This window comes from Bradyrhizobium sp. Kon56, assembly GCF_055807635.1.
This window is the reverse complement of sequence record NZ_JBVVOU010000004.1, coordinates 1-114,114: the sequence shown is the minus strand read 5'-3', so window position 1 is coordinate 114,114 and position 114,114 is coordinate 1. Positions and strand designations below refer to the sequence as shown.

At 64.1% G+C, this 114,114-nt stretch carries 107 protein-coding genes and 1 pseudogene (1 of these 108 only partly in view); 25 read left to right on the top strand and 83 right to left on the bottom strand.

Annotated elements, in window-relative coordinates; all coding sequences use genetic code 11:
* The 4 genes in view from glgB to treY are tightly spaced (at most 3 nt apart) and all read left to right on the top strand, a layout consistent with a single transcriptional unit that may run on beyond the window.
* On the top strand, positions 1-1,785 hold the 3' portion of the coding sequence (glgB, locus tag AC0L3B_RS08285) for a 1,4-alpha-glucan branching protein GlgB (protein WP_018454055.1). It extends 354 nt beyond the left edge of the window; the window shows 1,785 of its 2,139 coding nt (coding positions 355-2,139); the start codon falls outside the window, past its left edge; it ends in the stop codon at positions 1,783-1,785.
* Positions 1,786-1,788: 3 nt separating this feature from the next.
* A complete protein-coding gene (gene glgX, locus AC0L3B_RS08280) occupies positions 1,789-3,867 on the top strand; it encodes a glycogen debranching protein GlgX (RefSeq protein WP_085351910.1) in 2,079 nt (692 codons plus the stop codon).
* Complete coding sequence (gene treZ, locus AC0L3B_RS08275; RefSeq protein WP_026232660.1) at positions 3,864-5,618, top strand: malto-oligosyltrehalose trehalohydrolase; 1,755 nt, start codon at positions 3,864-3,866, stop codon at positions 5,616-5,618. The genes glgX and treZ overlap by 4 nt, the downstream gene beginning before the upstream one ends.
* A 1-nt stretch (position 5,619) precedes the next feature.
* Positions 5,620-8,406: a malto-oligosyltrehalose synthase gene (treY, locus tag AC0L3B_RS08270; protein WP_473380277.1), complete on the top strand. Its 2,787-nt coding sequence runs from the start codon at positions 5,620-5,622 to the stop codon at positions 8,404-8,406.
* 3 nt (positions 8,407-8,409) lie between these two features.
* Here treY and AC0L3B_RS08265 read toward each other — a convergent pair whose 3' ends face one another.
* Positions 8,410-8,727 (bottom strand): polyhydroxyalkanoic acid system family protein, encoded by a 318-nt coding sequence (locus AC0L3B_RS08265; protein WP_085351913.1) that lies wholly within the window; start codon positions 8,725-8,727, stop codon positions 8,410-8,412.
* A 186-nt stretch (positions 8,728-8,913) separates the two neighbouring features.
* Here AC0L3B_RS08265 and AC0L3B_RS08260 point away from each other — a divergent pair, with 186 nt between their 5' ends.
* Positions 8,914-9,078, top strand: coding sequence for a DUF3309 family protein (locus AC0L3B_RS08260; protein ID WP_007595743.1), 165 nt, complete (start codon positions 8,914-8,916; stop codon positions 9,076-9,078).
* A gap of 103 nt (positions 9,079-9,181) precedes the next feature.
* Here the strand turns inward: AC0L3B_RS08260 and ligD are convergent, their stop codons facing one another.
* Entirely contained in the window at positions 9,182-11,869 is a 2,688-nt protein-coding gene (gene ligD / locus AC0L3B_RS08255; protein WP_018454049.1) for a DNA ligase D, read from the bottom strand.
* Between the two features lie 116 nt (positions 11,870-11,985).
* Here ligD and ku point away from each other — a divergent pair, with 116 nt between their 5' ends.
* Positions 11,986-12,870 carry a non-homologous end joining protein Ku gene (ku, locus tag AC0L3B_RS08250; RefSeq protein WP_018454048.1) on the top strand — a complete coding sequence of 295 codons (885 nt, stop codon included), beginning with the start codon at positions 11,986-11,988 and terminating at the stop codon, positions 12,868-12,870.
* Between the two features lie 218 nt (positions 12,871-13,088).
* Here ku and AC0L3B_RS08245 read toward each other — a convergent pair whose 3' ends face one another.
* The 6 genes from AC0L3B_RS08245 to AC0L3B_RS08220 all read right to left on the bottom strand — a co-directional run bounded on the left by AC0L3B_RS08245 (position 13,089) and on the right by AC0L3B_RS08220 (position 21,253).
* Positions 13,089-13,778, bottom strand: coding sequence for a response regulator transcription factor (locus AC0L3B_RS08245; RefSeq protein ID WP_473380276.1), 690 nt, complete (start codon positions 13,776-13,778; stop codon positions 13,089-13,091).
* Positions 13,775-16,498, bottom strand: coding sequence for a DUF4118 domain-containing protein (locus AC0L3B_RS08240; RefSeq protein ID WP_473380275.1), 2,724 nt, complete (start codon positions 16,496-16,498; stop codon positions 13,775-13,777). The genes AC0L3B_RS08245 and AC0L3B_RS08240 overlap by 4 nt, the downstream gene beginning before the upstream one ends.
* Before the next feature lie 37 nt (positions 16,499-16,535).
* A complete protein-coding gene (locus AC0L3B_RS08235; protein ID WP_473380274.1) occupies positions 16,536-17,138 on the bottom strand; it encodes a K(+)-transporting ATPase subunit C in 603 nt (200 codons plus the stop codon).
* 110 nt (positions 17,139-17,248) lie between these two features.
* Positions 17,249-19,363, bottom strand: a complete 2,115-nt coding sequence (kdpB, locus tag AC0L3B_RS08230; RefSeq protein ID WP_473380273.1) for a potassium-transporting ATPase subunit KdpB — start codon at positions 19,361-19,363, stop codon at positions 17,249-17,251.
* A gap of 65 nt (positions 19,364-19,428) precedes the next feature.
* Positions 19,429-21,132 (bottom strand): potassium-transporting ATPase subunit KdpA, encoded by a 1,704-nt coding sequence (gene kdpA / locus AC0L3B_RS08225; protein ID WP_473380272.1) that lies wholly within the window; start codon positions 21,130-21,132, stop codon positions 19,429-19,431.
* Between the two features lie 31 nt (positions 21,133-21,163).
* Positions 21,164-21,253, bottom strand: coding sequence for a K(+)-transporting ATPase subunit F (locus AC0L3B_RS08220; protein WP_018454042.1), 90 nt, complete (start codon positions 21,251-21,253; stop codon positions 21,164-21,166).
* A gap of 488 nt (positions 21,254-21,741) precedes the next feature.
* On the opposite strand from AC0L3B_RS08220, the pseudogene AC0L3B_RS08215 reads away from it, so the two are divergent.
* The 3 genes and pseudogenes from AC0L3B_RS08215 (at position 21,742) to AC0L3B_RS08205 (ending at position 24,683) form a co-directional block, all read left to right on the top strand.
* A pseudogene (locus tag AC0L3B_RS08215) lies at positions 21,742-22,213 on the top strand (hypothetical protein).
* A gap of 214 nt (positions 22,214-22,427) precedes the next feature.
* A complete protein-coding gene (upp, locus tag AC0L3B_RS08210; RefSeq protein WP_473380271.1) occupies positions 22,428-23,063 on the top strand; it encodes a uracil phosphoribosyltransferase in 636 nt (211 codons plus the stop codon).
* A gap of 33 nt (positions 23,064-23,096) precedes the next feature.
* Complete coding sequence (locus AC0L3B_RS08205) at positions 23,097-24,683, top strand: AMP-binding protein (RefSeq protein ID WP_473380270.1); 1,587 nt, start codon at positions 23,097-23,099, stop codon at positions 24,681-24,683.
* A 69-nt stretch (positions 24,684-24,752) separates the two neighbouring features.
* Here the strand turns inward: AC0L3B_RS08205 and AC0L3B_RS08200 are convergent, their stop codons facing one another.
* Complete coding sequence (locus tag AC0L3B_RS08200; RefSeq protein WP_007613843.1) at positions 24,753-25,919, bottom strand: acyl-CoA dehydrogenase family protein; 1,167 nt, start codon at positions 25,917-25,919, stop codon at positions 24,753-24,755.
* Between the two features lie 179 nt (positions 25,920-26,098).
* Here AC0L3B_RS08200 and AC0L3B_RS08195 point away from each other — a divergent pair, with 179 nt between their 5' ends.
* A complete protein-coding gene (locus AC0L3B_RS08195) occupies positions 26,099-26,602 on the top strand; it encodes a MaoC family dehydratase (RefSeq protein ID WP_449257539.1) in 504 nt (167 codons plus the stop codon).
* Positions 26,602-27,453, top strand: a complete 852-nt coding sequence (locus AC0L3B_RS08190) for an HpcH/HpaI aldolase/citrate lyase family protein (RefSeq protein ID WP_473380269.1) — start codon at positions 26,602-26,604, stop codon at positions 27,451-27,453. Before AC0L3B_RS08195 ends, AC0L3B_RS08190 begins: the two co-directional genes overlap by 1 nt.
* 187 nt (positions 27,454-27,640) lie before the next feature.
* Here the strand turns inward: AC0L3B_RS08190 and AC0L3B_RS08185 are convergent, their stop codons facing one another.
* Positions 27,641-28,438: a fumarylacetoacetate hydrolase family protein gene (locus AC0L3B_RS08185; protein WP_473380268.1), complete on the bottom strand. Its 798-nt coding sequence runs from the start codon at positions 28,436-28,438 to the stop codon at positions 27,641-27,643.
* Between the two features lie 199 nt (positions 28,439-28,637).
* Between AC0L3B_RS08185 and AC0L3B_RS08180 the strand changes: the two genes are divergently transcribed.
* Positions 28,638-29,537, top strand: a complete 900-nt coding sequence (locus AC0L3B_RS08180; protein ID WP_018454035.1) for a LysR substrate-binding domain-containing protein — start codon at positions 28,638-28,640, stop codon at positions 29,535-29,537.
* Between the two features lie 105 nt (positions 29,538-29,642).
* Here the strand turns inward: AC0L3B_RS08180 and AC0L3B_RS08175 are convergent, their stop codons facing one another.
* The 13 genes from AC0L3B_RS08175 to AC0L3B_RS08115 all read right to left on the bottom strand — a co-directional run bounded on the left by AC0L3B_RS08175 (position 29,643) and on the right by AC0L3B_RS08115 (position 43,130).
* A complete protein-coding gene (locus AC0L3B_RS08175) occupies positions 29,643-30,755 on the bottom strand; it encodes a trypsin-like peptidase domain-containing protein (protein ID WP_473380267.1) in 1,113 nt (370 codons plus the stop codon).
* 27 nt (positions 30,756-30,782) lie between these two features.
* Positions 30,783-30,908 carry a hypothetical protein gene (locus AC0L3B_RS08170; protein WP_018454033.1) on the bottom strand — a complete coding sequence of 42 codons (126 nt, stop codon included), beginning with the start codon at positions 30,906-30,908 and terminating at the stop codon, positions 30,783-30,785.
* The gene (locus AC0L3B_RS08165; RefSeq protein ID WP_247475586.1) at positions 30,908-31,240 is read right to left on the bottom strand and encodes a hypothetical protein; all 333 of its coding nucleotides are present in this window, start codon (positions 31,238-31,240) and stop codon (positions 30,908-30,910) included. The genes AC0L3B_RS08170 and AC0L3B_RS08165 overlap by 1 nt, the downstream gene beginning before the upstream one ends.
* Positions 31,241-31,373: 133 nt before the next feature.
* Positions 31,374-31,835 carry an Hsp20 family protein gene (locus AC0L3B_RS08160; protein WP_018454031.1) on the bottom strand — a complete coding sequence of 154 codons (462 nt, stop codon included), beginning with the start codon at positions 31,833-31,835 and terminating at the stop codon, positions 31,374-31,376.
* 241 nt (positions 31,836-32,076) lie between these two features.
* Positions 32,077-33,567 (bottom strand): amidase, encoded by a 1,491-nt coding sequence (locus AC0L3B_RS08155; protein WP_247475587.1) that lies wholly within the window; start codon positions 33,565-33,567, stop codon positions 32,077-32,079.
* A 17-nt stretch (positions 33,568-33,584) separates the two neighbouring features.
* Positions 33,585-34,382: an FAD binding domain-containing protein gene (locus AC0L3B_RS08150; RefSeq protein WP_085351922.1), complete on the bottom strand. Its 798-nt coding sequence runs from the start codon at positions 34,380-34,382 to the stop codon at positions 33,585-33,587.
* An 11-nt stretch (positions 34,383-34,393) separates the two neighbouring features.
* Positions 34,394-36,781: a xanthine dehydrogenase family protein molybdopterin-binding subunit gene (locus tag AC0L3B_RS08145; protein ID WP_473380266.1), complete on the bottom strand. Its 2,388-nt coding sequence runs from the start codon at positions 36,779-36,781 to the stop codon at positions 34,394-34,396.
* A 2-nt stretch (positions 36,782-36,783) separates the two neighbouring features.
* A complete protein-coding gene (locus AC0L3B_RS08140; protein WP_473380331.1) occupies positions 36,784-37,272 on the bottom strand; it encodes a (2Fe-2S)-binding protein in 489 nt (162 codons plus the stop codon).
* A gap of 24 nt (positions 37,273-37,296) precedes the next feature.
* Positions 37,297-38,403 (bottom strand): ABC transporter ATP-binding protein, encoded by a 1,107-nt coding sequence (locus AC0L3B_RS08135; protein ID WP_085395710.1) that lies wholly within the window; start codon positions 38,401-38,403, stop codon positions 37,297-37,299.
* Positions 38,404-38,411: 8 nt separating this feature from the next.
* Positions 38,412-39,314: an ABC transporter permease gene (locus AC0L3B_RS08130; protein WP_018454025.1), complete on the bottom strand. Its 903-nt coding sequence runs from the start codon at positions 39,312-39,314 to the stop codon at positions 38,412-38,414.
* Entirely contained in the window at positions 39,311-40,228 is a 918-nt protein-coding gene (locus AC0L3B_RS08125; protein ID WP_085361515.1) for an ABC transporter permease, read from the bottom strand. Before AC0L3B_RS08125 ends, AC0L3B_RS08130 begins: the two co-directional genes overlap by 4 nt.
* A gap of 55 nt (positions 40,229-40,283) precedes the next feature.
* On the bottom strand, positions 40,284-41,633 hold the full coding sequence (locus AC0L3B_RS08120) for an ABC transporter substrate-binding protein (protein ID WP_473380265.1): 1,350 nt from the start codon (positions 41,631-41,633) through the stop codon (positions 40,284-40,286).
* A gap of 195 nt (positions 41,634-41,828) precedes the next feature.
* On the bottom strand, positions 41,829-43,130 hold the full coding sequence (locus tag AC0L3B_RS08115; protein ID WP_473380264.1) for an MFS transporter: 1,302 nt from the start codon (positions 43,128-43,130) through the stop codon (positions 41,829-41,831).
* A gap of 352 nt (positions 43,131-43,482) precedes the next feature.
* Between AC0L3B_RS08115 and AC0L3B_RS08110 the strand changes: the two genes are divergently transcribed.
* Genes AC0L3B_RS08110 through AC0L3B_RS08100 form a run of 3 tightly spaced genes read left to right on the top strand, consistent with a single transcriptional unit; the run spans position 43,483 to position 47,250 of the window.
* Positions 43,483-44,697 (top strand): ABC transporter substrate-binding protein, encoded by a 1,215-nt coding sequence (locus tag AC0L3B_RS08110; protein ID WP_473380263.1) that lies wholly within the window; start codon positions 43,483-43,485, stop codon positions 44,695-44,697.
* 7 nt (positions 44,698-44,704) lie between these two features.
* Positions 44,705-46,438, top strand: coding sequence for an FAD-dependent oxidoreductase (locus AC0L3B_RS08105; RefSeq protein ID WP_473380262.1), 1,734 nt, complete (start codon positions 44,705-44,707; stop codon positions 46,436-46,438).
* 17 nt (positions 46,439-46,455) lie between these two features.
* The gene (locus tag AC0L3B_RS08100) at positions 46,456-47,250 is read left to right on the top strand and encodes an IclR family transcriptional regulator (protein WP_085385313.1); all 795 of its coding nucleotides are present in this window, start codon (positions 46,456-46,458) and stop codon (positions 47,248-47,250) included.
* A gap of 1 nt (position 47,251) precedes the next feature.
* On the opposite strand, the gene AC0L3B_RS08095 is transcribed toward AC0L3B_RS08100, so the two are convergent.
* The 12 genes from AC0L3B_RS08095 to AC0L3B_RS08040 all read right to left on the bottom strand — a co-directional run bounded on the left by AC0L3B_RS08095 (position 47,252) and on the right by AC0L3B_RS08040 (position 59,548).
* Positions 47,252-48,025: an SDR family NAD(P)-dependent oxidoreductase gene (locus AC0L3B_RS08095; RefSeq protein ID WP_085351929.1), complete on the bottom strand. Its 774-nt coding sequence runs from the start codon at positions 48,023-48,025 to the stop codon at positions 47,252-47,254.
* 58 nt (positions 48,026-48,083) lie between these two features.
* Positions 48,084-48,674: a thiamine pyrophosphate-dependent enzyme gene (locus AC0L3B_RS08090; RefSeq protein ID WP_143273367.1), complete on the bottom strand. Its 591-nt coding sequence runs from the start codon at positions 48,672-48,674 to the stop codon at positions 48,084-48,086.
* Complete coding sequence (locus AC0L3B_RS08085) at positions 48,674-49,213, bottom strand: thiamine pyrophosphate-binding protein (RefSeq protein ID WP_018454015.1); 540 nt, start codon at positions 49,211-49,213, stop codon at positions 48,674-48,676. The genes AC0L3B_RS08090 and AC0L3B_RS08085 overlap by 1 nt, the downstream gene beginning before the upstream one ends.
* 324 nt (positions 49,214-49,537) lie before the next feature.
* Positions 49,538-50,281 (bottom strand): aspartate/glutamate racemase family protein, encoded by a 744-nt coding sequence (locus AC0L3B_RS08080; RefSeq protein ID WP_018454014.1) that lies wholly within the window; start codon positions 50,279-50,281, stop codon positions 49,538-49,540.
* A gap of 9 nt (positions 50,282-50,290) precedes the next feature.
* Positions 50,291-51,556, bottom strand: coding sequence for an NAD(P)/FAD-dependent oxidoreductase (locus AC0L3B_RS08075; protein ID WP_473380261.1), 1,266 nt, complete (start codon positions 51,554-51,556; stop codon positions 50,291-50,293).
* Between the two features lie 3 nt (positions 51,557-51,559).
* Complete coding sequence (locus AC0L3B_RS08070) at positions 51,560-53,221, bottom strand: thiamine pyrophosphate-binding protein (protein WP_473380260.1); 1,662 nt, start codon at positions 53,219-53,221, stop codon at positions 51,560-51,562.
* Positions 53,222-53,634: 413 nt separating this feature from the next.
* Positions 53,635-54,420, bottom strand: a complete 786-nt coding sequence (locus AC0L3B_RS08065; RefSeq protein WP_085361521.1) for an ABC transporter permease — start codon at positions 54,418-54,420, stop codon at positions 53,635-53,637.
* On the bottom strand, positions 54,417-55,229 hold the full coding sequence (locus tag AC0L3B_RS08060; RefSeq protein WP_473380330.1) for an ABC transporter permease: 813 nt from the start codon (positions 55,227-55,229) through the stop codon (positions 54,417-54,419). Before AC0L3B_RS08060 ends, AC0L3B_RS08065 begins: the two co-directional genes overlap by 4 nt.
* A gap of 73 nt (positions 55,230-55,302) precedes the next feature.
* Entirely contained in the window at positions 55,303-56,361 is a 1,059-nt protein-coding gene (locus AC0L3B_RS08055) for an ABC transporter substrate-binding protein (RefSeq protein ID WP_085361522.1), read from the bottom strand.
* A 28-nt stretch (positions 56,362-56,389) separates the two neighbouring features.
* Entirely contained in the window at positions 56,390-57,697 is a 1,308-nt protein-coding gene (locus AC0L3B_RS08050) for an NAD(P)/FAD-dependent oxidoreductase (protein WP_085385419.1), read from the bottom strand.
* Positions 57,698-57,712: 15 nt separating this feature from the next.
* Positions 57,713-58,429, bottom strand: a complete 717-nt coding sequence (locus AC0L3B_RS08045; protein ID WP_018454007.1) for an HAD family hydrolase — start codon at positions 58,427-58,429, stop codon at positions 57,713-57,715.
* 36 nt (positions 58,430-58,465) lie between these two features.
* On the bottom strand, positions 58,466-59,548 hold the full coding sequence (locus tag AC0L3B_RS08040) for an ABC transporter ATP-binding protein (RefSeq protein ID WP_018454006.1): 1,083 nt from the start codon (positions 59,546-59,548) through the stop codon (positions 58,466-58,468).
* Positions 59,549-59,758: 210 nt separating this feature from the next.
* Here AC0L3B_RS08040 and AC0L3B_RS08035 point away from each other — a divergent pair, with 210 nt between their 5' ends.
* Positions 59,759-60,697, top strand: a complete 939-nt coding sequence (locus AC0L3B_RS08035; protein ID WP_204512151.1) for a LysR family transcriptional regulator — start codon at positions 59,759-59,761, stop codon at positions 60,695-60,697.
* 57 nt (positions 60,698-60,754) lie between these two features.
* Here AC0L3B_RS08035 and AC0L3B_RS08030 read toward each other — a convergent pair whose 3' ends face one another.
* The 7 genes from AC0L3B_RS08030 to AC0L3B_RS08000 form a co-directional block, all read right to left on the bottom strand.
* Positions 60,755-61,666, bottom strand: coding sequence for a lipase family protein (locus tag AC0L3B_RS08030; protein WP_085361526.1), 912 nt, complete (start codon positions 61,664-61,666; stop codon positions 60,755-60,757).
* Positions 61,667-61,929: 263 nt separating this feature from the next.
* Positions 61,930-63,120 (bottom strand): mannonate dehydratase, encoded by a 1,191-nt coding sequence (gene uxuA, locus AC0L3B_RS08025; protein ID WP_473380259.1) that lies wholly within the window; start codon positions 63,118-63,120, stop codon positions 61,930-61,932.
* A 15-nt stretch (positions 63,121-63,135) separates the two neighbouring features.
* On the bottom strand, positions 63,136-64,185 hold the full coding sequence (locus AC0L3B_RS08020) for an L-idonate 5-dehydrogenase (protein ID WP_085351940.1): 1,050 nt from the start codon (positions 64,183-64,185) through the stop codon (positions 63,136-63,138).
* Positions 64,182-65,588, bottom strand: coding sequence for a TRAP transporter large permease (locus AC0L3B_RS08015; RefSeq protein ID WP_085351941.1), 1,407 nt, complete (start codon positions 65,586-65,588; stop codon positions 64,182-64,184). Before AC0L3B_RS08015 ends, AC0L3B_RS08020 begins: the two co-directional genes overlap by 4 nt.
* A gap of 4 nt (positions 65,589-65,592) precedes the next feature.
* Positions 65,593-66,171, bottom strand: a complete 579-nt coding sequence (locus AC0L3B_RS08010; RefSeq protein ID WP_018454000.1) for a TRAP transporter small permease — start codon at positions 66,169-66,171, stop codon at positions 65,593-65,595.
* A gap of 136 nt (positions 66,172-66,307) precedes the next feature.
* Positions 66,308-67,267 carry a sialic acid TRAP transporter substrate-binding protein SiaP gene (locus AC0L3B_RS08005; protein WP_473380329.1) on the bottom strand — a complete coding sequence of 320 codons (960 nt, stop codon included), beginning with the start codon at positions 67,265-67,267 and terminating at the stop codon, positions 66,308-66,310.
* 104 nt (positions 67,268-67,371) lie between these two features.
* Positions 67,372-68,181 (bottom strand): FadR/GntR family transcriptional regulator, encoded by an 810-nt coding sequence (locus tag AC0L3B_RS08000; RefSeq protein WP_085361530.1) that lies wholly within the window; start codon positions 68,179-68,181, stop codon positions 67,372-67,374.
* Positions 68,182-68,325: 144 nt separating this feature from the next.
* Here AC0L3B_RS08000 and AC0L3B_RS07995 point away from each other — a divergent pair, with 144 nt between their 5' ends.
* Together AC0L3B_RS07995 and AC0L3B_RS07990 are read left to right on the top strand one after the other, a co-directional pair.
* A complete protein-coding gene (locus tag AC0L3B_RS07995; protein WP_085361544.1) occupies positions 68,326-69,795 on the top strand; it encodes a mannitol dehydrogenase family protein in 1,470 nt (489 codons plus the stop codon).
* A 99-nt stretch (positions 69,796-69,894) separates the two neighbouring features.
* Entirely contained in the window at positions 69,895-70,302 is a 408-nt protein-coding gene (locus AC0L3B_RS07990; RefSeq protein ID WP_018453996.1) for a nuclear transport factor 2 family protein, read from the top strand.
* Positions 70,303-70,371: 69 nt separating this feature from the next.
* Here AC0L3B_RS07990 and AC0L3B_RS07985 read toward each other — a convergent pair whose 3' ends face one another.
* A complete protein-coding gene (locus AC0L3B_RS07985) occupies positions 70,372-71,088 on the bottom strand; it encodes an HAD family hydrolase (protein WP_204512155.1) in 717 nt (238 codons plus the stop codon).
* A gap of 144 nt (positions 71,089-71,232) precedes the next feature.
* Here AC0L3B_RS07985 and AC0L3B_RS07980 point away from each other — a divergent pair, with 144 nt between their 5' ends.
* Entirely contained in the window at positions 71,233-72,087 is an 855-nt protein-coding gene (locus AC0L3B_RS07980) for an SDR family oxidoreductase (protein WP_085351943.1), read from the top strand.
* Between the two features lie 7 nt (positions 72,088-72,094).
* On the opposite strand, the gene AC0L3B_RS07975 is transcribed toward AC0L3B_RS07980, so the two are convergent.
* Together AC0L3B_RS07975 and AC0L3B_RS07970 are read right to left on the bottom strand one after the other, a co-directional pair.
* Complete coding sequence (locus AC0L3B_RS07975; RefSeq protein WP_473380258.1) at positions 72,095-72,982, bottom strand: dienelactone hydrolase family protein; 888 nt, start codon at positions 72,980-72,982, stop codon at positions 72,095-72,097.
* A gap of 112 nt (positions 72,983-73,094) precedes the next feature.
* On the bottom strand, positions 73,095-74,384 hold the full coding sequence (locus tag AC0L3B_RS07970; protein ID WP_473380257.1) for an MFS transporter: 1,290 nt from the start codon (positions 74,382-74,384) through the stop codon (positions 73,095-73,097).
* Between the two features lie 395 nt (positions 74,385-74,779).
* Here AC0L3B_RS07970 and AC0L3B_RS07965 point away from each other — a divergent pair, with 395 nt between their 5' ends.
* Positions 74,780-75,358: a MarR family winged helix-turn-helix transcriptional regulator gene (locus tag AC0L3B_RS07965; protein WP_456653556.1), complete on the top strand. Its 579-nt coding sequence runs from the start codon at positions 74,780-74,782 to the stop codon at positions 75,356-75,358.
* A gap of 13 nt (positions 75,359-75,371) precedes the next feature.
* On the opposite strand, the gene AC0L3B_RS07960 is transcribed toward AC0L3B_RS07965, so the two are convergent.
* A complete protein-coding gene (locus AC0L3B_RS07960) occupies positions 75,372-76,355 on the bottom strand; it encodes a hypothetical protein (RefSeq protein WP_247295067.1) in 984 nt (327 codons plus the stop codon).
* Positions 76,356-77,173: 818 nt separating this feature from the next.
* Here AC0L3B_RS07960 and AC0L3B_RS07955 point away from each other — a divergent pair.
* Positions 77,174-77,944 carry a response regulator transcription factor gene (locus AC0L3B_RS07955; protein ID WP_018453989.1) on the top strand — a complete coding sequence of 257 codons (771 nt, stop codon included), beginning with the start codon at positions 77,174-77,176 and terminating at the stop codon, positions 77,942-77,944.
* 173 nt (positions 77,945-78,117) lie between these two features.
* Here the strand turns inward: AC0L3B_RS07955 and AC0L3B_RS07950 are convergent, their stop codons facing one another.
* The 37 genes from AC0L3B_RS07950 to motA form a co-directional block, all read right to left on the bottom strand.
* Entirely contained in the window at positions 78,118-78,576 is a 459-nt protein-coding gene (locus AC0L3B_RS07950) for a hypothetical protein (RefSeq protein ID WP_018453988.1), read from the bottom strand.
* Positions 78,573-79,085 carry a FlgN protein gene (locus AC0L3B_RS07945; protein ID WP_018453987.1) on the bottom strand — a complete coding sequence of 171 codons (513 nt, stop codon included), beginning with the start codon at positions 79,083-79,085 and terminating at the stop codon, positions 78,573-78,575. The genes AC0L3B_RS07950 and AC0L3B_RS07945 overlap by 4 nt, the downstream gene beginning before the upstream one ends.
* Positions 79,086-79,127: 42 nt before the next feature.
* Positions 79,128-79,607, bottom strand: coding sequence for a rod-binding protein (locus AC0L3B_RS07940; RefSeq protein ID WP_018453986.1), 480 nt, complete (start codon positions 79,605-79,607; stop codon positions 79,128-79,130).
* Complete coding sequence (locus tag AC0L3B_RS07935; protein ID WP_473380256.1) at positions 79,604-80,023, bottom strand: hypothetical protein; 420 nt, start codon at positions 80,021-80,023, stop codon at positions 79,604-79,606. Before AC0L3B_RS07935 ends, AC0L3B_RS07940 begins: the two co-directional genes overlap by 4 nt.
* Before the next feature lie 6 nt (positions 80,024-80,029).
* Positions 80,030-80,782: a flagellar biosynthesis protein FliR gene (gene fliR, locus AC0L3B_RS07930; protein ID WP_247295069.1), complete on the bottom strand. Its 753-nt coding sequence runs from the start codon at positions 80,780-80,782 to the stop codon at positions 80,030-80,032.
* The gene (gene flhA / locus AC0L3B_RS07925) at positions 80,779-82,860 is read right to left on the bottom strand and encodes a flagellar biosynthesis protein FlhA (protein ID WP_473380255.1); all 2,082 of its coding nucleotides are present in this window, start codon (positions 82,858-82,860) and stop codon (positions 80,779-80,781) included. Before flhA ends, fliR begins: the two co-directional genes overlap by 4 nt.
* Before the next feature lie 91 nt (positions 82,861-82,951).
* Entirely contained in the window at positions 82,952-83,218 is a 267-nt protein-coding gene (gene fliQ, locus AC0L3B_RS07920) for a flagellar biosynthesis protein FliQ (RefSeq protein ID WP_018453982.1), read from the bottom strand.
* The gene (flgD, locus tag AC0L3B_RS07915; protein ID WP_018453981.1) at positions 83,215-83,637 is read right to left on the bottom strand and encodes a flagellar hook assembly protein FlgD; all 423 of its coding nucleotides are present in this window, start codon (positions 83,635-83,637) and stop codon (positions 83,215-83,217) included. Before flgD ends, fliQ begins: the two co-directional genes overlap by 4 nt.
* A gap of 14 nt (positions 83,638-83,651) precedes the next feature.
* Entirely contained in the window at positions 83,652-84,062 is a 411-nt protein-coding gene (gene flbT, locus AC0L3B_RS07910) for a flagellar biosynthesis repressor FlbT (protein ID WP_085351953.1), read from the bottom strand.
* Positions 84,062-84,406: a flagellar biosynthesis regulator FlaF gene (gene flaF / locus AC0L3B_RS07905; RefSeq protein ID WP_018453979.1), complete on the bottom strand. Its 345-nt coding sequence runs from the start codon at positions 84,404-84,406 to the stop codon at positions 84,062-84,064. Before flaF ends, flbT begins: the two co-directional genes overlap by 1 nt.
* A 67-nt stretch (positions 84,407-84,473) precedes the next feature.
* Positions 84,474-85,520: a flagellar hook-associated family protein gene (locus AC0L3B_RS07900; protein ID WP_085351954.1), complete on the bottom strand. Its 1,047-nt coding sequence runs from the start codon at positions 85,518-85,520 to the stop codon at positions 84,474-84,476.
* 3 nt (positions 85,521-85,523) lie between these two features.
* A complete protein-coding gene (gene flgK / locus AC0L3B_RS07895; protein ID WP_473380254.1) occupies positions 85,524-87,002 on the bottom strand; it encodes a flagellar hook-associated protein FlgK in 1,479 nt (492 codons plus the stop codon).
* A gap of 34 nt (positions 87,003-87,036) precedes the next feature.
* Complete coding sequence (locus AC0L3B_RS07890; RefSeq protein ID WP_085351956.1) at positions 87,037-88,278, bottom strand: flagellar hook protein FlgE; 1,242 nt, start codon at positions 88,276-88,278, stop codon at positions 87,037-87,039.
* A 95-nt stretch (positions 88,279-88,373) separates the two neighbouring features.
* Entirely contained in the window at positions 88,374-88,955 is a 582-nt protein-coding gene (locus tag AC0L3B_RS07885) for a transglycosylase SLT domain-containing protein (RefSeq protein WP_026232641.1), read from the bottom strand.
* Positions 88,906-90,267, bottom strand: a complete 1,362-nt coding sequence (fliK, locus tag AC0L3B_RS07880; RefSeq protein WP_473380253.1) for a flagellar hook-length control protein FliK — start codon at positions 90,265-90,267, stop codon at positions 88,906-88,908. Before fliK ends, AC0L3B_RS07885 begins: the two co-directional genes overlap by 50 nt.
* Positions 90,264-91,457 carry a chemotaxis protein gene (locus AC0L3B_RS07875; RefSeq protein ID WP_247295078.1) on the bottom strand — a complete coding sequence of 398 codons (1,194 nt, stop codon included), beginning with the start codon at positions 91,455-91,457 and terminating at the stop codon, positions 90,264-90,266. Before AC0L3B_RS07875 ends, fliK begins: the two co-directional genes overlap by 4 nt.
* Positions 91,454-92,779 carry a MotB family protein gene (locus tag AC0L3B_RS07870; RefSeq protein WP_473380252.1) on the bottom strand — a complete coding sequence of 442 codons (1,326 nt, stop codon included), beginning with the start codon at positions 92,777-92,779 and terminating at the stop codon, positions 91,454-91,456. Before AC0L3B_RS07870 ends, AC0L3B_RS07875 begins: the two co-directional genes overlap by 4 nt.
* A 6-nt stretch (positions 92,780-92,785) precedes the next feature.
* Positions 92,786-93,481 (bottom strand): hypothetical protein, encoded by a 696-nt coding sequence (locus AC0L3B_RS07865; RefSeq protein WP_473380251.1) that lies wholly within the window; start codon positions 93,479-93,481, stop codon positions 92,786-92,788.
* Positions 93,478-95,109, bottom strand: coding sequence for a flagellar basal-body MS-ring/collar protein FliF (gene fliF / locus AC0L3B_RS07860; protein ID WP_018453970.1), 1,632 nt, complete (start codon positions 95,107-95,109; stop codon positions 93,478-93,480). Before fliF ends, AC0L3B_RS07865 begins: the two co-directional genes overlap by 4 nt.
* A 302-nt stretch (positions 95,110-95,411) precedes the next feature.
* On the bottom strand, positions 95,412-96,323 hold the full coding sequence (locus AC0L3B_RS07855; protein ID WP_007613947.1) for a flagellin N-terminal helical domain-containing protein: 912 nt from the start codon (positions 96,321-96,323) through the stop codon (positions 95,412-95,414).
* Positions 96,324-96,589: 266 nt separating this feature from the next.
* Entirely contained in the window at positions 96,590-97,498 is a 909-nt protein-coding gene (locus tag AC0L3B_RS07850) for a flagellin N-terminal helical domain-containing protein (protein WP_018453968.1), read from the bottom strand.
* 264 nt (positions 97,499-97,762) lie between these two features.
* Positions 97,763-98,503: a flagellar type III secretion system pore protein FliP gene (gene fliP / locus AC0L3B_RS07845; protein WP_007595877.1), complete on the bottom strand. Its 741-nt coding sequence runs from the start codon at positions 98,501-98,503 to the stop codon at positions 97,763-97,765.
* Positions 98,500-98,943: a flagellar basal body-associated FliL family protein gene (locus tag AC0L3B_RS07840; RefSeq protein WP_018453967.1), complete on the bottom strand. Its 444-nt coding sequence runs from the start codon at positions 98,941-98,943 to the stop codon at positions 98,500-98,502. The genes fliP and AC0L3B_RS07840 overlap by 4 nt, the downstream gene beginning before the upstream one ends.
* A 42-nt stretch (positions 98,944-98,985) precedes the next feature.
* Entirely contained in the window at positions 98,986-99,681 is a 696-nt protein-coding gene (flgH, locus tag AC0L3B_RS07835; protein WP_018453966.1) for a flagellar basal body L-ring protein FlgH, read from the bottom strand.
* Complete coding sequence (locus AC0L3B_RS07830; RefSeq protein ID WP_247295081.1) at positions 99,682-100,440, bottom strand: MotE family protein; 759 nt, start codon at positions 100,438-100,440, stop codon at positions 99,682-99,684.
* 64 nt (positions 100,441-100,504) lie between these two features.
* Complete coding sequence (flgI, locus tag AC0L3B_RS07825; RefSeq protein WP_007595884.1) at positions 100,505-101,635, bottom strand: flagellar basal body P-ring protein FlgI; 1,131 nt, start codon at positions 101,633-101,635, stop codon at positions 100,505-100,507.
* Complete coding sequence (flgA, locus tag AC0L3B_RS07820; protein WP_204512165.1) at positions 101,632-102,108, bottom strand: flagellar basal body P-ring formation chaperone FlgA; 477 nt, start codon at positions 102,106-102,108, stop codon at positions 101,632-101,634. Before flgA ends, flgI begins: the two co-directional genes overlap by 4 nt.
* Positions 102,109-102,121: 13 nt before the next feature.
* The gene (flgG, locus tag AC0L3B_RS07815; protein ID WP_007595892.1) at positions 102,122-102,910 is read right to left on the bottom strand and encodes a flagellar basal-body rod protein FlgG; all 789 of its coding nucleotides are present in this window, start codon (positions 102,908-102,910) and stop codon (positions 102,122-102,124) included.
* Between the two features lie 15 nt (positions 102,911-102,925).
* Positions 102,926-103,255, bottom strand: coding sequence for a flagellar hook-basal body complex protein FliE (gene fliE / locus AC0L3B_RS07810; RefSeq protein WP_018453963.1), 330 nt, complete (start codon positions 103,253-103,255; stop codon positions 102,926-102,928).
* 2 nt (positions 103,256-103,257) lie between these two features.
* Positions 103,258-103,674 (bottom strand): flagellar basal body rod protein FlgC, encoded by a 417-nt coding sequence (gene flgC / locus AC0L3B_RS07805; RefSeq protein WP_085385293.1) that lies wholly within the window; start codon positions 103,672-103,674, stop codon positions 103,258-103,260.
* An 11-nt stretch (positions 103,675-103,685) separates the two neighbouring features.
* Positions 103,686-104,066 carry a flagellar basal body rod protein FlgB gene (flgB, locus tag AC0L3B_RS07800; RefSeq protein WP_018453961.1) on the bottom strand — a complete coding sequence of 127 codons (381 nt, stop codon included), beginning with the start codon at positions 104,064-104,066 and terminating at the stop codon, positions 103,686-103,688.
* Between the two features lie 85 nt (positions 104,067-104,151).
* A complete protein-coding gene (flhB, locus tag AC0L3B_RS07795; protein ID WP_018453960.1) occupies positions 104,152-105,237 on the bottom strand; it encodes a flagellar biosynthesis protein FlhB in 1,086 nt (361 codons plus the stop codon).
* Positions 105,238-105,250: 13 nt separating this feature from the next.
* Positions 105,251-106,291, bottom strand: coding sequence for a flagellar motor switch protein FliG (locus tag AC0L3B_RS07790; protein ID WP_027570476.1), 1,041 nt, complete (start codon positions 106,289-106,291; stop codon positions 105,251-105,253).
* 2 nt (positions 106,292-106,293) lie between these two features.
* On the bottom strand, positions 106,294-106,674 hold the full coding sequence (fliN, locus tag AC0L3B_RS07785; RefSeq protein ID WP_007595899.1) for a flagellar motor switch protein FliN: 381 nt from the start codon (positions 106,672-106,674) through the stop codon (positions 106,294-106,296).
* A 76-nt stretch (positions 106,675-106,750) separates the two neighbouring features.
* On the bottom strand, positions 106,751-107,065 hold the full coding sequence (locus AC0L3B_RS07780) for a hypothetical protein (protein ID WP_018453958.1): 315 nt from the start codon (positions 107,063-107,065) through the stop codon (positions 106,751-106,753).
* Positions 107,046-107,984 carry a flagellar motor switch protein FliM gene (locus AC0L3B_RS07775; protein WP_039798924.1) on the bottom strand — a complete coding sequence of 313 codons (939 nt, stop codon included), beginning with the start codon at positions 107,982-107,984 and terminating at the stop codon, positions 107,046-107,048. Before AC0L3B_RS07775 ends, AC0L3B_RS07780 begins: the two co-directional genes overlap by 20 nt.
* Positions 107,981-108,880: a flagellar motor stator protein MotA gene (gene motA, locus AC0L3B_RS07770; protein ID WP_018453956.1), complete on the bottom strand. Its 900-nt coding sequence runs from the start codon at positions 108,878-108,880 to the stop codon at positions 107,981-107,983. The genes AC0L3B_RS07775 and motA overlap by 4 nt, the downstream gene beginning before the upstream one ends.
* Positions 108,881-109,022: 142 nt before the next feature.
* Between motA and AC0L3B_RS07765 the strand changes: the two genes are divergently transcribed.
* The 4 genes from AC0L3B_RS07765 (at position 109,023) to AC0L3B_RS07750 (ending at position 113,390) form a co-directional block, all read left to right on the top strand.
* Positions 109,023-109,811, top strand: coding sequence for a DUF1217 domain-containing protein (locus tag AC0L3B_RS07765; RefSeq protein ID WP_204512167.1), 789 nt, complete (start codon positions 109,023-109,025; stop codon positions 109,809-109,811).
* Between the two features lie 3 nt (positions 109,812-109,814).
* Complete coding sequence (gene flgF, locus AC0L3B_RS07760) at positions 109,815-110,543, top strand: flagellar basal-body rod protein FlgF (protein WP_456653546.1); 729 nt, start codon at positions 109,815-109,817, stop codon at positions 110,541-110,543.
* A gap of 35 nt (positions 110,544-110,578) precedes the next feature.
* Positions 110,579-111,910: a flagellar protein export ATPase FliI gene (fliI, locus tag AC0L3B_RS07755; RefSeq protein ID WP_473380250.1), complete on the top strand. Its 1,332-nt coding sequence runs from the start codon at positions 110,579-110,581 to the stop codon at positions 111,908-111,910.
* 844 nt (positions 111,911-112,754) lie between these two features.
* Positions 112,755-113,390, top strand: a complete 636-nt coding sequence (locus AC0L3B_RS07750; protein WP_204512168.1) for a MarR family winged helix-turn-helix transcriptional regulator — start codon at positions 112,755-112,757, stop codon at positions 113,388-113,390.
* Positions 113,391-114,114 lie beyond the last annotated feature (724 nt).

The window sequence follows — 114,114 nt, the reverse complement described above, 5'->3', positions numbered from 1 at the left end:
CTCGGCGCGCATCCGATGCGGCTCGAAGGCATCGATGGCATCGGCTTCGTGGTGCTGGCGCCCAACGCCCGGCGTGTCTCCGTCGTCGGCGACTTCAATTTCTGGGACGGACGGCGCCATCCGATGCGGGTGCGCGGCGCGGGTTATTGGGAATTGTTCATCCCGCACGCCAAGGCCGGCGACCACTACAAGTTCGAAATTATCGGACCGCACGGCCATCTGCTTCCGCTGAAATCCGATCCGATGGCCTTTGCAAGCGAGGTGCGCCCGAAGACCGCTTCCATCGTGTTCGACGAAGCGCATCTGCCGCGGCCGCGACCGGCGCCCGACGGCATCAACGCGTTGTCCGCGCCGATGTCGATCTACGAGGTCCATCTCGGCTCATGGCGGCGCAAGAACGGCAATGAATGGCTGACCTATCGCGAGCTGGCCGAGCAGCTGCCGGCCTACGCCCGCGACATGGGCTTCACCCATCTCGAATTCCTCCCCGTCAGCGAGCATCCTTTCGACGGCTCGTGGGGCTATCAGCCGACCGGGCTGTATGCGCCGACCAGCCGCTTCGGCACGCCGGAGGATTTTGCCGCGCTGGTCGATGCCTGCCACCGCGAGGGCGTCGGCGTGCTGCTCGACTGGGTGCCCGGCCACTTCCCGGACGATCCGCACGGGCTCGGCAGCTTCGACGGCACAGCGCTGTACGAGCACGCCAATCCGCTCCAGGGCCGGCATCTCGATTGGGGCACGCTGATCTACAATTACGGCCGCACCGAAGTGACGAACTTCCTGGTCTCGAACGCGCTGTTCTGGCTCGAGCGCTACGCGATCGACGGACTGCGAGTCGATGCCGTCGCATCCATGCTCTACCTCGACTACAGCCGTCCGCCCGGGGCGTGGATTCCGAACCAGCATGGCGGCCGGGAGAACATCGAGGCGATCGCATTCCTGCGCCGCTTCAACACCGAGCTGTTCGCGCGTTTCCCGCAGGCGACCACGGCCGCCGAAGAGTCCACCGCCTGGCCGCAGGTCTCGCGCCCGGTCGAATTCGGAGGGCTCGGCTTCGGCTACAAGTGGAATATGGGCTGGATGCACGACACGCTGAACTACATCAGCAAGGACCCGATCCACCGCAAGCATCATCACGGCGACATCCTGTTCGGCCTGCACTACGCCTTCTCGGAGAACTTCGTCCTGCCGCTGTCGCACGACGAAGTCGTGCACGGCAAGCGCTCTATCCTCGGGCGCATGCCCGGCGACGAATGGCAGCGCTTCGCGAATTTGCGCGCCTATTACAGCTTCATGTTCGGCCATCCCGGCAAGAAGCTGCTGTTCATGGGCGCCGAGATCGCGCAAAGCCGCGAATGGAATCACGACCAATCGCTCGACTGGCACTTGCTCGAGTACAAGCCCCATTCAGGCATCCAGGCGTTGATCCGCGATCTCAACCGGCTCTATCGCGCGGTGCCCGCCCTGCACCAGATGGACTGCGAGCAGGCCGGCTTCGAATGGCTGATCACCGACGACGCCAACCGCAACGTGTTCGCCTGGCTGCGCAAGGGATTTGACGAGCACGCCCGGTGCATGGTGATCGTCAACTTCTCACCCAATGTCTATCGCAATTACCGCGTTCGCGCGCCATTCGGTGGCAAGTGGAAGGAAGTGTTCAACTCCGACTCCGCCCATTACGGCGGCAGCAATGTCGGCAACATCGGCGAAGTCCACGCCGTCAATGGCGAGCTCCGCCTCACCATTCCGCCGCTCGCCGCGATCTTCCTCGTTCCGGAAAGCTGAACGATGCGCCTGACTGCTGGATCGCCCGCACGCCTCGGCGCAAGCTGGGACGGACGCGGCACCAATTTCGCGCTGTTCTCCGCCAACGCGCAGAAGGTCGAGCTGTGCCTGTTCGACATGCAGGGCCGCCGCGAACTCGAGCGCGTCGAGCTGCCGGAGCGCACCGAGGATGTCTGGCACGGCTATCTCAACGACGTCTCGCCCGGCCAGCTCTACGGCTACCGCGTGCATGGCCCCTACGAGCCGGAGCACGGCCACCGCTTCAATGCCAACAAGCTCGTGCTAGACCCCTATGCCAAGCGGCTTTCCGGGCGGCTGGTCTGGAGTGACGCGCATTTCGCCTATCGCACCGGAAGCCCGCGCGAAGACCTGTCGTTCGACCGGCGCGACAACGCGCGCGGCATGCCGAAGGCCGTCGTCGTCGACGAGACCTTCAACTGGGGCCGCCGCGAGATCCGGCCCAACATTCCCTGGGAAGATACCATCATCTACGAGGCCCACGTCAAGGGACTGACACAGAAGCGCGACGACGTGCCGCCGAATTTGCGCGGCACCTATGGCGGCCTGTCCTCGCCCGCGATGATCGAGCACCTGAAGAAGCTCGGCGTCACCACGGTAGAGCTTCTGCCGGTGCACAGCTTCGTCGACGACCGCATCTTGGTGGAGAAGAAGCTCGTCAACTACTGGGGCTATAACACCCTGTCCTTCTTCGCGCCCGAGCAGCGCTACGCCCAGGACAACGCTCTCGATTCCTTCCGCACCACGATCGCACGTCTGCACGATGCCGGCATCGAGGTGATGCTCGACGTCGTCTACAATCACACCGCCGAGGGCAATCATCTCGGTCCGACGCTGTGCTATCGCGGCATCGACAACGCCTCCTATTACTGGCTGAACCGCGAAAACCCGCGCTACTACGACGATTTTACCGGCTGCGGCTCGTCGGTGAACCTCACCCACCCGCGCGTGCTGCAGATGGTGATGGATTCACTGCGCTACTGGGTCGAGGTCTGCCACGTCGACGGCTTCCGTTTCGACCTCGCCACCACGCTGGCCCGCGGACCGAACGGTTATGATCGAGGCAGCTCGTTCCTGACCGCGATCCGCCAGGACCCGGTGCTGGCGAGCGTCAAGCTCGTCGCCGAACCCTGGGATCTCGGCCTTGGCGGCTATCAGGTGGGCGCATTTCCCTCGCAATGGTCGGAGTGGAACGACCGTTACCGCAGCGCCATGCGCCGCTACTGGAGCGGCGAAGGCAGCCTGATCGGCGATATCTCCAGCCGCATGACGGCGTCCTCCGACCTGTTCAACCACGACGGACGGCGGCCGCGCGCCAGCATCAACCACATCACCGTGCATGACGGCTTCACCCTGGCCGATCTCTTCAGCTACAACGAGAAGCATAACGAGGCCAATGGCGAGGACAATCGCGACGGCTCCAACGACAACCACAGCAACAATTGCGGTGTCGAGGGTCCGACCGACGATCCCCAAATCGTCAGCTTGCGCCGGCAGCTTCGCAAGAACGTACTGGCCTGCCTCATGCTGGCGCAGGGCATTCCGCTGATCCTCGCAGGCGACGAGGTCGGGAATTCGCAATCAGGCAACAACAACGCCTATTGCCAGGACAACGAGGTGGGCTGGGTCGGCTGGGACAATCTCGGCAAGGACGGCGACGACATGGTCGGTTTTGTCGCCGAACTCGCCGATATCCGCCGCCGGTTCTCGCAGCTTCGCAGCCATCGCTGGCTCGACGGCCGCCCCAAGGACGGCATCTCCTATGGCGCGCTGTGGCTGACGCCGGCCGGCGACGAAATGACGGAAAGCGACTGGAAATTCCCGGAAGGGCGGTTCCTCTCCTATGTGATGGGGCCGATGGAACCGGGCAGCGCCGCGATCTTTATCGTACTCAACGCAGCCCCCGAAGAGATCGCATTCAAATTGCCAAAAATGACTGAATACAAGAGCTGGCAGCAGATCCTGAACACGACCGACGCCAAGCTGAATACGATCGACTTCCAGCCCGGGAGCGACAGCAAGGCGCCGCCGCGCTCCGTGCTCGCTTTCGCGGGGGCGCTATGAGGCCATCCTTCGGGGCGAGGCCGACGAGGGACGGCGTATCGTTCCGGCTGTGGGCGCCTGCCGCGCGCCGTGTCGATCTCCTGCTCGACAGACGACACGCGATGCAGCGCCGGCAGGATGGCTGGTATGTCGCCGAGATTGCCAATCTGCCCGTCGGCAGCAACTACAAATTCAGGATCGATGACGAGATCGACGTGCCCGATCCGGCGTCTGCATTCCAACCCGACGACGTGTTCGGCCCGAGCGAGGTGATCGATCATGACGCCTTCGACTGGCGCGCATCCGATTGGCGCGGCCGCCCCTGGGAAGAGACGGTGCTGATCGAGACGCATGTCGGCACCTTCACTGCGGAAGGCACCTATCGTGCGATGATCGACAAGCTCGATCATCTCGTCGCGACCGGCATCACCGCGATCGAACTGATGCCGCTGGCTGACTTCGCCGGTCGCCGCGGCTGGGGTTATGATGGCGTGCTGTGGTACGCGCCCGACAGCGCCTATGGTCATCCCGATGAATTGAAGACGCTGATCGACGAAGCCCATCTGCGCGGGCTGATGGTGTTCCTCGACGTCGTCTACAATCATTTCGGCCCCGAGGGAAATTACCTCGGCCGCTACGCGCCGGCCTTCTTCACCGACGCGCACACGCCATGGGGCAGTGCGATCGATTATCGCGTGCCGCAGGTTCGCGCTTTTGCCGTCGAGAACGCGCTGTCGTGGCTCAGCGACTATCGCTTCGACGGCCTGAGGCTCGATGCCGCCAATCACATCATGGCGATCCCCGGCGAGCAATCGATGCTGCAAGACCTTAGCGTCGCCGCGGGCGAGCTTGCCAAGGCGACGGAGCGCCATATCCATCTCGTGCTGGAGAACGGCGACAACCGCGCGAGCCTGCTCGACGCGGCGCAGGAGCCTCCGAACGGCAAATATCGCGGCCAGTGGAACGACGACTACCACCACGTCTGGCACGTGATGCTGACGGGCGAGCTCGCCGGCTATTATGCGGACTATCAAACGCCGCGGCTCGATCTCGCACGCGCGCTCGCCTCCGGCTTCGTCTATCAGGGCGAGATCTCGGAATTCTGGGGCAAGAAGCCGCGGGGCGAGAACAGCGGCGAGCTGCCGCCGGCAACCTTCGTCAACTTCCTGCAGAACCACGACCAGATCGGCAACCGGCCGCTTGGCGACCGGCTCGAAAGCCTGGCATCGCCCGAGCAGATCGAAGCCGCACTCGCGGTGACCCTGCTCGCACCGATGGTGCCGATGCTGTTCCAGGGCGAGGAGTGGGGCTCCATCGCGCCCTTCCCGTTCTTCTGCGACTTCCAGGGCGGACTGGCTGATGCCGTCCGCAAGGGGCGCAGGCAGGAATACGCCTGGGCCTATGAAAAGTACGGCGACGAGGTGCCCGACCCGCTCGATCCGGCAACACTGCAATCGGCCGTGCTCGACTGGACCGACCACACGCCGGAGCAGGATGCGCGTCTCGCGCTGGTGCGGGAGCTGCTCGCACTCCGCCACAAGGAGATCGCGCCACGACTGAAAGGTGCGCGCTTCGGTGATGCCGCCGTGGCCGATAGCGGCCTGCTCACCGCACATTGGCACATGGGAGATGGCGCGACGTTGCGCCTCGTGGCCAATCTCTCCGACAAGGACATCGCGTGTTCCGACGCCGGTGTGGGGACCCTGATCTGGGGCGGCGCGGCCGGCGACCGGCTTGCGCGCTGGTCGGTGGTCTGGCGCCTCGGAGGTTGAGATGGCTCCAGCCATTCCTCTCGCAACCTACCGGCTTCAGCTCACCGCGGATTTCGACTTCGACAAGGCCGCCGCGGTGGTGCCCTACCTGAAGGCGCTGGGAATCACGCATCTCTACACCTCGCCGGTGATGAAGGCCCGCAAGGGCTCGACGCACGGCTATGACACCGTCGACCACAGCCAGTTCAATCCGGAGCTCGGCGGCGAGGCCGGCTTCGCGCGGCTGAGCGAGGCGCTGACGCGACACGACCTCGGCCTCATCATCGACTTCGTACCGAACCATGTCGGCGTGCACTTCGCCGACAATCCTTGGTGGCTAGACGTGCTGGAATGGGGCCAGGCCTCGCCGCACGCCGTCTCCTTCGATATCGACTGGGATCAACTGGCCTTCCGCGCCCGCGGCGGCGTGCTGCTGCCGATCCTCGGAGCGTCCTATGGCGAAGCGCTCGAGAGCGGCGATATCGAGCTGCGCTACGATCCCAACGAAGGTAGTTTTTCCGCCTGGTATTTCGAACATCGATTGCCGATCGCGCCGGAGCGCTATGGCGAGGTGCTGCGGATGATCGTGAAGGACGCCGACGCCGCCGAGACCGAGACGGGCAAGCGCCTGCTGTCGCTCGCGGCGCGCTACACGGGACTGCGCCGCCCCAACCGCAAGGAAGCACCCGGCTTCAAGGCGGAGCTCAGGGAGATCGCAGGCAGCGCCGATATCATCGGGCGCGGCCTCGGCGCCTATCGCGCGGCCAAGGACCGTCCCGCGCAGACGCTGGCGCTGCATCATTTGCTGGAGCGCCAGCACTACAAGCTGGGGCACTGGCGGCTTGCCTCCAGCGACATCAACTATCGACGTTTCTTCGACGTCAACGGGCTCGCCGGCATGCGCGTCGAGGATCCCGGCACGTTCGCCGCCACGCACCGGCTGGTGAAGCAACTCATTGCCGACGGCAAACTGCAAGGCATCCGGCTCGATCATATCGACGGCCTGCGCGATCCCGCGCAATATTGCCAGCGGCTGCGCCGGCTGGTGCGCGACGCTCAGGGCACCACAAAGCCGTTCTATACGGTGATCGAGAAAATCCTGTGCGAGCACGAGCGCCTGCCGCATTTCGCCGGCGTCCAGGGCACCACCGGCTATGAGTGGATGAACGCCATCACTCACGTTCTGGTCGACGCCAAGGGGCTGGAGGCCATGGACGAGACCTGGCGGCAGATCAGCAACCGGCCGCCGCGGCTCGCGCCTTACGTCAAGGACGCCAAACGGCGCGTGCTGGAGACGCTGCTGACCAGCGAATTCACGGTTCTGACGCGCCTGCTTGCGCGCATCGCCAACGGGCACTACTCGACCCGCGACTTTTCCGCTGACAGCCTGCGGCAGGCGCTCGAGCTCTATGTGCTGCATTTCCCGGTGTACCGCACCTATTTGACGACAAGCGCGCCAACGGCGAACGATCGTAAGCTGATCGACAACACCATCGAGCACGCTCGCCGGGAATGGTTCGCCGCGGACGAAGGCATTTTCGACTTCCTGCGCGACGCCCTCACCATGGACCTGCTCAAGCCCGGTCGTCCCCCGCACAGCGCCCCGCGGGTGCGCCGCTTTGCGCTGAAGGTGCAGCAATTCACCGGGCCGATGATGGCGAAGTCGTTGGAGGACACCGCTTTCTATCAATTCCACCGGCTGCTCGCCCTGAACGAAGTCGGCGGCGATCCCGCGAGCAAGGGCCTCACCATTCCCGCTTTCCACGAGACCATGCAGGCCCGCGCCAGGGAATGGCCGCAAGGGATGACGGCGACCGCCACGCACGACACCAAACGTGGCGAGGACGCCCGCGCGCGGATTGCTGCCTTAAGTGAAATTCCCGGCGAATGGACCAGCGCCGTGGCACGCTGGAAAGTCCTGAACGCGCCGCACCTCGCGCTCGACGGCAATCTGCGCGCTCCGTCGGCAACGTTCGAATACATGCTCTACCAGACGCTGCTCGGCGCCTGCTCCCTCCAGGAGCCGGCCGATGCCGGTTTCGTCGCGCGTATCCAGGCCTATGCGCTCAAGGCCGCGCGCGAGGGCAAGGAGGAGACCAGCTGGCTCAACCCGCACGAGGCCTATGAGAACGGCGTCAAGAGCTTCATCGCGAAGATCCTCGATCCCGCGCAATCAGGCGAATTCCTGGAGGCGCTGAACACGCTGGCTCGCCGCGTCGCGCTGCTCGGCGCGCTGAACGCGCTGAGCCAGCTCACGCTCAAGGCGACACTGCCGGGCGTGCCCGACTTTTACCAGGGCACCGAATTCTGGGATCTGTCGCTGGTCGATCCCGACAACCGCCGCCCGGTGGATTTTTCCGCGCGACACGCGGCGCTGGGCACGCTGGACAACCCGGATTGGAATCACCTGATCAAGAGCTGGCCGGACGGTCAGCTCAAGCTGGCCTGGACGCGGCACCTGCTCAAGCTGCGCAACGAGCTGCCCGACGTCTTCGCGCGAGGTGACTACCAGCCGCTTCAGGTGCGGGGCGCACATGCCGACCATGTCGTAGCGTTTGCCCGCCGCCACGGCCGGGCTGCGGCGATCGTCGTGGTCGGGCGCCAGTTCGCACCTTTCACGCAAGCAGGCCGCGAATGGCCGGCGTTCGATGGGGCCGACGCCACTATTGACGTCACGGGCTATAATGTGCCGGGTTTCGCCGGCAACGATCTGCCGCTCGCGCAGGCGCTTCGCGGTTTTCCCGCTTCGGTCATCCCCGCGCGCCCAGCGGGCGCGGCGAAGCCGGTGCGACAGCGCACCCGCGCTTGAACGCTAGCTTTTCCCGTCCTTGCCCAACAGCAGCTGGCCGCGCTTGCGAATCGTGGCCTGCGCCATCTCCGCAAAGCGCTGCAATAGCCAGGGCAGCACCACCTGCACCTTGACATGGTCGTCGGCGACGTCGACCTGCCCCGTCGCGATCTGCCCGAGCGCGCGGATGCGGAAATTCATGCTGTCGCCGCTCCAGCTCTCCTCCTCGACCTGCATCACGGGAATGCTCGCCGCAGCGCGGCCTAGCCCAGTCTTGAGCCGGCGCACCGCCTCCTCGCGGCCCAAGCGGTGGGGAATGGAGACGACAAGCGGTGCTGACATGGCTCTGCCCGGTTAGTGATTGAACCTCACATAGTCATGCCCGGCGGTACCACAAAGGTTCCATGCAAGTTGCGCGTGCACCCGGTGTTTCATTGGCGGAACTTTAGAACCTGCGGCAAGTTGCCCTCGCACCACGGGACAGGTTGCAAACGACCCTTCTAACGAAGGGCTGGAGGAGATTTCCGCATGTCTATCGGTACGATCATTCTGATCATTTTGGTCATCGCGCTGCTCGGCGGCTTCAGCGGCATCGGCGGCGGCCCGTTCTACGGCACCGGCTATTACGGCGGCGGCGGTCTCGGGCTCGTCATCGTGATCCTGCTGATCCTGCTCCTGCTGGGACGGATCTAGCCACCAAACGAAGATCTAGTAGGGTGGGCAAAGGCGCAATGCGCCGTGCCCACCTTTTTGCTCGGCTGAGAGAAGATGGTGGGCACGCTTCACTTTACCCACCCTACTTCGTTTTCCCGGCGAGCTTCTTGATCGCCGCCTTGATCGACGCGGCTGCATCGTCATAACCATCCCACGCCTTCGATCGCGCCAGCAAGCCGGGCACCGTCCGCACCGTGTACCGCTTCGGATCGAGGTCGCTCTTCACCTGCGCCCACGTGACCGGCATCGACACAGTCGCACCATCTCGCGCACGCGGCGACAGCGGCGCCACCGCCGTCGACATCCGATCGTTGCGCAGATAGTCCAGGAAGATCTTTCCGTTGCGCAGCTTCTTCGACATGTTGAGCAGATAGCGCTCGGGAGCGTCGTCCGCCATCCACTGGCAGACGCCTTGCGCGAAGGCCTTGGCCTCCTTCCAGCTCACCTGGTCGCGCGCGCCGTGACGCAGCGGGACCACGACGTGCAGACCTTTGCCGCCGGTGGTCTTGCAGAAGCTTTCCATGCCGATGTCGGTCAGCCGCTGCCGCATCTCCTTGGCGGCCTCAACGACCTCGGCGAAGACGACGTCGGGCGCGGGATCGAGATCGAACACCAGCCGGCCCGGGGTATCGTAGGCGTAGGGCGCGCAATTCCAGGGATGCAGCTCGACGCCGCCGATCTGCGCCACGGCCGCGAGCCCTTCGATGCGGTCGATCTGCAAATAGGGCTTGCGGTCGCCGGAGACCCGCGCGAGCTCCAGAAGGTTCGAGGTGCCCTGCATGGCGTGGCGCTGGAAGAAGCATTCGCCCTTGATGCCGTCAGGGGCGCGGATCAGCGAGCACGGCCGGCCCTTGAGATGCACGATCATCCATTCGCCAACGGCTTCGAGGTAGCGCGCGAGATCCAGCTTGGTAACGGGATCGCCATTGCCGTCGTCCGGCCACAGCGCCTTGTCCGGCTTCGAGAGCACGACACCCATCACTTCGGCAGTGCCGGCTTGCGCTGTTCGTGCACCGGTCTTCGCTTGCGCGCGCGGCTTCGCGCGCTGCTTCGTCGAGGGCTCGGCAAGCTCGGTATCGACCGGTGTCTCGGCCTCGACCTCCTCCGCCGGCTTGTCCTGCCGCAGACCCTTGAAGGCGGCCTGGCGGATATTGCCGTCGGCAGTGAAGCCGGCGAACTCGATCTCCGCCACGAGCTCCGGCTTCAGCCAGTGCACCTCGCGCGTCTTTTTCGGTGCGTTCTTGCCGCCGAAGGGGCTTTGCTTCGCCTCCATGGCCTTCAAGGACGGCATGATGCGCTTGACCTTGTCCGCGCCGAAGCCGGTGCCGACCATGCCGACGAAGGCGAGATGATCACCGCGGTGCACGCCGGCCATCAGCGAACGGAATTTGCCATTGGTGGTCTTGTAACCGCCGATCACAACCTCATGGCCGGCGCGGCATTTTGCTTTGGTCCAGCTTTCTGTCCGCCCCGAACGATAGGGCGCGTCCAGCTTCTTCGACACCACGCCCTCGAGCTCGAGCTTGCAGGCGGATTGCAGCACGGCGTCGCCGCCGCTTTCGAAATGCTCGACATAGCGAATCTGGCTCGATTTGCGCTTACGCGCTTCCAGCAGCTCCTTCAACCGCGCCTTGCGCTCGCCGAGCGGCAGCCGGCGATAATCGAGGCCTTCCGCAAACAGCAGGTCGAACGCAAAGAAGATGAGCTCCTCGGTCTTGCCGTCCGACAGCGCCGCCTGGAGCGACGAAAAATTGGGTGCTCCATTGTGGTCGAGCGCGACGATCTCGCCGTCGACCATCATATCCGGCAGCGCGCCCGCCTCCTTCGCGATAGTTGCGAATTTTTCGGTCCAGTCGAGGCCTTTGCGCGTCTTCAACGTCGCCTTGCCGCCCTCGACCCGCAGCTGCACGCGGTAGCCGTCGAACTTGATCTCGTGGCACCAGCCGTCGCCGCCCGGCGGGCGCTCGACCGACGTACAGAGCTGCGGCGCCACGAAATCCGGCATCTCCGCCGCCTTGTTCGCGGTCGTCGCAGTCGTCGCTTTCTTCTTGACTGTTTTGCCGGTTTTCAACGCCGCGCGGGGCGCCGGCTTGACCGTGCGCTCTTTCGCCTCGTCCGCCCGGTTGGACTGCCAGACCGCGTCGGCCTTGGCCTTGGTGCCCTTCGCCAGCATGAACGGTTTTGGCGCACGGCCCTTGCCTTCGGCGATCTGATCCATCGCGCGGCCGGAGGCGACCGATTTGTCCTCCTCGAGAATGTCGTTGTCTGCGCCCTCGCGAACATATTCGTCGCGATGCTTGATCAGGAGCCAATTGGTCCGTTTGCCGCCGGTGCGGTCGTTGCGCATGCGCACCAGGACCCAGCTGCCGTGCAGCTTCTCGCCGTGCAGCGTGAACTTCAGATCGCCCTTCTTGAAACCGCGTTCGGGATCATCGGATTCCCAGGTGCCGCGATCCCACAGCATGACCGTGCCGCCGCCGTACTGGCCTTCCGGAATCGTGCCTTCGAAGTCGCCATAGTCGAGCGGATGGTCCTCGACCTCGACGGCCAGCCGCTTGTCGTGCGGATCGAGCGAGGGCCCTTTTGTCACCGCCCAGGACTTGAAGACGCCATCGAACTCGAGCCGCAGATCGTAGTGCAGCCGCGAAGCGTCATGCTTCTGAATCACGAAGCGGCGCTGCTTCGACGGCGCCACCGCGGTCTTGCCCGATGGCTCGGGCGTCTTCTCGAAATCACGTTTCTGTCGATACTTGGAGAGCTTTTGCAGCACGACTGGTCCCGGATTCTCTTTGGCGTGAAGCCTATCACGGCCCGCATCCCACCCGGAACCAAAACCCCGCGGGACGGTTGGGGTTCCAAAATGACTCGCAGACGCTGGAGAACGGAATGGCACCGCGCGCCTATTGGAAGGGAACGTTGAAGCTCTCGCTGGTCAGTTGCCCCGTTGTGCTTTATCCGGCGACCACCGCGGCCGAGAAGACGCGGTTTCACATGATCAACCGGGAGACCGGCAACCGGTTGAAGCAGCAGATGATCGACGCCGAGACCGGCGACGTCGTCGAGAGCGACCAGAAGGGGCGCGGCTACGAGCTGCGCAAGGGCAAATATGTCGAGATCGAGCCGGAGGAGCTCGAAGCAGTCCAGATCGAGAGCAACCACACCATCGACATCGAGAGCTTTGTGCCGAGCGACGAGATCGACCAGCGCTATCTCAACCACCCCTACTACATCGCGCCCGACGGCAAGGCCGCGGTCGATGCTTTTGCCGTGATCCGCGACGCCATGAAGGACCAGGATCGCGTCGCGCTCGCCAAGATCGTGCTCACCAATCGCGAGCACATCATCGCGATCGAGCCGCTCGGCAAGGGCCTGCTCGGCACCACGCTGCGCTTCCCCTACGAACTGCGCGACGAGGACCAGTTCTTCGACGACATCAAGAGCCCGAAGATCACCAAGGACATGGTTGAGCTCGCCGGCCATATCCTCCAGACCAAGACCTCCCATTTCGATCCCAGCAAGTTCAAGGACGACTACGAGACCGCGCTGAAGGCCCTGGTGAAGCGCAAGGCCAGCGGCAAGACAATCGAACTGCCGGAGCCCGAGGAGAAGCCGAGCAATGTGGTCAGCCTGATGGATGCGCTGAAGCAGAGCTTGAAGGGACGCGGCGGGAAGAAGACGGCGGCGAAGTCCCATGCGCGCCGGGCGTCGGGGCGAACGGGCGCGGCGAAGAAGACGCATCGGTCGACCGCGCGGCAGAGGAAGGCGGGTTGACTTAATCCGTCATTGCGAGCGCAGCGAAGCAATCCAGTATCTTTCCGCGGGGGCAGTCTGGATTGCTTCGCTGCGCTCGCAATGACGATGCTGATGCAGGCTTGCGCCGACCGTCATGCCCGGGCTTGTCCAGGGCATCCACGTTCTCGGTCCCCTGGGTCAAGACGTGGATGGCCGGGACAAGCCCGGCCATGACGGATCGTTGCACGCGGGCAACCCTAATCCCCTGCCCTTAACCGATACCCGATCCCCGTTTCCGTCAGTACATATTGCGGCCGTTCCGGATCGGCTTCGATCTTCTGCCGGAGCTGGCGGACATAGACGCGCAGATATTGCGCGTCGGTCAGCTCGTCCCATAACTCCCTCAGCAGGAAGCGGTGGGTGAGCACCTTGCCGGCGTGCTGCACCAGCACACGCAGGAGGTCATATTCCTTCGGCGACAGTTTGACGTCGCGCTCGCCGACCCTGACGACCCGGCGCACCAGATCGACCGAGAGATCGCCGGCACGAAACACCGGCCGTTCGCCCTGGATCTGAAGCTGGTGCCGCAGCGCGGCGCGCAGGCGCGCCAGCAGCTCGTCCATGCCGAACGGCTTTGTCAGATAATCGTCGGCCCCGAGATCGAGCGCCTCCACCTTGCCGGCTTCGTCGCCACGGCTCGACAGTACCACGATCGGCACAGCTTCATTGCGGGCGCGGATGGTGCGCAGCAGCTCGTGGCCCTGAATGTCAGGCAGGCCGAGATCGAGGATGATCAGCGCGGGAGCCTCGCTGAGCTTCTCCAGCGCGGTCTTGCCGTTCGACGCCTCCAGGATCTCATAGCCTTGCGTCGAGAGCCCCATCCGCAGCAATTTGCGGATCGGCGGCTCGTCGTCGATGACCAGCACCTTGATCGGGGCTGCGCTCATGCGGCGGTATCCAATGCGTGGGTCCGGGCCGGAATGGGCAGACGGATGGTCAGAACCGCGCCGCTCCGGTCGCTGCGATTCGCGGCCGAGATCGTGCCACGCATCGCCTCGACGAAGCCGCGGGAGATGGCGAGCCCGAGCCCGGTACCGGGACGGACATGATCGCCCTTCCGCGCGCGATAAAACTTGTCGAACACGCTCTCGAGCTCCTCGGACGGAATACCCTCGCCCTCATCGGTAATCTGGAGCACCACATGGTCGCCGTCGCGCCGGCTGCGAATCGAGACCGTCGCGTGGGGCGGCGAATATTTGGCGGCGTTGTCGAGCAGGTTGAACAGCACCTGCTCGAACAGCACCGCATCGAGCTGGAGCATGGGAAGGTCTGCGGCCGACTCCAGCTCCACCTTGTGGGCGGTGAGGATCTTGGCTGCCCGCCGGAGCGCGCTGCCGACGATCTCTCCGAGATCGTGCAACGCAGCGTTGGGCACGATGGCGCCGGATTCGAGCTTGGTCATGTCAAGCAGATTGGCAATGAAGCGGTTGAGCCGTTCGGATTCGTCGATCACGGTGGCGAGCAGGTCGCGCTTCTCGGTGTCGGAGAGCGCGCTGGCGAAATCGCGCATGGTCGAGGCCGCACCCAGCACGGATGCGAGCGGCGTCTTCAGGTCGTGCGAAATCGACGTCAACAATGCGGAACGCAGCCGCTCGGATTCGACGGAGCGCTTGACGCGATCGACGTCCTCGACCAGCAGCACGCGCTCGATTGCCAGCGCACCCTGGTCGACCAGCGCATCGAGCAGCCGGCGCTGGTCCGGCGTCAGCAAGGGACCGGTGCGGTCGTTGTCGATCCCAATGACCCCAATCGGGCCGCGCCCGGTGCGCATCGGCAGGAATAGCCGTTTTGCACCAGGCAGCGTGTCCGAGCCGCGGCCTGCAGGCCGGTCATTGCTCCAGGCCCAGTTGGCGGCCGCAAGGTCGGCCTGATCGAGATCGTCCTCGGGCGGATAGCCCGACTTCACCGTGAGCAGCCCTTCGTCCGGCAACAGCAGCACCACGCGGACTTTCAGCATCAGCGCGATCTGGTAGGCGGTCGCCCACAGCACGTCGTCGAGCGTGCCGGTGCCGGCGAGCTTGCGGCTGAAAGCATAGAGCTGCTCGGTGGTCCGGATGCGGCCGATCGCAGCATCAGCCTGGGTGCGGACCCGCCCCGCCACATTCGACACCACGAACGCAATCAGCATGAAGAAAAAGAACGCCGCGACATTGGTCGGATCGGTAATGGTGAAGGTATAGACCGGCGGCAGGAAGAAGAAATTGTAGGCGAGCGATGCCGCGACACTCGCAAGCAACGACGGCCACAATCCGTAGCGCACGGCAACCGTCACCACGGCGGTCAGGAACATCAGGTCGACGTTCTCAATGCCGAAATACGGCTTGATGGCCACGGCAGCAGCGAGGCCAAGCGCGGTGATCCCGAGTGCCTTCAGATAGGGCCGCGCATCGAACGGGTCCGATCGCGTTGCGGTCTGCACCGCCGTCTTCGGCGCCGGCTCGCCCGTGAGTTCGTCGCCAGGAATGACATGCACGCTGATATTGCCGGCGCGGCGCACCAGATCGTGCACGACGGAGCCGCGCGTCATCTCGAACCAGAGCGAGCGCGTCGACTTTCCGATCACGATCTGGGTGACGTTGTTGCCCTGTGCGAAGTTGACGACATCGTCGGCGAGGCGGCGGCCGACGCCCGGGATCGTCAGCGCCTCGCCGCCGAGCGATTCCGCGAGCCGCAGCGTATCGGCGAGCCGGTCACGCACCTCATCGGACATTTGCAGGTAGCGCCGCGTCTCGATCGACACGGCGATGAACGGCGCGTGCAGCCGGTCAGCCAGCCGCTTGGTGTAGCGCACGAGGCTGGCCGCACGCGGATCTTCGCTGACGCAGACGAGGATGCGCTCGCCCGCGGCCCAGGGACCGGCGATCGCGTTCGCCTGCATGTGGGTGAGCAGCTGCTCGTCGACCCGTTCGGCGGTGCGGCGAAGCGCGAGTTCACGCAGCGCGGTCAGGTTGCCCGGCGAGAAATAATGCTCCAGCGCCCGCTCGGCCTGCCTGGGGACATAGACCTTGCCTTCTTTTAGCCGCTGGATCAGGTCGTCGGGCGTGAGGTCGATCAGCTCGATGGCGTCTGCGCGGTCGAACACCGAATCCGGCACGGTCTCGCGCACCCGGACATGGGTGATCTGCGCGACGACGTCGTTCAGGCTCTCGATGTGCTGAATATTGACGGCGGTGTAGACGTCGATGCCGTGGGACAGCAGCTCCTCGACATCGAGATAGCGTTTCGGATGGCGGCAAAGGTGAGCATTGGTGTGGGCGAGCTCATCGACCAGCGCGATTTTCGGCCGGCGCGCGATCACGGCGTCGAGATCCATTTCCTCGACAATCTGGCCGCGGTAGTCGAGCTTCTTGCGCGGGATCACTTCCAGCCCGCGCACCAGCGCCTCGGTCTCGGCCCGGCCATGGGTCTCGACGAAGCCGACCACGAGGTCGATGCCGGCCTCGCGCTTGGCGTGGGCGCTTTGCAGCATCTCGTAGGTCTTGCCGACGCCGGGAGCGGCGCCGACGAAGATTTTCAGCTTGCCGCTCACGCCCTCCTCCCGGCGCGCGGCTTCCAGCAGCGCCTCGGGCGAAGGACGTTGTTCGGGATCGCGGCGCTCTCGGACCATCAGGTCAATATAATCATCCGCTCGGACCTAGCCTAGACTACTTCGTGGCACGATCGAGCGCGAGATTCAGAGTCAGCACGTTGATCCGGGGCTCGCCGATCAGGCCGAGCAGGCGGCCCTGGGTGTTGGAAGCCACCAGTTGCTTAACCTGATCCTCCGGCACGATTCGCGCCTTCGCGACGCGCGACACCTGGAATTGCGCCGCTTCCGGCGAGATATCCGGATCGAGGCCACTGGCTGAGGTCGTCACGAGGTCGACCGGCGCGGCGGCATTCGGGTTCTCGCCCCTGAGCTTGTCCACATCCTCCTTCAGCCGGTCCGCCAGCGCCTTGCTGGTCGGGCCGAGATTGGAGCCGCCGGAATTGGCGGCGTTGTAGGGCGCCGGTACCGTCTTGGTCGAATCGTTCGGATCCGGCGCGACCGTCGCCGAGGGACGGCCGTGGAAATATTTGTCGTCCTTGAACTCCTGCCCGATCAGGGCGGAGCCGACCACCTTGCCGTCCTTCTCGATCAGGCTGCCCTGCGCCTGCACCGGGAAGATCGCACCGGCAATAGCGGTCATCGCCAGCGGATAGGCCAGGCCGGTGATGGCGGTGAGCACCAGCAGCAGGACGATGGCGGGGCGGATTTCTCTGAGCATTCGTTTCTCCTATTTCTTTTCGTCATTGCGAGGAGCGAAGCGACGAAGCAATCCAGCCTCTCAGCTGCGGCAAGAATTCTGGATGCTTCGCTTCGCTCGCAATGACGGGGTTAAGCCAGGTGCAAGGCAACGACCACGAGATCGATTGCCTTGATGCCGATGAAGGGAATGACGATGCCGCCGAGGCCGTAGATCAACAGGTTGCGCCGGAGCAGTACGCCGGCCCCGACCGCGCGATAGGCGACGCCCTTCAGCGCCAGCGGGATCAGCGCGATGATAACAAGCGCGTTGAAGATGATCGCCGACAGGATGGCGCTCTGCGGGCTCGACAGATTCATGATGTTGAGCACATTGAGCTGGGGGTAGAACGCCAGGAACATCGCCGGGATTATCGCGAAATATTTCGCGACGTCGTTGGCGATCGAGAATGTAGTCAGCGCGCCGCGCGTCATCAAGAGCTGCTTGCCGATCTCGACCACCTCGATCAGCTTGGTCGGATTGGAGTCGAGGTCGACCATGTTGCCGGCCTCGCGAGCCGCCTGGGTGCCCGTGTTCATGGCGACACCGACATCTGCCTGCGCGAGCGCCGGCGCATCGTTGGTGCCGTCGCCGCACATCGCCACCAACTTACCCTTGGCCTGCTCGTGGCGGATCAGCTTGAGCTTGTCCTCGGGAGTTGCCTGCGCCAGGAAGTCGTCGACGCCGGCTTCCGCTGCAATCGCGGCCGCCGTCATGGGATTGTCGCCGGTAATCATGACGGTGCGGATGCCCATGCGTCGCAGCTCGGCAAAGCGCTCGCGGATACCGCCCTTGACGATGTCCTTGAGCTGGATGACGCCGAGCAGCTTGCCGTCCCGGGCGACCGCCAGCGGCGTGCCGCCGGCCTTCGATATGTCGTCGGCGATGGTCTGAATCTCGCGGCCGATGTCCGAGAGCCCGGCGGGCTGGATGGAACGAGCCGTGTTGCCGGAGGCGACCACCAGCGGTCCACCGCCACCGACATAGTTGAGGATCGCATCGACCGCGCCCTTACGCACCGACGAGCCGCCGGCGTCGACGCCGCTCATGCGGGTCAGCGCCGTGAACGGGATGAAGGTGGCTCCCAACTCGGCCATGTCGCGGCCACGGATACTGTATTTTTCCTTGGCCAGCACCACGATCGAACGGCCCTCCGGGGTCTCGTCGGCGAGCGAGGCGAGCTGGGCCGCGTCCGCCAGCTCCTGCTCGGTGACCCCGCGCACCGGGCGAAAGGAGGTCGCCTGGCGGTTGCCGAGCGTGATCGTTCCGGTCTTGTCGAGCAGTAGCGTGTCGACGTCTCCGGCGGCCTCGACCGCACGGCCGGACATCGCCAGCACGTTGAAGCGGACCAGACGGTCCATGCCGGCGATGCCGATCGCCGACAGCAGTGCGCCGATCGTGGTCGGGATCAGCGTCACGAACAGCGCGACCAGCACAACCACCGAGATCGAGCCGCCGGCATAGGCCGCGTAGCTCGGGATGGTGACGGTGGCGAACACGAAGATGATGGTGAGGCCCGCCAGCAGGATGTTGAGCGCGATCTCGTTCGGAGTCTTCGCCCGCTCGGCGCCCTCGACCAGCTTGATCATACGGTCGATGAAGGTCGAGCCCTGCGCTGCCGTGATCCGCACGCGAAACCAGTCGGACAGCACCTGGGTGCCGCCGGTCACCGCCGAACGGTCGCCACCGGATTCGCGGATCACGGGTGCGGACTCGCCGGTGATGGCGGCCTCGTTGACGGACGCGACGCCCTCGATCACCTCGCCATCGGAGGGAATGGTATCGCCGGCCTCGACCAGCACGATGTCGCCGACCTTGAGGCTGGTGCCCGGCACCAACTTGAAGGTGCGGTCAGAGCCGGTCAGTAGCTTGGCCTGGCTCTCGGTGCGGGTCTTGCGCAGCGATTCCGCCTGCGCCTTGCCGCGGCCTTCTGCTACCGCTTCGGCGAAGTTGGCAAACAGCACCGTGAACCAGAGCCAGACGATGATCTGGAAGGTGAAGCCGAGATTCTCACCGGCGGTGAGGAGATCGCGCAGGAAGATCACAGTGGTGAGCGCGGCCACGATCTCGACCACAAACATCACCGGATTCTTGATCATCAAGCGCGGATCGAGCTTGATGAAGGACGCGCGGATCGCAGGCACGACGATCTTGGGATCGAGCATCGCCGAGACGGACGCGCGTTTTTGCCGTTTCGTGGTATCCATGGAGGTCACTCCAAACAATCAGAAGGCGGTCGATCAGAACACTAGTCGTTCAGAACACTTGTTGTTCAGAAGATTTGGCCGGCGTTCATCGCGAGATGCTCGACGATCGGACCGAGAGCGAGGGCCGGGAAGAAGGTCAGGCCGCCGATGATCAGGATCACGCCGACGACGAGGCCGACGAACAGCCCGCCCGTGGTCGGGAGGGTGCCCGCGGACGGCGGGATCGATTTCTTGGCGGCCAGCGAACCCGCGATCGCCATCGCCGGGATGATCATGAAGAAGCGGCCGACGAACATCGCGCTTGCGAGCGCGAGATTGTAGAAGAAGGTGTTGCCGGTGAGGCCCGCGAATGCCGAGCCGTTGTTGCCGGTCGCCGAGGTGAAGGCGTAGAGCACCTCGGTGAAGCCGTGCGGTCCGGCATTCGCCATCGAGGCGGCCGCCGCCGGATAGGCCACACCGACCGCCGTCCAGCCGAGGATCATCAGCGGCAGCACCAGGATCGCGAGCATCGCCATCTTGACCTCGCGCGCCTCGATCTTCTTGCCGACATATTCCGGCGTGCGACCGACCATCAGGCCCGCGACGAAGATCGCGAGGATGACGAACAGCAGCATGCCGTACATGCCGGCGCCGACTCCGCCGACAATAATCTCGCCGAGCTCGATGTTGATCAGCGGAATCATGCCGCCGAGTGCGGTGAAGCTGTCATGCATGGCGTTGACCGCGCCGCAGGAGGCGGCCGTCGTGATCACGGCGAATAGCGAGGACGCGACGATGCCGAAGCGGACCTCCTTGCCTTCCATGTTGCCGCCGGTCAGGCCGAGCGCGTGCATGGTCAAGGTGCCGCTGGCTTCCGCCCAATAGGTGATGGCGACACCGGCGAGGAACAGCACGCCCATCACCGCGAGGATCGCCCAGCCCTGGCGCTGGTTGCCGACCATGCGACCGAACACGTTGGTCAGCGCCGCACCCAGCACGAAGATCGACAGCATCTGAATGAAGTTCGACAGCGCAGTCGGATTCTCGAACGGATGCGCCGCGTTGGCGTTGAAGAAGCCACCGCCATTGGTCCCGAGCATCTTGATCGCGACCTGCGAGGCGACCGGGCCCACGGCAATTGTCTGCTTGGCACCCTCGAGGGTGGTCGCCTCGACATAGTCGCCGAGCGTCTGCGGCATGCCCTGCCAGACCAGGAACAGCGTGTAGACGATGCAGATCGGCAGCAGGACGTACAATGTGCAGCGGGTGACATCGACCCAGAAACTCCCGACGGTGCGTGCCGACGCACGCGAGAAGCCGCGGATCAGCGCCACCGCCAGCGCGATGCCGGTTGCCGCCGAGAGGAAGTTCTGGTGTGTCAGGCCGAGCATCTGCACGAGATAGGAGATCGTGCTCTCACCGCCGTAGTTCTGCCAGTTGGTGTTGGTGATGAAGGAGATCGCGGTGTTGAAGGAGAGATCCGCGGCGACAGCGCTTTGGCCGGCCGGATTGAACGGCAGGACGGCCTGCAACCGCATCACGCCGTAGATGATGAGGAAGCCGCCGACATGGAAGAACAGCATGGCGACCGTATAGGTCAGCCAATGCTGCTCGCGCTTCTCGTCGACGCCGGAGAACCGGTAGATGCCGGCCTCGATCGGACGCAGCACCGGAGACAGGAAGGTCCGCTCGCCGTTGAACACGCGCGTCATGTACCAGCCGAGCGGTTTTGTGAGCGCGACGGTAATGACGCAAAAGAGAATGATCTGGAGCCAACCGATCATAGTCATGATATCAACCCTTCAGGCTTCGTGAGCACGGTCAGAACCGCTCGGGCCGCAGCAGCGCGTAAGTGAGGTAGAACAGGAGGCCGAGCGAAACGGCGCCGGCGAGCGAATAATCGAAGATCATGGCCGCTCCTTCAAAGCCGTTCGCAGGCGTAGGTGTAGCCAATCGCAAGGGCGAAGAAGCCGAAGCTCAGCGCCAGCATCAGAATGTCCATCATGGAGATACTCCTCGTTGCGCCATTGATTTGGACGCAACCGTTTCTCGGGAGACCCGGTCGGCGCGTGAAAGGAAATGCCAGTGCATTTCCACCGCGCCCACCGGGACCTTTGACCGTGCTGAAGTGCCACCCCAGGCATAGGTTTTCGAGACGAGGGCCGTGGCGAAGTTATAGGAATCTCATAAAAGGCCGAGGCTGGCCTGGTCGGACAACGCTCGCGAGGCACATCACATCGTCGTCCCGGCGAAGGCGGAGAATGGCGCGCGACCGCCCCCATCCCGCACTTATGAAATCCCTATATCTCCCGCCCCGCCCCCATCTCGTTTTCAAATGCCGTTTTGGCCATCTTGGAGAGGCCGGCCGACTGACCGACGCCACCTCCAGGAGGCCTGACATGACCACCGCCGCTCTCCGACACTACGATCCACCGTCACTTGGCAACCGCTTGCGCAATGCGCAGGTGATGACGCAACCGTTGATGCTCGAGATCATCGACAAGGCGTGTCGGCACTTCCCTTCGCTCGGACAGATCGAGCCCACCGCGCGCGTCACGCGCCTGATCGAAGCAGAAGCCTGGGCCGATGCCGCGCTGGCGCTGATGGAGCTGGAGCTGCCGCTCTGGCAAGTCCGCCGCATCGCCTATGACGAGGGTGAATGGCATTGCGCTCTCTCGCGCGAGCGCGAATTGCCGGACTGGCTCGACGCCGCGGTCGAGGCGCGCCACTCCGATCTCGCGCTCGCACTGCTGTCGGCTTTCATCGAGGTTCGGGCATTGGCCCTGGAAGTTTCGCGTCCGAGCGTTCCCACTGTTCGCCCCGCGCCTGACTCGCTCTACGAGGCCGGTAGGCTGCGAAAATATCGGCTAGTGGGCGCGGTCCTGACGCCCGTCATCACACTCGTGGCGCGCGGGCTCGGAGCATAAACCGTCACGCCCATCGACCGCGAATTGACCATGGCTGCCTACGGGGCGAGCAACCGGCTCCGCAGCGCGGTCGCGACGCCCGGCTGAAGGCACGTCTCCCGCACCAAAAACACTCGGCCGATCTGGCGCAGTTTCACGGAACCGTGTAGATCGGTTTCATGAGCATCAGCAACGTCAACGTGGTCGCCCATCCCCTGGTCCAGCACAAGCTCTCCCTGATGCGGGAGAAGGACCGCTCGACCAAGAGCTTTCGCGAAATCCTGAACGAGATCGGGATGCTGCTCGGCTACGAGGTGACGCGCGACCTGCCGCTGGAGCTGGTCGAGATCGAGACGCCGATTGCGCCGATGCGGGCGCCCAAGATCGCCGGCAAGAAGCTCACGCTGGCGCCGATCCTGCGCGCCGGCGTCGGCTTCCTCGACGGCATGCTGGCGCTGATGCCGTCGGCGCGCATCGCTCATATCGGGCTCTACCGCGATCCTGATACGTTGCAGGCCGTGGAGTATTACTTCAAGGCGCCGCAGGACCTGTCGGATCGCACCGTGATCCTGATGGACCCCATGCTGGCGACCGGCAATTCGGCCTGTGCCGGCGCATCGCTGCTGAAGGCGCGCGGCGCCCGCGACATCCGCTTCGTCTGCCTTCTGGCCGCGCCTGAAGGCATCGCGCAGTTCCACAGCGAGCATCCGGACGTGCCGGTCTGGACCGCCGCGATCGACGAGCGGCTCAACGACCACGGCTACATCGTGCCGGGGTTGGGCGACGCCGGCGACCGGATGTTCGGCACCAAGTAGACAGGTTCGCGCGGTCGGGTTAGTCCGGTTGCCATGAGCGCCAATGAATTCTCGCTGCAATCGCTGATCCGGGCCGAGGCGGCCGCTGATCCCGCCTTCGTGTTCGACGGCACGCTGGTTTCGCGCGCCGAATTCTCGGAACAGATCGAGCAGACCGCCGCCTGGCTTGCCGCGCGCGGTATCGGCAAGGGCGACGTCGTCGCGGTCTGGCTGGTTAACCGGATCGAATGGATCGCACTGCTGTTCGCCGCCGCCCGGCTCGGGGCCATCGTTGCCGCCGTCAATACGCGCTACCGCAGCGCGGAGGTCGCGCATCTCCTGAAGCTGTCCGGCGCCAGGCTGATGGTGATCGAAGCCGCGTTCCGCTCGATCGACTTTGCCGCTATTCTCGCCGACGTCGCCAAGGACGAGGTGCCTGCGCTGCGAGAGCTTGCAGTTGTGGGCGCGGATGAGATTCCCGCCCAATGGCCATGCGTGCGCTTCGATGCCTTCGACAAGCCCCATCCGCCGGCTCCGCCTGCGGAGGAGGACGTTGATCTGCCTTTGCTGCTCTACACGACATCGGGCACCACCAAGGGACCGAGGCTTGTCGCGCATTCGCAGCGAACGCTGGCCACGCACGCCGCTGCCGTTGCCAAGGCGCTCAAACTCTCGCCGCAGCGCCATGCGCTGCTGGCAATGCTGCCGTTCTGCGGCACTTTTGGAATGACGAGCCTGCTCGGCTTCGTCGCAGCGGGCGCGACCGTCCATGCGCTCGATATTTTCGAGGCGGCGCCGGCGCTGAAGATTCTCCGCCAGCGCGCGATCACGCACGCCTTTGGCTCGGACGAGATGTTCCGCCGCATCCTCGCCCTCACCGACGCGCCGCATCCGTTTCCGCATCTCGAAGTCTGCGGCTTTGCCGCGTTCCAGCCCGGCTGGCGCGAACTCGCCGCGGAGGCCCAGGCGCGCGGCATGTCCCTGTTCGGCCTCTACGGTTCGAGCGAGGTTCAGGCGCTGTTCTCGATCGCACGCTCAAGTGATGGCTTCGCCGATCGCATCGAGGGCGGCGGCTGGCCGATGTCGCCGGAGGCCAAGGTCCGCGTGCGCGACACCGAGACCGGCGAACTCGCCCCTCGCGGCGTCTCCGGCGAGATCGAGATCCGTGCGCCATCACTCTTTCTCGGCTACTACAACAATCCCGACGCGACGCGCGACGCCTTCACCGCGGACGGCTTCTTCCGCACCGGCGATATCGGCCGGCTGCGCGGCGACGGCTCCTTCGTCTACGAAACCCGCGCGGGCGACGCCATGCGGCTCGGCGGCTTCCTTGTCGCGCCCGGCGAGATCGAGGACGAACTCAAATCGTGCGCTGGCGTGGCCGACGCCCAGGTCGTCGCGGTCGATCTGAAGGGAAACGCACGCTGCGTTGCCTTCGTGATCCCTGCTCGGGAAACCCACCACGAGCCGCCGCGGCAGGACGCGTTGACCGCGCGCCTGCGCGAGCGGCTCGCCGGCTACAAGGTCCCGGCGCGGATCTATGTCGTGGAGGCCTTCCCCGTCACCGACAGCGCGAACGGCGTCAAGATCCAGCGCGCCCGGCTTCGGGCCATGGCGATGGACCGGATCGCGGCCGAATAGCTCTGCCGTAGCGCGTCACGGTGATCGGGCGCGAATATCGCGGCGCCCGGCAATGGTACGTGTTCGAGCTTAGTATGACTTGGCCAGTCCAAGCACCTTTTCCGCGATGAAGCTCAGCGCAAGCTGCGGGCTGACCGGCGCGATGCGCGGAATCAGAACTTCTCGCAAGTAACGCTCGACGTGAAACTCCTTGGCATAGCCAAAACCGCCATGGGTCATCACCGCCTGCTCGCAGGCGTGATATCCGGCCTCACCCGCAATGTATTTCGCGGCATTGGCGGCGCCACCGCAAGGCATGCCCTTGTCGTATTGCCAGGCCGCCGACATCACCATCAACCAGGCCGCCTCGAGCTCGACCCAGTTTACAGCCAGCGGATGCTGAATGCCCTGGTTCTTGCCGATCGGCCGGTTGAACACCACGCGGGTCTTGGCGTATTCGGTCGCGCGCGACAGCGCGAGCTTGCCGAGGCCGACGGCTTCCGCGGCGATGAGAATGCGCTCGGGGTTCATGCCTTCGAGGATGTACTGGAAGCCTTTGCCCTCTTCGCCGATGCGATCCTCCATCGGGATTTCAAAGTCCTCGAAGAACAGCTCGTTGGAATCGACGACCTTGCGGCCCATCTTCTCGATCTCGTGGACCTTGATCCTGTTGCGGTCGAAGTCCGTATAGAACAGGCTCAGCCCATGCGTCGGCGAGCGCACGTCCTCCAGCGGCGTGGTGCGCGCCAGCAGCAGGATCTTGTGCGCGACCTGCGCGGTGGAGATCCACACCTTCTGGCCGTTGACGATATAGCGGTCGTTCTTGGCCACCGCTCGGGTCTTGAGCTGGGTGGTGTTGAGGCCGGTGTTAGGCTCGGTCACGGCAAAGCAGGCCTTCTCGCGGCCCTCGACCATCGGCGGCAGCATGCGCTTGCGCTGTTCCTCGGTGCCGAACACGACCACGGGATTGAGACCGAACACGTTGATGTGCACCGCGGAGGCGCCGGACATGCCGGCGCCGGATTCCGCGATGGCGCGCATCATGATCGCGGCTTCGGTGATGCCGAGGCCGGAGCCGCCATATTCCTCCGGCACGCAGATGCCGAGCCAGCCGGCGTCCGCCATGGCCTTGTGAAAGTCGTGCGGGAAGCCGCCGTCGTGGTCCTTCTTCAGCCAATAGGCGTCGGGAAAGTCTTCGCAAACCTTTGCGACGGCGTCGCGAATGGCTTCCTGCTGAGCGGTGAGCGCGAAATCCATATTCTTGATCTCCTTCTTGGGAGAAGCGAACGCGCAATCTCCCCCTCGTCGCGTTCCCCACGCGAAGGCCGTGGCGGATTGGTGCGCCCGAACGTGCCTTCGCTTGCGTTCTTTAACTTGAAAAGCAGGGTACAGATACGTGAATTTCCCTATCAACTGTGTGTAGCATGCATAGGGTCATGCGGCGCGAGGATACGAGCGCGCCGTTATTTCGCAGGGAGGAAACCGCGATGGCCGGACTTTATTTCGAGGAGTTTTCGGTGGGCCAGGAGTTCAGGCATCCCCTGACGCGGACCGTCACGGAGATGGACAACACCCTGTTCAGCCTGCTGACGCTCAATCCGCAGCCGCTGCACATCGACGCACATTTTTCGGCCCAGACCGAGTTCGGCCAGCGCATTTTCAACAGCCTTTACACCCTCGGCATCATGATCGGCATGACGGTCTATGATACGACCATGGGGACCACCGTTGCCAATCTCGGCATGACGGACGTCACTTTTCCGAAACCGGTCTTCCATGGCGATACGCTGCGGGCGACGACAAAGGTGCTTTCGTTGCGGGAATCCAAATCGCGCCCCAAGGCGGGCATCGTCGAGTTCGAGCACCACGCTCTCAACCAGAACGACGAGATCGTCGGCAAATGCCGCCGCATGGCGATGATGCACAAGAGGCCGGTCTGATGCGTTCGATGCTGTTCGTGCCGGGCGACTCCCCGCGCAAATTCGAGAAGGCCAGCGAAGGCAACGCCGACGCGCTGATCATCGATCTCGAAGATTCCGTCGTCACCGACAAGAAGCCGGAGGCGCGCGGGTTGACGCTGACGATGCTGAAGGGCCGCAACAAGCCCCACCAGCTCTATGTCCGCGTCAACGCGCTCGACACCGGCATGACGCTCGCCGACCTTGCCGCGGTGATTCCGGGCCAGCCCGACGGCATCGTGCTGCCGAAATCGCAGGGCGGCGACGACGTGCGACAGGTCGCGACCTGGCTGGAAGCTTTGGAAGCTGCGGCTGGTATCGCCATTGGCTCAACACGCATCGTCTGCGTCGCGACCGAAACCGCAGCTTCGATCTTCGGGCTCGGCAGCTACAAGGGCTGCTCTCCTCGCCTCGCGGGCCTGATGTGGGGCGCGGAAGATCTCTCGGCCTCGCTCGGCGCGATTGAGAAAGCGGCGGGCGGCGTGTTCCACAGCCCTTATCGTCTGGCCCGCGATCTCTGCCTGATGGCGGCCGCCGCGGCCGAGGTCGCGCCGATCGACACCGTCTATACCGACATCGACAATCTCACCGGACTCGAACAGGAAACGCGCGCGGCGCGGCGTGACGGTTTTTCGGCGAAAGCGCTGATCCATCCCAAGCACGTCGACGTGGTCAACGCGGCGTTCGAGCCGACCGAAGCCGAGCGCAATTGGGCCGAGAAGGTGATCGCGGCGTTCGCGAGCAATCCGAACTCCGGCACGCTGCGCCTCGACGGCCAGATGATCGACAAGCCGCATCTTCGCGCCGCAAAGAAGATCCTCGGCCAGAGTTAGATCAGGACGCCGCGCTGCGACAGATGGGATCGAAGCCACTCTCAGCGTCGTCGTGGCCGGGCTTGTCCCGGCCATCCAGGGCTTCCACGCAACCGGCACCCAAAACGTGGATGCCCGGGACAAGCCCGGGCATGACGAAGCGAAAACGTCCGGCCCCTCACTTTCCGCAGGCGGGGAGAGGGGAGCGTTAGACGATCTTGATCGACATATCCGGCAAGCCGTCGAGCTTGCACAACAGCACGTCGCCCTTCACGACCGGGCCGACATTCTCCGGCGTGCCGGAATAGATGACGTCGCCGGCCTTCAGCTCGAACGCTTCCGACAGTTTTGCGATCTGCTCGGCCACGCTCCAGATCATCTTGCTGAGATCCGAGCTCTGCTTCACCGTCCCGTTGATCGCCAGCGAGATGGCGCCCTTGTCGAAATGCCCGGTCTTGCTGGCCGGGTGGATCGGACCGATCACCGCGGCGTGGTCAAAGCTCTTGCCGATCTCCCACGGCTTCTTCTCCGCGGCCATGCCGTTCTGGAGATCGCGCCGGGTCATGTCGAGGCCGAGCGCATAACCATAGACATGGTCGAGCGCCTTCTCGGCCGGGATGTTGCTGCCGCCGGATTTCAACGCGGCGACCAGCTCGACCTCGTGGTGATAGTTCTTGGTCAGCGACGGATAGGGATGATCGGCGACCTCGCCCACAGCGACGTTCTGGATCGCGTCGGTCGGCTTCTGGAAGAAGAACGGCGGCTCGCGGTTCGGGTCCGAGCCGCGCTCGATCGCGTGCGCCGCATAGTTGCGCCCGATGCAGTAGATGCGGCGGACCTGGAACACCTGGGTTTCGCCGACGATCGGGATGGTGACCATCGGCACCGGAAAGATCGGCTTCGGCCCTGCCTGCGCCGCGGCCGGCGCAACTTCCGCGATTGAGGTAGCACTTGCCGCCGCGGCAATTGCGAGCAGCTCCCGTCGCGTTACTGATGTCTCTTTCATGGCTTGTGCTCCCTTTTTATGTTCGTTGGGCGCATCATGCGCGCCGAGCCGCCTGATAATCAATATTCAGTATGCCAGCAATGCTGGACCGGCAGGTCGTCTAATTGAGAACAGGCCGGCTGCAGCCGAGCCTTCCGAAACCCGCTCCCTTTCGCCCTAGCATGGAACTTGCATAAATTCTGGGCGACATGGACGCCGCATGAACCTCATCAGCCTCGATATCCGCATGCTCCGGTCGCTGATCTCCGTGGTCGAGACCGGCAGCATCACCGAGACCGCGCGGCGGCTGGGCCGCACTCAGCCGGCGATCACTCTGCAATTGCAGCGGCTGGAGGAGCTCACCGGCAAGCAATTGTTCGAGCATGTCGGGCGCCGGCTCACGCTGAGCGAGGACGGCACCACGGTTCTCACCTACGCCAAATCCATCCTGAGGTTGCATGACGAATTGATTTCGCAGCTGGCGTCACAGGAGATCGAGGGTCAGGTCGTGCTCGGCACGCCCGACCTCTATGCCGCCTTCATGCTGCCGCAGATCCTCAGCGTGTTCCGAAAATCATTCCCGCGCGTCCAGGTCGAGCTCAATTGCGCGCTCTCGACGCCGCTGGTGGGCCTCGTCAAGCGCGGCGATGTCGACATCGCGCTCGTCACCCGCATGAACGATTTTACGGGCGGCCAGGTGGTACGGCGCGAGCAACTGGTCTGGATGACCGGCGAGCAGTCCTCCGCGCACCAGGAACGGCCTATCCCGCTGGCGTTGCTGCCGCCCGGCAACATCTATCGCGACTACGCGATTGACACGCTGGAACGTGCGAATCTGCGCTGGCGCATCGCCTGCGTCAGCGAAAGCGTCGGCGGCCTCCAGGCGGCGGCCTTCGCCGGCATGGCCGTGACCGTACTCGGCCGCAGCGCGCTGGTGCCGGCGATGCGCGAGATCGGCCCGAACGAGGGCCTGCCGCCGCTGCCGAAGATCGAGCTGCTGCTTTACAAGTCGAGCGGCGCGACCTCGAAGGCGGCGACCGCCTTGCACGACTATCTCGCGCACTATCTGCGCCTCGACGAGGAGCTCAGCGGCCGCGGCGAGCCGATCGAGCTGGGATAAAGCCATCCCGGCGTTCGCGCAGCGGTCGCCCCAAACTGCGTCCCGGGTCCACGATCGCAGACGAAGAACGACCGGCTTGCTGCGGTGATATCTTCTTTGATTGGCCTAGCGAACGAGGCGGTTGCTTCCTGCATTGGCATTGCGCGGCTCGGTTGCTGGAGCCACTCGGACGAGGACCGTGAGCGGTGTGCCGTTGCGCAGCAGAGCGAGCTTCACCTCGTCGCCGACCCGCGCAAGACCAATGGTATTGCGCAGCTGCGCGGCGGTGCGGATCGGGCGGCCCTCCGCCGTGGTGACAATGTCGCCCTTGTGCAGGCCAGCCTTCTCGGCCGGCGAATCCGCGGCAACTTCGGCGATGAGCGCGCCTTCGGTGCGTCCCTTGTTGACGGACGGGTGGAGGTCCTTCAGCGAAATGCCGATGCGACCGCGCTCGACCCTGCCGGTGGCGATGATCTGCTCCATCACCTTGCGCGCCATGTTGACGGGAATGGCAAAGCCAATACCGACATTGCCGCCAGCGGGCGAGATGATGGCCGAATTTATGCCGACCAGTTCGCCCTGCAGGCTGACCAGCGCGCCGCCGGAATTGCCGGGATTGATAGCGGCGTCGGTCTGAATGAAGTCTTCATAACCCTGCTTGCCGAGGCCGGTTCGGCCTAGGGCGCTGACGAGGCCCGACGTCACCGTCTGGCCGAGGCCGAAAGGATTGCCGATCGCGAGCACGAAGTCCCCGACTGCCAATGCATCGCTGTCACCGAGGGGAAGCGCCTTCAGCCCGGTCGGATTCTGGATCTGGAGCACGGCGACGTCCGTCGGCGAGTCGCGGCCGACGACCTTTGCGGAAAACTGCCGGCCGTCCTTGGTCGTGATCTGGACGACGGAGGTGCCTTCGACCACGTGGTTGTTGGTCAGCACGTAGCCGCTCCGGGCATCGACGATCACGCCGGAGCCGGTCGCGCTGACTTCCTTCTCGATCTGCCTCGGAACGTCGAAGAATTCGCGGAACAGCGGGTCACGATAGAGCGGATTGTCCTCGCGTACCCGGCCGTGCACCGAGATGTTGACCACCGCCGGCGTCACCTGCCGAACCAGAGGCGCCAAAGTCGGCACCGAGCCGCCCGGCTTCAGATCGGGGATCTGGCCTGCTGCGGGATGTGACGCCGTCAGTATCAGCACCAGCAACGCAAGCGAGAACGAACGCATAGCAATCGTCTTCATGACCTGTCGCATCGTCTGAGATTGAAATCAGAGAGCCGCTTCACGTTTGTCTGGCGGCACGTCGAGCCAGCCTTGCAAGGCTAAAAATGGAATGGCCCAGGCCGCGGAGACCTGGCCGACCAGCACCAGAGCAAGAACGGCCTGCGTGAGCATCACGCGCCTCGCCGTTCTGCGGCGGCCCAAGGCCGCCGCAGGCGCATCGGGACGCCGCCGCCGCGCGGCGGGTCGTCGTCATTGTCGCCGTCGAGCCGGCGCAGGGCCGCGAGAATATCGGCGAGCCGAATCGTACGGTTCATGCCGGGAATTTCACGCAAAGCGGGACAGGATTCGACGGCGTACATGTCGGACGCCCATGACGACAGAATGATCCGCTTCTCCGGCGTGGAGAGCTCCTTTGCATTCAGGACATCCGCGGGCGAACCGTAGTGAACCGCGGGATGAAACAGCGGGTTGAGATTTACGGAATTCGTATTCACGTTTGTCATCGGTTGGGCCTCCCCTGACGCTCCTTTCGAAGGGATGGATGTGCTGATGATCGAATGGCCGTTCTCTCATGCATGTGGGAGCGCGGCGCGCATATCTGAGCGCCGCGTTCCACCATTCCCCTCGATCGAGCGCTTAGGCTGCTTTCTTCTGCTCGATCTGAGTTGCAGGAGAGGCCGCGCCCGCGATCTGGATCCGGCGCGGCTTCATCGCTTCCGGAACCTCACGGACGAGGTCGATGATCAAGAGGCCGTCCTGGAAGGACGCCTGCTTCACCTGGACATAATCGGCCAGGTTGAACACGCGCCGGAACGGCCGTGCGGCGATACCCTGGTACAGATATTCGCCCGTCGCACCTTCGGGCTTCTTGCCCTCGACGGTCAGCGCATTCTGTTCGGCCGTCACCGTGATATCGTTGACGCCAAAGCCCGCCACAGCGAGGCTGATCCGGTAGTGATCTTCGCCGGAGCGTTCGATGTTATAGGGGGGATAGTTGTCTTCGCTCGCCTGGCGCAGCGCGCTGTCGACGAGACCGGCCAGATGATCGAAGCCGACGGTGGAGCGCCACAGGGGCGCGAAGTCAAACGTGGTCCTCATAACCAAGTCCTCCAAAGAGCAAGATGGATACGAAGGAGCGCAGGACAGGGTTTTAGACGGGTCCAAAGACACCGGCCCGGCGCCCGCTCCGGGCCCCTCGCGGGCACCCGGCACACCGCTCTCGCGGCGAAAATGACTTAGAAGAACGCAAGTCGACTTCAAGAGGGCCCCTCGAAAAATTTTTTGGGGCGCAGAGGCCAACCGGCAGGACGCGGCCGGCCGGTTCCAGGCCGGGTTCGGCTCACGCCTTCACGCGGGCACGGTCCGGTTCGCGCAACGTCAGCTGTGGCCAGAACGCCGCCCATGGCTGGGCCGCTTCGAACGCAGCGGCGATGCGGAAGATCATGGGCTCGTCGAGCCAGGGAGCGACGATCTGCAACCCGATCGGCAGCCCATCGCGATCGAAGCCGCAGGGCAGCGTCGCGGCCGGAAGGCCGGCGAGATTGATCGGCCAGGTGAAGGGCGACCAGCCGAGATGCGGATCGACCTTGCCGCCGTCGATCGTGTCGACGCCGAGGCGGCCGGCCTCGAACGCGGTCACCGCGACGGTCGGCGTCACCAGCGCATCGACTCGCTCGAACAGCTTCAGGAAGCTGCTGCGAGCCTGGGCGCGGCGATACCCTGCTTCGATATAGTCCGTGCCGCTGTAGCGCCTGCCGGCACTGATGACGTCAAGATAATCTGCTTCGGAGCTGGCGAGATCGGCCGTGGTCTTGCTCGAGACCGCGCCCGCCTGTTCGGTAAAGGCGATCGGCTTCAGCGTGTGCTCCAGGATCCCGGGATCGAGGCCCGGACCATCCATGGTGACCTGCGCGCCGCAGGCATCGAGAATGGCCAGCCCCTTGCCGAACGCCGCGCGCACATCGGGGCTGACCGCGGCGTAGCCGAGATCGACGCTGGCGCCGATGCGAATGCCGTTCAACGGCGCGGCCTTCGTATCGAACCGACGCGCCGCCACCGGCAGGCTTGCGGGATCGCGCAGATCGTAAGCAGCGATGATCTCCAGCGTCAACGCGGCATCCGCGACCGTGCGCGTAATCGGCCCGGTATGCGCGAGCGAGCCCCAGGACGGTGGCGAGAAGCCGGGCGAACGGGGCACCAGGCCAAAGGTCGGCTTCAGGCCAAACACACCGCAGAAGGACGAGGGCACGCGGATCGAGCCGACCCCATCGGTTCCGATCGCGATCGGACCGCAGCCGGCGGCAACGCCCGCCGCCGCGCCGCCGCTCGATCCGCCACTGGTGCGACCCGGGTTCCAGGGATTGCGCGTGGTGCCGGTGACCGGGCTGTCCGCCGTCAACTTGTAACCGGACTCGCAGGTCGTGGTCTTGCAGGTGACGATCGCACCCGCTTCCTTCAGCGCTGAGACAACCGCCGCGTCGACATCGGGCACGAACGCCTTGTTCATCGGTGAGCCGCCATAGGCCGGCACGCCCGCGACAAAGACCAGGTCCTTGATCGTGACGGGGACACCGGCGAGCGCTCCCTTGGTCTCGCCGGCGCGCATCTCCCTGGTGAGACGGTCGGCCTCCGCCCTCGCCTGCCCGTACATCGGCGTCACCACCGCGTTGCAGGCCTCGTTCGTCGCCTCCAGTGCGGCAATGGTGTCGTCGACGACATCGCGCGGAGTGAACGCCTTGCGCCGGTAGCCGGCCAGGATCTCGGTTGCGGAAAGCGAGCCAAGGCCAGTCGGCACCGGCGGGAAGGCCGTTCGGCCGGAACCATCAGTCATCATCAACCCTAAAAGAGCTAGCTGAGCGCCGCGTCGACGGCGCGCTTGGCCATGACCGTGACGAGATGTGCACGGTAGTCGGCTTCGGCGTGGATATCGGAGGTGAGACCGTCGGTGTCGATCCTGATCGCCGCGATCGCGGACGGATCGAAATTTCGCGACAGTGCTTCTTCCATCGGGGGAACGCGGAATACGCCGGAGCCCGCGCCGGTCACGGCCACGCGAACACCATCGGCGAATTTCGCGACGAACACGCCGACCAGCGCATAGCGCGACGCCGGCGCCTTGAACTTGGCGTAGCCCGCCCTGAGCGGCACGGGAAAGCGGATCGCCGTGATGATCTCGCCAGGTTCAAGCGCGGTCTCGAACAGACCACGGAAGAACCCGTCGGCCGCGATCTCGCGCGTGCTGGTGACGACGGTCGCGCCCAATCCGAGCACACCTGCCGGATAATCGGCCGACGGATCGTTGTTCGCGACGGAGCCACCGATAGTGCCGCGGATGCGTACGGCGGGATCGCCGATCATCGAGGCCAGCGCGGCGAGACCCGGGATCTTCGTCTGCACCAGCTTCGAGGCTGTCACCATGGCATGTGGCGTCATTGCACCGATGGTGATGGTGCCGCCGTCGTTGGTGATGCCCTTCAGATCTCCGAGCCTCGACAGGTCGACTAGGGCTGGCGGACTGGCGAGCCGCTGCTTCAGCGTCGGGATCAGCGTCATGCCGCCGGCGAGGAGCTTGCTGTCTTCGATCGAGGTCAGCAGTTTGGCAGCGTCGGGAATCCGGTCCGGCTGGTGATAGGCAAACGGCTTCATTGTCATCCTCCCTATTCCGCAGCGACCGGCAGCGACGCGTTCTGCAGCAGGCGCCAGATCCGGTTCGGCGTTGCCGGCATGTCGACATGGGTGACGCCGAGATGCGACAGCGCATCGACCACCGCGTTGATGACGGCGGCCGGCGAACCGATGGTGCCGACCTCGCCGCAGCCCTTCACGCCCATCGGCGTGTGCGTACACAGCGTCGAATGGGTCGCGATGTTCATCATCGGCATGTGGTCGGCGCGCGGCATGCAATAGTCCATCAGCGAGCCCGATAGCAGCTGGCCCGAGCCCTCGTCATAGACCGCGTTCTCGTACAGCGCCTGACCGACGCCCTGCACGATGCCGCCGTGCAACTGGCCCTCCACGATCATCGGGTTGATGACAGTGCCGACGTCGTCCACCGCGGTGTAATTGACCAGCGTCACCGTGCCGGTCTCCGGGTCGATCTCGACCTCGGCAATGTGGCAGCCGCCGGGATAGGTGAAGTTGACGGGATCATAATAAGCCTGCTCTTCGAGCCCCGGCTCCAGCACTTCGAGCGGATAGTCGTGCGGCACGTAGGCGGCGCCCGCGATCTCCTCGAACGTCCTCATGCGGTCGGTGCCCGCGACCGAGAATTTTCCGGCCTCGAACTGGATATCCACTTCGGCCGCTTCAAGCAGATGCGCCGCGATCTTCTTGCCTTTCGCGACCACCTTGTCCGTCGCCTTCGACAGCGCCGCGCCGCCGACCACCAGCGATCGCGAGCCATAGGTACCCATGCCAAACTGCACGCGATCGGTATCGCCGAACACGATGTCGACATTGTCAAAAGAGACGCCGAGTTTTTCCGAGACGATCTGCGCGAACGTCGTCTCGTGGCCCTGGCCGTGATTATGCGTGCCGATCATCACCGTGACCTGGCCGGTCGGATGCACCCGCACCGTGGCACTCTCATAAAGCCCGCCACGCGCGCCCAATCGTCCCGCGAAGCGCGACGGCGCGAGGCCGCAGGCCTCGACATAGGTCGAGTAGCCGAGCCCGCGGAATTTGCCCCTGCGCGCCGACTCCGCCTTGCGGATACCGAAATTCTTGACGTCGGCCGCGACAAGAGCGCCGTCGAGACACCCCATCGGATCGCCGGAATCGTACTGCACCAGCACCGGCGTCTGGTACGGATAAGCCTCCTTTGGGATCATGTTGCGTCGGCGGATCTCGACGCGGTCGATGCCCATCTCGCTGGCTGCGACGTCGACGATGCGCTCCAACACGAAAGTCGCCTCGGGCCGGCCCGCGCCGCGATACGCGTCGACCGGAACGGTGTTGGTGAACACCACCTTCACGTTGCAGTAGATTGCCGGCGTGGTGTAGACGCCACCGAGCAACGGTCCGTAGAGATTGGTCGGGATGTTCGGTCCGAAGGTCGAGAGATAGCCGCCCATATTGGCAAGCGTGTTGACACGGAAGGCCAGAAACGTTCCGGTCTCGTCCAGTGCGAGTTCGGCCTCGGTGACGTGATCGCGGCCGTGGCGATCGGAGACGTAGCCTTCCGACCGGCTCGCGACCCATTTGATCGGCCGCATCACGCGCTTGGCGGCCCAGGTGATCACGGCCTCTTCGCCGTAGTGGAACTGCTTGACGCCGAAGCCGCCGCCGACATCGGGCGCGACCACGCGCAGCTTGTGCTGCGGAATGTTCAGCACCAGCGCGCCCATCAAGAAGCGCACGACATGCGGGAACTGGCTGGTGGTCCACAGCGTGAAGCGATCCGTGCCGGGCTCGTATTCGGCGATCGCCGCGCGCGGCTCCATCGGGTTGCCGATCAACCGGTTGTTGACGAGGCTGAGCTTTGCGACATGGGCCGCCTTCCGGAAGGCGGTCTCGACCGCGGCCTTGTCGCCGAGCTCCCAATCGCAACAGATGTTGTTCGGAACGTCGTCGAACAGTTGCGGCGCGCCGGGCCGCACGGCTTCGAGCACGCCGACCACCGAGGGCAGCACCTCGTAATCGACTGTCAGCAGCTCGGCTGCCGCGCCGGCCTGCGCCGGCGTCTCCGCGACGACGAAAGCCACCATGTCGCCGACGAAGCGCACCTTGCCCTGCGCCAGCATCGGGAACGGCGGCTCCTTCATCGGCACGCCCTTGGCATCCGAGATACCCCAGCCGCAGGGCAGCGAGCCCAGCTTGTCGGCGGCGGCATCCTCGCCGGTCAGCACCGCGATGACGCCGGGCGATGCCAGGGCCGCACTCTTGTCGATGCCGCGCAGGATCGCGTGTCCGTGCGGCGAGCGCACGAACACACCCGCCGTCATGCCCGGACGCTTGATGTCGGAGACGTAACTGCCGCGTCCGGTGAGGAAGCGCTGGTCCTCTTTCCGTTTAGGTGAAGCGCCGATCCCGATCACATGGCCCATGGTCACTCTCCCTTGGCCACGTTCATGGCGGCGGCGCCTGCCATGACCGAGATGACGATGTTCTGATAGCCGGTGCAGCGGCAGATATTGCCTTCGAGGCCGTGACGGACGTCGGCCTCCGTCAGGTTCGGCTTCTCGGCCGCGAGCGCCACCGCCGTCATCAGCATGCCGGGTGTGCAAAAGCCGCATTGCAGACCGTGATGCTCGCGAAATGCCTCTTGCATCGGATGCAGCCGGTTCGAACCCGGCACACCTTGCAGGCCCTCGATGGTGAGCAGCGTCGCACCGTCGAGCGCGGGCGCAAGCAGCGTACAGCTCTTCACCGGCAGGCCGTCGAGGTGCACGACACAGGCGCCGCACTGGCTGGTGTCACAGCCGATATGGGTGCCGGTGAGGTTGAGCCGCTCGCGCAGCAGCTCGGCGACCAGCGTCGCCGGTTCGACATCCACAGTTGTCGGCCGTCCGTTGAGTGTGAAGGATATCTGCACGATCATACTCCTGTGCGCGACGGGTCTTTAGGCGAGTGGAAGCGCGCTGCCGGTGGCCCATGTGGCCATCACGACATCGCCGACGGTGAAGGGATCCGCGAAGAAAGTCTTTTCCGGCACGTAGGCCACGAACGCGTCGTCCGGCACGGTGTCGAGCATGACCTTGACGAAATAGCCCTGGTATTCGATCGCGAGCACGCGACTCGGCAGCGAGGTGGAGCAGCCCGGCGGCAGCGCCCTGCCCGGCCGGACCAGCGCGACATCGTCGCGGCGCACGGCGATGTCGATCTTGTCGCCGACGCTGACCGTGGACCGCGCCTGAAGCGGGACCTCGATGCCATCAGGCGCGGCCTGTGCGAGCGTAAAGGTCGAACCGTTGACCTTCTCGACCCGTCCCGACAGCACGTTCTGCCCGCCCATGAACTCGGCGACGTAACGATCATGCGGATGGGCGTAGACATCGCGTGCCGCGCCCGCCTGCTTGATTCTGCCTTGCTCCATCACCACCACGAGATCGGCGAGCGCGATCGCCTCGAGCTGGGTGTGGGTCACGTGGACGAAGGTGATGCCGAGCTCCTGCTGCATTCGCCTGAGCTCCTGACGCATCTGCACGCGGAGCTGTTCGTCGAGCGCGGACAGCGGCTCGTCGAGCAACAGGACCCTCGGCTCGGTGATCGCGGCACGCGCCAGCGCCACGCGCTGCTGCTGGCCGCCGGAGAGCTGCGCTGGAAGGCGGTCGGCGAATTGCGTCAGATGCACCTTCTCGATCATGGCATCGGCTGCGCGGAGGCGATCGGCCTTCGACATGCCGCGCACGCGGAGCGCAAAGGCGATGTTCTCGCGCACGGTGAGATGCGGGAACAACGCGTAGGACTGAAACATCATCGCGGTGCGCCGCTGCACCGGCGCGAGCCCGACGACGTTCTGGCCGCCGATCACGATCTCGCCGGCGGTCGGGTCCTCGTGGCCGGCGATCATGCGCAGTATCGTGGTCTTGCCGCAGCCGGAGGGGCCGATGAAGCAGCAATAGGCGCCGTCGGCGATCTTGAGGTTGACGCCGTCGACCACATTGCCGACTCCGTCAAAGCTCTTGCAGACGCCCGCCAGTTCGATATCGCCGCGATCGCTCTTCATTTCCCAGCTCAACCCTTTGTGCTGCTGCCGCGCTTCTTCTGGATCAGCACGATGCTGCCCAGGCTCGCGCCGATGACAATGAAGGAGACGATGGTAGTCACGGTGCCGAGCGCATAGAGCGAAGGCGAGGTGACGTTCAGCGTCATGCTCCAGATCTCCAGCGGCAGCGTGTTGAGCGAGCCCGCGGTCTGGAGGCTGCGGGCGAACTCGTCGTAGGAGAGCGTGAAGCCGAACAGCGCGACCGCCACCAGGCCGGGTGCCAGCACCGGGATCATCACCAGCCGGATCGACTGCCAACGGCTGGCGCCGAGGTCGTAGGCCGCCTCCTCCCAGACGTGGTTGAAGCGCGACATCACCGCGAACATCACGAGCACGCCGAACGGCAGCGTCCATGACAGTTGCGCGCCGAGCGCCGAGGTGTACCAGCTCGCATTGAGGCCGAGGGCCTGGAACAACAGACCGGTACCGAGGCCGAGCACGAGTCCCGGTGCGACCAGGCTGCCGATCATCATGTAGAACACGACGGTGTCGCCGCGAAAGCGCTTGCGAAAACCGAGCCCGGCCAGGAACGACACCACCACTGTGATGATAGTGACGATGATCGCGAGCTTGATCGAACGATCGAACGAGCCCTTGACGTCGCCGGTCCGCACTTGGGTGAAGAGATCGACGAACCAGTGCAGCGAAGTGCCCTTCATCGGGAACACGAGGCCGCCACGGATGTCCTGGAACGACAGGACGTAGATACAGAACATCGGGCCGTACAGCGCAATCACATAGAACGCGAACAGTGTCGCCAGAACATAGAACGTCCACGGCCGACCGCCCTTGCTCGGCGCAATCGCCTTTGTCACCGGCGCGATCGCCTTTGACACATCAGCCTTGGGCATGTCGGCGAGAACCGCACTCATCGCGTGATCTCCTGCCTGATGTCGACCGTGCGCAGGATCAGCGAGACGATCGCGACCAGCACCAGCGTCAGCAATACTGCGCTCGCCGCCGCGGTCGGATATTGCAGCACGCCGACATCCTCGTAGAAGGCGCTGACCACAGAGGCCGAGCCGCCGCCGGACATCACCTTGACCACGAAGAAATCGCCCATCACGATCGAGACGACGAAGATGGTGCCGAGGGCGATGCCGCTCTTGGACATCGGCACCACGATCAGCCGCATGATGTCGAAACGACTGGCGCCGGCATCGATCGCGGCCTCGATCAGCTTCTTGTCGATCCGTGCCATGGAATTGAAGATCGGCACGATCATGAAAATGGTGAGCTGATGGACATAGGCGATGACCACCGCAAGGTCGGAGAACAGCAGCACCTCAAGCGGCTGGCGGATCACACCGAGTCCCAGCAGCGCCTGGTTGATCAGGCCTTCCTTGCCGAGCAGCGGAATCCAGGAAATCATCCGGATGATGTTCGAGGTCCAGAACGGCACCGTGCAGAGCAGGAACAGGCCAATCGCCAGTAGTTGGTTGCGGACGTGGAAAACCAGGAAGTATGCGACGAAGAAGCCGATGATCAGCGTGAAGATCCAGGTCAGCAACGTGAACTTGATCGTCGCCAGATACAGCTTCAGCGTCAGCGCCGAATGCAGCACCTCGACATAGCTTGCGAGCGTGAAGCCCGGCGTCAGCCCGCCGAAGCCGTCGGTGGCGAAGAAGCTCGCGGCCAGCACGACCAGGATCGGCGCCACGAAGAACGGTACAAGCACCAGCACGAGCGGCGACACGTAGAGCCAGCCGGCGAGATTTGCGCGTGGTGGGGTTTGAGCTGGACTAAGACTTGGCTGCATGTCGGCAAACGCCTCGAAGTCGGTCATTTGGCACCGGCGCATCGCCGCGCCGGCGCTTCGTTCACGTCAGGGAAAGCAGGTTTCAGGCCACCTTGAAGTCGTTCCAGCGCTTGTTCATGTAGGCGGCTTCGTCCATCAGCGTGTTCCAGCAGGAGATGTTCTTGACGCGGTCGAGGAACGAGCCGCCGTCACGCTTGGTGCCGCTCTTCTCCATCGGCACGCCATAGGGGTCGTTGACCACCTCGGGCGCGGGCTGGCCCTCGTACCAGAACGCCCATTCGGCCGCCGTGAGGAATTTCTTCGCAGTCGAGGGGACCGGGCTGTAATAGCCGTAGCGCGCGACGAAACCGCCCTGCCAGCCCGACAGATACCAGTTGAGATATTCGTAGGCCGCGTCCAGCTTCTTGCCGGAGAGATGTTTCATCAGGCCCATGCCGTTGCACCAGCCGCGATAGCCTTCCTTTCCGTTCTTGATGTTGACCGGCGCGTAGACGCAGGGGATTTCCTTCACGCGTACCGCGGCAACCGCCGGCGACCACATCGACTGGATGACCACTTCGCCCGCCGCCATCAGCTGCACCGACTGGTCGAAGGTGGTCCAGGTCGCGCGGAACTGGCCCTGCTTCTTGAGCTCGATCAGCTTGTTGCAGGTGAAGTCGATCTCCTCCTTGGTCATGTTGCCTTTGTTGCCGTACTTGATCAGCCCGGCGCTTTCGAAGCAGAGCGCGGCGTCCATGATGCCGATCGCGGGCACGTCGAGGATCGCGGCCTTGCCTTTGAATTTCGGATCGATCAGATCCTTCCATTCCGTGACTTCATGGCCGACGAGGTCGGGACGATAGCCGATGGAGTCGGCGTTGTAGACCTGCGGCAGGAAGGTCGCCCATTCGGTCACGCCGTCGCTCAAATCGGTCGAATCGGGCTTGGCGATATACATGGCCTCGTAGGGCGAGATGCCCTGGCGCGGGATCTTGTGACCGTCGATCTCGCCCTTGGTGAAGATCGGCAGGATGTTGTCGAACTCCTTGACCTTCTTGACCTCGATGCCCTGGATCACGCCGCGCTTGGCAGCGAGCTTGGCCTGCCAGCCCTCGAGATCGGCGATGTCGACCGTATTAGGCTGGCTTATGAAGCGGTTGATGGCGGCGGAGGTGTCGAGGTTCTGCATCGTCACCTTGAAGCCGAGATCCTTGGCCGCCTGGTCGCCGATCGCCTTTACCACCGAATAGGACACACCGACATGGCGCAGCTCGATGTCCTTGATCTCCTGTGCCCAGATCGTCGGGAATCCGCGGATCGCGTCCGATCCTGCGGCCGCGCCGGCCACCGCCGCAGCGCCCTTCAACAGCGTGCGCCGGCTCAGCTTTTTCGCAGGCTTGTCGCTCGTCCCCGCCGGATTGGCAGTGGATGTCCCCTTGTCCCTGTCAAGCATGGCAACCCTCGTTGGCTACAATGAACGTGCGCACCGGTCGCCATTGACCGGCTGCGGATGTGATCAATTGCGAGGGAGGCTATGGGCGGGAGGTCGTGAAGTAAAATTGGAAGTAAAAATTCGCTGCATAAACGCGGCTAATGATTCGCCCCGCTGCACCGGCTTTTGGCAACGCGCATAAAATGAAGGCGGCCCTTAGGACTTGAGCGAGTCCCGCGCGGTCTCCGGCGCTATCAACGTTGCGATGATGGTGATGACCGAGAGTGCGATGATATACACCGACACCGGCCAGTACGAGGCGGCCCATGCTAGCAGTGCCGTCGCAATCAGCGGCGAGAAGCCGCCGCTCAGCGCGGCGGCAACGTTGGCTCCCAGCGATGCGCCGCTATAGCGCACCTGGGTACGGAACAGCTCCGGCATGAAGGCCGCCTTCGGCCCGAACAACAGCGCATGCGTCAGTGTCATCGTCACGACGAGCGCGAGCGTGATCAGCGCCGGCTCCCTGGTGTCGAGGAACCAGAAGAACGGAAACGCCAGCGCCACCGAGAACACGCCGCCGGCGAGATACAGCGCTTTGCGGCCGAAGATGTCGGACAGCCAGCCTGCGAGGGGCAGCGTCGCGAGCTCGACGAGCGCGGCATAGACCACCGCGTTGAGGATCACCTGCCGCGGAAGGCCGAGCTGCGTCGTGGCATAGACCACGGTGAAAACAGTGAGGAGATAAGCGAGCCCGACTTCGGACACCGTGATGCCGATCGCCAGCAGGAAGCTGCGCCAGTCGCGGCGCAGGACTTCCAGCACCGGCTGCGCCAGCACCCCCTTGCGCTCGAGCACCTCCTTGAAGTGCGGCGTCTCCGCGAGTTTCAGCCGCACGATGAAGCCGACACCGACGAGCAGGATGCTGATCAGAAACGGCACGCGCCAGCCCCAGCTCAGGAAGTCCGCTTCGGGCAGCTGCGTCATCAGACCGAAAATGCCGGTGGACGCGGCGACGCCGACGGGGAAGCCGATCTGCACCAGACTGCCGTAAAAGCCGCGGCGGTTGCCGGCGTGCTCGGCCACCATGACCACCGCGCCGCTCCACTCCCCACCGAGCCCGATGCCCTGGACGAAGCGCAAAATGACGAGGAAGATTGGCGCCCAGACGCCGATCTGGCTGTAGGTCGGCAGGCAACCGATCAGGAACGTGCCCAGTCCCATCGCGAACATGGTCGCGACCAGCATCTTCTTGCGGCCGAGCCGGTCGCCGTAATGCCCGATGATCGCACCGCCGATCGGCCGCGCGACAAAGCCGACCGCATAGGTCGAGAACGCCGCCAGCGTGCCGACCATGGGATCGAAACTCGGGAAGAACAGCTTGTTCAGCACGAGCGCCGCCGCCGTGCCGTAGATCAGGAAGTCGTACCACTCGATCGCGGTGCCGAGCGCGGCTGCCCACACCACATGCGCCGTCGTCGATTTCTCCGCCGCAGTGGAGACTCCCGATGCTGCCGTCATTGCCATCCGCCCCAAGATTCCTGGGCGACATGATGGCCAATCGTTGTGGCGGTTGCAACTTGCGGGAGTGTTAGTTCTCCCAAGATCAGAATGCGAGATTTTCGCGCCACTGCCTCCTCACTGTCGTCCCGGCGAAGGCCGGGACCCATAATCACAGGGAGGAGTTTGGCAAAGACCGGCGCCCCGGTACTGCGACCGCCCGACTTCGAGAGATCACGCGGTATGGGTCCCGGCCTTCGCCGGGACGACGCGGAGCCTTTCTTGTCCATTGACAAACTTATTCGCTAATATCTAACTTGCTGCCACAATAACCGGCCGCGCCAAGCGCGCCCATAAACGAGAGGGAACGACGATGAGAGGGTTTTTGGCCTGCGCCATGCTCGCGGCCATGACTTCGGCTGCCATGACCACCGTTGCGAACGCGCAAATCTCCGACGACGCCGTGCGGATCGGCGTGCTGACGGATCTGTCGAGCTGGGGCCGCGACAACAGCGGGCCGGGCTCCGTGGAGGCCGCGAAAATGGCCTTGGAGGAATTCGGGCCCACCGTGCTCGGCAAGCCGATCGAGATCATCAGCGCCGATCACCAGATGAAGACCGATGTTGGCGTGCAGATTGTGCGCGGCTGGTTCGACAACGGCAAGGTCGATGCCGTCGTCGACATCCCCAATTCCGGCATCGCGATCGCCGTCCACAATATGGTGCGCGAGCGCAACAAGATTGCGCTGCTCTCCGGGCCCGGCGCGAGTTCGCTGACCGACGAGCTTTGCAGCCCGAACACCGTGCACTTCACCTACGATACCTACGCGCTGTCGAAGGTGACGGCCTCCGCCGTGATCAAGGAAGGCGGAAAATCCTGGTACTTCATCACGGCCGACTACGCCTTCGGGCAGCAGCTCGAGAAGGATGCCACGCGCTTCATCAACGAGATGGGCGGCAAGGTTTTGGGCGGCGTGAAGCACCCCACCAATACGGCCGATTTCTCGTCCTTTGCACTCCAGGCGCAAAGCTCGAAATCGGACGTCGTCGCTTTCGCCAATGCGGGCCAGGACACCGACAATGCCATCAAGCAGTCCGGCGAGTTCGGCCTGGTGCAGGGTGGCCAGAAGCTGGTCGGCCTCCTGATGTTCGACACCGATGTCCACGCGATCGGCCTCAAATCCGCGCAGGGTACCTACATGACCACGGCCTCGTACTGGAACATGGACGAGGCGACCCGCGCATGGTCGCGGAAATTCTACGAGCGCACCAAGGTGATGCCGACCATGATCCAGACCGGCGTCTACGGCTCGGTGCTGCATTATCTCAAGGCCATCAAGGCCGCCGGCACCGATGATCCCGCCAAGGCGATGGCCAAGATGCGCGAGCTGCCGATCGAGGATACATTCGTTCATGGCGGACGCTTGCGGGAGGACGGCCGCGTCATTCGCGACATGTATCTCGCCAAGGTGAAAACACCCGAGCAGTCCAAGGAACCCTGGGATTATTTGGAGATCATCAAGACGGTGAAGGGCGAGGACGCCTTCCGCCCGGTCTCCGAATCCAAATGTCCGTCGCTCAAGAAGTGAGGCCTGCATGACCGGCAACGGGCGCAACGCAATTGAGACTTACGAGTGCGATGTGCTCGTGGCCGGATCGGGCTGCTCCGGCATGTCGGCCGCGATCACCGCGCGCTATCGCGGCCTCGACGTCCTGATCGTCGAGAAGGAGCCGCGCTTCGGAGGCACCACCGCCCGCTCCGGCGGCTGGCTCTGGATTCCCGGTACCTCGCTGGCCAAGGCCTACGGCATCGAGGAGACACCGGAGCAGGCGCGGACTTACCTGCGGCACGAAGCCGGCAACAACTTTGACGCCGCGCGCGTCGATGCATTCCTGAGCGCCGGACCCGAGGCGGTCGATTTTTTCACCAGCAAGACGGCGCTCCGCTTCGACATGCCGCTGGTGTTCCCGGACTATCACGCCGAGGCGCCCGGCGGCGCCCAAGGCGGTCGTTCGATGGTGGCGCGCCCGTTCGACGGCCGCGAACTCGGCGACCGGATCAAGGCCCTCGGCACGCCGCTGCCCGAGCTGACCGTATTCGGCATGATGCTCGGATCCGGCAAGGACATCGTCCATTTCATGCGCGCGACGAAGTCCCTAAGCTCGGCGGTCTATGTCGCAAAGCGCCTGTCGCGGCATCTGATGGACGTGCTGCGCTATGGCCGCGGCATGACGCTGACCAACGGCAATGCGCTCGCCGGGCGCCTGGCAAAATCGGCCCAGGATCTGAAGATACCGATGTGGCTGTCCGCGCCGGTGCGCGAGCTCACTGTCGAGAACGGCACTGTCACGGGCGCCATTGTCGCCCGCGAGGGACGCGACGTCCGCATTCGTGCGAGACAAGGCGTCGTGCTCGCCTGCGGCGGTTTCCCGCATGATGTCGAACGGCGCAAGAAGATGTTCCCGCACGCGCCGACCGGGAACGAGCATTTTTCGCCGGGACCGACCGGCAACACCGGCGATGGGCTGCGGCTCGCAGAACGCGCCGGCGGACATGTCGAGGACAGGCTGCCGAACGCGGCAGCCTGGGTCCCGGTCTCGGTCACCAAGCGCAAGGACGGCTCAAACGGCGTGATGCCGCATTTCATCGACCGCGCCAAACCCGGCGTGATCGCGGTGATGCGTGACGGCAAGCGCTTTGCCAACGAGGGCAATTCCTATCACGACTTCGTCCAGGCCATGGTCAAGGCGGCGAAACCCGGCGAGGAGATCGCGGCGTACCTGGTCTGCGATCACCAGACCCTGCGCAAATACGGCCTCGGCTGCGTGCCGCCGTTCCCGATGCCGCTGGGTCATCACCTCAAGACCGGCTATCTCATGCGCGGAGAGACGCTGGAGGCGCTCGCGGCAAAGGCGGGCATCGACACCATGGCGTTCGTCGAGACCGTCAAGCAGTTCAATGCGACCGCACCACACGGGCACGATGCCGCCTTCGGCAAGGGCTCGAAGGCCTATAACCGCTACCAGGGCGATGCGCTGCACGGCCCGAACCCCTGCGTCGCGCCGATCGAGAACGGCCCGTTCTACGCCATCAAGATGGTGGTCGGCGATCTCGGCACCTATGCCGGCATCGTCACCGACGAGAACGCGCGGGCGCTCGATGCGGAGGGACGGGTGATTCCCGGGCTCTATGCCGCCGGCAACGACATGGCGAGCATCATGGGCGGCAATTATCCGGGCGCCGGCATCACGCTTGGGCCGGCGCTGACCTTCGGCTACATTGCCGGCCGTCACCTCGCCGACAGCGCCGCCAAGCGCAACGCGGCGTAAGCCACGCCAGGAAGCGCATGAAGAGAGAAAGCCGCGGCATCCAGTCGATCGAGGTCGGCGGCGAATTGCTCCGCGCCCTCGCCCGCAGCGGCGAGCCGATGATGCTGCGCGATCTTGCACGCGAGGCCGGCATGACGCCGGCCAAGGCGCATCCCTATCTCGCCAGCTTCTCCCGCATCGGCCTGATCGAGCAGGACGAGACCACCGGCCGTTACGAGATCGGCGCACTGGCGCTGGAGCTCGGCCTGATCAGCCTGCGCCGACTGTCCGGCGTACGCATCGCAGGACCGAAGATCGCGGCGCTCGCAAGCCAGATCGGGCATGCGGTCTCGCTCGCGGTCTGGGGCACGCACGGCCCCACCGTGGTGCAGCTCGAAGAACCCGGCCAGCCCGTTCACATCGTGATGCGCGCCGGTTCGGTGATGGCGCTGCTGGAGACGGCCACGGGCCGCGCCTTTGCGGCCTTCCTGCCGGAGAAGACGATCAACGCCGCGCTCGAAAGCGGCCTCGATCGTCATGGCGTCGGCTATAATCCGAAGCGCGCCGTGAAAGGCGCGAAGGTCACTGAGATGCTCACAGAGGTCCGCAAGCACGGCCTCGCCCGCGCGCTCGGCGACCCCCTGCCCGGCGTCAACGCATTCTCTGCGCCGGTGTTCGATCATTCCGGCCATGTCGCGCTGGTAATCACCGCGATGGGGCCGGAAGGCACTTTTGACGCGCGCTGGGACAGCCCGATCGCCCATGCGCTACGCGATTGCGCGGGCGGCATTTCGAAACGACTGGGTCACGGGATGACGGCTGCGGCGGAGTGATCTACTTCACCGGCACCGTGTAATTCAGAATCAACCGCCCACCATCTGGATAGATCGTCTGCCCCGTGATGTAGGACGCATCGTCACTCGCAAGAAACGCGACGACGGAGGCAACTTCGCTCGGCTCGCCGCCACGGCCGGCCGGCGTGCGTGACATCACGGTCTTGCGGGCATCTTCCGAGGTGTAGATGGACGATGCCACCATGTCGGTCAGAATCGTGCCCGGCCCGACCGCGACGACACGAATATTGTGCGGAGCGAGTGCGACGGCAGCGACCGAGGTGAGCTGCTTCATGCCGCCCTTGGACATGGCGTAGGTCGCAAGCGCCGGGATTGCCAGCAGTGCATTGACCGAGGACATGTTGATGATGACCCCGCCGCCGCCTTGCGCGATCATCTGCTTCGCCGCCGCCTGCACGCCGAAGAACGCGCCCTTCAGGTTGATGCCGATGATTTCATCGAATTCTTCTTCGGAGATCTCCAGGAGGTCCCGGTTGCGAGCGACGCCGGCATTGTTGACCATGATATCGAGCCGGCCGAACTCTTTTGCGGCAGTTGCGACCAGCTGGTCGACATCGGCACGCTTTGCGACATTGCCGACGACAGTGCGCAAGGCATCCGGTCGCGCGAGTTCGGCGGCCGTCGCGGCCAAGCCCTCGGCATCGACATCCGAGATGACGACCTTGACGCCGTCGTCCAGGAATCGCTTTGCGCAAGCCTTGCCGATACCGCGCGCCGCGCCGGTGATGGCGGCGACCTTGCCGGATAGTTTCATGGTCTCACTCCAGAGTAGCTGCTTCGACAGCAGACTGTCGCCGGGCGAGAAACCCGGCTCAGACCGACGCGAAGCTAAGATGAGCACGGAACCGGTTCTTGATAAAGACGGCATCGCGCGAGGGTAGCGAGCGCGGCGGATTTTCGGCCAGAACCTTGATGACAAAAAGGCGCGGGCCATCGGCCGGCTCGTCGAGCTGCGTCGCCAGACGTTCCACCTCCTCGAGCGTCCGCACGGTCCCGGTCGCGGCAAAGCCGCAGGCCACAGCGATCGCAGTGAGATCGACGCCGCGCCCGGTGTGGCTGGCCTGCATACCGGTCTCGCCAAAATGCTGGTTGTCGATCACGACGATGTCGAGATTGCGCGGGCGCGCGACGCCGATGGTGGCGATGCCGCCGAGGCCCATCAATTGCTCGCCATCCCCGGTCAAAGCGAGGACGCGCTTTCCCGGCTGGGCTTGCGCGAGGCCAAGCCCGATCAGCGCGGCGCCGCCCATGGCGCCCCAGAGATAGAAATTGCCGTCATGGTCGCCGACCGAATGAAGATCATAGGTCGGCGAGCCGAGGCCGGACACGACCAGCGTGTCCTTGCGATTCTTCAGGAGCGCGGCGACGGCGGCGCGGCGGTCGAGCTGAGCTTGCATTGGCATCACCACTTCTTCTTGCCGATCAGGCGTTGCCCGATCAGCACCGCGATCTGCTGATCGGAATCGTAGGCGAGCGCTGCGGCCGATTCCACGGTCTCGACCAGATCCTCCGCCGTCTCCGCGCGCATCACCTTCAAACCAATCGCTTCCAGCGAGGGCTGCGTCGCACGGCTCATCGGCACCTGCCAGGGATTGAACTCGGCCCATTCGCCGCGCATCGTCACCAGCATCAGCAGTGGAAATCGTCCGATCGCCGACAGCGACAGCATGTTGATGCAATTGCCGACCCCGCTCGACTGCATCAAGAGCACGCTACGCTGGCCGCCGAGCCAGGCGCCTGCGGCGATGGCGACGCCCTCCTCTTCCGTCGTCAGCACGTTGGTGGTGACGTCGCGGTCGGCGGAGAACAGGCGGATGAGCTGGCTGTGACCGGCATCGGGAACGTAGGACATCTGCCGCACGTCGGCGGTTTTCAGGATGCGGTAGAGCTCGGACGGCCAATCGTCTGCGCGCGTGTCGGGATTGGATTGAAGGCTGTGCACCGCTGGTCTCCGTGGATTTCGAGAGGCACTCTAGCGATGTTCAGGCGCCAAAGCTCTGACCGTCTGGCGCGATCAGGTATCGAGGGATTGTATAGCTGCCTCTTCCGCTGCCGGTGGGACAGCGCACGATGCGCATGGCTGCGCCCTCTCCCCTTGCGGGAGAGGACATCACCGCTGACAGATACAAACTCATTTGGGTGACGGGTATCTCTCCGCGGACTCATCCGCATCCATATGCGCGGAGAGATATCCTCATCCGGCGCTTCGCGCCACCTTCTCCCGCACGGGGAGCAGGAAGAGGAGTCATAGACAACTTCTCGACCTCTAGCCAAACTGGCGCGGCCGCAGCCCGGCATGAAACCAGGTGATCATGGAATAGATATCGTAGACGGGCAATCCGACCTCGGTCTGAAGCGCCGCTGCATAAGGCGGCATGTTGGTGCATTCCAGCACGATCGCGCCGACATCCGGGTTCCTGGCGATCAGCTCCTTGCCGGCCTCGACCACGTCACGTTCGGCCTGCGCGATGTCCATGTCGTCCTTCTCGGCTTTGATCAGGACGCGGAAGAATTCCTTGCCATGCTCGGTGCCGACCAGCGGCGTATCGAGCGGCACGCCGGCGCCTGCGAGATGAGCCGGCGTCAAGGACGCACCGGAGACCGTGACGAGGCCGACGCGCTTGCCCGGCGGCAAGGTCGCCTGCACCCACGGCACCTGCATCAGTGACGAGGTCGCGACGGGAACGCCGACCGCAGCTGCGATCTCTTTCTGGAACAGCGAGAGGAAGCCGCAGTTGGTGGTGATGGCTTCGGCCCCGAGCCGCACCAGATCCTTCGCCGCATCGATGAAATCAGGCAGCAGACCGGCGGCGCCCTTCAGCACCACCTTCTCCGGCGAGGCACCGCTCACCACGCGATAGAGCACAGGGAAAGGCCAGGTGGTGCCGTTGCCCATGTCGCCGGGAATGCGGGGGAAGCGCGCCTCCAGCATCAGGATGCCGAGCGGCGCTCCATAGATGGCCTTGCCGCCGCGGGCGATTCGGGGGGACGAATTGGCTGGAGCGGTCATGATGCGATCTCAGAGAAAACGATCGGGCGAAAACGGTGCAAGCGGAATTTCCGGCGGCTTGCCGCTCAGAAGCTGGGCGACGAGACGACCGGTGCGCGCCGAGCCGACCAGGCCGATATGGCCGTGGCCGAAGGCATAGACGATGTCGCGCGAGGCCCGCGCGTAACCGATGCAGGGACGTCCGTCCGGCATGCTCGGCCGATGGCCGAACCAGGTCTTGATACGCGAAGCCGGAATGTCCGTCGGCAGTTTTGGGAACATGCTGAAGAGTTTGTCGCGCAAAATCTCGGCCCGCTTCCAGTTTGGTTCGGCCTCGAGGCCTGCGATCTCGACCGTGCCGGCGGCGCGCAAACCCCTGTCGGTCCAGTTCACCACCATCTTCGCATCCGAGGCCATCATCGAGCTGCGTGGCCCCGATTCCGGATTCTCGATCATGACGTGATAGCCGCGCTCGGTCTCCAGCGGCAGCGGATCGCCGATGGACGCCGAGAGCCGCTTTGAATGCGCACCGGCGGCAATCACCGCGGCATCGCACGCAATCTCGCCGGTCTCGGTCAGGACAGCCACGAGCTTGTTGCCGGATAGCCTCAGCCCAATTGCCTTGGCCCGCACGAGCTTGGCGCCGCTTGCCCGCGCATGCTGCGCGAGCGCGGCGACATAGGCACCCGGGTCGCGGCAGCGACCGGCTTCCTCCACCACCACACCGAAAGTGTAGCGCGGATGCAAATCAGGCTCGCGCTGACGCATCTCGTCGGCCGAAAGCTCCAGCCATTCGACACCGACGCGCCTACGCACGCGCCAGCCGAGATCATCGTCGAAATTGCCGCGCGACGGAAAGACATGCATCACGCCGTTACGCTCGATCAATTCAGGGACGCCCGCCTCCTCCGCGAGCTTCCTGTGCAATAGTGGCGCGTCCTTCAGGAGATCGCGCAGCGCGAAGGCCGTCGTCTCGACCCGCGCCTCGGTCCAGCCCGAGAGCAGATATTTGACCAGCCAGGGCAGCGCCTTCGGCAGATAAGACCAGCGGATCGCGAGCGGCCCGAGCGGGTCCACCAGATAACCCGGCACCTTCTTCCAGACACCGGGCTCGGCCGGCGGGATTACCGAATGCGAAGAGAGCCAGCCGGCATTGCCGTAGCTCGCCGCCTGTTCGCCACCGGGCTCGCCGGCGTCGATCAGCGTGACGCGATATCCCTCGCGCAGCGCCTCGATGGCGCTGATCACGCCGACCGCGCCGGCACCGATGATGGCGACGTGGCGGCCCTCCGACATCGCTTAAGCCTTCACCGCAGGGGCGAAGTCCTTGCCGACCGACATCGCGCGCGGATCGATGATGCAGTGGAGGATCGACGGCTTGCCCGAGGCGAGCGCACGCTCGAACGCCGGCGCGAACTCTTCGGTGCGCTCGACGCGCTCGCCATGGCCGCCGAACGCTTTTGCGTACATCGCAAAATCCGGGTTCTTGAGCTGGGTGCCGACCACGCGTCCCGGATAGTCGCGCTCCTGGTGCATGCGGATGGTGCCGTATTGCGCATTGTCGACGATGATGACGACGAGCGGCGCATCGTATTGCACGGCAGTCGCGAATTCCTGCCCGTTCATCAGGAAGCAGCCGTCGCCAGCGAACGCGATAACGGTGCGATCCGGATATTGCCGTTTCGCGAGCACCGCCGCCGGCACGCCATATCCCATCGAGCCCGAGGTCGGCGCGAGCTGGGCGGCAAAGCTGTGGAAGCGATGATGGCGATGGATCCAGCCGGCGTAGTTGCCGGCGCCGTTGCAGACGATCGCGTCCTTGGGCAGGCGATCGCGCAGCCAGGTCATGACCTGGCCGTACTGGAACGTGCCCGGCAGCTCGCGCGCCTTTTCGGTCCAGGCGAGATAGTCGGCATGCGCCTTGGCGGCCTCGCCCTTCCAGGCAACGGCGCCTGCCGGCTTCAGCGTCTCGACCGCGGCCGCGAAGGCGGCGGGCGTGGCCTGGATCGCGAGCTCAGGCTGATAGATGCGGCCGAGCTCTTCCGAGCCGGGATGAACGTGGATCAGCTTCTGCCGCGGGGTCGGAATGTCGAGCAGCGTGTAGGATGAGGACGGCATTTCCGACATGCGGCCGCCGATCAGCAAAATGACGTCGGCGTGGTTGATGCGCGCCTTCAGGCCCGGGCTCGGCCCGATGCCGAGATCGCCGGCATAATGCGAGTGATCGGCGTCGATCAGCGAGGCCCGGCGGAACGAGGTCGCGACCGGCAGGTCGAACCGCTCGGCAAAGCGCGCGATGCTCCGGGTCGCTTCATCCGTCCAGCGCGAGCCGCCAAGAATGACGAGCGGCGCCTTGGCGCTCGCAAGCATGGCGCCGACGCGCTCGATATCGGCAGGCGCCGGCCAGCTCACCGCCGGCTCGATGCGCATGGCGTCCGCAACGGCTGCGGTCTCGGTCAGCATGTTCTCGGGCAGCGAGATCACCACGGGACCGGGACGGCCCTGCATGGCGACGCGGAAAGCGCGCGCGACCAACTCCGGAATCCGGTCGGGACGATCGATCTCGACCGCCCATTTCGCCATGGTGCCGAACACCGCCTTGTAGTCGAGTTCCTGAAACGCCTCGCGCTCGCGCATGCCGGTGTCGACCTGACCGACGAACAGGATCATTGGCGTGGAATCCTGCATCGCGATGTGGACGCCGTGGCTCGCATTGGTGGCGCCGGGGCCGCGGGTGACGAAGCAGATGCCGGGACGCCCGGTGAGCTTGCCATAGGCTTCCGCCATCATCGCCGCACCGCCTTCGGCGCGGCAGATCATGACGTCGATCGGGCTGTCGTGCAGCGCGTCCAGCGCCGCCAGATAGCTCTCGCCCGGCACGCAGGTGACGCGCTCGACGCCCTGGGCGACGAGCTGATCGATCAGGATCTGGCCCCCGGTGCGGGCGTTGCGAATGCTCATGACGGCTCCCTCAAGGCTTTGGCGATGCGTTTCGCAGCTTCGCGAAATTTTGCTCGGAGCTGGCGTAGGACAGGCCGACAGGGCGCGCAAGATCGAAAGGCTCCTCGCACCCTGCGCAGGCGTCATGCCCGCCCCTGCTGGTTGCACTGCAGCCCATGTCGCAGCCGCTTGCCGGACGAGAGGTGGCGAGCTTCGACGCCTTCGTTGACGACCTGGCCGAACCAGATCGGTGCCCTATTCGACCGCGACCTCAGCGAGGCCGACGTGCCGGCAAACAGCAGGGCACAGATCGTGGAGATGATTTTGGCGTGGCCGGCGGCGAAAGCGTGAGACGGCGAGGTTCGTGCCAAGCATTCGGTGTCGTCCTGACGAAGCCAGGACCTCCTGGCTTTCGCCAGGACGATGAACAAAAATCACCCGCCCTTTTTCTGCCGCGCGCTCGCCAGCAGTACCAGCACGAAGGAGGCCGCCGTCATCAGCGTCGAGATGGCAGCGATGGTCGGGTCGATCTCGTCGCGGAGGGCGGTGAACATGCGCTTGGTCAGCGGCTGATACTGGCCGCCGGAGATGAAAAGCGCGACGATGGTCTCGTCCATCGCCGAGATGAAGGCGAAGATGCCGCCTGCGACCACGCTGGACTTGATCTGCGGCAAGGTCACCGCGAAGAAGCTACGCAGGCGATTCATGCCGAGGCTGCGTGCGACCATCTCCTGCGCCGGATCGAAACTCTGCAAGCCCGCCAGCACCGAAATGATCACGTAAGGCAGCCCCAGCATCACATTGGCGAGCACCAGGCCCGGCAGCGTCGCGACCAAGCCGATTTTGGCATAGAGGAAGAATATCCCCACCGCAGTGATGATGATCGGCACCACCAGCGGCAACAGCAGCATCATGTGGATCAGCCGCATGATCCGCAGCTTCGACTGGCTGATGGCATAGGCGGCGGAGACGCCGAGCGGCGTTGCGATAAGCACGGTAAGGAGCGCGACCGTCAGCGTTACCCGCGTCGCCTGCATCCAGGCCGCGTTGGAGAAATACTGCTGATACCAGCGCAGCGAGAACGACGGTGGCGGAAAGGTCAGAAAACGCGCGCTGGAGAAGGAGATCGGCGCGATGATCAGCACCGGCAGGATCAGGTAGATCAGCACCAGCGCGCTGATCACATAGAGGGCGATCCGGGCGGGTGACAATCGCGTCATTTCTGCCCCAATATGCGATCGAGCGAGATGAAGCGGCTGACGACGAAGAAGATCGCGAGCACGCTTAAGAGCAGCACGACGGCGACTGCGCTCGCCGCGCCGAACTGGTTGTATAGCTCGACATTGCGGCTCACCAGCATCGACACCATCACCGTGCGGCCGCCGCCGAGCAGTTCCGGCGTGATGTAAAAACCGAGGCAGAGCACGAACACCATGGTGCAGCCTGCCAGCACGCCCGGCAGAGACAGCGGCAGGAAGACGCGGACGAAGGTGAGCGACGGGCTCGCTCCCAGGCTGGCGCCGGCCTGCATGAGGTCGGACGGGATCTTCTGCATGGTGGCGTAGAGCGGCAGCACCATGAACGGCAAGAGGATGTGTACCGTCGCAACCACCGTGCCGAAGGTGTTGTGCACCAGCGCGAGCGGTTCGCTCGTCACCTCGAGATAACGCAAAAGCTGGTTGATCACACCGGTGCGCTGGAGCAGCGCCAGCCAGGCATAAGCGCGCACCAGCACACTGGTCCAGAACGGCAGCACGACCAGCGACAGGATGAGAATGCTCCATCCTTTCGGCACCGAGTTGGCGAGGTAGGCCACGGGATAGCCAAGCAGCAGCGCGATTCCCGTGACCACGAGGCTGATCTCGAAGGTCAGCGCAAAGCTGCGCCAGTAGATGTCTTCGGTGAAGATGCGGCGATAATTCTCCAGCGTGAAGCCGTCATGGTAGATCGACTGCCAGGCGAGCCAGCCGACCGGCAGCACGATCAGAGCCAAGATCACCAGCAGCGCCGGCGACACCAATGCCAGCATCAGGCCGTGTTCGCGACGCTGATGCTTTTGGGAGGGATCCGGCACGGATGTCATCGACGCGGCCTCGCTTCGCCTACTTCTGCATGAACGACGCCCAACGCTTCTCGGTGGCTTCGCCCGCCGGCGAGGACCACCAGGCGTAGGACATCAGGGCCTGCTTGGCCGCATTGGCCGGCTCGCTTGGCAATTGCGCGGCGCGCTCCGGCTTGATCACGCCGGTATCGAACGCCTTGGGATTGCCCGGGCCGTAATCGATATTGAGCGGCAGATTGGCCTGGTGCACGGGATCGACGGCCTCGTTGAGGAATTTGACTGCCGTCTCGAGATTCGGCGCGCCCTTGAGAATGCAGAGCGAGGTGCTCTGCAAAACGCCCTGGTTGTAGGTGAAGGCAACCTTGGCGCCTTCCTTCGCGACTGCGCTGACGCGGCCGTTCCAGGCCATCTCCATGTCGACCTCGCCGTCATTGAGAAGCTGTGCCGACTGCGCACCGGAGGTCCACCACACCGTGATGTGCGGCTTGATCTCTTCCAGCTTCTTGAAGGCGCGCTCGACGTCGAGCGGATAGAGCTTGTCGGGCGCGACGCCGTCGGCCATCAGGGCCGCCTCGAGCGTCGCGAACGGGTGGTTACGCAGTGCGCGGCGCCCGGGAAATTTCTTGACGTCCCAGAAATCGGCCCAGCTGTTCGGCGCGTCCTTCGGAAACGTCTTCTGGCTGTAAGCCAGTACGCTGGAATAGAACTCGTAGGAAACCGAATAGGGGCTGCGATAGGACTCCGGCATCGCGGCGCCATTCGGGATCTTCGAGAAGTCGAGCTTCTCGATCAGCCCCTGCTCGCCGCCACGCAGGCAGTTGCCGGTCGGAGTATCGACGACATCCCAGATCGGCTTGCCGCTGCCGACTTGCGTTTTGATTGCGGGCCAGGCATCGGGAATGGAGTCCTGGTTGACGGTGATGCCGAGCTTCTTGGCGGTGGGATCGAGAATCGCCACCGTCTGCGCCTGCTGGTAGGCGCCGCCTTGCGAGACGAAGGTGATCTGTTCGGCAGCGGCGGCGATGCCGGTTGTTGCGAACATTCCGAGCGATCCGCCCAACAAAGCGTAGCCAAATCGAAAATCTCGTTTCGTCGTCATCCTCGCCTCCTCTGTCACTAATTAAATGTCACTGTCCGATCGCATCGAGAAACTGGTACCAGCCCGCGACCATGCGCACGGCGGGCTCGCGCAACGGATAGAACGGGATGGCTTTCAATCGCCTCGCGTCGAGCAGCCCGACCTCTGGCGTCTCGCCGCGCACGAAAGCGGCGAGATAGCGGCCCATCAGGCTCGACATCGCCACGCCCGCGCCGTTGTAGCCCATCGAGAACAGCGTGCGGTCGTCGAGCCGGCCGATATGCGGCACGGAGTCCAACGTCATCCCGACCAGGCCCGACCATTTGTAGGCGAGCGGGACGTCGGCAAGGTCGGGAAAGATTCCGACCATCGCCTTGCGCAGCGCGTCGAAAGCGGTTTCCGAATCCTGCTTGCCGAACGCGCCGCGGCCGCCAAAAATCACACGATTGTCGACCATGCGGAACCAGCGCATCATGCGCTTGGTCTCGGTGTAGGTGCGCCCGGTCGGCATCAGGCTTCCCGCGAGGTTGCGCGGCAGCCTGTCGGTCGCGATGATGGCGCTTCGGAACGGGATCAGCGTGCGCTGCATGTTCGTCGTCGCGCCGGTGAGGTCGGAATAGCTGTTGGTGGCGATGATCGCCTGCTTTGCCCGCACTGCGCCTTGCGGCGTTTCAGCGACGATGCCGCTGTTGTCGCGGCGGAGCCTTACGACCGGCGACTCCTGGAAAATCGGGATGCCGCGGCGCGCCACGCCATCGGCAAGGCCGCGCAGATAATTCAGCGGATGGATGCCGCCGGAGCCGGGATTGAGCACGCCGCCGACGAAGATGTCGGAGCCAGTCTCGTCGCGCACTTGCCCCTTGTCGAGGATGCGGACCTCCGCATCCCCCATCTCGCGCTTCATCCAGTTGGCCTCGTCGATCGCGGCCTTCAGGGTCGTCTCGTTGTGAGCGGCCTTGACCTGGCCGGTGCGCGTCAACGCGGCACTGGTGATGCCAAATTCGGAGACCAGCTCCTCGACGATATCAGTGGATTCATGCGCGATCCCGTACATGCGCTGCGCCATGGCGCGGCCGTGCACGGCGTCGATCTCGCGGAACGAGAGGCGGAACTTTGCGGTGATCACGCCGCCATTGCGTCCACTCGCGCCCCAGCCCGGGCGGTTGGCCTCAAGTACGATCGGCGACAAACCGCTTTTGGCGATGTGGTGCGCAGCAGACAGGCCCGTGTAGCCCGCACCGATGATCACCACATCCGCCTGGTGCTCGCCTGACACGACCGGAAACTCGCGCGCCGGCTCGGCCGTGGCGGCCCACAGCGAGTTGGCCGACGGCAGCGCGTTCCAGTCCCGTGTCATGCCACCGCTCATGCCTTACGCCGCCGGCCCGATGGCCGCATCGGCAAGCGCCTTCAACGTCGGAAAATGGAAGTCCGGCTTGGTCAGCGTCTCCACGGCCGGTGTGCCTCCGAAACCGGCCATGCCCTGGCGGCGCTCGATCCAGCACACCTTGTAGCCGAGTTTCCGCGCAATCCCGATGTCGTGATACTGGCTCTGCGCGACGTGAAGGATATCGGACTGCTTGTAGCCGAAAGCGGACTGGCGGCCCTTGTTGTAGGCGAAAAACTCCGGATCGGGTTTCGCAACGCCAGTCTCGTCGGCGCAAACGGTATCGTCGAAGGGATTGCCGAGCGCGTGCGCGTAACAGGACAGCGCGACGCGGTCGGCATTGGTCATCGCGACCAGGCGGAATTTGGTTCTCAGGCGCTTCAGAGCCTCGACCGAGTCTGGGAACGGTCCCCAGCGCAGCACCGCGAGCTGGAACACGTCGCAGGAGGCGTCATCGGCCTGCAGCCCGAGTTCCTTGGCAAGATAGCGATAGACATGGAACATCACCTCGCTCGAACGCTCGTGGTGCTTGTCGCGACCGCGCTTGTAGGATTCGAAGATCTTGTCGTCGCTGAGCTCGGCCGGCGACTTGCCCGAGATCCGGCGCACCGCGGAGAGCACGCCGGTCTCGAAATCGATCAAGGTGCCGACGACGTCGAAGGTGAGAACCTTGAAATTGCTGAACGAGGCTGCTGACGACATTTTTGGCTTCTTCTCTCGGTTGGACAAGGCTTGGGTTCAGTCCCTCACCCTGGGCACGACGATGGTGTCCTCGGGGTGAAGGGTCACGGTAAGGCTGCCGCCCAGCGGCGGGATGCGGCTGTAGGCCTGGTGATAGCTCGCCTGGCGCAGGCTGAGCACGATGCCATCGGCGAGCGCCAGGAAGATGCGCAGACTCTCGCCCTGATAGACGATGTCGGTGACCGTGCCGGTGAGCCGATTGCAGGCGGTGTCCGGCGCACCATCGTCGATCAGCAGTTTTTCGCTGTGCACGGCGAGCATCAGCGCGTCCCCGTCGGGAATGGCGCGGGCGCTGCGCAGAAGCACATTGCCGAGCGCAACGCCGGAGGCATCGACGCGTCGCACGGGAAGCATCGTGGCCTCGCCAATGAAACTCGCGACGAAGGAATCCGCGGGATGATCGTGCAGGCGCTCGGGCGCGTCGATCTGGATCAGCCTGCCGTCCTTCATCACGGCGACGCGGTCGCTCATGGTCAGCGCTTCGCGCTGATCGTGGGTGACGTAGATGATGGTGGCGCCGATGCGCTTGTGCAGCGCGCGCAGCTCGATCTGCATGGATTCGCGCAGTTGCTTGTCGAGCGCGGACAGCGGTTCGTCCATCAGGATCAGCCGCGGCTCGAAGATCATGGCGCGTGCGAGCGCCACGCGCTGGCGCTGGCCGCCGGAGAGTTGCGCGATACCGCGCTCTTCGTAGCCGGCAAGACCGACCATCGAAAGCGCCGCGCGCACCTTATCCGGCCAGGCCGCCTTCGGCAGCCGTCGCGCGCGCAAGGGAAAGGCAACATTCTCGCCGACGCTCATATGCGGGAACAGCGCGTAGTTCTGGAACACGACGCCGATGTCGCGCTTGTGCGGCGGCATCCAGGTGACGTCGCGGCCGCCGAACAAGATCGTTCCGCTCGATGGCAGGATGAAGCCGCCGAGGATGCCGAGCAACGTCGTCTTGCCGGAGCCGGAGGGGCCGAGCAGGGAGACGAACTCGCCGGCGGCGACATTGAGGGACACGTCGTCGAGGGCGCGAACGGCACCATAGGCCTTGCTCGCGGATCTGATCTCGACGCTTTCCGCTCGTTTGTCCAACGATCGACCTCGTCATGTCCTGAGCCGGCGTGCCTCACTGCACGCCATAAGCCTGCTTTATAGACAGGAATTTGAGCACTCACAGCCGAAGCGTGCACCGCACCAATATCTTCGCTCGCAAGTCCTGTCTTTAGGCTGTCATGTCGATGACATCAGACTTGGCAAAACTCGGCAATTGCCAAATTCTCACCTGGCTCATAACATGGGGTTATGCCTGAGCTACGCCGGATGCTGCCCTCAAGTAACGCCCTGTTCGTCTTCGACGCAGCGGCACGCAATGGCAGCTTCACTGCGGCTGCCGCCGAACTGAACGTCACCCAGCCTGCGGTGAGCCGGATGCTGGGTCAGTTCGAGGACCATCTCGGCGTTCGCCTATTCGACCGCAAGGCGGGACGCGCGGTGCTCACTGAGGAAGGCGAACTCTTGTATCGCCGCGTGCTCGAAGGCTTTCGCAGCATCGAAAGCGGGCTGGTCGAGATCGAGCGGCGCCGCAAGGGCACCGAGACGGTGACACTGTCGGTCTCCTCCGCCTTCACCACGCATTGGCTGATGCCGCGCATCGACAAGCTGCAGAAGCAATTTCCTCAGGTCGATTTGCGCTTTCAGCTGATCTCCGGCGCGCTGCGCGGACCAGTGGAGAATGTCGACCTCGGCATGCGCTTCCGCGATCGCGAGGAGCCGTCATCCGGTGGCACGCTGGTGATGAAGGAGGTCATGCTGCCGATGTGCAGCCCTGCCTATCTCGGCGAAACCGATCCCGCCGAAGGCAACACCATCATTCGGCTCGCCGAGACGCCGGGCGACTGGGCCGCGGATTACGCATCGCTTCTCACCGGGCGCCGCGGTGCTGCCAAGGCGCTGAGCTTCACGGACTATGCCGTCGTGATGCAGGCCGCCCTGCTCGGCCAGGGCATCGCGCTCGGTTGGCTGACGGTCGCCTCGCACTGGCTGTTGACCGGCGCGCTGGTGCCGGCCTCCGACACGCTCACCACCACACGCCGCATCTGCGAATTCCTGCCACCGCGCAACCGGCCGATGCGTCCCATCGCCGCCGAGATCCGCGACTGGATCACCGCGCAGATGAAAAGCGAGATCGCCGCGATCGACCGGCTCTATCCGAAGCTCGGCGCGATGGCGGCTTGCTACTAGAGCGTTTTCGGGCGAAGTGGACCGGTTCACGTGAAGAAAACGCATCAAAACCGGAGTCTAGGCGGGTGTCAGCGCGGCACAGTAACGATCGGGCAGGTGATCGCCGATCCCTGCCGGCAGCAGCACCGTGAGCCTGCCGACGACATCCGTCCGCGTGTTCTCGGATACGCCGCTGAGGAGATTGCGGACCTGCTCACCAATTCCAGCATTCGCCATTGGCTCATCCGAACCAACATTCGTCGTGAGCTGGCTGGCGCTGAATTTGGCGCCGCGTGCACAGGCGAGATAACGGCCGACGTGATGAAAGCCAAGCCCGGGCGGAGGCACGGTCGGGACGATGTCGGTGCCGTGCACGAGACGATAGGTCGTCCTGCCGAACGTACCGTTGTAGAGGGCGACGAAATCGTCGCGGCCCACGCGCGGACAACCGTAAAGATAGATCTGCGCATCCGCGAGCTGGAGCTGCTCCCGCGCGAAGTCCGCCGTTGCCACCGCGATCGCGGCGCCGAGGCTGTGCCCAGTGATGAAGATCGGTGATTTGCGCGCCAGCGCTGCCGCCAGTGCGCTCTTCACGTCGTCCCACACGGCCGCCGCCGCATCGACGAACCCCTGGTGCACGGGCGCCTTCGGTCGGCCAAGCGTGAAATCGCTGACCCAGTTCAGGAGATGAAGCGGGTCGGTGCCGGCGAAGGCGACAATGGTTGCGTCACCCTTGCTCGCGATGATCCCGCGCGTGTCGGTCAGCGGCAGCGTCGAATGCGCCGGCTGGCTCAGCAACTTGACGCCGGACAGATCCCAGAAAGGAGAGACCCTGTTGATCGTGTCCGGCACATGGGTCTCGTAGGCGAGTTGCGACATCCACATCATCGCGCGAGCGATGTCGAGATCAAAGCCGGTTGATGTCTCGTTGAATTTTGCAAATGCCCGTCGGTCATATTGATCGGGAGGAAGTTCGACCAGAATGCTCACATCAAGCTCCTAAATGGCTTATTGCTGCAATGCGTCGATCGAAAACGGAATGACGCTACCTTCGCATATGGCTGGAATTTTGACAATCTGTGCGCGTGCCCGGGACGTATTCTGCCTTTGCGCCTAAGGGGACAAGGTTGAGACGAGGCACCTCTCCCTCCGCGTCATTGCGAGCGTAGCGAAGCAATCCAGAGTCCTTCCGCGGAGGAATTCTGGTTTGGTTCGCTGCGCTCGCAATGACGGTATGGATAAAGTTTTGGCCTCTATCGATGCTCGATCGCGCGGATCGCGCCGCGGAGCTCGGCCAGGCCGCGGAGGCGGCCAATCGCGGTGTAGCCCGGATTGGTGCGCTTGGTGGCCGCGAGATCGTCGAGCATGCGATGGCCGTGGTCGGGCCGGAACACAATTTTCTGGCCGGGCGAACGCCGCGCGTTCTCCTTCAGCAGCGCCTTCAGCACCGAGACCATGTCGACGTCGCCGTCGAGATGATCGGACTCGTAGAAGGACAGGCCATCCGCCTCGCGCTTGGTCGCGCGCAGATGCGCAAAGGCAATGCGCGGGCCGAAGCGTTCGGCCATCGCGGGAAGATTGTTCTCGGCGCGCACGCCAAGCGACCCCGTGCACAGGCAGATACCATTCGCCTTTGACGGCACCGCATCGAACAACGCCTGATAGTCATCGGCGCTGGACGCGACGCGCGGCAGACCGAACAGCGGGCGCGGCGGGTCGTCCGGATGCAGCGTCAATGAGACCCCGAGCTGCTCGGCGACGGGGGTGACGCGGCCCAAAAACTCGGCGAGATGCTGCCGCAGGATTTTTGGCGTGACGTCGCGATATGTTTCGAGCCGATCGCGGAATTGCGGGATGGTCATCGGCTCGGTGGTCGAGCCCGGCAGCGCGCTGGCGATGACCATGACGAGATAGTCGATATCGGCCTGGCTCATCTGCTCGAACAGTTTTTTCGCGCGGGCCTGCTGCTCGGGCGAGTATTCCTGGACGGCGGCGGGACGCTTCAGGATGTGCAGCTCGAAGGCCGCGAAACGGTCTTGATCGAAGCGCATGGCGCGGGCGCCGTTCGGCAGCTCCCATTCGAGATCGGTGCGGCACCAATCCACGACGGGCATGAAGTTGTAGCAGATGATCTTGATGCCGGCCGCGGCAGCCGCCTCCAGGCTGGCGATCCATGTCTCGATCGAGCGCGTCGCTTTAGCCCCGAGACGCTTGACGTCGTCGGGGATCGGAATCGATTCCACCACCGACCAGGTCAGCCGCGAGCGCCCGGGTTGGCCGCTCTCGATGAAGTTCTTGCGCTCCTCGACCGCCTTGCGTGTCCAGGCTTCGCCGATCGGCACCTGATGCAGCGCCGAGACGATGTCGCTCGCGCCGGCCTGCCTGACATCATCCAGCGAGACCGGATCGTCCGGCCCATACCAGCGCCATCCCTCGAGCATCATAGGAAATCTCCCGGATCAGTTCGCGGTCAGCACGACCTTGACGCTCTGCGAGCGGTCGAGCGCCAGCCGCAGCGCGTCCGGCGCGGTGGACAGCGGCCGCTCGGCGGTGACCAGCGACAGCACGTCGACGCTGCCGTCCGCGATCAGCTCCACCGCCGTCATGAACTCGAGCCCGAAGCGGAACGAGCCGCGCAGGTCGATCTCCTTGGCCATCACCGCATTGGCCGGCACCGGAATCTGGCCACCCGGCAAATTGCCGATCTGCACCACAACGCCGCCGCGCCTGACGATACCGATCGCACTGGCAAGGCCTGCAGCCGTGCCCGAGACTTCGAAAGCGACATCGTAGGGGCGCGAGGCGGCCTGCGCCTTCAGGCCTTCCTCGCCGGCTGCGACATTCTCGACGTGAGAGGCGCCGAGCCGGGTCGCAAAGGCCAGCGGCGCCGGCGCGATGTCGGCCACCGTGATGTCGGTCATGCCGGCGCGGCGCGCGGCGAGCATGGTCAGAAGCCCGATTGGACCGGCGCCGAAGATGATGCCGCGCTTGCCATCGATGTTGCCGGCACGCGCGACGGCGTGCAGGCAGACCGCGAGCGGTTCGGCGAGCGCCGCGGCCTGATAGGACACATGATCGGGAATCTTCACGCACTGTGCCGGGATCGCGTCGAAATAGTTGGCAAAGCCGCCCTGCATGTGCGGTGTCTTCGAGGCCGAGCCCATGAAGTAGATATTCTCGCAGAGGTTTTGCCGGCCTTCGCGGCAAGCGACGCAATGGCCGCACCAGCGCGACGGGTTGACGGCGACACGGTCGCCGAGCTTCAGGTTCGCCGCGGAGCCCGCGATCTCCACGACCTCGCCTGAAATTTCGTGACCGAGCACTAGCGGCGATTTCACGACGAAATCGCCGGTGCGGGCATGACGGAAATAATGCATGTCCGAGCCGCAGATGCCGCCGGCGCCGAAACGGAGGCGCACCATGCCTTCAGCGAGCTTGTCGAGCGGATGCTCGACCATGCGCAGATCTTCGGGGCCAAACAGGGTTGCGGCGAGAGCAGTTGAGGTCATTTGGAAAGTCCCATGTATTTCGGCAGCCAGAGGGTCAATTCGGGGATGTAGGTGATTGCGATCAGCGCAACCATCAGCGGCACCAGCCACGGCAGGATCGCCACCGTCGTGCGCTCGACCGAGAGCTTTGCGACGCGCGCGAGCACGAACAACACCATGCCGAGCGGCGGATGCAGCAGACCGATCATCAGGTTCAGCGTCATGATCAGACCGAAATGGATCGGGTCGATGCCGAGCTTGAGCACGATCGGCAACAGGATCGGCACCAGAATGGTGATCGCCGCCGTGGTGTCGATGAAGCAGCCGACGAACAGGATCAGGACGTTGGCGAGCGCCAGGAACACCCATTTGTTGTGGGTGATGCTGAGCATCCAGTCCGACAGCATCTGGGCTGCCTGCGACACCGTCAGCAGCCAGGCGAAGATCGAGGCTGCCGTGACGATGAACAGCACCGAAGCCGTGGTCTCGATGGTGTCGAAAGTCGCTTTCGCGACCGTTTTCATCGTCATGGTGCGGTAGCGTACCAGGCCGAGGAACAGCGACCAGATCACGGCGGCGACCGCGGCTTCCGTTGGGGTGAACCAGCCGAGCGTCATGCCGCCGATCAGGATCACCGGCGCCATCAGCGCCATCACCGCGGAGAAGTCGAAGTACCAGTCGATCGCGAGCAGCGCGAACAGGCCGAGACCAACTGCCCAATTGGTGGAGAGACCGGCGACCGTCAGAAGCCAGACAGCCATCGGGAAGCTCAATACGACGAGGATCTCGAGCCCCGCCGATCCCAATTGCGGCCAGGAGAACGGCGTATCGCTGCCCCATTTGTTCTTGTGCGCGAAGTAGGTGACGGTGGCCATCATCAGGAGCGTCAGCACGACGCCTGGAATGACGCCCCCCAGAAACAGCGCGCCGATCGAGACGTTGGCCATCATGCCGTAGATCACGAAAGGCAGCGACGGCGGGATGATCGGCCCGAGCGTGGCGGAGGCCGCGGTGACGCCCACGGAGAATTCCGTGGAGTAGCCGTGGTCCTTCATCGCCTTGATCTCGATGGTACCGAGACCGGCGGCATCCGCGATCGCGGTGCCAGACATGCCGGAGAAGATCACCGAGCCAATGATATTGACGTGGCCGAGGCCGCCGCGCATCCAGCCGACCAGCGCGACGGCGAATTTATAGATGCGCCCGGTGACGCCGGCGATGTTCATGAGATTGCCGGCCAGGATGAAGAACGGCACGGCGAGCAACGGAAAGCTCTCGACACCGGCGATCATGCGCTGCGCCAGCGTGACGTCGGGCGTCACGCCGCTGACCAGGATGTAGAGCAGCGACGACGCCGCCATGGCGATGGCCACGGGAACGCCGAGCAGCATGAGGATGAGGAAGCCTCCAAGCAACAGCAACATGGAATTACCCTTCAAAGCCGTCGTAGGCGCCGGGACGTTCGAGGATCGAGTAGCCCTGCCGCAAATGTTGTATGGCCACTTGCACCGAGCGGACGAACATCAGCACGAAGCCCGCCAGCACGGCGTAATAGACGTAGTCCTTGGGAAGATTGATGGTGGTCATGGATTCGTCGCCGATGATCTGGATGTAGACCCAGACCAGCTTGATGGCGTAACCGAAGAAGACGATCCGGATCAGATCGATCACTGTCGACAATGCGCGCGCCACAAGGTGCGGAAGATAGCGATAGAGCAGGTCGACCTGGATGTGCCGCGACAGCCGCACGCACATCGAGGAGCCGATGAAGACCACGCCGATCAGGCAGTAGGTCGCGATCTCCTCGGTCCAGGCGTAGCTGTCGTTGAGGACGTAACGGGTGAAGAACTGGAGGAAGACGGCGAGCGCCATCACCCAGAAGATCGCCAGCGCGACCCAGTCCTCAAAAGCGTAGATGCCGAGATCGACCTTGGGCGTCGCCTCTTCCTCGAAGGTGTGGGCGATCTCGTCCGCGGTGATCTGCCGGTGCGTTTCGGCGGTGGACATGGGTGTGCTCCTCAAACTGATCACGTCGTTCCGGGATGGTGCGTCAGCACCAGACCCGGAACCTCGAGATTTTCAGGTGCGCAATTGCACACCGTAGTTCGGTCCAGCGGACCGCCCCGGGATGGCGACTACGTCATTACTTCACCGCCTGAATGCGTTCCCAGTCGGCCTTGCGGTAGCCGAAAGTCTCGAACGCGACGTTCTTCAGCACGGTGTCGCGGAACTCGCTCTTGTCGACCTCGGTGACGGTCAGGCCCTTCTCCTTGAAGAAGGCGACCAGCTTGGCCTCGTTCTGCTTGATCTCCGCGGTCGCCTTGGCGGCGGCCTCCTGCGCGACGTCGGTGAAGGTCTTCTTGTCCTCGTCGCTGAGCTTCTTCCAAAGCGCACCGGCCACCACCGTGTTGAGATGGTCGACGATGTGGCCGGTCAGCACGATGTGCTTCTGCACCTCGTAGAACTTCTTGGCCTCGATCGTGGTGAGCGGATTCTCCTGGGCTTCGACGGTACCGTTCTGGAGCGCCAGATAGACTTCGGCGAACGCGATCGGCGCGGTGTTGGCGCCGCAGGCGCGCGGCATGGCGAGATAGGCGGGCACATCGGGCACGCGCATCTTCAGACCCTTGAGGTCGGCACAGGTCTTGATCGGCTTGTTCGACGAGGTCTGGCGCACGCCGTAATAGGTCACCGCGACGATGTGGTGGCCGCTCTTGTCCTCATAACCCTTGGTGAGCTCCTTGAAGATGTCGCTCTTGGTGTAGGCGAGCAGATGATCGGCATCGCGGAAGGTGTAGGGATAATAGGTCACGCCGATCGGCGGAAAGCTCTTCGCGGCAAAGCTCGAGCCGGAGATGATGATGTCGACCGAACCGAGCGAAAGGCCCTGGTTGATGTCGGCCTCCTTGCCGAGCTGCGACGCTGGATAGACGTCGATCGCATAGCGCCCGTTGGTGCGTTTGCCGATCTCCTGCGCGGCCCAGACCGAAGCAGTGTGGAAGGGCTCCGAGGTCTCGTAGACATGGGCCCATTTGAGCTTGGTCTGCGCCATGCCGGCGCCAGTCGTAGCAGTCATCGCCGCGGCCGAGACCGCCAGCACCATTGTCATCTTTTTCAACACTGACTTTTCCTCCATTTTTCAAGTCTGCTTCTTTTAAATCTGCTTCATGTCCGCCCGCCCCCAACGCGGGTGCGGGCCGCACGATCTCATCTCGGTCGCGCGCTGCTGCTCGCAGCTCGCTTCTTCTTCGGCGCACGTTCCGGTTTTGTCGGTTTTGCCGTCGATCGCGCCGCGCGCCCGGAGGACAGTCCTGCCGCGCTCTCGGCGCCGAAGTTCTGCGCAAAGCGCTCCTGGGATCTCGCGAGATGATCGCGCATGGCTTCGCGCGCGGCCCCGGGATCATGCGCCGCGATCGCGTCGCGCACCGCGCGATGCTCGTCGAGTGCAGTGCGCCACGTGCCCGGGCTCTCGAAATAATGCGCAAGCTGCGCGAAATAGGGATTGAGGCGCTGGTCGAACAACTCGCCGACCACGCGCACCAGAACGGCATTGCCGAGGCTTCCGGCGATCGCGATGTGGAAGGCGCGGTCGTGGACCATCGAGGCTTCGCCGGGGTGTTCTACATTCTCCATCGCGACAAGGGATGCATCGATGCGGGCAACGTCGTCCTTCGTCGCCACGCGCGCGGCTTCCTCGGCGATGGCGCTTTCCAGGAACTCGCGGGCGCGCAGCAGCTCGAACGGGCCCTCGATGACGGAAGCAGGCGCGGTCGCCGCAACCGCCGCCGGCTCGATCACATAGATGCCGGAACCGACGCGGATGCGGAGGCGGCCCTCGACTTCGAGCGCGATCAGGGCTTCGCGCACTGTCGGCCTGGATATCTTGAGCTGCTCGGCGAGTTCGCGCTCGGTCGGCAAGCGGCTGCCGACCGCGTACTCACCGCTGTCGATCAGGCTTCGCAATTGATCGGCGACTTGGCGATAAAGCCGTCTCGCCTCCACAGCTTCCAGCGGCACGCTGGTCCTCCCGAAAGGGTCATGCCGGCAGCTCTCGCTGCCCGCGGCCCGCCAATTTTGGAAAATTGGTCTTACCAATTGACCGCAGCATTGACCGAGGACGGGCGCCATGTCAAGCAGCGGCCAAACAAGGGGAAAGACCACATGCGCCTTGGCCGCGCCAATCTCGACCGGCTGCCACCCGGCATCCGCCGCCCGGCCTACGACCGTTCGCGGGTCACGCCCGGCATCGTGCATCTCGGCCTTGGCGCGTTTCATCGTGCCCACCAGGCCGTCGTCATCGACGATTGTCTTGGCGCCGGCGCCACGTCATGGGGCATCGTCGGCGCGAGCTTGCGCAGCCCTGATACACGCGACGCCCTCGCCCCGCAGGATCATCTCTATACGGTTGCCGTCCGTGCAGCCAAAGGCACTGAACACCGCATCATCGGTGCGCTGCTCGACAGCATGGTCGCGCGCGAAAGCCCGGCACGATTGGTCGAGCGAATGGCCGATCCCGCCATTCGCATCGTCTCCCTCACCGTCACCGAGAAAGGCTATTGCCACACGCCCCAGACCGGCGATCTCGACGAACGGCATCCTGATGTCGTGCACGACCTCAACAATTTCGACGCGCCGCGCTCGGCTCCCGGCTTCATCGTCGCCGCGCTGGCGCGCCGGCGGGCGCTGGGCGCCCCACCCTTCACCGTGCTGAGTTGCGACAACCTCGCCGCCAACGGCCACACCGTGCAGCGGATCGTGACGCAATTCGCCGCGCTGCGCTCGAAAGATCTCGGCAAGTGGATCGCGGATGCGGCGGCCTTCCCCTCGACCATGGTCGACCGGATCGTGCCGGAGACGACGGACGGTGACCGCGATGCGGTTTCATCAGCGCTCGGTTTGCGCGATGCATGGCCTGTCATGACCGAGCCCTTCACGCAATGGGTGGTCGAGGATCGCTTTACGGCCGGCCGGCCCGATCTTGCCGCCGCGGGCGTCGAACTGGTGAACGACGTCAAGCCGTTCGAGCTGATGAAGCTGCGGCTGCTCAACGCCAGCCATTCGGCGCTGGCCTATCTCGGCTATCTCGCAGGCTACGAGACCATCGCCGACACCATGCTGGATTCGCATTTCGCGCGCCTCGCCGCACAGGTGATGGAAGAGGCCGCGGTGACATTGACGATGCCATCAGGCGCAGATCTGGCCGCCTATCGCGCCTCGCTGCTCAGGCGCTTCGCCAATCCGGCGCTGCATCACCGCACCTGGCAGATCGCGATGGACGGCTCGCAAAAGCTGCCGCAGCGCCTGCTCGGCGCGATGCAGGATCGTCTCGCCAGGAACCTGCCGATCGCGACGCATGCGCTCGCGGTGGCCGGCTGGATGCGCTACGTCAGCGGCCTTGACGAGAAGGGCCGCACCATCGACGTGCGCGATCCGCTCGCAGCCGAGTTCGCCGGCTTGGCGCGCGAGGCAGGTCCCGTCGCCGAACGATTGGCACCCGCGCTGCTCGGCGTCGGAAAAGTGTTCGGGCCCTTGGGCGCCGAGCCGCGCCTGCGCGAAGCCGTGACCGCTGCGCTCGGCCGGCTCTACAAGGATGGCGCGCGGCGTGCGGTGGAGATTCTGGTCTCGGCGTGACCACAAAACGGGCAGCGATGCTGCATTGCGGTCCAGATCGACGGAAAGTCGACGGAAGTCTTGCTTGATTTTTGCCTGTCATTGCCCCACCCGAGAGGCATGGCAAAGGACAGCAAGGTGATCGCCGCGAACGCAGCGTTCTACGCCGCCTTTTCGACCGGCGATTTCGACGAAATGGAGCGGATGTGGGCGGACGATGACGCCATTTCCTGCATTCATCCCGGCTGGCCGGCCATCATCGGCCGGGCCACGGTGATCGGAAGCTGGCGCGACATCCTGCAGAGTCCGGAGCGGCCGCAGATCGTCTGCGCGGAACCGCAGGCCATCGTCGATGGCGACAGCGCGCGCGTGCTCTGCATCGAGATCGTCGACGGCACGGCATTGGCTGCGGCCAACCATTTTCGGCGCGTCGGCGACGACTGGCGCCTGGTGCACCACCAGTCCAGCCCGATCGCGCAGATTGTCGAGCAAGCTGAGGACGATAGAGCGAGCCACCGCGTCCATTGAGGGCGCCCGGCCCGCAGGCACATTCTACTGTGCATGGGGTTGTTTTTTCAGTTTTTTTGTTTTGCCGCCTCACCCGAGCCCCGACAGATCATCCAGCACGACCCGCGCCTGGCTAAAATCGTCGTCCCGGAAGAACATGCTTCTGGTGATGAGCACGGGAATGTTCGCCCGCGAAGCTGCAGTCAGGCCGTTAGCGGAATCCTCGATCGCGACGCAGTCGGACGCGTTGAGCTTCAGCCGCGCCAGGGTCTCGACATAGACATCCGGCGCAGGCTTTTTATGCCGCACGTCATCTCCGGCGACAATCGCATCAAAATCCGCGGCCCAGCACTTTCCCAGGGCGCGCGACAGCAGCGCGTCGATGTTGGCGTGCGACGTGGTCGTCGCGATCGCGAGCCGCTGGCGGCGCGCCTTGGCAGCGACGAGGAGATCCGTCACCCCGGGCCGTAAGGGGCAGCAGCCGGTTTGGACCAGTCCGGCATAATGCGCGGTCTTGATGCGGTGGAGTTCCGCGATGTCCACATCCGATAATGGCGCGGCGATCCTCAGCCTTTCATGGTGGGCGCGAATGCGTTCCTTGCCGCCCGTGACCCGCAGCAGGTCCTTGTAGACGGCCCGATCCCATTGCCAATCGAGACCGTGGCGGGCGAAGGCATGGTTGAAGGCCTGCCGATGCAGCTCTTCGGTCTCAGCCAAGGTGCCGTCGACGTCGAAGATCAGCGCGGCGGCGCGGCGGACTAGCTCAGCCGCGTCAGATAGCATGATGGCTGGCGCTTCTGCCTGCATGATCGATGCGTCCCTCCGGTGAGCGACCATCGCCTGCACAGGCGGGCGAGACAAATTGCAATATCTTTTGCCGGACCCAAAAATCTCTTATGAGCGGAGGCGCGCTGCGGCGCGAACGGGAACTCCGACCTGCAAGGAAGATGTATGCTGCTCTTTATCCTTGGCCTCGGCTACAGTGCGCGGCACTTCGTCCGCCTGTTCGGTGGCCGCTTCTCGCATATCGCCGGCACGGTGCGCGATCCCGCGCAGCGGGGCGCTCTCGCCGGCGTCGAGGTGCATGCTTTCTCCGGCAGCAGTCCGGCACGCGAGACGATCGAACGCATGAGGGACGCGGATGTCCTTCTCGTTTCGATCCCGCCCGGCAGTGCCGGCGATCCCGCAATCGCGGCCTTCTCCGGCCTGCTGGCGGCGGGCGGCGACCGCAAGATCGTCTATTTGTCCACGATCGGCGTATATGGTGATCACGCCGGCGGCTGGGTCGACGAGAGCACGCCGCCGAAGGCGGACCTCGACCGGACGCGCATGCGGGTCGCGGCGGAACAGGCATGGACCGACACGACCGGTGGCGACGCCGCGATCCTGCGGCTTGCGGGTATCTATGGCCCCGGCCGTAACGCGCTGGTGACGCTGCGCGCTCGAACGGCGCGGCGCATCATCAAGCCGGGACAGGTGTTCAACCGCATCCACGTCGACGACATCGCGAGCGCGATCATGGCTGCGATTCATCACCCGAGCGGCGGCACGTGGAACGTCTGCGACGACGAGCCGGCGCCGCCGCAGGAGGTGATCGCTTACGCGGCGAAGCTGATGAATGTTGCACCGCCGCCGGAAGAGCCGTTCGAGACCGCCGAGATGTCGGCGATGGCCCGCAGCTTCTATGCGAGCAGCGCCCGCGTCTCCAACGCGAAAATGAAGTGCGAGCTCGGCGTCACGCTTGCTTATCCGACCTACCGCCACGCCCTGGATGCGTTGTGGCAAGCGGGGGAAGGAGGATCATGATCAAGCGTCAGCTCAACACGCCATACTTCTTGAACCAGGCCTGGGCCTGCTTCCAGGCATCTTCTGCTGCGTCCTTGCGATAGCTGCCGCGGTAGTCGGCATGGAAGCCATGCGGCGCTTCCGGATAGATCTTGAACTCGGCCGTCTTCTTGTTCTGCTCCAAGGCTGTCTTGAGCTGCTCGACCTGGGCGACGGGAATGCCGGTATCGGCGCCGCCATAGAGGCCGAGCACCGGTGCCTTCATCTCGGGCGCGAGCTGCATCGGGCTCTTCGGCCACGGCCGATTGGCTGGATCGACCGGCGGACCGTAGAAGGCGACGCCGGCCTTGAGGCTGCCCCTGTGAGCGGCATATTCCCAGACGGTGCGTCCGCCGCGGCAGAAGCCGATGATGCCGAGCTTACCGGTGTCGCCGCGTTGCGATCCCGCCCACGCCACCGTCGCATCGAGATCGGACAGCAGCTCCGCGTCCGGCTTGGCATTGACGATCGGCAGCAGGTCCTTGATCTCGGTGACCTTGGTCAAATCGACGCCCTTGCGGAAATAATAGTCGGGCGCGATCGCGAAAGCGCCGAGCTTGCCGAGGCGCCGCGTCACATCCTTGATGTATTCGTGCAGGCCGAAAATCTCCATCGCCACGATGATCACCGGCGCTTTGGTGTTGCCGGCGGGGCGGGCAAAATACGCATGCATCTGCTCGGAGCCGACCTTGATCTTGGCGTCCCCGGTCTGGAGGCCGCGGGTGTCGGTCGTGATCGCCTCGGCGCGCACGGGCCCGGCCGCAAGCGTGTAGCCGGCGGCGACGGCCGCAGTCGCGCTCATGAATCCGCGGCGCGAGACCGGAGCGACCTTGGTCAGCCCGACGACGTCGGATGTCATGGTGGTATCGATACTCATGGGTTCATCCTTCCTGATGCGTGCGCCTGATCGTTCACGCGACGCATTCGCCATAGTTGCCGGCAAAACGCAAATCACCAGCCTGCGAACGCGCTGCTTTCAGGCCGTGTTTTCAGGTCTTGTTCTGATGCTGTTTCACTGGCGCAGTCTCGGGCATGAGGCTCATCGCGACTAGTCCGACGATCGCCGCGAGCAGCAGGTACCAGGCCGGCGCCAGCGGATTTCCGGTGACGTGGAGGAGCCAGGTGACCACGAGCTGCGCCGTACCGCCGAAGCTGGCGATCGCGACCGCGTAGACGGTCGCGAACACACCGCCGCGGATGTTCTGGGGCAGCGCCTCGGTGAAGGTCGCGTAGAACGCAGTGAACGGCAGCGAGCCGATGACGGACAGAACACCGAAACCAACCAGGAGCGACAACGCGCCGGGGGCATGGACGATCCAGAGGAAGGTCGGGTAGGTCAGCAGCAGCGTTGCGAGCTGCGGCCAGATCATCACCGGCTTGCGACCGAGACGATCTGCCAGCCAGCCCCCGACCAGCGCGCCGACAAACTGGATGCCGTTGCTGACCAGCGACACGGCGAAAGCCAGTGTCGACGACACATGCAGCGTGTTCTGCGCATAGGTCGTCATGTATTGGGTGACGTAGGTCGAGATCGTGCCGCTTGCCAGGATCATCAGCGCAAGTCCGATGACGCCAAGGTGCCGTCTCGCCTGCGAGAGATGACCAGTGTGCTCGACGGTGCGGGCACCGGCTTCGGCCTGCGGGATAGTCTCGGGCAGCGTCCGGCGCATCCAGAACCCGAACGGCAGGCACACCGCTCCGATCAGAAACGCCACCCGCCAGCCATAGGCGTCGAGCATCTCCGGCCCCATCGTCTTACTCAGGATGACGCCGACGAGCGCGCCTGCGGTCGCGGCGATCTCCTGGCTGGCCGGTTGCCAGGCCACCACCAGCGCGCGATGCTGGGGCGGGGCGATCTCGATCAGATAGGCGGTGGTCGGTCCAACCTCCCCGCCCAGAGCAAAGCCTTGCGCCATACGCGCCGCGATCACGATGACGGGCGCTGCAAGGCCGATCGATCGATAGGACGGCGTGAGCGCGATGGTCAGGATCGATAGCCCCATGAGCGCGAAGCTCAGCAGCATGGCAGGCCGCCGGCCGATCCGGTCGGAATAGATCCCAAGCACGATTCCGCCGATCGGCCGCGTCACGAAGCCGGCGCCGAAAGTCGCCAGCGACAGCATCAGGCTGCCGTACTCGCTTCCCGTCGGGAAGAAGGTATGGCCGATCTGGATGGCGAAGAAGCTGTAGGTGATGAAGTCGTAGAACTCGAGCATGTTGCCGACGGTGGCGGCCAATGCTGCGCGCTTGACGCTGAACGACTTCACTTGCTCGATCATTCCCGGGCTCGATCCTATTTCGATTTAACCGCCTAGCCGCATTGCAACGCAACATTCATTAACCGAAAACGGTGGTTCTCTCGCCCCCTTTTCCGCTGCCCGAGTCGCTGCCGATCCGTCCGCTCGCGCGATTCGAAGCGCATCGCGCAACAAATGGGCTTTGCGGTGGTCGCAGCGGCACATCATGTTGCACGCACATCCCGCGCGAGCGGAATCTGCGCGTACACCGCGGTCATTTGAGTGAAATTTTCAGAAGAGTTGAGCCGGGGGATTTACTCGAACTTTGTTCGTGACGCTCTAGTTCCACGACTGGAAGGTTCCGCCTCACTCAGGGAGCTTCATTATCAGCCACCCGGATTGCGCTGCCAAAAGCTCAATTGAGTAAAGATATTGAAATGTATTTGGCTCGCGAAGCGATCGAATTATTGGGGCAGATGGCCCGCATCCTGTGGTTCGAAGGCGCCAAGCATGGCCTGCGCGACCGCGAATGGATGGCGCTGCGTTTCCTCTCCCGTGCCAACCGGTTTTCCCGGACGCCCTCGGCGCTCGCCAGCTACGTTGGCACCACGCGCGCCACCGCCTCGTTCATCATCGGCGAGCTCGAGCGACTGGGCTACATCGAGCGCAAGCGCTCCGCCATGGACAAGCGCTCCGTGTTGCTGAGCGTGACGCAGCAGGGCAAGAAATTTCTCGTGCGCGACCCCATCAGCGTTCTGCTCGAGGCCATTGCCGTTCTCGACGACGAGGCCAAGACTCGCTTTCGCGACACACTCCGGCACGCGCTCGATCAGGCCGATGCGGCCGAACAGCGGCACCATACCGACGTCTGCAAGCGATGCATCTTCCTCCGCGAAGATCGCACCACCACGGACAGCAGGACGACCGCCGAGTTCAGCTGCCGCCTGTTTCGGGCGCCGATCGCGGAGGCGGAGGTCGATCTGCTATGCACCAGCTTCGAGCATCACCGCAAATAGAAGTGGCCCTCGATCAGGGCGTGGCCTTGCGTGACGAATAGATGACGCCCCCGCTGGACTCGACCACCAGACGTCCGTTCTCGTTTTTGATCTCCTCGATACGGCCAAGGCCGGGCACCTGCTGTCCCAACACCGCCTCGACGACGCCGTTCGGGCCTTGCAGGATCGCTATCCCCTCATAGGCCTGGCGGACCGACCAGCCCTTGACCGTCTTGCGCGGCGCCGAGATGCGCTCGGAAGGTGCTACCGATCCCGTGATCTCGGGCGTAGCGGCCGAGGCCATCATCGGCATTGGCTGTGTGGCGACGGGCGCCGGAGCCTGGGCCTGCACCTGGGCAAGCTTGTCGAGCTTCACCGTAGAGGACGAGCCCACCCGTTCGATGCGATCAAGATTTTCGCCAAACCGGCCAAAACGGTCATTGGTCGCCTTGCTCGATTGGTCGACCGCGGTGCGGAGGCCGTCGAGATTGTCGGACACGCCCGACACCTGCCTGCGCAGTTGCGCCACCGTCTCGCGCAGATTCCTGATCTCAGTGTTGGCCGCGACGTTGCTCTGGGCAGGCTGCATGGTGAGATAGGCGATCACTCCGGTGCAGGCGCAGACGACCAGGATCGCAGCGACCGCCAATGTCGCGAGCGGCACGACCCATGTCGGACGCGGGGGCGGCGGCTTGGCCACGATCACGGCCGGCTTGATCACGATGGGCGTAGGCTTGGAAATTGCCATCTTGTCGAGGCGCGCCTTGGCGCGAATACGCTTCAGACCCTCGAGCGCCTCTTTCGCCAGAGTTTCATCACTCGCTGCTGCCGACGCAGGCTTGGTGTTCGCAGGCTTGGTATTTGCAGCAGGCTTGGTATTTGCAAAATGCTTGGCATTTACAAAAGGCCTGGCCGTCGGCGCCGCATTGTCTCTGGCATCGCGCGTCTCCGCGGCCGGTTTCGCCGCTGCGGAAACATCGGCGTTCGCGTTGGGACGAGCTTGTCCATCGGACAACATGCGAGAATGCTCCGTTCGGTTCGATCTGTCGAACGGTGACATTATTTGCCGAAGCTTGCCTGAAACGTGCGCATCGAAAACTTCTCATCACGCGCGATGCGACGTCACATGAGTCAAACGCGTCACGCACGTGGCGAGAGTGCGACTCGAAAGACACACCCTCGCCAAGATTTCGCCAAGCTGGAGTCGCCTCGCCATACATGAGTCGAATTGTCGCACGTGGAAACGCGATGACGAGAGTCAATCCCGGGTTGAAAACCCATCAATGTGCATGAAGCGCAGCACCACCCGAAATAGCTGTAATCATACGGGGATGCGGAAGTTTAGAACCGCCAAGGTGCAAAACTACTTCGAATTCCAAATCAACTGATGCGATTGAATATACAAAGAAACAACTCGAACCAAACCAACAGCATCAAGCACGTGTAGCAAACGCTTAGTTGCGCACGCTTGATCGGAAATCGGCAATTGTTACGGTCCTACTCAAGTGATTCTCGCCAGTTGGCGAGGGGATTGACACAGTACAGTAGCGTTCGGACGCATGAGCGACTTGGCGCAATTGTTCTAGGTCGCTTTCTCAATCCGCTCCGCGAGGTGATCCGCAAGACACCCGCCGAGCCTCACGCAGTAAGCGTTCAGTATCGAGTCGAAGTAGCAGGCCTGCGAGACGCAGGCACTGAATGCGTAGGGCTGCCCGCGAATATCGAAACCATAATAACGGTTCGCGGGAAGGAATATCGTCAAACAGCACAGTTGCCGAGCCGGGCATCACAACAACCAACCGGCCGTAACAAGTGCGAAACAGGGGCGAAAGACTGATGTATATTATCGTTGATGATCGCGAGAGCGTCACGAACAGCTATGTCGGAGGGCTCGTTCGCGAAGGTGTATCGTCGATCGGCTTCTCCTCCGGAGAATTCTGGGACTGGCTGCAATCTGCGAGTGAATCGGATCTGGCCGCGGTGGACGCCTTCCTCCTCGGGGATTGCGACACCCGAGGAAGCCTGCCGCGGGCGATGCGCAAGCGCTCCTCGGCGCCCATCATCGCCATGAGCGGCCAAAAGATGCTCAAGAACACGCTGGAGCTCTTCGAATCGGGCGTCGATGACGTCGTCCACATACCGATTCACCTCCGCGAGATCCTCGCCCGAACGGCCGCGATTGCGCGCCGCCGGGTCGGGGAACTGCCGAGGCCCTGCGAGACCAGGATCCAGGTCTTCTTCAACGGACGTGACCCCGAGATCGCTGGCCACGCCCTCACCCTGCCACGCCGCGAACTGCGCATTCTCGAATATATGGTCAGCAACCACGGCAAGTGGGTCACCAAGACGCAGATCTTCAACGCGGTCTACGGCATCTTCGAAGCGACGTTCGACGAGAGCGTGATCGAGAGCCACGTCAGCAAACTGCGCAAGAAGCTCCGCGACCGCCTCGGCTTCGATGCGATCGTGGCGCGGCGTTACGTCGGGTACCGCCTCGACATCCCGGCCGGCGAAACCATCGACGTGCCGATGCAGGAGCTCGACGAAGTCGGCATCTTGCTCAACAGGTCGCATGCCGCTCCGGCGGCGTATCCGGCCGGAAACTGATCGGCAGGGCGCTGCCACGCAACCGACAACGGCCTCGCGAACCACCTTCGCAGGGGCCGTTGTAGTTTCAGCGACATCAACGGCGAACAGAGGCGCGGCAGTACCGGCGCCGCGGCTCGCGTCTAAGTATGATTCTAGAGGCTCGCTTCTGATTCAATCAGAACCGGTAATGCCTAGGGCTTCTGCTGGAATTCTTCCTTCGACACGTAATTGAAGTCCTCGACAAGGACGTCCTGGACGACTTCGGCCTGCATTCGCTCGTTGACACGCTGCTTGATGGCCGTTGTGAGGATGGAGAGGTCGTAACGGGCGAGTTTTCTGAAATCCAGGCGGTCGTCGGCATAGATCCTGCGGAAGGCTTCATCGACGACGAACGGCTCGGGCGGCACGTTGAGCTGATGCATGGTCCGCGCCTCTACGGTGTAGACGAAGCGCGCGACGATGTAGCCCTGCACGTTGCCACTCTCGACCATTGGCACGCTCAGGGCCCGCGTCTTCTGGTACTGCAGCCCGTCGAGATATTCATCCTTTGCCGGCAGCAGACTGCCATTTTCCTTCCAATAGGCCACGGCATAGCTCGTTCCCGCGGTGAGGATGCATACCCAGAGCCCGGCTAGCACGAGTCTGATCATTTTCCGTCCTGTGCTGCGCGGCCGGTATAGGTGCCGTCCGATTCGGCGTCCTTGATGGCCTTGACGATGATGCTCGCAACCTCGCGCACCGCATCGTAATGCATTTCGAGGATGGAACGGTTTCGCTCGAGCTTCTCGCGCAGCCGCTGGACCTCCTCGGTGATCTCGACCTCGCCGCCGAGGTGCATTCGTGCCCGCATCAGACGGACGAATTCCAGCATGCTCCGGCTCTTCCGGGCGCTGAACTCGTCGAAGTCGATCTTCTTGCCGGTCGCGAGCGCGGCCGTCTCCTCTTCGACGATGCCTTCGAGCCGGCGGATCGCAGCCAGCAGGCCGCGTACCTCGTCCGATCTCGCCGCGTCCGCGCCGTCGTTCGCCACCTCGCCGCCGACATTCGGCAGCAGCACGGGCAACAGGGCATCCCCCGACACGGCCGCCGTCGTCATCGCCTCGCGGTCCACGACCGGCTGTTCCATCACCAGGGCCGCCGCGCCTTCTTGTGCCTGCATAGGAAATTCACCCTTCAACTTCTGTCATCCATTCCCGGATCGTCATCCGGCCTTGCCCGAAGCGTCCGGTCCCGCCGGATGCGCGGCAGCGAGCTGCTTGGCAATGCCAATGCCCTTGCCCTTTGCCAGCTGAGCACCGAGCTGCTCCGCCAGCATTGACTTCCAGACGCCGCCGGCCGTGCCTTTTCCAAAGACCTGCTCCGACTCCTTCGGCAGCATCGTCTCGACGAAGGTCTGGAGGATGAAGGCCTCGAACTTGCGGTACACCTCGCCGGATGCCGGCGCCTTGATCACCTGCACCGGCGCCCCGTTCACCGCACCCGACTGGGGTTCCGAGATCTTCGTCGCGAATTGATCGGCAGCAGCCGCCTTGGCCTTGCCGACCTCCGCGTCCATCGTGGCGGCGAAATCCGCGTCCGATGATTTCAGCGCGTCGAGCTTCGCGGTGGCCGCGCGCTGCGTCACGGGATCGGCGGCGTCGAGGACGTCGAGAACGAGGTCGGGTGTCGCTGTCACGATCATGTCTTGGTCCGATTGGCTAGCCGTGGCGGCCACTCGCGCACGGTGAGGCTTGTTCCCGTCATCTCCTCGAGCGATCGCTTCTCGGCCTCGCGAAGCTTGTCCGCGAGCGCCGCCTTCGCGACCTGCTCGAACTGCTTCACACGGCGGCTCTCCGTGCGAACCTGGTCGAGCTGCTGCGAGGCCTGGGCCTGAATCGCGCGAGCGCCGACGCTGGCTCTGGTCAGGCGCCGCGCGATCGATTCGCTCGATGATCCCGCCGGCGGCTTCCCCTCGTTGAGAGTTCCGACCAGCCATTCCTGCTCGTCCTGCAAGCTGCGCTCCTGCTGGCGGAGATGAGCGAGCTGCCACTCTGACAGCCGAAGCTGGAGCTTCAGGAGCGAGACCATCCGGCCGAGCTTGTCCGCGCGCGACGTCATGATTGATCACTCCGCCAGCCACGACGAGACGCCGAGCATGAATTGCGTCAGGAGTTCGTCGCTGGTGAGGTAGAGCAGCAGGAAGCCGCCGAACAGCACGAAGGGCACCGAGATGAAATAGACCGGAATCGCCGGCGTCAGCTTGTTGATTAGGCCGACCGCCAGGTTGACGACGACCGAATAGACGATGAAAGGGCTGGCGATCCGCAGCGTCAGCACGAACGCCTCCGACAGCCTGCCGACGAGCTGGCCGAGCGGCATGCTGCCGCCGAGCCGGTCGCCGGGATGCCAGACGGCGTAGGAGTTCATCAGTCCGCGCAGGACCTGCCAGTGCTGGTCGGTCATGAAGAACAGCGTGGTGACGGCCGTCATGATCAGCGGCACCAGGGCCGGCGCCGGATCGGTATCGCCGACCGGGGTCCCCGGGATGTTGCTCAGCCCGATTGCGCTCGCCATCACGGTGGCCATGGTCTGGAGTGCGAGGAAGAACACGCGACCGCCGAGCCCGATGACGCAGCCGACCACGAGCTCGGAGCAGATAAGGAGCGCGAGCGTCAGAGGCGCCGCGTTGTCCGTAAGGGGTTTCAGGACGGCGATCAGGATCGGCGTCAGCGCAAACGTCGTGACGAGCGCGACGAACAAGCGGACCTGGGCCGGAACGTTGACGCTGGAATAGCCGGGCACCAGCATCAGGCAGGCACCGATGCGGCAGAACACGATGAACGTCACCAGCACGCTATCGGTGAGGCCGCTGATCACGATATGGCTCCGAGGGCCCGGATCTCGGTGCTGCGCGCGACCTCGACATGCGACAGGATCGGCAGTGTCGGAAAGACCCGCTCCAGGATCATCCGGACGTAGGGACGCGCTTCCGGGGTCACCGCCAGCACCACGCTGGTGCCGTTCTCGGTGAACTTGCGGATCGCGGCGCTGGCTTCGGTCGCAAACTGCTCGATCAGGCGCGGATCGGCGTCGAATTCGACGACGTCGCCCTTGGCGTCGCGCTTCAGGCTCTGGTGAAACGCGAGATCCCAACGGTTGCCGAGACGCACGACGTTGAGTACGCCGTTGTCGGAGAGATCGCCGCAAATCTGCTGGGCAAGACGGGTACGCACGTGCTCGGCCACCTGCTCGGAGCGCCGCACATGGGGCGCGATCTCGGCGATGGCTTCGAGGATCAGATGGAGGTTGCGGATTGACACGCGCTCGGCCAGCAGGATCTTCAGGATCGCCAGCAGCCCCGAATACGATATCTGCGACGGGCAGAGATCCTCGACAAGGCGCTTGTATTCGGGATCGAGCCGGTCGAGCAGGCCGCGCATGTCCTTGTAGGACAGGAGCTGGGCGAGGTTGGCCCTGATCACTTCGCTCAGATGCGTGAGCAGCACCGACAGATTGTCGACCGGCTTGCAGCCCTGACGCTTGACCTCGTCGGTGAAAGCGTCCGTCACCCACAGCGCCTTCATGCCGAAGGCCGGCTCGATCACCTCTTCGCCGGGAACGTCGGGCTTGCCATCCTTGTCGACCAGCACCAGCACTTCGCCGAGCCTGAGCTCGCCCTGGGCGACGCGGGTGTCGTGGATCCGGATCTGGTATCCCTTGGGATCGATCGACAGATTGTCGGTGAGCTTGATCTCGGGAACCACGAAGCCGTACTGCTTGGCGAACTTCTTGCGGATCTTGGCCACGCGGTGCGCCAGCTCGGTGCGCGAGCCCAGCAGATGGACCGAGAGGTGGCCGCCGAGCGCCAGCTCGATCTCCGCGGTCTTAAGCGATTCCTTGACGGATTCCTTGGCATCGACCTGGGCGCGTTCGTCGGCGTTGCGCGCATCTTCCTTGCGCCTCAGGGCTGTCTGCCGCCTCGGCAACGAGTATCCGACGAAGGCCATGACGCCGCCGAGCAGCAGGAAGGGCGCCGTCGGCAGCCCCGGCATCAAGGCGAGCACGAACATCATCAGCGCGGCGGCCGACACCGCGCGCGGATAGCCGCCGAGCTGCCGCAACACCGCCTGCTCGGCCGAACCTCTGGTGCCGCCCTTCGAGACGAGCAGGCCCGCCGACAGCGACACGATCAGCGCGGGCATCTGCGTTACCAGGCCGTCGCCCACGGAGAGCTTGGTGTAGACGTCGGCGGCGCGTGCCAGCGTCAATCCATGATGCGTCACGCCGATGATGATACCGCCGAAAATGTTGATCGCGGTGATGATCAGGCCGGCGACGGCGTCGCCGCGGACGAATTTCGAGGCGCCGTCCATGGCGCCGAAGAACGCGCTCTCCTCTTCCAGCTCGCGGCGCCGGCGCTGGGCTTCCTTGTCGTCGATCAGGCCCGCGGACAGATCCGCGTCGATCGCCATCTGCTTGCCCGGGATCGCATCCAGGGTGAAGCGGGCGCCCACTTCGGCGATACGCGTTGCGCCCTTGGTGATCACGACGAAGTTCACCGTGACCAGAATCGCAAAGATGATCAGGCCGATGACGAAGTCACCACCCATGACGAACTTCGAGAAACCGGCAACGACATGGCCCGCGGCGTTTTCGCCCTCCCCGCCGCGCGACAGGATGAGACGGGTCGTTGCGACGTTGAGCGCAAGCCGCAGGATCGTCGCGATCAGGAGCACGGTCGGGAAGGCCGAGAAATCAAGCGGCCGCTGGATCCACAGTGCGACCATCAGGATCAGTGCCGAGAGCGCGATCGAGAACGCGAGGCCGAGATCGATCAGGATCGGCGGTATGGGCAGGAACAGGATCGTGAGCATGGCCACGATGCCGCCCGCGAAAACGGCGTCGGCGCCCAATCGTCGCGGGGTCGGCAGGCTAGCAGCTAACGTATCGGACATGGGTCACCGGCAGAGGATCCGGCCCGTAATCTGCCGTGCAAAGCTTACGCGGGGGTGGTGGCAGGGTGGCAGAGTGGCCGGGACCGTCGGGTCAGAAGCCGCGCTCGATGTGCGAATAGACCATCTCAGTGAAGGTGGAGAGATGGGCTCCGATGAAGGAGCCGGAGACGGCAACGACCACGAGAATGACGATGATCTTCGGAACGAAAGTCAGCGTCACCTCCTGGATCTGGGTCAGGGCCTGGATCAGCGCGATGATGGTGCCGACCAGCATCGCGGCACCGACGGCAGGTCCGGAGGCGACGATAATGGTCCAGATCGCCGCCTGGACGATGTCGAGAGCGTCCCGTTCGTTCATGACTGGCTGATCGTGAGACCGGGGCCGATCGCGACCTTCGTGCCGTTCTCGAGTGTCGCGACCGAGCCGTCGCTGTTGATGGAGATCGAGGCGACCTTGCCGCTGAAGCTCGCTCCTGTCGCATCCGTGAAGCTGACGGTCTTTCCGATCAGCCCGTCGGCCTGCGACAGCGACTGCGAAGACAGCAGAGCGTCGAGCTTGGTGTTGGTCTGCATCGCCTGCTCGACCGACGAGAGCTGCGCAAACTGGCTCATGTATTGCGAGGTATCCATCGGATTGGTCGGATCCTGGTTCTTCATCTCTGCAATGAGGAGCCGAAGAAACGTGTTGTAGTCGACGCCGGTGCTCGACGTCGACGTCGTCGAGCTGGTCGAACTGGACGACTTGCTGGTGCTATCGGTCGCGCTGGTGACGTTCATGTATCTCTCCGCTGTCAGGCAGCCTCGAATGGGGAATCAATCGTGGCGCCGGCCAGGATGGCCTGCTCCACTGGAAACAGTGCCCGAATCCGCTTGAGCGCGTCGAAGTAACGGGTCGCCCCGACCAGGTCGTCGACCGCACCAAGCCCGACCAGCATCTCCTGGCTCTCGCACACCGCGAGCAGAGCGGCGTGATGCTGCCCGTAGAGAGCCGAAGCATCCCGGACATCGGTCGGATTCATCAGCATGAGCTGGACGATGAAATAGAGCTGCCGCAGCGCCGTGGTGGCGTCGGAGGCCTGCATGATCTGTCCTTCGAGCAGGAACATCACGTCATTGACGAGCTCGACGGAGACCTTGCGGTCCACGCGCAGCACAGCGCCGTTGATGTAGACCCGTTCGCCCGCACGCAAGGATATCTTCATTAAAGTGCGTCTCGGATCAGGCGGTTGATTTCGATGAGCTGGATCACGTCATTCGACTTTTCTTCGCGAAGGCGGTCGGCTTCCTTGACCACCCACAGCCCGATCGAGATGATGTCGGCGCGCAGCTTTTCCGGAAGCCCGTTTTCCGGATGCGCGAGATCCTCGATGAAGATCGTCCACAGCCGCCGCACATAGAGCAGGCTCTCGACCAGATCCTCCAGGCTGAAGCGGTCCTTCTGGATCCGCTCGAGCCGGTCGATGCCAAGGCTGAGCGCCTGCCGCTCGCGGCCCCGCGCCTCATAGCCGCTCTCGTCGACGACCGCTTCATAGGCTTCAAACGTCATCAGGACAACTCTGCGCAGGAGACCGAACAATAAGACAAGGATTACGAGCCTTACGAAGGAGCGGGACTTAGAGATAGTTGATGAGGCTGATCTTCTGGAGCTGCGAGGTGAGCGCAAGTGCCGTCTGGATCTGCGTCTGCAAGGTGTTGACCCTGACGGAGGCTTCCGTCGGATCGACCTTCTCTATACCCACGATCTGATTGTTCAGAATGTCCTGCTGCGTCTTGAGCTTGTCGGTTGCGGAGGTGATCCGCTGCTGGACCGTGCCGATGTCGCCGCCGAGGGTGGCAAGGTCAGTGATGGCGTTTCCGACAAGGCCGATGGCCTTGTCCACGACAACCTGGAACGTCGCTTGATCCAGGTTGGCGTTCCCGAGATCTGCCATCATGGTGTAGGCCTCGGCGAGCTTGCGGAAGCCTGTCTGATTGGCGCTGACGGAGGTATCCGCGATCTCGGTCGTGGAGATACGGCTTTGCATGACCTGGTCGGTGGCCGATGACCAATTGGTGTTCCAGGCCGGGCTCGCGAACTCGGCATCGAAGGTGGTGTCGAGGAAGGTCTGCATCTGGGCCGGGGTGATGCTGTTCACGCTGGGCGATGATTGCGAGAAGCCGAAGGTCGCAAGGAAGTCGGCGTCGACCTGGTTCTTGCTGGCTGAGCCCGCGGTGTAGGCCGTGATCGGCGTGTTCTGCGTGTTGATGCCCGAGAAGAGAGACGAGCCGTTATAGGAGACGTTGAGCGCGCCAATCAGATCCTGGAGGTTGGAGGACGCAGGCGGCAGGATGATCCGTCCGCCGCCGTCGGTGCTGCGCGCCGCGATCAGGTCCTTGAGGAAGTCCGTTGCGGTCGAACCAAGCTGGGTGATCCGGCTCTGCGTTATGTCCAGCCGTCCCGAGACCAACCCGTTGGTATCGACGAGCTGATCGGCGAAGCTCAAATCCGCCCGCAAGGTGACGTCGCCTCCCGTCGTGGCACCAAGTTCGAGGCCGACATCGGCGAAGCGGCCGGTGGTGGCTTCCTTCGAAGCCTTGGCCAGCGCGGCCTGATTGTTGGTGATCGAAGATCTCAAGGAAGAAGACAGCATCAAGGTCGAGATGTAGTTTGCGCTCATCATGACTTAATTTCCCACGGCAGCCAGCAGGCTCTGCAACATTTCGTCGACGGTCGAGATGATCTTCGACGAGGCCGAATAGGTGCGTTCGACCTGGAGCATCAACGACATCTCGTCGTCCATGTTGACGCCGCTGACGTTCGACAGCGCCGCCGTGCTGCGGTCGAGCAGCGTTTTCTGGTAGGTGACATTGGAGTCGGCGGTCTTGCGCTGGTTTTCGATCCAGCTCGTCGATGACGATGCGAAGTCGATCAAGCTGCCGTTCGGCTTGCCTTGCGTGGTCGCATCGAACGGCTGCGACGCATCCATGGCGCCGATGAGCTGCTGCAGCCGAGCCGAGTAACCGCCGTTGCCGGCCGTATTGTATTGGTATGCGACGTTGCCGCTGATCGCACCGTCGCGGAGCAGATTAGGATTGCCGCCTTGGGTGGGATCGACCGATGCAGCAACGGATATCGTACCAGCGAGGCCCACCAAGACGGTGGCGCTCGCCGGCATCGCCGGCGCGCCCGGATAGGTGAAGAGGCCGGGGACGTCGAGCAGCGTCGGAACGGGCGACTGGTCACTTTCCTTGAAGGCATCGACCAGGCCGCGCGCGATTTCGTCGAGTTGGCTCTGGTAAGTAACCGTATCATTGTCGCGTAGCTGCGCCAGGCCAGCAAGCTTGCCGGACTTGAGCGGCATCGCGGAATTGGCGCCGGTCACCGGAACGCCGTCGATATAGACCGCATTGCCGGTCGTGCCGGCCGTATAGGCGTTCGTCGGCGCAAAGCTCACCGTTCGCGCCGGCTTGTCGAACAGCACGACGCCGCTGTCGGTATAGAGCGCCGCGTCGCCGTTGGGACGGAGCGACATCGAGACCCCGACCTCCTGCGACAGCTGCGAGACGATGCTGTCGCGTTGGTCGAGGTAGTCGGTGATGTCATCGCCGGAGATCGTCCCCTTCACGATCGCGGTGTTCACGGTCTGGAACTGGGAGAGCAGCCGATTGATGTTTTGAACCGACGTATTCATGTCGGCATCCGCGCCCTCCCGGGCCGACTGCACGGTCTGGGTCGCCTGATTGAGCGCGGTCGCCATGTCCTTGGCGGACGTCACCGCGGCCTGTGCCAGCGTGGTGTTGTCCGGGGCGTTGGCATACTGCTGGAGCGCCTTCTTCAGCGCATTGAGCTGCGCCGTCGGCGACTGGTCGAGTTCCGGATCGTCCACCGTGGCAGATGCGATCTTCTGGAGACCGTCAAGGATCGCGCTCTGCTTGGCCGACGTCGAGGTTGCGGTCAGCACGTTGGTGTAGAGACCCGAGCTCGCGGCGCGCTGGATCGCCGCCACGTAGACGCCGGTTCCCGGAAGGTTGTCCAGCACGGCAATCTTGCGCGAATAGCCGGCGGAGCTGGCACCGGCGATGTTGCGCGAGATGACCGACGACTGGATGCCCGACGCCATCAACGAGGAGCGGGCGGATTCGAGAGCGGCGGTAAGGTTCATGATCTGCTCTTGCCGGGGACGAGCGCTGAAGAAATCAGCGCTTCAGGTTGACGACCACGTCCAGCAGATCGGCGCCGGTCTGGAACGATTTCGAGTTCGCGGTGAAGCCGCGCTGTGCCTCGATCATCGAGGTCAACTCGTCCGCGAGATCGACGTTGGAATCTTCCAGAGCACCCGACTGGATGGTGCCGAGCCCGCCCTGGCCGGCGAGGCCGACCTGCACGTTTCCGGATTCCAGGTTCGGTGAGTAGACGTTGCCGACTTCGGGCGTCAAATGGTCCGGGCTCGGGACGGTCGCGAGCGCGATCTGAAAGCTCGGCAGCGTGGTGCCATTCTTGAGGACGGCCGTGACCACGCCCTTGTCGTCGATGTTCACCTTGTCCACCGCGGACGGAGCGTTGCCATCCACGGTCGCCTTGAAGTCGAAGCTGGAGGCGACCTGGGTCGTGGCCGAGAGGTCGATGTTGAAGGCAGCCGAACCACCGGGGATCGCCACCGTAAGCGATGTCGCACTCGGCGGCGGGCCCACCAGATCGAGCTTGCCTTTTCCGGTCGAGCTTACGTCAAACGTGAACGTGGTGCTGGGCCCACTTGATGGAAGCGCGGTCGCGCCGTTGTAGACCTGCATATCCCAGGTATTTGCCGCAGTCTTTTTGGCATAGACGTCGAGCGTCACGGCATTTCCGATATTGTCGTAAGTCACGATCGACGTCTTCGACGTATAGTTGGCGGGGCCGGCCGGTCCAGCAGAGAAGGTAGCGCTCGGATCCAGATTGGCGGCGACGGTCGCCTTGGTCGAAGCCGACGCCTGGAGCGCCATCTGGTTGACGTTGACGACCTGGAGGCCGCCGAACCCGTTGGCTGCGACGGTGGGAGTGGCACCGTTGGCAATGTTGTAGCCCATCAGCTGGAAGCCGGCCGCGTTAACTAGGTTACCCGTGCTGTCGGGCACGAACGCACCGGCGCGCGTCAGGAAGTTGGTGCCGTTCGGATCCTGCACGACGAAGAAGCCGTTGCCCTGGACCGCGAGATCCGTGGCCGAGGTCGTGAACTGGTAATTGCCGGCGTCGGAGATGGCGTAACGCACCGTGGTCTCGACCGCGCCGGAATCGTAATTACCCGAGCCGCTCTTCAGGATCAGCGAGGAGAATTCGGTCGAAGCCCGCTTGTAACCGGTGGTGTTGACGTTCGCGATGTTGTCCGAAACGGTTGACAGCTTGTTGGACTGCGCGTTCATCCCGGAAACGCCGGTGCGCATAACACCATACAGGCTCATGAATTGGGCTCCTTTGGTAGGTTGCAGCTACAATGGAGACTGTTGCTTGCGCGGGGCTGATGATGGGGAACGATGCACAACTTGGCGTCGTCTCCTTAGGTCGTCTTGGGCTGACAGAACGAGCGCGCCTTGTCGGTCCACGCGCCGAAGCCGCTGGAGACGAGATGCGCGACGATGTGGCAGACGTAGCGCTTCTGCGCCGGCTGGTTGTTGGGGCCTGCATTGTAGCGGGCGACTGCCATGGTCCAGCTGCCCTCGCGCTGCTTGAGCTCCTTCAGGAAGCGTGCGGCGTAGTCGACATTCCCTGCGGGATCGAACATCGCCCGGACCGAGGCGAACTTGTCGCCGTGATAGTAATGGTTGATCTGCATGCAGCCGAGGTCGATCAGCTTGATCCCTTTGGCTCGCATGGCTTCGAAGTTGGCGATCGCGTCGTTCATGTCCTTGGCGAACACGGTCTGTCCTTCGGCGCCGAGCGCGTAAGGATAAAGTGCGCCGCGCCGCCCCGTCTCGGTCAGTCCGACCGCGTAGAGAATGCCGAGCGGAATTCCGTGCTGCTGGGACGCACGCGCCATCTCGCGCTCGCACGGGCGCGAATTGTCGGTCGCCGCGGCCGCGGCGCCGGCGTTACAGATAAACAGGGCCGCGACGAATCTGCGGCGCCACGTCCTGGTCATGACGCGTCTCCTGGTTGGACTGGCGCTCCTGTCGAGCCTGCTTCGCGCCGCCGTCCGCTTGTCCCGACGAATTACTCGTACCGTCAAACGTGCCTTGCGACTGCGACGAGGGCTGTTGCTGGCCCGAAAGCTGCGGCTGCGACTGGCCGGAGCCGCTCTGGAAACCATCCAGCGAGCCGTGCTGGACGGGCGCAATGTCGGCGACGTAGCCCGCGGACTGCATCAGGTCGCGGATCGAATCGCGCTGCTGGTCGAGCATCTGGCTCGTGTCCTTGCGCGCAGCGGCGAGGTGGACGGACACTTCGTTGCCGACCAGGCGAAGGCGCACGGTGACATTGCCGAGCGCGGGCGGCTCGAGATTGATGGTCAGGATCTTGAGCGGCTGATCCGGCGCATTGGCTTGGGACGCTGCAAGATCTGGAGCTGCGGACGCCGTCGATGCCGGAGCTTCCTTCAACTCGGCGACAACGGCGTTGGCAACCTGTTGCGGAGCGTTGAACTGCGCCGGCGGCAGATGGGTCTCTTGCTGGACCACGGTGACCTTGGTCGTCTCGGGCAATGCGTCCCGCGCCGACGCCTTGACAGCACGCTCGACATTGGCCGCGACGGCCTCGACGCCGGGTGCCGTTGCCTTCGGCGATGGCTCACTGTCGTCCGTCGATGTCGCCTGGGCGCTGGTCGCCGCGTGCGAATCCGCGGCCTGCGAGCGGGCGGCGGTTGGAGCCACCGGAGGTGGGAGCTCGGCTGTCGCCTTCGCCATGCCCAAGGCCTGAACGTCGCGCTTCGTCGTGGAAGACCGCTCGTCGCGCCCGGACGCATCCTTCTTGTCGCCGGCCGGTGCTTGCATCTGCGGCATCACGACCGGCGGCCCGGCGACGATCTCCTGTCCGACGATCCCGGCAATACTCGATCGGCTCTGGACGTCGGCCTGCTCGATGTGATCGAGAGGTCCATGTTTCCCGGACGACTTATCGGTCTTTTTGTCGGAAGATTTCTCGGTGGACGTCTCGCTGGATCCCGGCTCCTCGACCGCCGCGGCACGGTCGTGCACCGTCTCGTCGCTCGCGTTGTCCTTCCCGCTCTGATGCGCCAGGCGCGTCCGCAGCGTTCCGGCTTTCACGGCCGTGGCGCTGCCCTCGTCGTTGAGCGCACGCTTCGCGAGATTCGAGACGGTGTGCAGAAGATCGTTGAAGGACGAGTCCGCCTGCGCCTTCGCCCCGGCGCTCTTCCCGGAGCGCGATGTGCCCCGCATGCTGAGGCTTTCGGCGAGACCCGAAAAGACCTGTCCGGAGGTTCCACTGAGCTTCGTCATGGACGGCGATCCCTGGTGAGAAGTTCGAGCTCCCCGAGCTGCTTCCGCGCACGAACAAGCGTTGCGGTCGACGACGCGAGGTCGAGACGCGCCGGCGTGACCGGAGGCTTGTCGGCTGCGGCGGCGGATCCGCCAGCGAACGGCTTGCGAACGTCGAGTGCGAGCTGCACCGTTGCATTGAGAAAGGGAATGTCGCGCTCGGGCAGCTTCGACCGGTCGAGCGCCTTCAACTCGGCGAGACCGCCGTCATATTCGTCGGCGAGCGCCCGCGACACGCCGCGGAACAAATGCGCCCGCTCGCGCTCCGCCGAGGCATCGGCGCTGAGAGTCAGGGCACGCTCGCCGGCAAGCCGGGTGACGGCCAGCCCTCCGCGCACCATCGCGGTACGCGCGATCACGAGATAGAGCTTGAGGCGGCTCGCGCGGTCGATCTGCTCAAGCAAGGTGGTGATCCGCGCAAACCGGCGCTCGTCGAGCGCGAGGCCCGACTGCGTCAGGCCGGTCGCAAAGCGCTGCCAGAAGTCCCCGGCATAGACCGAGTTGTGGTAGTGCCGGATATAGGCCAGCGTCAGGAACTCGAACTTGTCGAAATCCTCGGCTTGCCCGACCAACAGGATCTCGCGCCGCAGCGCGGCCTCCTCCACCAATGTGCCCGGCAGGAGCAAGCGCGCATCATCCAGACGCTCGATTGCGAGCGATGCCTCGGCGCGTGCGAACAGTGCACCCTGGACCAGCGCGAGCTGTCCGCCCAGGCCCGACGGAACCGTCCGCGGCTTGACGTCCTTGAGCAGTTCGCGCGCTTCGTCCTGACGACCCTCGACATAGGCAAGCGCGCCATCGAACAGCCGTCCATCGACGTTCAGCTTGTCGCGCGGCAGCTTGCGGATGATTTGCGGCGCGCCGCCACTGAGCAGGTAGATCACGGCGGCCTGGCCGTTCTGCGGGTTGCTCCACAGGCCCGGATCGGCGGCGAGAAATTTTTCGCCGATCTGCCGGATCAATGCGCTGTGGCTGCCGTACGCCGCGCTATCGCCGTTGGCGATGCCGTCCTGCACGGCCTGCAACGCCCGAACGAGTTCATATGGCTCGCCCGATGCCGATGCCCCCGGTGCCGGCTCGGCGAATGCGCCTGCCGCCGTGAACGGCAACAGCAGCATCAGCAGCGCTGCGCGGAGAGGAGACCTGATCAAGGGCGCTTCTCCCGGACCATGATCTCGATCCGGCGATTCTGCGCGGCCGCCGCATCGTTCTGAAGCTTCGGCCGCCGATCGGCATAACCCTCGACATGCTCGATGCGCTGCGTATCGACGCCGGAGCGGACCAGCATGTAATAGGCCATCTGCGCACGGGCCGTCGACAGCCGCCAGTTGTCATAGGCCTCCGAACGGTACGGCCGATTGTCGGTGTGGCCGCGGACGATGATCACGCCGGGACGCTTCGTCAGCAGCGGGCCGATCTTGTCGATCACACGGATGAGTTCGGGCCGCGGCTCAGCCGAGCCGACCGCGAACATGCCGAAGTTCGCATCGTCGGTCAGGCTGATCAGCAGGCCCTCCTCAACCTGACGCACCTCGGCCACCGGTCCGGCGCCAGCCTTGACGTCCGACAGCGCGTCCGCGATCGCCGACTGAAGCTGCTTGACCGCTAGTTGCTGGGCCTGAACCGCGTCGCGCGGCTCGGATTCCTCGGTCGTGTCGTTGGGATGCGGCTGCGCGGCGGCATTGGCTTGATTACCAGCCTGGGCGCCAGGCTGCGCGCTCCCTTCGCGTGAGGCCTGCGATGGCGCGGGCCCCGGCGGCAGCACAGGCGACAGGCTTGCGGACGACGCATCGACGTTCGGAGCCACGTTTCCGCCAGCATCGTCCTGCCTGGCTCGGCGCGCCCGCGGCTCGCCCTGGCCTGAGCCGGAGGCAGTGTCGCGCGCGGACGCATTCGGCTTGGGCTCGCCCTCAATGATGCGATCGGCATCCTTGCCTGCCTGCGGCGCAAGCTTCCAATAGCCGGGATCAAACGGATCGCGGTAGGCGTCGCCTCCCTTTAGGCCATCCTCTTCGGCGGACGTCAGAGCGCCGGCGCGCCGCTGGCCCGAGGCCTGGTTCGCACTGCTGGCGATCTCGGCGAGCGTCGTATAGGGATCGCGGAACAGGACCCTCTCCTCGTAGAAGGGCGGCTTCTCGGCCGTCGGAGAGTCACCGCGACGTTCCTCGCTCGGTCCTCCCGGCTGGCGCCTGCCGTCCTGGCCGTCGAACGACGACGGCTCTTTCTTGGAGAGATCCTTGAGGCCCTTCGGGGCAGGTGCGTTCTCCGCGAGCTTGATCGGATTGAAATAGCTCGCGACCACCTGCTTCTGATCCTGGTTGAGCGCATTGATCAGCCACATCACCAGGAAGAATGCCATCATCGCGGTCATGAAGTCCGCATAGGCGATCTTCCAGACGCCGCCGTGCGGCTTCTCGTCGTCGAAGGCACTCCGCCGGCGGATGATGACGAGTTCTGGCTTGACCTCATTCATGACGGACTACCGGCGCGCCTCTTTCAGGCGCTCGCTCCAGGTCGTGATCTGCGTCTCGATTACGGTCTGGTCGGCCACGACGCGAACCTCAAAAGTATCGGCGGCCTCATACTCGAAACCCGTTCGCCTGGCCGTCCCGAGCTGCGTCTTCACCAGGTCGAGCAGTTCGCTTGGTCCGGTGACCTTGAACACCGGCACTGGCGAATTGCCGGTCAGCGCCGCAATCTGCTCGACCAGCGACCCGATCGCCTTGTCGCGGACAGCATCGGCGAGGAACGGCAGCAATATCCGCGCAACGGAGCTCGCGATGTTGGTCTCGATTTCGCGGCAAGCCGTCTCGAAGCCGCTGACAACCGCCACCGCCTGCTGGTCGGACCACTTGGCCCGCTCTTCGCCGAGCCGGATCGCGCTGCGAACTCTTTCCTCGGCGATCCTGGACTCGCCCTCCGATACGCCGGCCGCATGGCCGCGCCGAAAGGCATCGTCCAGGAGACTGACCGCGGGGGCTTCCGCCTTCGGCGCCGGAGGCGGCGACTGAAGCTGCGGCTGCGAATGGGTCTCGGGTTGCGGCTGAGGCTCGCGCCGGGCTTCCTTCGGCCTCGTCAGCACATCCTGGATTTTGGGCGGCGGTGGAGGCGGAGGCGATTTGACCCGCCCGTTCGCATCGAACTGCGTCAGGAGCTTTCCGATTGCCGCGTTCATGCCGCCTCCTCGCGTCGCATCCAGTCTTTAAGGATCGCTGCCGCCTGCATCTGATCGAGACGGACGATCTGCTCCAACCGCTTCTGCGGCGTTCGTTGCATCTTGCCTTCGAGGTCTTCGACCAGGTTGAGCTCGGCCTCTTCGCTGTCCGCCAGCGTGAGGGCGCCGGCGGCTGCCTGGAGCTGGGCGGCTTCCGCCGCCTCGGTCTGCTCCTGCGCCGCGCGATGGGTCAAAATGCCGTTGACTGCAGGACGAAGTCCGAACCACACCAGCATCGAAGCGACGGCCAGGATCGTGACCGCGTTGATGACGCTGCCGAGCTGCTTGTTGATCATCTCGACGAAGCTGATCGGCGGCACCGGCGCCAGTTCGCGCGAGCCTTCGATGAAATCGACGGCCGTCACCTGGATCTGGTCGCCGCGCGCCTTGTCGAGGCCGCCGGCCGTGGCTGCGAGTTGACTGATCTCGGCGAGCTTGCTGTCGACGATGGCCTGGTTGCTCTTGTCGCCCAGGTCGGCAATGAGCCGCCCGCGGTTCACCAGCACGGCAATGAACAGCTTCTTCACCGAATAGCCGTCGCTCACCGTCGTCGTGGTCTTGGACGAGACCTCGAAATTGGTGACGTCCTCGCGGCGGGTCTTGTCCTCGCTGGAATTCTTGGTGCCGCCGGCGTTCACCTGCTGGTCGGGAAGATTCTGCTGCACAGTGGTCGGCTGCGAACGGTCCGCGTTCTGTGACTTCTCGTTCTCGCGGACGTTCCGGACCGAACGTTCCGCGCGACTCTCCGGATCGTAGACGGTTTCGTTGATCTGCCGCTTGTCGGTGGAGAGCTGCGATGCAACGCTCACTTCGAAATTGTCGAGGCCCAGATACGGCGTCAGCGCCTTGCGAATGTTCTCCTGCACCATTCCGCCGACCGTCTTCTGCAGGCTCGCCATCTTGGTCGGAGCGGCAGTGGCCTCGTCCTCTTCGGCAAGCAGCATCGAACCGTCGGCGTCCAGCACCGTGACCTTGTCGCGGCTCATGCCCGGAATGGCCGCCGCGACGAGATGACGGATCGACTGCGCCGTGCGCGCCTCGATGGCGCCGTCGGTGCGCAGCACGACCGATGCCGAAGGCGGCTGCTGCGTCGCGCGGAACGACCCTCGCACCGGCATCACGATATGCACCCGCGCCGCCTTCACGCCCTTCATCAACTGCACCGTGCGCGCGATTTCGCCTTCCAGCGCACGGAGCTTGGTGACCTCCTGCATGAACGAGGTCAAACCGAGCGACCCGATCTTGTCGAACAGCTCGTAGCCGGAATTGGCGCTGGTCGGCAGCCCCTTCTCGGCGAGCAGCATCCGCGCTTGCATGGTCTGGCTCGGACGCACCGAGACCGCGTCGCCGGCGGTGTTGACGTCGAAGGTGATGTTTTGCTCGCGCAGCGCTGCACCCATGCGCGTCACGTCTTCGCGGGAAAGGCCGGTATAGAGCGTTTCGAATTCAGGCCGGCTCAGATAATAGGCGCCGCCCACGACGGTGACGAGAACGGCGAAACCGATCAATCCCAAAGCCATCAGGCGTCGCGGCCCAAGCTCCAGCAGATTGTTGAGCAGTTGCTGTACCTGCGCACGACTGAGCAGCATGTGACCTCGTACCAATGCGAACGTAGAGGACACTCTGCTGCCAACCTTGTCTGAAGGTTGCGCGAGACCACGAATGTGTCGGTTCGCAGGCGAGGCGTTGCAATTTTACCAGAGAGCGAGTGACGCAATCGCGCGCGTCGGCAACAGGCGGACGGCCGGTTGCATCGCGGTGCGATCGGCGACGGCATGTTGCCTGGGATGCGACGTCAGGAAATCGATGTTGGCACGTCGTGTGCCGAGATCCGCCGTTCATGGCGGAGACCGTGCTCCCTGGGGAGCACGGTCGTTTTCGAAGCCGCGGCTTAGCGGAACAGCGACAGGATGCTCTGGCTGTTCTGGTTGGCGATCGAGAGCGCCTGAACGCCGAGCTGCTGCTGGGTCTGGAGCGCCTGAAGGCGGGTCGATTCCGCGTTCATGTCGGCATCGACGAGCTGGCCGACACCGCGGTCCACGGAGTCCATCAGGGTCTTGACGAACTCCGTGTTGGTCGCGAGGCGGTTCTTGACGGCACCGAGATTGGCGGCGGCCGAGGCCACCGAGTTGATGCCGGCGGTGACCTGCGCGATGTAGCCGTCGAGCGTGGTCTGGTCAGCTGCCGAGTCGGTCAGCGCGGAGATGCTCATCGTGTCGATCGACGGGGAGGTCGAACCGGCCGTGTCCAGAATGCCGCCCTGCGCCGAGGTGTAGAGCGAGTAGTTTGCGGTGGTCACGGTGATGGAGCCGATGGTGGGCGTACCGCCGACACGCGAGTACGACGACACCAGGTTGAAGGTCGTCGGCGTGGTGGCGGTCGTGCTCAGCCAGTTGATGCCGTTGAAGGTCGCCGAGTTGGCCTTGAGCTTCATATCCTGCTGGATCTGGGTGATGTCAGCCTGGATCTTGGTGCGGTCGATACCGGCGGTCTTGGCTTCGACCAGCAGCGCCTGGAGCTTGGTCAGGCCGGAGTCCTTGTCGCCGATGACCGAGGTCAGAGCGGTATATTCGGTGTCGACGGTCGCGGCCGACAGACCGAGCGAGTCGGAGACCGCGGAAAGCGCGGCGTTGTCGGAGCGCATCGACGTCGCGATCGACCAATAGGCCGCGTTGTCCGAGGCCGTGGACACGCGCATACCGGTCGAGATCCGGTTCTGCGTCGTCGCGAGCTGCGAGCTGACGTTGCGAAGGGTCTGCAGCGCGGTCATTGCAGACGAGTTGGTGAGGAGGCTAGAACCCATTTTGATGTCCCTTTGGAGATTGGATTGAGTTTGGGACATACCGGACTTGCACCGGTACGGCAGGGCGGCGTCATGCCTTTGGGCTGCGCAGAAGCGTCAAGGCCCAACCTGTCGTAACGGCGACGATAGCCCGCGAAGCTTGTGCGAGGCTTGTGGCTCTGTGGCTTTGCCGCAACAAGGCGGCCGAAATTGCGGCGCGCGACGTCACGCCAAACAAAAGGGCCGCGCTTCGCAAGAAGCGCGGCCCTCTTCGGATGGTTCGAGGCTTAGCGGAACAGCGACAGGATGCTCTGGCTGCTGTTGTTGGCGATCGAGAGCGCCTGGACGCCGAGCTGCTGCTGGACCTGGAGGGCCGACAGCCGGGTGGACTCCTGGTTCATGTCGGCGTCGACGAGCTGGCCGATACCGCGATCCACGGAGTCCATCAGAGACTTCACGAAGTCCGTGTTGGTCGAGAGGCGGTTCTTGACAGCACCGAGGTTGGCGGCGGCCGAGGCCACCGAGTTGATGCCAGCGGTGACCTGCGCGATGTAGCCATCGAGCGTGGTCTGGTCAGCTGCCGAGTCGGTCAGTGCGGAGATGCTCATCGTGTCGATCGACGGAGCGGTCGAGCCGGCCGTGTCCAGAATGCCCCCCTGCGCCGAGGTGTAGAGCGAGTAGTTGGCGGTGGTCACGGTGATGGAGCCGATGGTGGGCGTGCCGCCGACACGCGAGTACGACGACACCAGGCTGAAGGTCGTTGGCGTGGTGGCGGTCGTGCTCAGCCAGTTGATGCCGTTGAAGGTCGCCGCATTGGCTGTCGCCTTCATCTGCTGCTGGATCTGGGTGACGTCGGCCTGGATCTTGCTGCGGTCGATACCGGCTGTCTTGGCTTCGACCAGCAGGGACTGGAGCTTGGTCAGGCCGGAGTCCTTGTCGCCGATGACTGTGGTCAAAGCGGTATATTCGGTGTCGACGGTCGCAGCCGACAGACCGAGCGAGTCGGAGACCGCCGAGAGCGCGGCGTTGTCGGCGCGCATCGAGGTCGCGATCGACCAGTAGGCAGCGTTGTCCGAAGCGGTCGAGACGCGCTGGCCGGTGGAGATGCGGGTCTGCGTGGTGGAGAGCTGCGAGCTCACAGACCGCAAGGTCTGGAGTGCGGTCATGGCGGTCGAGTTCGTAAGCAGGCTTGACATTGCGAATGTCCCTTTATGTACGCGTTACATTTTCACGAGGGGACATACCGGGCTTTCACCGGTACGGAGGGGCGGCATCATGCCTTTGGACTGATGTGGGTGGGGTCCAACCCGCCGTGACGCATTGCTAGCACGCCGAATCTTGCGCGTGGATTAAGATTGGCTTGAATTACGCTGTAAAATCAGATGGTTAACAGTACATTTTGGTAACCATAGTCCGGTACTTCTCGCTAACCATAACCATTCCTCTGGCGCTCGTTGCCATCACGAGAACGACCGCACCAGCCCTGAGGCGAGCAGGTTCCAGCCGTCGATCAGCACGAAGAACAGCATCTTGAATGGCAATGCTAGGATCGTCGGCGGCATCATCATCATCCCCATCGACATGGTCAGCGTCGCCACGATCATGTCGATGACGAGGAACGGCAGGATGATCAGAAACCCGATCTCGAACGAACGCCTGAGCTCGGAAATCATGAAGGCCGGAATGATGACGCGCATGTCGACGCGCTTGTCGTCGAACTTCCTGCGGAAGCTCTCCGCGGCGAGCGATTCGAAGGTCTGCAGATCCTTGTCGCGAACATGGGCCAGCATGAATTCGCGGAACGGATCGGTGATCTTCAGATAGGCCTCTTCCTCCGAGATCTCGTTCTTCATCAGCGGCTGGATGCCGGTTTCCCAGGCGCGGTCGAAGGTCGGCGCCATCACGTAGAAGGTCATGAACAGCGCGAGGCTGATCAGCACCAGATTGGCCGGCGTGGTCTGAAGGCCGAGACCGGCGCGCAGGAATGACAGCGCCACCGCAAATCGCGTGAAGCTCGTCACCATGATGAGCAGTCCCGGCGCCACCGACAGCACCGTGATCACCGCCATCAGCTGGATGATCCGGCCGCTGGTCGAGCCGTTGCCCGGTGGCAGCAGCGAATTGAGGTCCGGAATCTGGGCCAGTGCCACTTCGGGCAGCACGACCAAGAGCAACGCAAGCAGCAGGACTCTCAGTTTCACTGAATCACCAACGTCTCAATGATCAATTCGCGGATCTTGCCCGAGGAGCGGATATTGGCGCGTTCGGTCAGGTCGTCGCGCAGATGCTGAAGCCCGCGCGATCCCTCGAACTGCGCCACCGTCGCCGAACGCAGATAGGTGACGATGTCTTCGCTGATATGGGCCGCCAGGATGCCGGCATCCTCGTCGCTCATGCTGTCGGTCACCATGGAGGCTTCGATGCGGGCCCAGTTGTTGGCCGGCGCGCCGAGATTGGTCACGATCGGGGACAGCTTCCTGAGCCGCGCGCTGCCGGCGTAGCTCGAGGCTAGAGGCGGCGGCGTGGCGGTTTTCTTCGCATCCGCGACGCGCTCGGCGGCCGCAAACAGATGCAGGCCGGCAAGCGCGCCCGCGCCGATCGCGATCAGGGTCAGCACCACGATGGCCACAATCAGGCGCATGACGTCCCCTGCCCTCGTGACGCGGCCCGACGGGAGCGCATCTCAGAACGGTGCCACGGCGTCATAGATCCGATGTCCCCATCCAGGCTGCTGCACGTCAGAGAGATTTCCCCGACCGCCATAGGCCACGCGCGCTTCGGCGATCTTCTCGTAGGAGATCGTGTTGGTTCGCGAGATATCGCGTGGACGCACGATGCCGCCGACGTTGAGCACGCGCATTTCCGTGTTGACCTTGAATTCCTGCGAGCCGCTGATCATCATATTGCCGTTCGGCAACACGTCGGTGACGATGGCTGCGATCGACAGCTTGATATCCTCGGTGCGGTCGATCTGGCCGTTGCCCTTGATCTGGGTGTTGGTGTTGAGGTTGGCGCTCGTCGAGCCCTTGTCCTGCCATCCCGCAACGTCCATCAGCCAGTCGAGTCCGAACTTGATTTGCGAATCGCGCGAGCGGCCGGTCTTGTTGTCGAGCTTGGCCTTGTCCTGCATCGAGATGATCACCGTCACGACGTCGCCGACGCGCCGGGCGCGGGGATCGCGGTAGAGGTCGGTGCCGTCGTCCCAGGTCGAGCGATAGCTGACGGGCGAGTGCATACGGGGGGTCACGGGAATCGGATCGGCCTGCGTCCTCAGGCCGCTCCCGACCGGCGACAGTCGCGGGCCAGTCAGGACCTCGGCCGGATCAGTGACGCATCCCGCAAGCGATAACAGCGACAGGATGAGGATCAGATTCTTCATCTATTTGGTCTTTCCGTCATCCACGCGACGCATCCCGCCGAGCAGATCGGCGAGGTGCGCCGCGCGGCCCGTCTCCATCTCGTTGAAGATTGCGCTCGAACTCCTCGGGCTGAGCTTTGCGAGCACGGCCGCAGCCGTCTCGTCCGCCATCCCGGCGATCTGGGTTGCGGCGGCATCCGGCTTCATGCGCGAGTAGATCTCGACCACACTCGCTTCGGCCTTCTTCAGGAACTCGTCGCGCAACGCCATCCACTTCTCATATTCCGCGCGCTTGGCCTCGACCTCGGCGATCCGCTCGCGAAGCTGGTTCTCGGCCTTCTCCAGCTCCTTGAGCTGCCAGGCCAGCCTTGCATCGGCGGCGGAGTCGGCGACATTGCTGCAGAACAGGGCGACTTCGTTGTCCGCGGTTGCAGCGGCCTGGGGCGGCACCGGCTTCGGCGGCGCCGTGACGCTGCCGGGCTTGGCCGGTCGCGCCGCGGCTGTGGGTGCCGACGCGGGCTTCTCGGAGGCCGAAACGGCACCCGTGATCACTGGTCCCGAATCTTCGGCTGCCCACGCTGTCGCTCGCATCGACGCATTGTCGCTCGGGATCGATGAGATTGGCTTCTGTGGGCCAGACGCACGGGCGCGCGCGAAGGACAGCAGGTTGAGCGGCTTCGACGGCTTGGCCTCATCCAGCGCCAGAACGGGCGAAGCGCTCGCGAGCGCGGAGGCTGCGACCAGGAGGAGGAGTTTGGCTTTATGATCCAGCTTCAACATCGGCCCGCGTGCGATTCTCGGTCGAGAGAGCATTGAGCGACCAAGCTTGCACGGCGCTTACGCGTCATTGCACGATGACATCCGCCTGGAGGGCGCCAGCCGTCTTGATCGCCTGGAGGATCGCGATGATGCCGGATGGTTTCAGGCCGATCTGGTTCAGGCCGCGCACCAGGCGCTGGAGATCGACGCCGCTCAGGATCGCCACCTGCGATCCGGCTTCGTTGGCCTCGACCACGGTCTGGGGCACGACCACCGTCTGCCCTTTCGAGAACGGCGCGGGTTGCGACACCACGGGAAGCTCGGTGACCCGGACCGTCAGATTGCCGTGCGTCACGGCAACGGTCGATATCCGCACGTCGCGTCCGATCACCACCGTGCCGGTACGCTCGTTGATCACCACCCGCGCCGGCGTGTCCGGCTCGACCGTCAGCTCGCCGATTTCGGCAAGGAAGCGGACCGGTCCGATGTGGCGCGGCTTCGACAGCACGATCGTGCGGTAGTCTCGCTCGAAGGCGATCTGGGCGCGGTAGCGTCCGCCCGCGTAGCGGTTGATGGCGTCGAGGATTCGCGTTGCGGTGACGAAGTCGGGGTTCTTGAGCTCCAGCACAAGATATTCCATTTCATGGAGACTACCCTGCACCTCGCGCTCGACCAGCGCGCCGTTCGGGATGCGACCCGCGGTCGGCGTACCCTGGCTGACGTTCTGGGCCTGGCCCCCGACGCTGTAGCCGGCGACCGTGACGGCGCCTTGCGCCACTGCATAGACCGCTCCGTCCGCCGCGCGCAGCGACGTCATCACCAGGGTGCCGCCGAGCAACGAGGTCGCATCGCCGAGCGATGACACCGTCACGTCCATGCGCTCGCCCGCACCGATCGAGGGCTGCAGGTCCGCGGTCACCATGACGGCCGCGACGTTGCGCGTGCGCAGCGTCGTCGGACGCGGCGGATTGTTGGTGCTGGTGGTCTCGTTCCTGACATTGATGCCCATGTTCTCGAGCATCGATTGCAGGGACTGCTCCGTGAACGGCGCATTGCGGAGCGTGTCGCCAGTCCCGTTCAGGCCGATCACGAGGCCGTAGCCGACGATCTGATTTTCGCGCAATCCCTTGATGTCCGCGATGTCCTTGATGCGGACGGCGGCCTGGGCGCTGGCGGCGGAAACGAGCAGGACGAGCGCAAGCAGGACTCTGGTCATGACCCGTCCACGACCTTGACGGTGCCGTCCGGCTGGACAACGCCCCTGATGATCACACCGGTATCGGTGTTTCGTATCGGGATGAGCGCGCCGGGCGCGCCGGACTGCATCGCTGCGCCGTAGGTCACGATCGACAGGCCGCTGTCTTCGACCACGACCTTGACCATGGCGCCGCGGGCGACCGTCCAGGGATCCTCCACCGAGTTGGTCGGGATCGGCTGGCCGGGCAGCAGCGCGCGGCGCGCCATGCGGCCGACCAGGACCTGGCGTCCTTCGATGAATATGGCGACGCCGAGCACGTTCGGCGCAAAGGCGCGCTCGGTGATCATGTCGTCCCGGATCAGTTCGCCGGCGCGGATCGAGACGGCCGGCACGGGGAGCCGCTTCTCCTCGGCCGCGGCGAGACGCGCCGAGACGAGAACCAGCAGCACTGCGGCCATCCCGCGCATGAACGAGCCCATCCTGTTCAACATGGATACACCGGAACTAGCGCATGCCCTTCGAGACCGTCTGGGCCATTTCATCCGAGGCCTGGATCACCTTGGCATTCATTTCGTAGGCGCGCTGGGCAGAGATCAACTCGGTGATTTCCTTGACGGGATCGACGTTCGAGGCTTCGAGATATTGCTGGTTGATCTTGCCGTAGCCGGAATCGCCGGGCAGCCCGACGACCGGCGTGCCGGACGCCGTGGTCTCGCGATAGAGATTGCTGCCCAGCGGTTCGAGCCCGGCCTCGTTGGCGAAATTGGCGAGATTGAGCTGCCCGATTTGCCTCGGGTTCACTTCCGTATCCAGCTTGGCGAACACCTGTCCGGTCTGGTTGACCGTGACCTGGACCGTTCCCTGCGGCACCGTGATTGCCGGATCCAGCAGATAGCCGTCGGTCGTGACGAGCTGACTATTGGCATTGGTGTTGAACGAACCCGCGCGGGTATACTGCACCTCGTTGTTCGGACCGAGCACCTGAAACCAGCCGCGGCCGTTGATCGCCATGTCGTAGGGATTGCCGGTCTGCGTGAGCGCGCCCTGGATATGCAGCTTGCGGATTGCCGCCGACTTGACCCCGAGGCCGAGATTGGCGCCTTCCGGAATCGGCGACGAGCCGCTGGTGTTCGCAACGCCCTGCATGCGGTCCATCTGGTAGAACAGATCGGTGAACTCGGCACGCGCCCGCTTGTACGAGGTCGAGTTGATGTTGGCGATGTTGTTGGCGATGACTTCGATGTTGGTCTGTTGGGCGTTCATGCCCGTGGCCGCGATGGCAAGCGATTTCACAGCGTCACTCCTTGATCAGATCGACATCCGAACGACTTCCTGGTAGGCCTGCACGACCTTGTCGCGAACTGCGACCGCCGTCTGCAAGGCCTGCTCGGCCGACATCAGCGCCTCGACGACGCGCCGCGTCGATTCCTTGCCCTGCATCGCCGAGACCGAGGCCGCCTCGCCCGCCTTCAGCGTCCCGATCGCGTCCGTCGTCACTTGTTTCATGACCGATTCGAATCCGACGTCGCCACCGGACTGAATCGCGGGCGTCGCCGCCGGCGAGATGGCCTGCGTCTCGGTCGCGCGGCTTGCCGCTTGCCCGGCCGAAATCGCCGTGGATGAAATCGCTTCAAGCATTGTCAGCTCCTCAGCAGGTCGATGGTCATGCCCAGCATCGACCTCACCTGTTTCACGACCTGCAGATTGGCTTCATAGGAGCGGTTGACTTCCCGCATGTCCGCCATCTCGATCATCATGTTGACGTTCGGCAGCTTGACGTAGCCGGCCTTGTCGGCGGCGGGATGCCCCGGCTCGTACTCCACGCGGTAAGGCGTGGTGTCGACCCCGATTTCCTTGACCTTCGCCAGCTGCGCGCCCGAGGCGCGGTCCATCGCGGCGTCGAAGGTGATCGTCTTGCGTTGATAGGGATCGGCGCCGGCTGAGCGCCCTGTCGACGTCGCGTTGGCGAGGTTCTCCGAGACGATGCGCATGCGCGTCGACTGCGCTTCGAGCCCGGAGCTCGCGACCGTCAACGAGGATTGCAATGAGTCCAGCATGTCAGTTCACCTCAGGTCTTCGCGCTCGACAGCAGCATGCGGTGAAACGACCGCACGATCGCCGAGTTCATCGAGTAATCGCGACTGACGTCGCTGCCCTTGATCATTTCCTGCTCGAGACTGACGGAGTTGCCGGAGTGAACCACATCCCAGCTGTCCTTCTTCGCAGTCGCCCGCGTGTCGCTCTCGGCTGGGGAGAGCTGCAGGTGCGACGGCGACGTGGTCGCCAGTCTCACCGGCATGCCGTCGAGCACCTTGTTGAAGGGTTCGACGTCGCGCGCCTTGAAGCCCGGCGTGTTGGCGTTGGCGACGTTGGTGGCGATCGTCGATTGGCGGAGCTCGAGGTATCGCGCCTGCGACGATGCGAGTTCGAAGAGATAGAGCGGTCCCACGGCAGCACCATTCTGGTTCAGACGGTGTAACCTTAGGGTCGCAAGCTTTCGTCAGGCTGATGGAAGGGACGCCGTCCTCGGAATTCTACTGGACCTTCTCGGACTGCGGCGTCTGCTTGGACTGCAGGAAGTAGATGATCTCGGCGACCGGCCGGAAGAACTCCGCCGGAATTACCTGGTCGACCTGAACCGCCTCGTAGAGCGCGCGCGCCAGCGCCTTGTTCTCGATCACCGGAATCCGGTTCTGCTCGGCGACTTCGCGGATCTTCAGCGCAATCACGTCCATGCCCTTCGCCACGACGATCGGGGCCGGATTTTCCTCGCGATTGTAGCGCAGCGCGATCGCGAAATGCGTCGGGTTCGCGATCACCAGCGTCGCGCGCGATGCGGAGGCGATCATGCGCTGGCGCGAGCGGTCGCGCGCCAGCGAGCGCAGGCGCGCCTTGATCAGCGGATCGCCTTCGGCCTGCTTGTGCTCGTCCTTGATCTCCTGCCGCGTCATGCGCAGCTCGCGCCGCCAGTGGAAGCGCGCCCAAGCCAGATCGACCGCGACCAGGACGATGGTCGCGATGCAGATCGCCGAGACGATTCGCATGGCGATGTTGAGAATCATCTCCGGCAGCGCGACCGGATCGGTGTACATCGCCTCGAACGCCTTCGCTTCCGACGAGCGCAGCACGAACGCGACGACGACGGTGACCGCGGCGAGCTTGAACAGCGACTTGGCGAACTCGACAAGGCCCTGCGATCCAAACAGCCGGCTCCAGCCGCCGAGCGGAGAGATTCGCGAAAGGTCCGGCGTGATGCGCTGGAGCACCAGGCTGGGAGCATTTTGCAACAGCGAGGCTGCGAGCCCGAACGCCGCCAGGGTGACGACGAGCGGCGTCAGGAATCGCAGTGCCTGAAGCCCGACCACGATGAGGAGATTCTGGGCGTCGGCCCCGGTGCTGAGAGGGAAGCCGTCGGGATCGTCGAGAAAGCCCGTCAGCATCGGCGTCAATTGCTGCACGCCCTGACCGATCAGGAACGCCTGGATCACCATCAGCGCGGCCATCGAGGCGAAGATGGAAGCCTCCCGAGAGACCGGGATTTTGCCCTGTTCGAGCGCATCGCGGACTTTCTTCTCGGTCGGCTCTTCTGTCTTGCTCTCCTGATCGGTTGTTTCTGCCATGCCCGTTCAGCGGTCAGCGAAAGACCAGCTCATCCTCCTGCTCGGGGTTGAGCTCGATTTCGCCCTTTTCCGCGAGGTCGAGCGCGAGGTCCGTGATCACGCGCCGCGCCTCCAGCACGTCGCGCTGGTTCGACGGTTCGCCAATGGCGAGTTCGTGCTCGACGACCCGGCGGACGCGCGAGGCGACCGAGGACAGGATCATCTCGCGGAAGTGCTTGTCAGTGCCCTTCAGCGCGATCACGATGCGATCGGTCGGCACCTGGTCGAAGATCATGGTGCGCGCCTTCGGCGTCAGGTTGGTGACGTCGTCGAAGGTGAAGAGCAGCTCCTTCAGCACTTCGGCCGACTTCGGCCGCTTCTCCGACAGGCTCTTCAGCATGTCCTCGATGTGTCCGCGCTCCATCTTGTTGATGATGTCGGCGACGCGGGCATAGGTGTCCGCGCCGAGGTTGCGGGCGAAATTCAGCGTCAAATCCTCATGCAGCGTCTTCTCGAGGACCCTCATGGCGTCGTCGACGATCGGCTTGAGGCTGAGCACGCGCCGCATCAGCTCGTTGCGCAGGCTCGACGGCAGCTGGCTCATGACCTTGGCGGCGCAGGACGGCTTGACCTTGGACAGGATGAGCGCTGCGGTCTGCGGATGCTCCTTGGACAGGTAGCTTGCCAGCGAGTTTTCCGACACCGACGAGACGCGGTCCCACACTGACCGGCTCGAATTGCCGAGCAGGTCCGACATGATCGCCGAGACCTGATCGGCCGGAAGCACGTCGCCGAGCACAGCTTCCAGGCCGCCGAGGGTGCCGAGAATGTTGGCGCCCATTGAGAACTGCTGGGCGAACTCCTCGACGATCGCTTCCAGTTCCTGCGCCGTGATCGGCCGTAGCTCGGCGGCGGCCTTTGTCACGGTGCGGATATCCTGCGGCTCGAACTGCGCGAGCACGCTGGCGGCCGCCTGCCGGCCCATGGCGAGCAGGAGTGCCGCGACCTTCTCCGTTCCGCCCAGCGTGGCGACGCCGCGCTGCTTGATGGGAGCCATGCCGACCTGTGCGGCCATGGTCAGGTATCACCCTGTCCCAACGGCCCGACAATTTCGGTGAGCGAGACGCCGAAGCGGGAATTGTCTTCTTCGACCACGACGACCTCGCCGCGGGCGACGACGCGACCGTTGACGACGACGTCGACGGGTTCGCCGACCCGGTGGTCGAGCGGAACCACCGCGCCACGGCCGAGCTTCATCAGGTTTGCCACCGGAATGGTTGCCGATCCCAGCACCACCTGCATGGTCACGGGAATGCGCAGGATCGCATCGACATTGGCGAACTTGCCGGTCTCCTCCGCAGTGCGCGCGGCGATCTCCGCCAGCCGCTCCAGCGGAGATGTCTCCGTATGCCCCTCGTCGGACGCCGATGCTGACTCATAGTCGAAGGATTGCGCCATTTGGTATCGCCTCTTGGTATTTCCGCTCCCGGAGCGCCGCGACGTTCCGATCGTATTTATTCCGCCGGCTTCGGCTTCAATGCTTGTTCACGTCGGCGCCGCCCGCGGTCGCCGCGGATGCGAGTCCGCTCCTCGCATCGAGCGCCGCGATCGCCTCGTGGGCCTGGTCGATCTTCGTGCTCAGCACGTTGGCGAGCCGCCCGAGATTTGCGGTGGAATCATGCGCCGCGGTGATGACCGTGTCGAACGCGCCCGCCGTCTCCTGGACGATGGTCGAGAACTCGCCCTGGTAGCTGCGCAACCGCGCCAGCTCGCGATGCATCCGGGTCACCCGCATGCTGGTGAAGGCGAGCGCGATCAGCAGCACGGCATCAACGAGATAGGATATCATCGACGAACTCCCGTTTCTGATCGACGGGATCTGCCACCTGCATGGCGTAATAGCCATCAAGCTGGCCGATCTGACACCAGAACAGCACCTGGTTGTTGCTCTCGAGCCGAGCCAGCGTTCGCGGCGTGGCTTCGAGCTCGAGCACCTGTCCGACCTGGAACTTCACGACGTCGCCCAGCGAAATCATCTTCTCGTCCAGCACGGCGCTCAGCGTCACCTCGGTGCGGTGAACCTCGGTCTCCATCTGCTCGCGCCAGCGCGGATCGGCCGCGCGGCCGTCGCTGACGACGACGGTCGCGAGCTTTTGCCTGAGCGGGTTGAGCGCGGAATGCGGGATGATGAGGAACATCTGACCGCCGCGGTAGAGCGCCTGCAGCATGATGTTCGCGCAGATCGACATGTTGCCGCTCCGCCCGATCGCCAGCGACGCCATGGCGGTCTCGACCCGCTCGACGCGGAAGGTGACGTTGGAGGTGCCGGCGAAAGCGGATTGCAGCGCCTTGGCGAACCGCTCGAACAGCGCCTGGACCAGGCGGATCTCGATGTTCGAGAAGCTGCGCTCGACGTCGAGCGGCGGTTCGGCGCCATCGGAGCCGAACATCGCCTCGACCATGGTGAACACGAAGTCGCGGTCGAGCATGATGATGATGCGGGAGTCCCACTGCTCGGCATAGAGCACCGCCGCAACCGCGTTGGCCTCGTAGTCCTTGATGATGTCGCCGACACGGTCGTTGGTGATGCCGTTGACCGAGAAATAGCATGGCGTTCCAGCCATCGGCTGCAGGCTGTCCGTGCACGATGCCGCCATGCGATCGAAGATCACATTGAGCATCGGCATGCGCTCGATCGAAATGCCGGCGGCGTCCAGCAGATAGTTCGGCAGCGGCTTGCGCTGATCGATTTCGAGGGCTTCCATCATGATGCGCGCGCAGCCTTCGGTTCAACCTCGGTCACGACAGCCTTGGGGCCCGCGATCGTCTCGTTCTCGACGACGTCGATCGAGGGCCGCTCGGGGCTCGCGATCATCTTGCGGCCGTGCTCGACGGCGATCTGCGGCATGGCGCCGTTCATGAACGCCAGCAGCGTCTGCTTGACGATGATGTAGGGCCGGCAGCGCTTCTCGCGCGTCATCTTCACCTTCATCGCGAAGGGCGAAATGATCCCGTAGGACAGGAAAATACCGGCAAAGGTGCCGACGAGGGCGGCCCCGATGAAGCCGCCCAGCAGCTTCGGGGACTGGTCAAGCGCGCCCATGGCCTTGATGACGCCGAGCACCGCGGCGACGATGCCGAGCGCAGGCAGCGCCTCCGAGACCACCACCAGCGCGTGGTAGGGCGCCAGCTTGCTCTTCACGATGGTGTGGATCTCCTCGTCCATCAGCGCTTCGATCTCGTGCGTTCGCGCGTTACCCATGATGATGAGGCGGACGTAGTCGCAGATGAACTGGAGCAGCGACGGATCTCCGAGCACGCTCGGGTACGCCTTGAAGATCTCGGAGGACGCGGGATCGTCGATATGCGCCTCGACCTCGTTGCGGCCCTTGCCCCGCAGCTCCCGCATCAGCGCGTGCAGCGCACCGAGCAGATCGAGATAGTAGCGCTGACCTGGCACCGCTCCCGTCACCGCCTGCACGCAGGCAAGCCCGGTATCCGCGACCGTCTTCCAGGGATTGGCCATGATGAAGGTGCCGGCCGCGGTGCCCATGATGATCACGAACTCCCACGGCTGCATCAGCACGCCCAGATGCCCGCCCATGGCGGCAAATCCGCCCAGCAGTGCCGCTACCGTGATGACGATCCCCACGAAACTGCCCAACGCGCCGCTCCATCACCGATCCCATCGGGAATATCTAGTTGGCGAGCCTTGCGCGAGGCTGGCTTCCCCCTCGCCAGCCTCGCGCAAGCGATTCACGGCAGCTTGGGACGACGTCGCGAGAGCGGCCAGAGGGGCGCGTGTCATGCTATCCACCATCGCGGACTACACCAGACTGACCAAGGACATGGGCAAGTCGCTGACACAGGTCGCGACGCAGCCGGACGTCAGCCGTGACACCGATTATTTCCTCAGCCACATCGGCAACGTGAAGACCATCGACGACTTCCTGAAGGACTATCGTCTCTACTCCTACGCGATGAAGGCATATGGCCTCAGCGAGATGACCTATGCCAAGGCGTTCATGCGCAAGGTGCTGACCGAGGGTATCGCGGACAACAAGACCTTCGCCAACAAGCTGACCGATACCCGCTACCGGCAATTCGCGGCCGCCTTCAATTTCGCCGCCCTCGGCGACAAGGCGACCCAAACCGCCGCGGCCACGACCGGCACGGCGACCCAATACGTTACGCAGACGATGGAGGAGAAGGCCGGCGACCAGAACGAGGGCCTGCGGCTGGCGCTCTATTTCACGCGCAAGGCCTCCACGATCACCAATTCCTACCAGATCCTCGCGGACAAGGCGATGACGCAAGTGGTGCAGACGGCGCTCGGCCTGCCGTCGACGATCAGCTCGGCTGATATCGATGCCCAGGCCAAGATGATCACGAGCAAGATCAAGCTCACCGATTTCCAGGACCCGGCCAAGGTCACCAAATTCGTGCAGCGCTTCGCGGCGATGTGGGATGCGACCCAGGCCCAGAGCGACAACTCGACCAACCCGGCGCTGGTCCTGATCGGCGGCGCCACGACGTCGATCGGCATGGATTCCAACGTGCTCACGACACTTCAGAACATCAAGTTCAACAGGTAAGTCATGCAATCGGCCCTCTATGTAGGATTGTCGGCGCAGGTCGCTCTCGAAAAGCGCCTCCAGACGATCGCCAACAACGTCGCCAACGTCAACACGGCGGCGTTCCGCACCGACGTGGTGAAGTTCGAGACCGTGCTGTCCAAGGCGGGCGCGAACCCGGTCGCCTTCTCCTCGCCCGGCGACAACATCATCTCGCGCGAGATGGGCAGCATCACCGAGAGCGGCAACCCACTCGACGTCGCCGTGGTCGGACAGGGCTGGATCGCCTTCGCCGGTCCGAACGGAACGGTCTATACGCGCGACGGCCGACTCCAGATCGCCGCCAACGGCGACCTTCAGACCGTGTCCGGCTTCCCCGTCATCGATTCCGGCGGCGCGCAGATCACCCTCGATCCGAACGGCGGACCGGTCTCGATCGCGCGCAGCGGCGCGATCACCCAGGAGAACAACGAGATCGGCACCATCGGCCTGTTCAACATTCCCGCCGACGCCAATCTCGACCGCTACGGCAATTCGGGCGTCACGCCCAACCGGCCTGCGACCGCGATCGCCGACTTCTCCCGCGACGGCTTCAAGCAGGGCTATGTCGAAGGCTCGGGCGCCAATCCGATGATGGAATTGACGAAGCTGATCGCGGCCTCGCGCGCCTTCGACGGCACCAATTCGATGATCGAGGGCACCGAGAGCTCGCTCCAGAACGCAATCCGGACGCTGGGCGAACCCGGCAAATAGACTGCGCCCGCGCGCAATGAGGTTGGACGGTTTCCTTGAACGCTCTTCGGCAACTTGAGTGGGCGCTGCTGGAGCTTCAGCAGAGCACTCCCCTGGCAAGCGTCAGCGGCGCGATCTCCGAGATCGCGTCGACGCATTTCCGCGTCTCCGGCCTGTCGCGCTTCGTCAGGCTTGGCGAGCTGATCGGCGTCAACTCCGGCGGCAAGCCCCAGATCGGCGAGGTGGTGCGGATCGACAGCGAGGGCATCATCGCCAAGCCGTTCGACCGGCAGTTCGCCGGCGGCCTCGGCTCGGTCGCCTACCGGATGCCGCCCCTGTCCTTCGCGCCCGATCCGAGCTGGAAGGGCCGCGTCATCAACGCGCTCGGGGCGCCCCTGGACGGACAGGGCCCTCTCACCCCCGGGTCGCGTCCGGTCTCGGCCGAGGCGGAGGCGCCTTCGGCCATGAAGCGCGCGCGGGTCCACAAGCCGCTGCGCACCGGCGTACGCGTCATCGACCTGTTCGCCCCGATCTGTGCCGGCCAGCGTGTCGGCATCTTTGCCGGCTCCGGTGTCGGTAAATCGACGCTGCTTGCGATGCTCGCCCGCAGCCAGGGTTTTGACACGGTCGTACTGGCCCTGGTCGGCGAGCGCGGCCGCGAGGTGCGCGAGTTCATCGAGGACGTGCTGGGCGCCGATCGTCACCGCGCCGTCACGATCGTGTCGACGGGAGACGAGAGCCCGATGATGCGGCGACTGGCGCCGAAGACGGCCATGGCGGTCGCCGAATATTTCCGAGACCGGGGCGAATCCGTCCTGCTCATGGTCGATTCGATCACCCGCTTCGCCCACGCCGCCCGTGAAGTGGCGCTCGCCGCCGGTGAGCCCGCGGTCGCGCGCGGCTACGCACCCACCGTCTTTACCGATCTGCCGCGCCTTCTGGAGCGCGCCGGGCCCGGCGAGGAGGGATCCGGGACGATCACCGGTATTTTCTCCGTGCTGGTGGATGGCGACGATCACAACGAGCCGATCGCCGATACCATCCGCAGCACACTCGATGGACACATCGTGCTCTCCAGGCACATCGCCGACCAGGCACGTTACCCGGCGGTGGACGTTCTGGGTTCGGTCTCCCGTCTCGCCCATAACGTCTGGGACCCCGAAGAGCGCGAATTGGTGAGCAAGCTGCGCGCCATGATCGCCAAATACGAGGACACGCGCGACCTTCGCCTGATGGGCGGATACCAGGCGGGACGTGATTCGGGGCTCGACCAGGCGGTCGACATGGTCCCGAGAATCTATGGCGCGATGCGGCAGGACGCTTCGGCTCCCCCAAGCGCCGATCCGTTCCGCGAGCTGCGGGACATGCTCAAGGGCGACTCAGATTGAGTCGGCGCGCGAGGCGCCACGCGATCGCACCTTGCTCGTTGTTTTCGACAGGCGATTGCGCATGCCGCCACGCTTCCAGCGCATGCGCATGCACGCCCGTCTCCGGTTTCCGCCGTGATCGTCTCCACCGTTCGGGTGAGAAAGTAGCGGAGCCGCGCCGAAAGCGACTGAACCGGCGATTCCTTGATTCAGTCCGGACAACCGCCGCGTGTAATTCCTGTGAGTTCCCTCGGACAATTCTTGGCAGAACTTACAAGTTGTGGATGACATGCGGACGCACATCGTCGTCCTGCACAAGCTTCGATCAACTTGCATCAACGACAGCCAACGGGCCGTGCAATAAAACCGTCGCATAGTCGCGTGCATGTTGCTCGTGGGACAGCGTATTGCGTTCACCAACATGTGTCCCGAGGAGCGAGATTGTCTTGAACGTTACATTCGCCTGCGACGACATCCTGTCTGCGAGATGGTCTCTACTTGATTTTATTGAGAAGGTCATTCATCGTTTCGTCGGAAGATAAGAAACGTCTGCGTATGACTTGAACCTTAGGGGCTTCGGTTGAACTACTCCGATCCATCGTCTGGTGGCGACGGCTATTCGGGCTCCCGTGCGACGACGCCGCGAATGGCATATCCACAGCAACACCGCCTCCCACGCCATAGCTTGCAGTGCTCATCAGTCCAGGTCGGGCGCCGGGCAGGCCGTGCCTTCACGCGAGAGAAGAGCACGGTGCATGTCTCGGACGTTGCCGGTGGTCCGGCTTCTCGCAAACGGCTCGTGCGCAACGGCGGAAGGCGGCTCCGGAGCGCCGCAGACGTGACTCCCGGGGCAAGGTAGGAATTCATGCCATTGGCAAGAGAAGCCGTGGAGCTGCTGGTTCAGGCAGCGAGGGCTTGGTATTTCGAAGGCGATCAGCATGGGTTGCGCGATCGGGAATGGATGGCGCTGCGCTTTCTCGGCCGCGCCAACAGGTTTTCGCGCACGCCCTCCGCGCTCGCCGGCTTCATCGGCGCCACCAGGGCGACTGCATCGCAGATTGTGAAGACGCTGGAGAGCAAGACCTTCCTGGTGCGAAAGCCGTCGCACGAAGACAAGCGTTCTGTCGTGCTGCACGTCACTGCGCAGGGCGAGAAGTGCCTGAGCCAGCACGATCCGGTCAATCACGTGCTGAACGCGGTCACGGCGCTCGGACCCGACGAGTGCGTCAGGCTGCGCGATTCGCTGCGCGAGATCCTCAATCATCTCGACGCGGCAAATCAGCGGCTCGATGCCAGCGTCTGCCGGGACTGCATGTTTCTCGCCGAACGCGGGCCGGGTACCGGCAAGGGACGCGCAACGGCCGAATTCATGTGCCGGCTGTATCGCGCCCCGGTTTCGCTCGAGGAGACTGAACTGCTCTGCACCAGTTTCGAGCGCACCCGCGACCGTCCCAAGATCGAGGAGCATCTCGACCGCGCGCGCGTGGTGAACCAGGGGTGAGGCACGCGTAAATTTCCGCGCGGTGGCGATCTCTGAAAGGCGCACAGAGCCTCTCATGTTCCGGACAAGCTGCAACGCGCAAAGCGTGTCGAAGACGCGCGTAAACGCGCTTATGGCGCTGCTGCGCAGAACCGGGACCAGGGCGACACGGCGTGATGCGGCGAGATGGGCCCCGGCTCTGCAGCCGCACCGCAAAAGCGCTGCGCTGCGTCCAGGGCACGAGAACGGAGTGTGGCGCACATTCTCCCCACATCGTCATTGCGAGGGCAGCGACTTGTCCGCCGAAGCTTTAGCGAAGGCGGAAGCAATCCAGAGTCTCTCCGCGGTAAGACTCTGCTTCGCTGCGCTCGCAATGACGGAGTATGAGGCGGCGGCTTCGTCCTCCCAGCACCACTGTCATTCCCCGATGAAAGCGGGGAATTCAGTACGCCGCGGCTTCTCGGTTCAATCATAACTGTCCCGGAATACTGGATCGCCCGGTCAAGCCGGGCGATGACAGGGAGTGTGTAGCCGTAGACACGCCTTCGCGTCCTCGCGGCGTTTCGCCCGAGCTTTGCCTGGTCATTCCACCCTCAAAGCCAAGAGGGCGCAGGGAAGACCGGGTGCCGGCTGGCACCCGCGGTCCGCTGCGCGAAAATGTAGCGCAAGGAAACCGCACAGCAGCATACAGGTGTAGCCAATCACTCGGCCTTCCCTGCGCGATGGTTGGACGGCTTATGCCGTG

Bases quoted from the DNA above. Each gene is read 5' to 3' on its own strand.
- AC0L3B_RS07950 (WP_018453988.1), bottom strand. From the start codon at position 78,576: ATGATCAGACTCGTGCTAGCCGGGCTCTGGGTATGCATCCTCACCGCG.
- kdpA (WP_473380272.1), bottom strand. From the start codon at position 21,132: ATGACTATGATCGGTTGGCTCCAGATCATTCTCTTTTGCGTCATTACC.
- fliQ (WP_018453982.1), bottom strand. From the start codon at position 83,218: ATGAACGAACGGGACGCTCTCGACATCGTCCAGGCGGCGATCTGGACC.
- AC0L3B_RS08240 (WP_473380275.1), bottom strand. From the start codon at position 16,498: ATGGTCCGAGAGCGCCGCGATCCCGAACAACGTCCTTCGCCCGAGGCG.
- AC0L3B_RS07900 (WP_085351954.1), bottom strand. From the start codon at position 85,520: ATGATGAGCGCAAACTACATCTCGACCTTGATGCTGTCTTCTTCCTTG.
- AC0L3B_RS08170 (WP_018454033.1), bottom strand. From the start codon at position 30,908: ATGCTCACGCAGGCCGTTCTTGCTCTGGTGCTGGTCGGCCAGGTCTCC.
- ku (WP_018454048.1), top strand. From the start codon at position 11,986: ATGGCACCGCGCGCCTATTGGAAGGGAACGTTGAAGCTCTCGCTGGTC.
- AC0L3B_RS07750 (WP_204512168.1), top strand. From the start codon at position 112,755: ATGCCATTGGCAAGAGAAGCCGTGGAGCTGCTGGTTCAGGCAGCGAGG.
- fliK (WP_473380253.1), bottom strand. From the start codon at position 90,267: ATGACGAAGCTCAGTGGAACCTCCGGACAGGTCTTTTCGGGTCTCGCC.
- AC0L3B_RS07935 (WP_473380256.1), bottom strand. From the start codon at position 80,023: ATGACGTCGCGCGCGGACAAGCTCGGCCGGATGGTCTCGCTCCTGAAG.
- flgI (WP_007595884.1), bottom strand. From the start codon at position 101,635: ATGACCAGAGTCCTGCTTGCGCTCGTCCTGCTCGTTTCCGCCGCCAGC.
- AC0L3B_RS07960 (WP_247295067.1), bottom strand. From the start codon at position 76,355: ATGTTGTCCGATGGACAAGCTCGTCCCAACGCGAACGCCGATGTTTCC.
- AC0L3B_RS08260 (WP_007595743.1), top strand. From the start codon at position 8,914: ATGTCTATCGGTACGATCATTCTGATCATTTTGGTCATCGCGCTGCTC.
- treZ (WP_026232660.1), top strand. From the start codon at position 3,864: ATGAGGCCATCCTTCGGGGCGAGGCCGACGAGGGACGGCGTATCGTTC.
- AC0L3B_RS08075 (WP_473380261.1), bottom strand. From the start codon at position 51,556: ATGTCGGAGGGCCGCCACGTCGCCATCATCGGTGCCGGCGCGGTCGGC.
- AC0L3B_RS07840 (WP_018453967.1), bottom strand. From the start codon at position 98,943: ATGCGCCTGATTGTGGCCATCGTGGTGCTGACCCTGATCGCGATCGGC.
- AC0L3B_RS08185 (WP_473380268.1), bottom strand. From the start codon at position 28,438: ATGAAAGAGACATCAGTAACGCGACGGGAGCTGCTCGCAATTGCCGCG.
- AC0L3B_RS07970 (WP_473380257.1), bottom strand. From the start codon at position 74,384: ATGATCGAGCAAGTGAAGTCGTTCAGCGTCAAGCGCGCAGCATTGGCC.
- AC0L3B_RS08235 (WP_473380274.1), bottom strand. From the start codon at position 17,138: ATGCTCAGAGAAATCCGCCCCGCCATCGTCCTGCTGCTGGTGCTCACC.
- AC0L3B_RS08100 (WP_085385313.1), top strand. From the start codon at position 46,456: ATGAAGAGAGAAAGCCGCGGCATCCAGTCGATCGAGGTCGGCGGCGAA.
- AC0L3B_RS08190 (WP_473380269.1), top strand. From the start codon at position 26,602: ATGCGTTCGATGCTGTTCGTGCCGGGCGACTCCCCGCGCAAATTCGAG.
- AC0L3B_RS08045 (WP_018454007.1), bottom strand. From the start codon at position 58,429: ATGTCGTCAGCAGCCTCGTTCAGCAATTTCAAGGTTCTCACCTTCGAC.
- kdpB (WP_473380273.1), bottom strand. From the start codon at position 19,363: ATGGATACCACGAAACGGCAAAAACGCGCGTCCGTCTCGGCGATGCTC.
- AC0L3B_RS08125 (WP_085361515.1), bottom strand. From the start codon at position 40,228: ATGACCGACTTCGAGGCGTTTGCCGACATGCAGCCAAGTCTTAGTCCA.
- AC0L3B_RS08195 (WP_449257539.1), top strand. From the start codon at position 26,099: ATGCGGCGCGAGGATACGAGCGCGCCGTTATTTCGCAGGGAGGAAACC.
- flgK (WP_473380254.1), bottom strand. From the start codon at position 87,002: ATGAACCTTACCGCCGCTCTCGAATCCGCCCGCTCCTCGTTGATGGCG.
- uxuA (WP_473380259.1), bottom strand. From the start codon at position 63,120: ATGATGCTCGAGGGATGGCGCTGGTATGGGCCGGACGATCCGGTCTCG.
- flaF (WP_018453979.1), bottom strand. From the start codon at position 84,406: ATGACGTTTGAAGCCTATGAAGCGGTCGTCGACGAGAGCGGCTATGAG.
- AC0L3B_RS07790 (WP_027570476.1), bottom strand. From the start codon at position 106,291: ATGGCCGCACAGGTCGGCATGGCTCCCATCAAGCAGCGCGGCGTCGCC.
- AC0L3B_RS07995 (WP_085361544.1), top strand. From the start codon at position 68,326: ATGCGCCTTGGCCGCGCCAATCTCGACCGGCTGCCACCCGGCATCCGC.
- AC0L3B_RS08120 (WP_473380265.1), bottom strand. From the start codon at position 41,633: ATGCTTGACAGGGACAAGGGGACATCCACTGCCAATCCGGCGGGGACG.
- AC0L3B_RS08265 (WP_085351913.1), bottom strand. From the start codon at position 8,727: ATGTCAGCACCGCTTGTCGTCTCCATTCCCCACCGCTTGGGCCGCGAG.
- AC0L3B_RS08035 (WP_204512151.1), top strand. From the start codon at position 59,759: ATGCCTGAGCTACGCCGGATGCTGCCCTCAAGTAACGCCCTGTTCGTC.
- AC0L3B_RS07780 (WP_018453958.1), bottom strand. From the start codon at position 107,065: ATGATATCCTATCTCGTTGATGCCGTGCTGCTGATCGCGCTCGCCTTC.
- AC0L3B_RS08145 (WP_473380266.1), bottom strand. From the start codon at position 36,781: ATGGGCCATGTGATCGGGATCGGCGCTTCACCTAAACGGAAAGAGGAC.
- AC0L3B_RS08160 (WP_018454031.1), bottom strand. From the start codon at position 31,835: ATGAGGACCACGTTTGACTTCGCGCCCCTGTGGCGCTCCACCGTCGGC.
- AC0L3B_RS08180 (WP_018454035.1), top strand. From the start codon at position 28,638: ATGAACCTCATCAGCCTCGATATCCGCATGCTCCGGTCGCTGATCTCC.
- treY (WP_473380277.1), top strand. From the start codon at position 5,620: ATGGCTCCAGCCATTCCTCTCGCAACCTACCGGCTTCAGCTCACCGCG.
- flhB (WP_018453960.1), bottom strand. From the start codon at position 105,237: ATGGCAGAAACAACCGATCAGGAGAGCAAGACAGAAGAGCCGACCGAG.
- glgX (WP_085351910.1), top strand. From the start codon at position 1,789: ATGCGCCTGACTGCTGGATCGCCCGCACGCCTCGGCGCAAGCTGGGAC.
- fliN (WP_007595899.1), bottom strand. From the start codon at position 106,674: ATGGCGCAATCCTTCGACTATGAGTCAGCATCGGCGTCCGACGAGGGG.
- AC0L3B_RS07765 (WP_204512167.1), top strand. From the start codon at position 109,023: ATGCTATCCACCATCGCGGACTACACCAGACTGACCAAGGACATGGGC.
- AC0L3B_RS08005 (WP_473380329.1), bottom strand. From the start codon at position 67,267: ATGGTGCTGGCGGTCTCGGCCGCGGCGATGACTGCTACGACTGGCGCC.
- AC0L3B_RS07775 (WP_039798924.1), bottom strand. From the start codon at position 107,984: ATGATGGAAGCCCTCGAAATCGATCAGCGCAAGCCGCTGCCGAACTAT.
- AC0L3B_RS07850 (WP_018453968.1), bottom strand. From the start codon at position 97,498: ATGTCAAGCCTGCTTACGAACTCGACCGCCATGACCGCACTCCAGACC.
- AC0L3B_RS07940 (WP_018453986.1), bottom strand. From the start codon at position 79,607: ATGATCGTGACAGCGACACCCGACCTCGTTCTCGACGTCCTCGACGCC.
- AC0L3B_RS07855 (WP_007613947.1), bottom strand. From the start codon at position 96,323: ATGGGTTCTAGCCTCCTCACCAACTCGTCTGCAATGACCGCGCTGCAG.
- AC0L3B_RS08205 (WP_473380270.1), top strand. From the start codon at position 23,097: ATGAGCGCCAATGAATTCTCGCTGCAATCGCTGATCCGGGCCGAGGCG.
- flgD (WP_018453981.1), bottom strand. From the start codon at position 83,637: ATGAACGTCACCAGCGCGACCGATAGCACCAGCAAGTCGTCCAGTTCG.
- AC0L3B_RS08220 (WP_018454042.1), bottom strand. From the start codon at position 21,253: ATGATCTTCGATTATTCGCTCGCCGGCGCCGTTTCGCTCGGCCTCCTG.
- flbT (WP_085351953.1), bottom strand. From the start codon at position 84,062: ATGAAGATATCCTTGCGTGCGGGCGAACGGGTCTACATCAACGGCGCT.
- AC0L3B_RS08245 (WP_473380276.1), bottom strand. From the start codon at position 13,778: ATGAGCGCAGCCCCGATCAAGGTGCTGGTCATCGACGACGAGCCGCCG.
- flgH (WP_018453966.1), bottom strand. From the start codon at position 99,681: ATGAAGAATCTGATCCTCATCCTGTCGCTGTTATCGCTTGCGGGATGC.
- fliF (WP_018453970.1), bottom strand. From the start codon at position 95,109: ATGCTGCTCAGTCGTGCGCAGGTACAGCAACTGCTCAACAATCTGCTG.
- flgF (WP_456653546.1), top strand. From the start codon at position 109,815: ATGCAATCGGCCCTCTATGTAGGATTGTCGGCGCAGGTCGCTCTCGAA.
- AC0L3B_RS08095 (WP_085351929.1), bottom strand. From the start codon at position 48,025: ATGAAACTATCCGGCAAGGTCGCCGCCATCACCGGCGCGGCGCGCGGT.
- AC0L3B_RS08015 (WP_085351941.1), bottom strand. From the start codon at position 65,588: ATGTTGCTGTTGCTTGGAGGCTTCCTCATCCTCATGCTGCTCGGCGTT.
- AC0L3B_RS08150 (WP_085351922.1), bottom strand. From the start codon at position 34,382: ATGAAGCCGTTTGCCTATCACCAGCCGGACCGGATTCCCGACGCTGCC.
- AC0L3B_RS08115 (WP_473380264.1), bottom strand. From the start codon at position 43,130: ATGACGGCAGCATCGGGAGTCTCCACTGCGGCGGAGAAATCGACGACG.
- AC0L3B_RS07975 (WP_473380258.1), bottom strand. From the start codon at position 72,982: ATGAGTATCGATACCACCATGACATCCGACGTCGTCGGGCTGACCAAG.
- AC0L3B_RS08175 (WP_473380267.1), bottom strand. From the start codon at position 30,755: ATGAAGACGATTGCTATGCGTTCGTTCTCGCTTGCGTTGCTGGTGCTG.
- AC0L3B_RS08110 (WP_473380263.1), top strand. From the start codon at position 43,483: ATGAGAGGGTTTTTGGCCTGCGCCATGCTCGCGGCCATGACTTCGGCT.
- AC0L3B_RS08055 (WP_085361522.1), bottom strand. From the start codon at position 56,361: ATGACGACGAAACGAGATTTTCGATTTGGCTACGCTTTGTTGGGCGGA.
- AC0L3B_RS08105 (WP_473380262.1), top strand. From the start codon at position 44,705: ATGACCGGCAACGGGCGCAACGCAATTGAGACTTACGAGTGCGATGTG.
- AC0L3B_RS07830 (WP_247295081.1), bottom strand. From the start codon at position 100,440: ATGTTGAAGCTGGATCATAAAGCCAAACTCCTCCTCCTGGTCGCAGCC.
- AC0L3B_RS07865 (WP_473380251.1), bottom strand. From the start codon at position 93,481: ATGAACGCGGCAATCGGAAAGCTCCTGACGCAGTTCGATGCGAACGGG.
- AC0L3B_RS08080 (WP_018454014.1), bottom strand. From the start codon at position 50,281: ATGACCGCTCCAGCCAATTCGTCCCCCCGAATCGCCCGCGGCGGCAAG.
- AC0L3B_RS07965 (WP_456653556.1), top strand. From the start codon at position 74,780: ATGTATTTGGCTCGCGAAGCGATCGAATTATTGGGGCAGATGGCCCGC.
- AC0L3B_RS07980 (WP_085351943.1), top strand. From the start codon at position 71,233: ATGCTGCTCTTTATCCTTGGCCTCGGCTACAGTGCGCGGCACTTCGTC.
- AC0L3B_RS07890 (WP_085351956.1), bottom strand. From the start codon at position 88,278: ATGAGCCTGTATGGTGTTATGCGCACCGGCGTTTCCGGGATGAACGCG.
- AC0L3B_RS07945 (WP_018453987.1), bottom strand. From the start codon at position 79,085: ATGCAGGCACAAGAAGGCGCGGCGGCCCTGGTGATGGAACAGCCGGTC.
- AC0L3B_RS08065 (WP_085361521.1), bottom strand. From the start codon at position 54,420: ATGACGCGATTGTCACCCGCCCGGATCGCCCTCTATGTGATCAGCGCG.
- flgA (WP_204512165.1), bottom strand. From the start codon at position 102,108: ATGTTGAACAGGATGGGCTCGTTCATGCGCGGGATGGCCGCAGTGCTG.
- AC0L3B_RS08135 (WP_085395710.1), bottom strand. From the start codon at position 38,403: ATGAAGAGCGATCGCGGCGATATCGAACTGGCGGGCGTCTGCAAGAGC.
- AC0L3B_RS08060 (WP_473380330.1), bottom strand. From the start codon at position 55,229: ATGCTGGCATTGGTGTCGCCGGCGCTGCTGGTGATCTTGGCTCTGATC.
- upp (WP_473380271.1), top strand. From the start codon at position 22,428: ATGAGCATCAGCAACGTCAACGTGGTCGCCCATCCCCTGGTCCAGCAC.
- AC0L3B_RS08200 (WP_007613843.1), bottom strand. From the start codon at position 25,919: ATGGATTTCGCGCTCACCGCTCAGCAGGAAGCCATTCGCGACGCCGTC.
- AC0L3B_RS08130 (WP_018454025.1), bottom strand. From the start codon at position 39,314: ATGAGTGCGGTTCTCGCCGACATGCCCAAGGCTGATGTGTCAAAGGCG.
- flgC (WP_085385293.1), bottom strand. From the start codon at position 103,674: ATGCTGGACTCATTGCAATCCTCGTTGACGGTCGCGAGCTCCGGGCTC.
- AC0L3B_RS08090 (WP_143273367.1), bottom strand. From the start codon at position 48,674: ATGCCAATGCAAGCTCAGCTCGACCGCCGCGCCGCCGTCGCCGCGCTC.
- AC0L3B_RS08050 (WP_085385419.1), bottom strand. From the start codon at position 57,697: ATGACACGGGACTGGAACGCGCTGCCGTCGGCCAACTCGCTGTGGGCC.
- AC0L3B_RS07885 (WP_026232641.1), bottom strand. From the start codon at position 88,955: ATGACCAGGACGTGGCGCCGCAGATTCGTCGCGGCCCTGTTTATCTGT.
- flhA (WP_473380255.1), bottom strand. From the start codon at position 82,860: ATGTCCGATACGTTAGCTGCTAGCCTGCCGACCCCGCGACGATTGGGC.
- AC0L3B_RS08165 (WP_247475586.1), bottom strand. From the start codon at position 31,240: ATGACAAACGTGAATACGAATTCCGTAAATCTCAACCCGCTGTTTCAT.
- AC0L3B_RS08155 (WP_247475587.1), bottom strand. From the start codon at position 33,567: ATGACTGATGGTTCCGGCCGAACGGCCTTCCCGCCGGTGCCGACTGGC.
- AC0L3B_RS07990 (WP_018453996.1), top strand. From the start codon at position 69,895: ATGGCAAAGGACAGCAAGGTGATCGCCGCGAACGCAGCGTTCTACGCC.
- AC0L3B_RS08070 (WP_473380260.1), bottom strand. From the start codon at position 53,221: ATGAGCATTCGCAACGCCCGCACCGGGGGCCAGATCCTGATCGATCAG.
- fliE (WP_018453963.1), bottom strand. From the start codon at position 103,255: ATGCTTGAAGCGATTTCATCCACGGCGATTTCGGCCGGGCAAGCGGCA.
- AC0L3B_RS07985 (WP_204512155.1), bottom strand. From the start codon at position 71,088: ATGCAGGCAGAAGCGCCAGCCATCATGCTATCTGACGCGGCTGAGCTA.
- AC0L3B_RS08020 (WP_085351940.1), bottom strand. From the start codon at position 64,185: ATGACCTCAACTGCTCTCGCCGCAACCCTGTTTGGCCCCGAAGATCTG.
- AC0L3B_RS07955 (WP_018453989.1), top strand. From the start codon at position 77,174: ATGTATATTATCGTTGATGATCGCGAGAGCGTCACGAACAGCTATGTC.
- AC0L3B_RS07870 (WP_473380252.1), bottom strand. From the start codon at position 92,779: ATGAATGAGGTCAAGCCAGAACTCGTCATCATCCGCCGGCGGAGTGCC.
- AC0L3B_RS08010 (WP_018454000.1), bottom strand. From the start codon at position 66,171: ATGTCCACCGCCGAAACGCACCGGCAGATCACCGCGGACGAGATCGCC.